This window comes from Gluconacetobacter takamatsuzukensis (assembly GCF_014174275.1).
Lineage (GTDB): Bacteria > Pseudomonadota > Alphaproteobacteria > Acetobacterales > Acetobacteraceae > Gluconacetobacter > Gluconacetobacter takamatsuzukensis.
In genome coordinates this window covers 56,769-172,111 of record NZ_JABEQK010000008.1, presented here as the reverse complement: position 1 = coordinate 172,111, position 115,343 = coordinate 56,769, and the positions used below count along the sequence as shown (strand labels likewise).

Annotated in this window: 98 protein-coding genes and 4 tRNA genes (2 of these 102 cut by a window edge); 34 read left to right on the top strand and 68 right to left on the bottom strand. The window is 67.1% G+C overall.

What is annotated here, in order from left to right; genetic code table 11:
* From atpD to HLH27_RS11800, 5 genes are all read right to left on the bottom strand, one after another.
* Positions 1–1,471, bottom strand: partial view of a F0F1 ATP synthase subunit beta gene (gene atpD, locus HLH27_RS11820; RefSeq protein ID WP_182950224.1) — the 5' portion only. It extends 5 nt beyond the left edge of the window; only the first 1,471 of its 1,476 coding nucleotides appear in the window; its start codon is at positions 1,469–1,471; its stop codon lies beyond the left edge, outside the window.
* Positions 1,472–1,508: 37 nt separating this feature from the next.
* Positions 1,509–2,390, bottom strand: coding sequence for a F0F1 ATP synthase subunit gamma (locus HLH27_RS11815; protein ID WP_182950223.1), 882 nt, complete (start codon positions 2,388–2,390; stop codon positions 1,509–1,511).
* A 16-nt stretch (positions 2,391–2,406) separates the two neighbouring features.
* Positions 2,407–3,945, bottom strand: a complete 1,539-nt coding sequence (gene atpA, locus HLH27_RS11810) for a F0F1 ATP synthase subunit alpha (protein WP_182950222.1) — start codon at positions 3,943–3,945, stop codon at positions 2,407–2,409.
* Complete coding sequence (gene atpH / locus HLH27_RS11805; protein WP_182950221.1) at positions 3,945–4,541, bottom strand: ATP synthase F1 subunit delta; 597 nt, start codon at positions 4,539–4,541, stop codon at positions 3,945–3,947. The genes atpA and atpH overlap by 1 nt, the downstream gene beginning before the upstream one ends.
* Positions 4,542–4,642: 101 nt before the next feature.
* Complete coding sequence (locus HLH27_RS11800; RefSeq protein ID WP_182950220.1) at positions 4,643–5,779, bottom strand: LacI family DNA-binding transcriptional regulator; 1,137 nt, start codon at positions 5,777–5,779, stop codon at positions 4,643–4,645.
* A gap of 196 nt (positions 5,780–5,975) precedes the next feature.
* On the opposite strand from HLH27_RS11800, the gene HLH27_RS11795 reads away from it, so the two are divergent.
* Positions 5,976–6,773: an SDR family oxidoreductase gene (locus HLH27_RS11795; RefSeq protein WP_182950219.1), complete on the top strand. Its 798-nt coding sequence runs from the start codon at positions 5,976–5,978 to the stop codon at positions 6,771–6,773.
* On the opposite strand, the gene HLH27_RS11790 is transcribed toward HLH27_RS11795, so the two are convergent.
* Both HLH27_RS11790 and HLH27_RS11785 read right to left on the bottom strand, forming a co-directional pair.
* Positions 6,770–8,245 carry an MFS transporter gene (locus HLH27_RS11790; protein WP_182950218.1) on the bottom strand — a complete coding sequence of 492 codons (1,476 nt, stop codon included), beginning with the start codon at positions 8,243–8,245 and terminating at the stop codon, positions 6,770–6,772. The two genes, HLH27_RS11795 and HLH27_RS11790, sit on opposite strands and share 4 nt — an antisense overlap.
* Before the next feature lie 20 nt (positions 8,246–8,265).
* Positions 8,266–8,339 (bottom strand) — tRNA-Gly (locus tag HLH27_RS11785).
* 216 nt (positions 8,340–8,555) lie between these two features.
* Between HLH27_RS11785 and HLH27_RS11780 the strand changes: the two genes are divergently transcribed.
* From HLH27_RS11780 to nusG, 3 genes are all read left to right on the top strand, one after another.
* Positions 8,556–8,632, top strand: a tRNA-Trp gene (locus HLH27_RS11780).
* 126 nt (positions 8,633–8,758) lie between these two features.
* Complete coding sequence (secE, locus tag HLH27_RS11775) at positions 8,759–8,953, top strand: preprotein translocase subunit SecE (protein WP_182950217.1); 195 nt, start codon at positions 8,759–8,761, stop codon at positions 8,951–8,953.
* A gap of 10 nt (positions 8,954–8,963) precedes the next feature.
* Positions 8,964–9,494, top strand: a complete 531-nt coding sequence (nusG, locus tag HLH27_RS11770; RefSeq protein ID WP_182950216.1) for a transcription termination/antitermination protein NusG — start codon at positions 8,964–8,966, stop codon at positions 9,492–9,494.
* 193 nt (positions 9,495–9,687) lie between these two features.
* Here the strand turns inward: nusG and HLH27_RS11765 are convergent, their stop codons facing one another.
* From HLH27_RS11765 to HLH27_RS11730, 8 genes are all read right to left on the bottom strand, one after another.
* Positions 9,688–10,326, bottom strand: coding sequence for a PqiC family protein (locus HLH27_RS11765; RefSeq protein WP_182950215.1), 639 nt, complete (start codon positions 10,324–10,326; stop codon positions 9,688–9,690).
* 3 nt (positions 10,327–10,329) lie between these two features.
* Positions 10,330–12,015, bottom strand: a complete 1,686-nt coding sequence (locus HLH27_RS11760) for an MlaD family protein (protein WP_182950214.1) — start codon at positions 12,013–12,015, stop codon at positions 10,330–10,332.
* Positions 12,012–13,478: a paraquat-inducible protein A gene (locus HLH27_RS11755; RefSeq protein ID WP_182950213.1), complete on the bottom strand. Its 1,467-nt coding sequence runs from the start codon at positions 13,476–13,478 to the stop codon at positions 12,012–12,014. The genes HLH27_RS11760 and HLH27_RS11755 overlap by 4 nt, the downstream gene beginning before the upstream one ends.
* A 164-nt stretch (positions 13,479–13,642) precedes the next feature.
* On the bottom strand, positions 13,643–15,004 hold the full coding sequence (locus tag HLH27_RS11750; protein WP_338029894.1) for a cytochrome-c peroxidase: 1,362 nt from the start codon (positions 15,002–15,004) through the stop codon (positions 13,643–13,645).
* Between the two features lie 172 nt (positions 15,005–15,176).
* Positions 15,177–15,252 (bottom strand) — tRNA-Thr (locus HLH27_RS11745).
* Positions 15,253–15,495: 243 nt separating this feature from the next.
* Complete coding sequence (locus HLH27_RS11740; protein ID WP_182950212.1) at positions 15,496–16,887, bottom strand: NAD-dependent succinate-semialdehyde dehydrogenase; 1,392 nt, start codon at positions 16,885–16,887, stop codon at positions 15,496–15,498.
* A gap of 330 nt (positions 16,888–17,217) precedes the next feature.
* A complete protein-coding gene (locus HLH27_RS11735; RefSeq protein WP_408870841.1) occupies positions 17,218–18,924 on the bottom strand; it encodes an alginate export family protein in 1,707 nt (568 codons plus the stop codon).
* 817 nt (positions 18,925–19,741) lie between these two features.
* On the bottom strand, positions 19,742–20,140 hold the full coding sequence (locus HLH27_RS11730; protein ID WP_182950210.1) for a winged helix-turn-helix transcriptional regulator: 399 nt from the start codon (positions 20,138–20,140) through the stop codon (positions 19,742–19,744).
* Positions 20,141–20,271: 131 nt separating this feature from the next.
* Between HLH27_RS11730 and HLH27_RS11725 the strand changes: the two genes are divergently transcribed.
* From HLH27_RS11725 to hflX, 4 genes are all read left to right on the top strand, one after another.
* Positions 20,272–21,336 (top strand): SDR family oxidoreductase, encoded by a 1,065-nt coding sequence (locus tag HLH27_RS11725; protein WP_182950269.1) that lies wholly within the window; start codon positions 20,272–20,274, stop codon positions 21,334–21,336.
* A gap of 83 nt (positions 21,337–21,419) precedes the next feature.
* Complete coding sequence (locus tag HLH27_RS11720) at positions 21,420–22,580, top strand: SMP-30/gluconolactonase/LRE family protein (protein WP_246375825.1); 1,161 nt, start codon at positions 21,420–21,422, stop codon at positions 22,578–22,580.
* Positions 22,581–22,585: 5 nt separating this feature from the next.
* Positions 22,586–23,608, top strand: a complete 1,023-nt coding sequence (locus HLH27_RS11715) for an alpha/beta fold hydrolase (RefSeq protein WP_182950209.1) — start codon at positions 22,586–22,588, stop codon at positions 23,606–23,608.
* Positions 23,609–23,744: 136 nt separating this feature from the next.
* Entirely contained in the window at positions 23,745–25,097 is a 1,353-nt protein-coding gene (hflX, locus tag HLH27_RS11710) for a GTPase HflX (protein WP_182950208.1), read from the top strand.
* 33 nt (positions 25,098–25,130) lie between these two features.
* Here hflX and HLH27_RS11705 read toward each other — a convergent pair whose 3' ends face one another.
* A complete protein-coding gene (locus HLH27_RS11705) occupies positions 25,131–26,597 on the bottom strand; it encodes an FAD-dependent oxidoreductase (protein WP_182950207.1) in 1,467 nt (488 codons plus the stop codon).
* Positions 26,598–26,654: 57 nt separating this feature from the next.
* On the opposite strand from HLH27_RS11705, the gene HLH27_RS11700 reads away from it, so the two are divergent.
* The gene (locus tag HLH27_RS11700) at positions 26,655–27,140 is read left to right on the top strand and encodes a MarR family winged helix-turn-helix transcriptional regulator (RefSeq protein ID WP_182950206.1); all 486 of its coding nucleotides are present in this window, start codon (positions 26,655–26,657) and stop codon (positions 27,138–27,140) included.
* 59 nt (positions 27,141–27,199) lie between these two features.
* Here the strand turns inward: HLH27_RS11700 and HLH27_RS11695 are convergent, their stop codons facing one another.
* Together HLH27_RS11695 and HLH27_RS11690 are read right to left on the bottom strand one after the other, a co-directional pair.
* A complete protein-coding gene (locus tag HLH27_RS11695) occupies positions 27,200–28,840 on the bottom strand; it encodes a dihydroxyacetone kinase subunit DhaK (protein ID WP_182950205.1) in 1,641 nt (546 codons plus the stop codon).
* A 332-nt stretch (positions 28,841–29,172) separates the two neighbouring features.
* A complete protein-coding gene (locus tag HLH27_RS11690; RefSeq protein ID WP_338029893.1) occupies positions 29,173–30,147 on the bottom strand; it encodes a DMT family transporter in 975 nt (324 codons plus the stop codon).
* A 32-nt stretch (positions 30,148–30,179) separates the two neighbouring features.
* Here HLH27_RS11690 and HLH27_RS11685 point away from each other — a divergent pair, with 32 nt between their 5' ends.
* The 4 genes from HLH27_RS11685 (at position 30,180) to HLH27_RS11670 (ending at position 35,740) form a co-directional block, all read left to right on the top strand.
* Entirely contained in the window at positions 30,180–30,641 is a 462-nt protein-coding gene (locus tag HLH27_RS11685) for a hypothetical protein (RefSeq protein ID WP_182950204.1), read from the top strand.
* A complete protein-coding gene (locus tag HLH27_RS11680; protein WP_182950203.1) occupies positions 30,620–31,663 on the top strand; it encodes an SDR family oxidoreductase in 1,044 nt (347 codons plus the stop codon). The genes HLH27_RS11685 and HLH27_RS11680 overlap by 22 nt, the downstream gene beginning before the upstream one ends.
* Before the next feature lie 476 nt (positions 31,664–32,139).
* Positions 32,140–33,375: a DUF3142 domain-containing protein gene (locus tag HLH27_RS11675; protein WP_182950202.1), complete on the top strand. Its 1,236-nt coding sequence runs from the start codon at positions 32,140–32,142 to the stop codon at positions 33,373–33,375.
* Between the two features lie 7 nt (positions 33,376–33,382).
* Entirely contained in the window at positions 33,383–35,740 is a 2,358-nt protein-coding gene (locus tag HLH27_RS11670; RefSeq protein WP_182950201.1) for a hypothetical protein, read from the top strand.
* Positions 35,741–35,785: 45 nt separating this feature from the next.
* Here HLH27_RS11670 and HLH27_RS11665 read toward each other — a convergent pair whose 3' ends face one another.
* Together HLH27_RS11665 and HLH27_RS11660 are read right to left on the bottom strand one after the other, a co-directional pair.
* Positions 35,786–36,310: a DUF2501 domain-containing protein gene (locus HLH27_RS11665; RefSeq protein ID WP_246375823.1), complete on the bottom strand. Its 525-nt coding sequence runs from the start codon at positions 36,308–36,310 to the stop codon at positions 35,786–35,788.
* Positions 36,311–36,740: 430 nt separating this feature from the next.
* Positions 36,741–36,980 carry a hypothetical protein gene (locus HLH27_RS11660; protein WP_182950199.1) on the bottom strand — a complete coding sequence of 80 codons (240 nt, stop codon included), beginning with the start codon at positions 36,978–36,980 and terminating at the stop codon, positions 36,741–36,743.
* A 464-nt stretch (positions 36,981–37,444) separates the two neighbouring features.
* On the opposite strand from HLH27_RS11660, the gene HLH27_RS11655 reads away from it, so the two are divergent.
* Positions 37,445–37,633 (top strand): YqaE/Pmp3 family membrane protein, encoded by a 189-nt coding sequence (locus HLH27_RS11655; RefSeq protein WP_182950198.1) that lies wholly within the window; start codon positions 37,445–37,447, stop codon positions 37,631–37,633.
* An 87-nt stretch (positions 37,634–37,720) separates the two neighbouring features.
* Here HLH27_RS11655 and HLH27_RS17355 read toward each other — a convergent pair whose 3' ends face one another.
* The 8 genes from HLH27_RS17355 to HLH27_RS11615 all read right to left on the bottom strand — a co-directional run bounded on the left by HLH27_RS17355 (position 37,721) and on the right by HLH27_RS11615 (position 47,067).
* A complete protein-coding gene (locus tag HLH27_RS17355; RefSeq protein WP_408870840.1) occupies positions 37,721–38,113 on the bottom strand; it encodes a GFA family protein in 393 nt (130 codons plus the stop codon).
* 689 nt (positions 38,114–38,802) lie between these two features.
* Positions 38,803–39,192 (bottom strand): hypothetical protein, encoded by a 390-nt coding sequence (locus HLH27_RS11645; protein ID WP_182950196.1) that lies wholly within the window; start codon positions 39,190–39,192, stop codon positions 38,803–38,805.
* A gap of 864 nt (positions 39,193–40,056) precedes the next feature.
* Positions 40,057–40,132, bottom strand: a tRNA-Glu gene (locus HLH27_RS11640).
* A gap of 94 nt (positions 40,133–40,226) precedes the next feature.
* Entirely contained in the window at positions 40,227–42,062 is a 1,836-nt protein-coding gene (gene recJ / locus HLH27_RS11635) for a single-stranded-DNA-specific exonuclease RecJ (protein ID WP_182950195.1), read from the bottom strand.
* Positions 42,063–42,083: 21 nt separating this feature from the next.
* Positions 42,084–43,079, bottom strand: coding sequence for a class II fructose-bisphosphatase (gene glpX, locus HLH27_RS11630; protein WP_182950194.1), 996 nt, complete (start codon positions 43,077–43,079; stop codon positions 42,084–42,086).
* A gap of 75 nt (positions 43,080–43,154) precedes the next feature.
* Positions 43,155–44,510, bottom strand: a complete 1,356-nt coding sequence (locus HLH27_RS11625) for a homoserine dehydrogenase (protein WP_246375821.1) — start codon at positions 44,508–44,510, stop codon at positions 43,155–43,157.
* 126 nt (positions 44,511–44,636) lie between these two features.
* Complete coding sequence (locus HLH27_RS11620) at positions 44,637–45,899, bottom strand: LL-diaminopimelate aminotransferase (RefSeq protein WP_246375819.1); 1,263 nt, start codon at positions 45,897–45,899, stop codon at positions 44,637–44,639.
* A 166-nt stretch (positions 45,900–46,065) separates the two neighbouring features.
* Positions 46,066–47,067 (bottom strand): OmpA family protein, encoded by a 1,002-nt coding sequence (locus tag HLH27_RS11615; RefSeq protein WP_246375817.1) that lies wholly within the window; start codon positions 47,065–47,067, stop codon positions 46,066–46,068.
* Positions 47,068–47,280: 213 nt separating this feature from the next.
* Between HLH27_RS11615 and HLH27_RS11610 the strand changes: the two genes are divergently transcribed.
* The 7 genes from HLH27_RS11610 (at position 47,281) to HLH27_RS11580 (ending at position 53,633) form a co-directional block, all read left to right on the top strand.
* On the top strand, positions 47,281–47,955 hold the full coding sequence (locus tag HLH27_RS11610) for an ATP-dependent Clp protease proteolytic subunit (protein ID WP_182950264.1): 675 nt from the start codon (positions 47,281–47,283) through the stop codon (positions 47,953–47,955).
* Between the two features lie 113 nt (positions 47,956–48,068).
* On the top strand, positions 48,069–49,061 hold the full coding sequence (locus HLH27_RS11605) for a ferritin family protein (protein WP_182950193.1): 993 nt from the start codon (positions 48,069–48,071) through the stop codon (positions 49,059–49,061).
* Positions 49,058–49,921, top strand: a complete 864-nt coding sequence (locus tag HLH27_RS11600; RefSeq protein WP_182950192.1) for a hypothetical protein — start codon at positions 49,058–49,060, stop codon at positions 49,919–49,921. The genes HLH27_RS11605 and HLH27_RS11600 overlap by 4 nt, the downstream gene beginning before the upstream one ends.
* Positions 49,922–50,103: 182 nt before the next feature.
* Positions 50,104–50,373, top strand: coding sequence for a hypothetical protein (locus tag HLH27_RS11595; protein WP_182950191.1), 270 nt, complete (start codon positions 50,104–50,106; stop codon positions 50,371–50,373).
* Between the two features lie 442 nt (positions 50,374–50,815).
* Complete coding sequence (locus HLH27_RS11590) at positions 50,816–51,865, top strand: ABC transporter substrate-binding protein (RefSeq protein WP_182950190.1); 1,050 nt, start codon at positions 50,816–50,818, stop codon at positions 51,863–51,865.
* Positions 51,862–52,863 carry an ABC transporter permease gene (locus tag HLH27_RS11585; RefSeq protein WP_182950189.1) on the top strand — a complete coding sequence of 334 codons (1,002 nt, stop codon included), beginning with the start codon at positions 51,862–51,864 and terminating at the stop codon, positions 52,861–52,863. Before HLH27_RS11590 ends, HLH27_RS11585 begins: the two co-directional genes overlap by 4 nt.
* Complete coding sequence (locus HLH27_RS11580; RefSeq protein WP_182950188.1) at positions 52,857–53,633, top strand: ABC transporter ATP-binding protein; 777 nt, start codon at positions 52,857–52,859, stop codon at positions 53,631–53,633. Before HLH27_RS11585 ends, HLH27_RS11580 begins: the two co-directional genes overlap by 7 nt.
* 284 nt (positions 53,634–53,917) lie before the next feature.
* Here the strand turns inward: HLH27_RS11580 and HLH27_RS11575 are convergent, their stop codons facing one another.
* Complete coding sequence (locus tag HLH27_RS11575; protein ID WP_182950187.1) at positions 53,918–54,511, bottom strand: hypothetical protein; 594 nt, start codon at positions 54,509–54,511, stop codon at positions 53,918–53,920.
* Between the two features lie 168 nt (positions 54,512–54,679).
* Between HLH27_RS11575 and HLH27_RS16925 the strand changes: the two genes are divergently transcribed.
* Entirely contained in the window at positions 54,680–54,853 is a 174-nt protein-coding gene (locus HLH27_RS16925) for an aquaporin (protein WP_338029892.1), read from the top strand.
* Positions 54,854–54,952: 99 nt separating this feature from the next.
* On the opposite strand, the gene HLH27_RS11565 is transcribed toward HLH27_RS16925, so the two are convergent.
* The 3 genes from HLH27_RS11565 to HLH27_RS11555 all read right to left on the bottom strand — a co-directional run bounded on the left by HLH27_RS11565 (position 54,953) and on the right by HLH27_RS11555 (position 59,308).
* The gene (locus HLH27_RS11565) at positions 54,953–56,458 is read right to left on the bottom strand and encodes an efflux transporter outer membrane subunit (RefSeq protein ID WP_408870834.1); all 1,506 of its coding nucleotides are present in this window, start codon (positions 56,456–56,458) and stop codon (positions 54,953–54,955) included.
* Between the two features lie 115 nt (positions 56,459–56,573).
* Entirely contained in the window at positions 56,574–58,784 is a 2,211-nt protein-coding gene (locus tag HLH27_RS11560) for an FUSC family protein (RefSeq protein ID WP_182950186.1), read from the bottom strand.
* Positions 58,781–59,308 carry a MarR family winged helix-turn-helix transcriptional regulator gene (locus HLH27_RS11555; protein ID WP_182950185.1) on the bottom strand — a complete coding sequence of 176 codons (528 nt, stop codon included), beginning with the start codon at positions 59,306–59,308 and terminating at the stop codon, positions 58,781–58,783. Before HLH27_RS11555 ends, HLH27_RS11560 begins: the two co-directional genes overlap by 4 nt.
* Before the next feature lie 215 nt (positions 59,309–59,523).
* On the opposite strand from HLH27_RS11555, the gene HLH27_RS11550 reads away from it, so the two are divergent.
* Positions 59,524–61,950, top strand: a complete 2,427-nt coding sequence (locus tag HLH27_RS11550) for a TonB-dependent receptor (RefSeq protein ID WP_246375815.1) — start codon at positions 59,524–59,526, stop codon at positions 61,948–61,950.
* A gap of 9 nt (positions 61,951–61,959) precedes the next feature.
* Positions 61,960–63,066: a glycerophosphodiester phosphodiesterase gene (locus HLH27_RS11545; protein ID WP_182950184.1), complete on the top strand. Its 1,107-nt coding sequence runs from the start codon at positions 61,960–61,962 to the stop codon at positions 63,064–63,066.
* 621 nt (positions 63,067–63,687) lie between these two features.
* Here HLH27_RS11545 and HLH27_RS11540 read toward each other — a convergent pair.
* Positions 63,688–64,797, bottom strand: a complete 1,110-nt coding sequence (locus tag HLH27_RS11540) for a substrate-binding domain-containing protein (protein ID WP_182950183.1) — start codon at positions 64,795–64,797, stop codon at positions 63,688–63,690.
* Positions 64,798–65,011: 214 nt separating this feature from the next.
* Here HLH27_RS11540 and HLH27_RS11535 point away from each other — a divergent pair, with 214 nt between their 5' ends.
* The 4 genes from HLH27_RS11535 to HLH27_RS11520 all read left to right on the top strand — a co-directional run bounded on the left by HLH27_RS11535 (position 65,012) and on the right by HLH27_RS11520 (position 72,014).
* Positions 65,012–67,375 carry a TonB-dependent receptor plug domain-containing protein gene (locus tag HLH27_RS11535; RefSeq protein ID WP_182950182.1) on the top strand — a complete coding sequence of 788 codons (2,364 nt, stop codon included), beginning with the start codon at positions 65,012–65,014 and terminating at the stop codon, positions 67,373–67,375.
* Between the two features lie 54 nt (positions 67,376–67,429).
* Positions 67,430–69,286, top strand: coding sequence for an NAD(P)/FAD-dependent oxidoreductase (locus tag HLH27_RS11530; RefSeq protein ID WP_182950181.1), 1,857 nt, complete (start codon positions 67,430–67,432; stop codon positions 69,284–69,286).
* Positions 69,286–70,656 carry a multicopper oxidase family protein gene (locus HLH27_RS11525; protein ID WP_182950180.1) on the top strand — a complete coding sequence of 457 codons (1,371 nt, stop codon included), beginning with the start codon at positions 69,286–69,288 and terminating at the stop codon, positions 70,654–70,656. The genes HLH27_RS11530 and HLH27_RS11525 overlap by 1 nt, the downstream gene beginning before the upstream one ends.
* 188 nt (positions 70,657–70,844) lie before the next feature.
* On the top strand, positions 70,845–72,014 hold the full coding sequence (locus tag HLH27_RS11520; protein ID WP_182950179.1) for an AI-2E family transporter: 1,170 nt from the start codon (positions 70,845–70,847) through the stop codon (positions 72,012–72,014).
* 145 nt (positions 72,015–72,159) lie between these two features.
* Here the strand turns inward: HLH27_RS11520 and HLH27_RS11515 are convergent, their stop codons facing one another.
* From HLH27_RS11515 to HLH27_RS11500, 4 genes are all read right to left on the bottom strand, one after another.
* The gene (locus HLH27_RS11515) at positions 72,160–72,486 is read right to left on the bottom strand and encodes a YnfA family protein (protein WP_182950178.1); all 327 of its coding nucleotides are present in this window, start codon (positions 72,484–72,486) and stop codon (positions 72,160–72,162) included.
* Between the two features lie 189 nt (positions 72,487–72,675).
* Positions 72,676–73,092, bottom strand: a complete 417-nt coding sequence (locus HLH27_RS11510; RefSeq protein ID WP_182950177.1) for a c-type cytochrome — start codon at positions 73,090–73,092, stop codon at positions 72,676–72,678.
* Complete coding sequence (locus HLH27_RS11505; protein ID WP_182950176.1) at positions 73,092–74,690, bottom strand: flavin monoamine oxidase family protein; 1,599 nt, start codon at positions 74,688–74,690, stop codon at positions 73,092–73,094. Before HLH27_RS11505 ends, HLH27_RS11510 begins: the two co-directional genes overlap by 1 nt.
* Positions 74,691–75,141: 451 nt before the next feature.
* Complete coding sequence (locus tag HLH27_RS11500; protein WP_182950175.1) at positions 75,142–77,817, bottom strand: TonB-dependent receptor plug domain-containing protein; 2,676 nt, start codon at positions 77,815–77,817, stop codon at positions 75,142–75,144.
* A gap of 463 nt (positions 77,818–78,280) precedes the next feature.
* Here HLH27_RS11500 and HLH27_RS11495 point away from each other — a divergent pair, with 463 nt between their 5' ends.
* Positions 78,281–79,234 carry a DMT family transporter gene (locus tag HLH27_RS11495; RefSeq protein WP_246375813.1) on the top strand — a complete coding sequence of 318 codons (954 nt, stop codon included), beginning with the start codon at positions 78,281–78,283 and terminating at the stop codon, positions 79,232–79,234.
* 137 nt (positions 79,235–79,371) lie between these two features.
* Positions 79,372–80,379, top strand: a complete 1,008-nt coding sequence (locus HLH27_RS11490; protein ID WP_182950174.1) for an NAD(P)-dependent oxidoreductase — start codon at positions 79,372–79,374, stop codon at positions 80,377–80,379.
* 34 nt (positions 80,380–80,413) lie between these two features.
* On the opposite strand, the gene HLH27_RS11485 is transcribed toward HLH27_RS11490, so the two are convergent.
* Positions 80,414–81,613, bottom strand: coding sequence for an SMP-30/gluconolactonase/LRE family protein (locus HLH27_RS11485; protein ID WP_182950173.1), 1,200 nt, complete (start codon positions 81,611–81,613; stop codon positions 80,414–80,416).
* Positions 81,614–81,883: 270 nt separating this feature from the next.
* On the opposite strand from HLH27_RS11485, the gene HLH27_RS11480 reads away from it, so the two are divergent.
* Positions 81,884–82,522: a LysE family transporter gene (locus HLH27_RS11480; protein ID WP_182950172.1), complete on the top strand. Its 639-nt coding sequence runs from the start codon at positions 81,884–81,886 to the stop codon at positions 82,520–82,522.
* Between the two features lie 131 nt (positions 82,523–82,653).
* Here the strand turns inward: HLH27_RS11480 and HLH27_RS11475 are convergent, their stop codons facing one another.
* Positions 82,654–83,436 (bottom strand): SDR family NAD(P)-dependent oxidoreductase, encoded by a 783-nt coding sequence (locus tag HLH27_RS11475; protein WP_182950171.1) that lies wholly within the window; start codon positions 83,434–83,436, stop codon positions 82,654–82,656.
* A gap of 108 nt (positions 83,437–83,544) precedes the next feature.
* On the opposite strand from HLH27_RS11475, the gene HLH27_RS11470 reads away from it, so the two are divergent.
* Positions 83,545–84,453 carry a LysR family transcriptional regulator gene (locus HLH27_RS11470; RefSeq protein ID WP_182950170.1) on the top strand — a complete coding sequence of 303 codons (909 nt, stop codon included), beginning with the start codon at positions 83,545–83,547 and terminating at the stop codon, positions 84,451–84,453.
* Here HLH27_RS11470 and HLH27_RS11465 read toward each other — a convergent pair.
* The 11 genes from HLH27_RS11465 to HLH27_RS11415 all read right to left on the bottom strand — a co-directional run bounded on the left by HLH27_RS11465 (position 84,446) and on the right by HLH27_RS11415 (position 91,648).
* A complete protein-coding gene (locus HLH27_RS11465) occupies positions 84,446–85,477 on the bottom strand; it encodes a fatty acid desaturase family protein (protein ID WP_182950169.1) in 1,032 nt (343 codons plus the stop codon). The two genes, HLH27_RS11470 and HLH27_RS11465, sit on opposite strands and share 8 nt — an antisense overlap.
* A gap of 306 nt (positions 85,478–85,783) precedes the next feature.
* Positions 85,784–86,572 carry a hypothetical protein gene (locus HLH27_RS11460; RefSeq protein ID WP_182950168.1) on the bottom strand — a complete coding sequence of 263 codons (789 nt, stop codon included), beginning with the start codon at positions 86,570–86,572 and terminating at the stop codon, positions 85,784–85,786.
* Entirely contained in the window at positions 86,572–87,306 is a 735-nt protein-coding gene (locus HLH27_RS11455) for a hypothetical protein (RefSeq protein ID WP_182950274.1), read from the bottom strand. The genes HLH27_RS11460 and HLH27_RS11455 overlap by 1 nt, the downstream gene beginning before the upstream one ends.
* A 114-nt stretch (positions 87,307–87,420) precedes the next feature.
* Entirely contained in the window at positions 87,421–87,900 is a 480-nt protein-coding gene (locus HLH27_RS11450; protein WP_182950259.1) for a hypothetical protein, read from the bottom strand.
* A complete protein-coding gene (locus HLH27_RS11445; protein ID WP_182950167.1) occupies positions 87,900–88,319 on the bottom strand; it encodes a hypothetical protein in 420 nt (139 codons plus the stop codon). The genes HLH27_RS11450 and HLH27_RS11445 overlap by 1 nt, the downstream gene beginning before the upstream one ends.
* A gap of 60 nt (positions 88,320–88,379) precedes the next feature.
* On the bottom strand, positions 88,380–89,279 hold the full coding sequence (locus HLH27_RS11440) for a phage tail protein (protein ID WP_182950166.1): 900 nt from the start codon (positions 89,277–89,279) through the stop codon (positions 88,380–88,382).
* Between the two features lie 157 nt (positions 89,280–89,436).
* Positions 89,437–90,120 (bottom strand): hypothetical protein, encoded by a 684-nt coding sequence (locus HLH27_RS11435; RefSeq protein WP_182950165.1) that lies wholly within the window; start codon positions 90,118–90,120, stop codon positions 89,437–89,439.
* Positions 90,114–90,593 carry a GNAT family N-acetyltransferase gene (locus HLH27_RS11430; RefSeq protein WP_182950164.1) on the bottom strand — a complete coding sequence of 160 codons (480 nt, stop codon included), beginning with the start codon at positions 90,591–90,593 and terminating at the stop codon, positions 90,114–90,116. The genes HLH27_RS11435 and HLH27_RS11430 overlap by 7 nt, the downstream gene beginning before the upstream one ends.
* Positions 90,590–90,934 carry a hypothetical protein gene (locus HLH27_RS11425; protein WP_182950163.1) on the bottom strand — a complete coding sequence of 115 codons (345 nt, stop codon included), beginning with the start codon at positions 90,932–90,934 and terminating at the stop codon, positions 90,590–90,592. Before HLH27_RS11425 ends, HLH27_RS11430 begins: the two co-directional genes overlap by 4 nt.
* A gap of 128 nt (positions 90,935–91,062) precedes the next feature.
* Complete coding sequence (locus HLH27_RS11420; RefSeq protein WP_182950162.1) at positions 91,063–91,254, bottom strand: DUF1272 domain-containing protein; 192 nt, start codon at positions 91,252–91,254, stop codon at positions 91,063–91,065.
* Positions 91,247–91,648, bottom strand: coding sequence for a rhodanese-like domain-containing protein (locus tag HLH27_RS11415; protein ID WP_182950161.1), 402 nt, complete (start codon positions 91,646–91,648; stop codon positions 91,247–91,249). The genes HLH27_RS11420 and HLH27_RS11415 overlap by 8 nt, the downstream gene beginning before the upstream one ends.
* Before the next feature lie 78 nt (positions 91,649–91,726).
* On the opposite strand from HLH27_RS11415, the gene ftrA reads away from it, so the two are divergent.
* Complete coding sequence (gene ftrA / locus HLH27_RS11410) at positions 91,727–92,713, top strand: transcriptional regulator FtrA (RefSeq protein WP_246375811.1); 987 nt, start codon at positions 91,727–91,729, stop codon at positions 92,711–92,713.
* Positions 92,714–92,844: 131 nt separating this feature from the next.
* Positions 92,845–94,494: a glycoside hydrolase family 32 protein gene (locus HLH27_RS11405; RefSeq protein WP_182950160.1), complete on the top strand. Its 1,650-nt coding sequence runs from the start codon at positions 92,845–92,847 to the stop codon at positions 94,492–94,494.
* A gap of 6 nt (positions 94,495–94,500) precedes the next feature.
* Here HLH27_RS11405 and HLH27_RS11400 read toward each other — a convergent pair whose 3' ends face one another.
* The 18 genes from HLH27_RS11400 to HLH27_RS11315 all read right to left on the bottom strand — a co-directional run.
* On the bottom strand, positions 94,501–97,185 hold the full coding sequence (locus tag HLH27_RS11400; protein WP_182950159.1) for a GMC oxidoreductase: 2,685 nt from the start codon (positions 97,183–97,185) through the stop codon (positions 94,501–94,503).
* 436 nt (positions 97,186–97,621) lie between these two features.
* Positions 97,622–98,878, bottom strand: coding sequence for a class I SAM-dependent methyltransferase (locus HLH27_RS11395; RefSeq protein ID WP_182950158.1), 1,257 nt, complete (start codon positions 98,876–98,878; stop codon positions 97,622–97,624).
* Positions 98,879–98,954: 76 nt separating this feature from the next.
* Entirely contained in the window at positions 98,955–99,605 is a 651-nt protein-coding gene (nfsB, locus tag HLH27_RS11390) for an oxygen-insensitive NAD(P)H nitroreductase (protein WP_182950157.1), read from the bottom strand.
* 261 nt (positions 99,606–99,866) lie between these two features.
* Positions 99,867–100,472 (bottom strand): hypothetical protein, encoded by a 606-nt coding sequence (locus HLH27_RS17065; RefSeq protein WP_246375809.1) that lies wholly within the window; start codon positions 100,470–100,472, stop codon positions 99,867–99,869.
* Entirely contained in the window at positions 100,469–100,927 is a 459-nt protein-coding gene (locus HLH27_RS11380) for a hypothetical protein (protein ID WP_182950156.1), read from the bottom strand. The genes HLH27_RS17065 and HLH27_RS11380 overlap by 4 nt, the downstream gene beginning before the upstream one ends.
* Positions 100,927–101,547, bottom strand: coding sequence for a hypothetical protein (locus HLH27_RS11375; protein ID WP_182950155.1), 621 nt, complete (start codon positions 101,545–101,547; stop codon positions 100,927–100,929). The genes HLH27_RS11380 and HLH27_RS11375 overlap by 1 nt, the downstream gene beginning before the upstream one ends.
* Positions 101,547–105,176 carry a hypothetical protein gene (locus HLH27_RS11370; protein ID WP_182950154.1) on the bottom strand — a complete coding sequence of 1,210 codons (3,630 nt, stop codon included), beginning with the start codon at positions 105,174–105,176 and terminating at the stop codon, positions 101,547–101,549. The genes HLH27_RS11375 and HLH27_RS11370 overlap by 1 nt, the downstream gene beginning before the upstream one ends.
* 5 nt (positions 105,177–105,181) lie before the next feature.
* Entirely contained in the window at positions 105,182–107,980 is a 2,799-nt protein-coding gene (locus tag HLH27_RS11365) for a phage adaptor protein (protein WP_246375807.1), read from the bottom strand.
* Positions 107,977–108,483 carry a hypothetical protein gene (locus tag HLH27_RS11360; RefSeq protein WP_182950153.1) on the bottom strand — a complete coding sequence of 169 codons (507 nt, stop codon included), beginning with the start codon at positions 108,481–108,483 and terminating at the stop codon, positions 107,977–107,979. The genes HLH27_RS11365 and HLH27_RS11360 overlap by 4 nt, the downstream gene beginning before the upstream one ends.
* Positions 108,484–108,496: 13 nt before the next feature.
* Positions 108,497–108,904 carry a hypothetical protein gene (locus HLH27_RS11355; RefSeq protein ID WP_182950152.1) on the bottom strand — a complete coding sequence of 136 codons (408 nt, stop codon included), beginning with the start codon at positions 108,902–108,904 and terminating at the stop codon, positions 108,497–108,499.
* A 53-nt stretch (positions 108,905–108,957) separates the two neighbouring features.
* The gene (locus tag HLH27_RS11350; RefSeq protein WP_182950151.1) at positions 108,958–109,104 is read right to left on the bottom strand and encodes a hypothetical protein; all 147 of its coding nucleotides are present in this window, start codon (positions 109,102–109,104) and stop codon (positions 108,958–108,960) included.
* 156 nt (positions 109,105–109,260) lie between these two features.
* On the bottom strand, positions 109,261–110,169 hold the full coding sequence (locus HLH27_RS11345; protein ID WP_182950150.1) for a phage major capsid protein: 909 nt from the start codon (positions 110,167–110,169) through the stop codon (positions 109,261–109,263).
* A 12-nt stretch (positions 110,170–110,181) separates the two neighbouring features.
* Positions 110,182–110,775: a hypothetical protein gene (locus tag HLH27_RS11340; protein WP_182950149.1), complete on the bottom strand. Its 594-nt coding sequence runs from the start codon at positions 110,773–110,775 to the stop codon at positions 110,182–110,184.
* 285 nt (positions 110,776–111,060) lie between these two features.
* The gene (locus HLH27_RS11335) at positions 111,061–111,567 is read right to left on the bottom strand and encodes a hypothetical protein (protein WP_182950148.1); all 507 of its coding nucleotides are present in this window, start codon (positions 111,565–111,567) and stop codon (positions 111,061–111,063) included.
* On the bottom strand, positions 111,564–112,508 hold the full coding sequence (locus HLH27_RS11330) for a hypothetical protein (protein WP_182950147.1): 945 nt from the start codon (positions 112,506–112,508) through the stop codon (positions 111,564–111,566). Before HLH27_RS11330 ends, HLH27_RS11335 begins: the two co-directional genes overlap by 4 nt.
* Complete coding sequence (locus tag HLH27_RS11325; protein ID WP_182950146.1) at positions 112,505–112,930, bottom strand: co-chaperone GroES; 426 nt, start codon at positions 112,928–112,930, stop codon at positions 112,505–112,507. Before HLH27_RS11325 ends, HLH27_RS11330 begins: the two co-directional genes overlap by 4 nt.
* Positions 112,923–113,207, bottom strand: a complete 285-nt coding sequence (locus tag HLH27_RS11320; RefSeq protein WP_182950273.1) for a hypothetical protein — start codon at positions 113,205–113,207, stop codon at positions 112,923–112,925. The genes HLH27_RS11325 and HLH27_RS11320 overlap by 8 nt, the downstream gene beginning before the upstream one ends.
* Before the next feature lie 234 nt (positions 113,208–113,441).
* Positions 113,442–115,343 carry the 3' portion of a co-chaperone GroES gene (locus tag HLH27_RS11315; protein WP_246375806.1) on the bottom strand. The gene runs 36 nt beyond the window's last position, so the window shows 1,902 of its 1,938 coding nt (coding positions 37–1,938); the start codon falls outside the window, past its right edge — the gene reads right to left on this strand; its stop codon occupies positions 113,442–113,444.

Below are 115,343 nucleotides of genomic sequence, written 5' to 3'. Positions count from 1 at the left end.
CCGATTCCTTCATCTTCTCGGCCTTCGCGACCGCTTCTTCGATCGAACCGACCATGTAGAACGCGCCCTCGGGCAGGTGATCGTACTCACCGGCCACGATCGCCTTGAACGAACGCACCGTGTCTTCCAGCGACACCAGCTTGCCCGGCGCGCCGGTGAAGACTTCGGCGACGTGGAAGGGCTGCGACAGGAAGCGCTGGATGCGGCGCGCACGCGCCACCAGCTGCTTGTCGTCTTCCGACAGCTCGTCCATGCCCAGGATGGCGATGATGTCCTGCAGCGACTTGTAGGTCTGCAGGATGCGCTGCACGTCGCGCGCCACCTGGTAATGCTCCTCGCCGACGATCTTCGGGTCCAGCGAGCGCGAGGTCGAATCCAGCGGATCGACGGCCGGATAGATGCCCATTTCCGCGATCGAGCGGTTCAGCACCGTGGTCGCATCCAGATGGGCGAAGGTCGCGGCAGGCGCCGGATCGGTCAGATCGTCGGCCGGCACGTAGACGGCCTGCACCGAGGTGATCGACCCCTTCTTGGTCGAGGTGATGCGCTCCTGCAGGGCGCCCATCTCGGTGGCCAGCGTCGGCTGGTAGCCCACGGCCGACGGAATACGGCCCAGCAGCGCCGAAACCTCGGCACCCGCCTGCGTGAAGCGGAAGATGTTGTCGACGAAGAACAGGACGTCCTGGCCTTCCTCGTCACGGAAATACTCGGCCAGCGACAGGCCCGACAGCGCGATGCGCGCGCGCGCACCCGGCGGCTCGTTCATCTGGCCATAGACCAGCGCCACCTTGGAGCCCTCGGTCGTGTTCTCGCCCAGCTTGATCACGCCGGCATCCTGCATTTCGTAATACAGGTCGTTGCCTTCGCGCGTGCGCTCGCCGACGCCGGCAAACACCGACACGCCGCCATGCGCCTTGGCGATGTTGTTGATCAGTTCCTGGATGATGACGGTCTTGCCCACGCCGGCGCCGCCGAACAGGCCAATCTTGCCGCCCTTCAGGTACGGGCACAGCAGGTCGACGACCTTGATGCCCGTGACCAGGATCTCGGTCGCGGCCGCCTGCTCTTCGAACGACGGCGCCTTGCGATGGATCGGATAGCGCTTGGTCGCCGGCACCGGGCCGCGCTCGTCGATCGGCTCGCCGATCACGTTCAGGATGCGGCCCAGCGTGCCGGGGCCGACCGGCACCGTGATCTGGCCGCCGGTCGCCACGACCTCGGCGCCACGGGTCAGCCCGTCGGTCGAGTCCATGGCGATGCAGCGCACTTCGTGCTCGCCGATCTCCTGCGCCACTTCCAGCACGACCGTCTGGCCGTTGAAGGTGACATGCAGCGCATCGAGAATATACGGCAGCGTGCCTTCGAACTGCACGTCCACGACCGCGCCGCGCACCTGCGTCACGCGGCCGACGATGTTGCTGGACTGGCCCTGCGTGGCGGCAGGAGCCTCATTCACTTTGGTTTCCGACATGGGGTCAGCTCCTGCGGCGAGGGAAGCGGATCGTTGCTCAGAGCGCCTGGGCGCCCGAGATGATCTCGATCAGTTCGTTGGTGATGTTGGTCTGGCGGGTACGGTTGTAGGTCAGCGTCAGGCGGTCGATGGCCTTGCCCGCATTGCGCGTGGCATTGTCCATCGCCGTCATGCGCGCGCCCTGCTCGCCGGCCGCGCTCTCCAGCAGCGTCGCGTACAGCTGCACCTGGAGGTTGCGCGGCAGCAGGCTGGACAGCAGCTCTTCCTCGCCCGGCTCGAACTCGTAGACCGGCGCGTCGGCCGAAGCCGCCGCATCGTTCGCCGGCAGCGCGAGCGGGATCAGCTGCATCTCGGTGGGCGTCTGCGACATGACGTTCTGGAAGCGGTTATACACCACCGTGCAGACGTCGAATTCGCCCTTCTCCGCCATCGCGGCAATCCGCTCGCCGAGTTCGGCGGCCGCCGAGAACGGGATTTCCTTGCCGCCCGAGCCATGGACATGATCCACGACCAGGTCGGAGAATTCCCGCATCAGGTAATCGTGGCCCTTGCGCCCCACCGGCAGCAGGCGGACGGTCTTGCCCTCGGCCTGCAACTGGCGGATCAGGTCACGCGTCTTGCGGTTGATGTTGGCGTTGAAGCCGCCGGCCAGCCCACGATCGCTGGTCAGCGGGATCAGCAGGTGAATCCGGTCGTTGCCCGTGCCGGCCAGCAGGGTCGGCAGGCCGGACTGGCCCCGCGTGCCGGCACCCAGTTCAGCCAGCATCCGGCGCATCGCCGCCGCATAGGGGCGGGCGGCCTCGGCGCGGGTCTGGGCCCGGCGCAGCTTGGCCGCCGCCACCATCTTCATGGCGCTGGTGATCTTCTTCGTCGATTTGACGCTGCCGATCCGCGCGCGAAGGTCCTTGAGGGATGCCATGGGTGCCTGTCCGCCCTCAGCCCGCGAACTGACGGCCGAAGCCGGTCAGGAAGTCGGTCAGGCGGGCTTCGTTGTCCTTGGTGATCTGCCGCTCGTTGCGGATCGACTCCAGGATGTCCTTGCCGACCGCATGCAGCTCGGTCCGCAGCTGGCGCTCATACGCCGTCACCTTCTCGACCGGCACCGAGTCGATGAAGCCGCGCGTCCCGGCGAACAGGATGCACACCTGCTCCTCGACCGGCAGCGGCGAGGTCTCGGGCTGCTTGAGCAGCTCGACCAGGCGCGCGCCACGGGCAAGCTGCTTCTGCGTCGCGGGATCGAGGTCCGAGGCGAACTGCGAGAACGCGGCCATCTCGCGATACTGCGCCAGCTCCAGCTTGATCTTGCCGGCAACCTGCTTCATCGCCTTGATCTGCGCGGCCGAACCGACGCGCGAGACCGAGCCGCCGACATTCACCGCCGGGCGGATGCCGCGATAGAACAGGTCGGTCTCCAGGAACACCTGGCCGTCGGTGATCGAAATCACGTTGGTCGGGATATAGGCCGCCACGTCGCCGGCCTGCGTCTCGATGACCGGCAGCGCCGTCAGCGAACCCGCGCCATACTCGTCCGACATCTTGGCGGCGCGTTCCAGCAGGCGCGAATGCAGGTAGAACACGTCGCCCGGATACGCCTCGCGGCCCGGCGGACGGCGCAGCAGCAGCGACATCTGGCGATACGCCACGGCCTGCTTCGACAGGTCGTCATAGACGATCAGCGCATGCATGCCGTTGTCGCGGAAATACTCGCCCATCGCGCAGGCGGCGTAGGGGGCCAGATACTGCATCGGCGCGGGGTCCGAGGCGGTCGCGGCAACGATGATGGAATATTCCAGCGCGCCGGCTTCTTCCAGCGTGCGGACCAGCTGCGCCACGGTCGAACGCTTCTGCCCGATCGCGACATAGATGCAGTAGAGCGACTTCTTGTCGTCGCCCAGGGCGTTGACCGGCTTCTGCGCGACGATGGTGTCGATCAGGATGGCGGTCTTGCCTGTCTGGCGGTCGCCGATGATCAGCTCGCGCTGGCCGCGCCCGATCGGCACCAGGGCGTCGATGGCCTTGATGCCGGTCTGCATCGGCTCGCCGACCGACTGGCGCGGCATGATGCCGGGCGCCTTGACGTCGGCGCGCTTCATGATCACGTCGCCGACCAGCGGGCCCTTGCCGTCGATCGGGTTGCCCAGGCCGTCGACCACGCGGCCCAGCAGCGCCTTGCCGGTCGGAACCTCGACCACCTTGCCGGTGCGGGCGACGGTATCGCCCTCGCGCATCTCGGAGTCGTCGCCGAAGATCACGACGCCGACATTGTCGTTCTCGAGGTTCAGCGCCATGCCGCGCTGGCCCGAGGCCGGGAATTCGACCATCTCGCCGGCCTGCACGTTTTGCAGGCCATAGACGCGGGCGATGCCGTCGCCGACCGACAGGATCGTGCCGGTCTCGGCGACTTCGGCGCTCGTGTCGAACGAGGCGATCTGCTGCTTGAGGATATCCGAAATCTCAGCGGGACGGATTTCCATCACGCGGCTCCCTTCATGGCGTGGTGCAGGCGGGTCAGGCGGGAATTGAGGCTGGTGTCGTACAGCCGGGCGCCGACGCGCACGACCAGACCACCCAGCAGGGCCGCGTCAACGCGTTCCTGGATATTGACCTTGGAATAGCCGGCCTCGGCGAGGCGGCCCTGAATCTGAATGCGTTGCAGGTCCGTCAGGGGCTGGGCCGACACGATCTCGGCCACGGCCTCGCCCCTGCGGGCCGCCGCGATGGCCGCCACGGCGTCCAGGATCTCGCCCAGACGGGGCAGCCGGCGGTTGCGGGCGACGACGCCCACGAAATTGCGGATGACCCACCCGAAGCCTTGGGCCGCCAGCACGGCGTCCACGGCCCGCGTCGACACGGCGATATCCAGCGTGCGATTCGTCAGGACGGCGCGCAGCTCGGCGCTCTCCGCGATCAGGCGCCGCAGCGCCGCCGCATGGTCCAGCACCTCGTCGAGCAGCCAGCGCTCGGATGCGAAATCATAGAGGGCCGTCGCGTAACGACCCGGCAGGCCATTGGCAACGGAGGCGATCGGTATTGTTGTCGTTCCACCCGAAACCACGGTCGGTCTTTCCATCCCAGTGTCTTAGGTCATTGCAGCGCGCCAACGGCACCGGAACGAAGCCGGAGCCGATGGCGCGCCTCTAGCATGCTGACCCGCCCCGCGCAACACGCGCGTCAGGCCGGCACCGACAGCCGGGCGGGCCGGCGGGCCGTCGTCTCGCGCTCCGCCAGCGTCACGCCCAGGTCCACGACCCGCGGCACGTCGCGCGCCCCGGCCAGCAGATCCAGCACCATGCCCCCCGTCCGCTCCCCGATCGCGCGGTAATCCACCGCCACGGTCGTCAGCGCCGGCACCACCTGGCTGCCGATCTCGAACCCGCCGAATCCCATCAGCGACAGGTCTTCGGGCACCCGCACGCCCCGCCGCCGGCATTCCATCAGCGCCCCCACCCCCACCAGGTCCGACACCGCGAACACCGCATGCAGGTCGGGCACCCGCTCTAGCAGCGCGCCCATGGCCCGCGCCCCGTGGGTGAACGACACCGGCGGCTTGCCCATCCGCTGCACCAGGTCGTCCGCCAGCCCCGCCTCGCGCAGCGCCTCCAGGAATCCCTCCAGCCGCCTGCCGCCGCGATGGTCGTACGACAGCCCGTCCCCCTCGGCCGCCAGCACGCCGATTCGGGTATGGCCCAGCCCGATCAGATGCCGCGCCGCCAGCCGCCCGGCCTCGTGGTTCGAATAGCCGACCATGTGGTGCACCGGACTGGGCACCAGCCCCGCCATCTGCACGATGGGAATCGTCTCGCCCGCCAGCAGGGCGCTCAGCGCCGCCCCGCGCGGCCCCGCCGGCAGCACCAGCGCCTCGGCCCGCCGGCCCAGCATGTCGCGCACATGGCGCAGCATTGCGTTTTCGTCATAGTCGGTATACCCGATCAGCAGCTCGTAACCCTCCCGGCGGATCATGTCCGTCAGGCCACGCGCCGCATCGGCGAAATTCGTGTTGGTCAGCGTCGGCACCACCAGCCCGACGAATCCGCTGCGCCGGGTCGACAGCGCCTCGGCCGCGCGGTCGGGCACATAGCCCAGCTCGTCGATGGCCCGCGCGATCGCCTCGCGCGTGTCGGGGCGTACCAGATGTGGCGCCCGCAGCGCGCGCGACACGGTCATGCGCGACACCCCGGCGCGCGCCGAGACGTCGATGATGGTCGGCCGCCCGCCGGCACGGGCCACGACCGATGCGGCATCGGGCTCCGTCGCCCGCCGCGTCGCGCCCGCCGCCGCTTCCTCGCCTGTCGTCCGCCTGCCTGCCATCTCCGCCCATGCCCCCGCGCGACGCGACCACTCCACGGGTTGGCGCGTTGCCACCCGGATGGCGCATGCGGTCACGATTCCGTCCGCGCGCCGTGTTTATAGTCGCCTCGCCCGGCGGCCGACGCCAGATATATCGTCAAACCCGCCATGTGCCCGCCCAAGCGTCGGGACCATGCGCGCAAGAAAGGACCCGCCCATGCCCGCCTTGCCACCCGCCTCGCCTCTTTTCGACCTGACCGGCCGCCTGGCCCTCGTCACCGGCTCCAGCGGCGGAATCGGCCTCGCCATCGCCGCCGGCCTGGCCGATGCCGGCGCCCATGTCATCCTCAACGGGCGCGACGCCTCAAGGCTGGACGACGCCGCCGCCCGCCTGCGCGACACGACGCCGCAGGGCGGCACCCGCACCATCCTGACCCGCACCTTCGACGTCACCGACCGCCTGGCGGTCGAGGACGCCGTGGGCGCGATCGAGGCGCAGGACGGCCCCATCCGCATCCTTGTCAACAATGCCGGCATCCAGCGCCGCGCCCCGCTGGACGTCTTCCCGCCCGAGGACTGGGCCGAGATCATCCGCACCAACCTCGACAGCGTGTTCTTCGTCGGCACGGCGGTCGCCCGCCACATGATCCCGCGCGGCATGGGCAAGATCATCAATATCGGCAGCGTCCAGTGCGAGCTGGCCCGCCCCGGCATCGCGCCCTACACCGCCACCAAGGGCGCGGTGAAGAACCTGACGCGCGGCATGTGCGCCGACTGGGCCCGGCACGGGCTCCAGATCAACGCCATCGGCCCCGGCTATTTCGAAACGCCCCTGAACCGCGCTTTGGTCGAGGACCCGGAATTCAACGCCTGGCTGACGAAACGCACCCCGGCCGGCCGCTGGGGCAAGGTCGAGGAACTCCAGGGCGCCGCCGTGTTCCTGGCATCGGACGCCTCCTCCTTCGTCAACGGCCAGACCCTCTATGTCGATGGCGGGGTGCTCTCGGTCCTCTAGCCCGCCCCCGGCACCTTCACCGGGGCATTCACGGGCGCATCATTCACAGGCGCATCGTCGAACAGCGCGCGGGCCACCCGCGCGCTGGCCCGCGCCCGCGCCCCGGTCGAAAGAAACCCCAGCATCCCCACGGCGCAGGACAGGCCCACCAGCAGCCACCAGATCCGGTGCGTGGCCTGCGCCAGCGCCGCCCCGCCGCCTGCCTCACGGGTCAGCACCGCCCCCATCATCGTCCCCGACACCGCCACCCCCAGCAGCGCGCCGACCTGCCGGCTGGTCGAGGCCAGGGCCGCCGCCAGCCCCGCCTGGTCGCGCGGCATGCCCGAGACCGCGCTGTTGGTGATCGGCGCATTGCACAGTCCGAATCCACACCCGCACAGGCTGTAGGACAGCAGCAGCACCCAGGGCGCCGTCCCTGGCGCCAGCCCCGTCAGCATCAGCGCCCCGCCCCCCAGCCCCCCGGCCGACAGCAGCAGCGGCAGCCGCGCCCCACGCGCCCCCACAAGCCGGCCGGACAGCGGGGCACACACCACCACCCCCAGCGCGAAGGGCAGCGTGTACAGCCCGGCCTGCATGGCCGACAGCCCGCGCGCCTCCTGAAGGTAGAGCGTGTTGAGGAACAGGAACGAACTGAAGATCGCAAAGGCGCACACCGCGATCACGATCGCCCCGGAAAAGGGCAGGGCACGAAAGAACCGCAGGTCCAGCAACGGATGCGCGCTGCGCCGCTCCACCCGGTACAGCACCGCCAGCCCGACCGCCGCGACCGCCAGCCCGGCCCGGATCGCCGGAGCCTGCCAGCCATAATCCCGGGCCTCGATCAGCGTGGCGGTGGCGGCGGCCAGCACCAGCGCCACCAGCGCCTGCCCCGCCCGGTCGATGGGGCGCACATGCACGGCCCGCGATTCGGGGATGAAGCGCAGGCTCAGCACCAGCGCCAGCGCACCGACGGGCAGATTGACCCAGAACACGGCGCGCCAGCCCACCAGCGTGGTCAGGATCCCGCCGACCAGCGGCCCCAGCGCCAGCGCCAGCCCCGACATCGCGCCCCACACGCCGATCGCCCGCGCCCGCGCCCCGGGCTCGACAAAGACATTGGCAATGATCGACAGCGCCACCGGGTTCAGCATCGCGCCGCCCAGCCCCTGGAACCCCCGCGCCAGCACCAGCGCCCCGGCACCGGGCGCCAGCCCGCACAGCACGGAGCCGAGGCAGAAGACGACGATGCCCGAGACGAAGACCAGCCGCCGCCCGATCCGGTCGGCGGTCGACCCCGCCAGCACCAGCAGCGTCGCCACCACCAGCGTATAGGCGTCCACCACCCATTGCAGTGTCGACAGCCCGCCGCCCAGCGCGGCGCGAATCGCCGGCAGCGCCACGTTGACGATGGTCACGTCCATCATCACCAGGAAAAGGCTGAGGCAGCAGGCGGCCAGCACCAGGTGCGGCCGAACGGCAGGGGACTGGATCATGTGCCGGGAATCGGGAGGAATGGAGCGGGCGAAGGGAATCGAACCCTCCTCAGAAGCTTGGAAGGCTACTGCATTACCACTATGCTACGCCCGCCCATATGGGCCTTCCATACCGCCGAACCCGCCTCTCCGGCAAGCCCTCCCGGGCATGCGGGCGGCCATCGTGACCCGGCCGGAAGACCGAATCGCATCCCCCCTCTTGACTTTGGCGGCCGGGCATACTTTTTTCCGCTGCCTGCGCCGGGTTCGCACGGGTGGCCAGGGGAACAGCTTTTCGCTATTCCGTTGGTCGGCGCCGCAGGCGGCTTGCAGGGGTGTAGCTCAATTGGCTAGAGCGCCGGTCTCCAAAACCGGAGGTTGGGGGTTCGAGACCCTCCACCCCTGCCACTCGCCCCGGTCGGGAGTTCTCCCGCCCGGACCGTGACGGTGCCCCCGACATGCAGTATTGGTTGATTCCGGCCTTGTCCGCGCTCCGGTCCGGAGAGCGCCGAGGCGGTTCGAGAAGGGTGTTTCGTGTCGGTCAGTCCCGCGAAATTTGTGCAAGATGTCCGCGCCGAGGCGACCAAGGTCACATGGCCCACGCGTCGCGCCACGCTGGTGACGACCGGGGCCGTGCTGGCAATGGCCACCATGACATCGGTTTTCTTCTTTGTCGTCGACCAGATCATCGGCCTGGGCGTACGTGAACTTTTTGGGCTTGGAGGCTGAGGAACGGACCATGGCGAAACGTTGGTACGTCGTTCACGTCTATTCAGGCTTCGAGAAGAAGATCGCCCAGCACATCAAGGAGCAGGCGTCCCAGAAGGGCCTGTCCGACCATTTCGGCGACATCCTGGTCCCCTCGGAAGAGGTGGTCGAGGTCCGTCGCGGCCAGAAGGTCAATGCCGAGCGGAAGTTCTTCCCCGGCTACGTGCTGGTCAACATGGAGCTGACGGACGAGGCCTGGCATCTGGTCAAGGACACGCCCAAGGTCACGGGCTTCCTGGGCACCAAGACCCGCCCCTCGCCGATCACCGCGGCCGAGGCCGAGCGGATCATGAAGCAGGCGCAGGAAGGCGTGGAGCGTCCCCGCCCCTCCGTCACCTTCGAGATCGGCGAGCAGGTGCGCGTGTCCGACGGCCCGTTCACCTCGTTCAACGGCACGATCGAGGAAGTGGACGAGGAAAAGGCCCGCCTCAAGGTCAGCGTCTCGATCTTCGGCCGCTCGACCCCGGTCGACCTCGAATACAGCCAGGTCGAAAAGCTCTAACCGGCCCGACGATTCGCATACAGAAAGGGGCGCCCACCGGGCGCCCCTTTTTCGTTTTCAGCCCCTCGCCCAGAAAATCGAAACCCCATTCACAATCAAATGATTGGGGTGCAGGGCCTCAGGCCCTGCCGGGTCCAGGGCAGCGCCCTGGCCAGACACCCGCCTCAGGACGACCGGTCAGGCGGTCAGGCGGTCAGGCGGGGGGGACCACGGTGCCCAGCGCCCGCAGATGCCCCGCCGCCCGGTCGGCCACCTGCCCCAGCAGGGCACTGAGCGCCGCGACCAGCCCGGCCGTCCCCGAGCCGCTGACCGGCAGGGTCAGCGCCAGCACGTCCGATGCCCCGCCATCATGCCCCAGCCAGTGGACGGCCAGGCTGCCCGCCAGCACCGCCTGCCCGCCGGCATCGCGCGAGAAGCGCGTCACCGTCAGTTCGACCGCCGCCAGCGCCGTCGTCGCCACCGCGTCGTTCTGGGCGAAGACGGTGCTGCCCGGCAGGCGCTGCTGAAGGTCCGCCGTCAGCACATGGCCCATCATGCCCGGCAGAGACTCGCCCCAGGCATCGCCGCCGGCGGTGCGCAGGCGGTAATCGCCCTCGCTGCGCACGATGCGCTCGCGATCCAGCGCGGTTGCGACCGAAGGCGTCCGGACCTCGATCACCGCCGGCCCGCCCGCCTGGGCGGTGCCGGGCCACGGCACGAGCGTATAGAAATCCGGGTCCGACGAGCACGCGGCCAGCGGGCCGGCGGCGACGGCGGCCAGCAGGCCGCCCGCCCCCCGCAGAACCGCCCGGCGCGAGGCAAACGGGCGGGATGAATGCCCTGACAATCTCATAGGCTAGCGTCCCGTGATCAGCGCCGAGGGATGGCGATTGAGGAAATCGGTCAGGAAGCGCAGCGACCGCGCCGCCTCGTTGAGCTGCACCAGCATCTGCTGCAGGTCGCGGTGGAAGTCGGTATCGCCGCCATAGCTGGCCAGCAGCTTGTTGGCGTTCTTCAGCGTGCCGTCCAGTTGCGCGCTCATCTGCGGCAGGCGCTGGAACAGCGGGTGCATGCCGCTGCGGGCATCGCTCGCCAGCCCCTGGATGCTGCGCAGCGAATCGCGCAGCGCCACGATGGCCTGCTTCACTTCCGGCGAATTGATCCGCGCATCGGAATGGGCCAGCAGGTTATTCAGATTGTCGCCCACCTGGGTCAGCGGCATGGCGGCGATCTTGTCGGTAACGGTCGAGAGCGAATCCATGATCCCGCTCATGCCGCCGGCCTTGCTGGGAATGACCAGCGCCATCCCTTCGGTCCCCACCGTGGCGGGGGGGGCCTTCTTCATGAAGCTCAGGCTGATCATCGACTCGCCGGTCAGCAGGCTGGCACTGTCGACCGAGGCCCGCAGCCCGTTATCGACCAGCGCCTGGATGGTCGCGGCCATGGTGTCGCGATGGATCTCGCCCAGCGGCAGGATGCGCTCGGGCTGGATTTCCATCCCCACCCGCACCCGCGCGGTCCCGGCCTTCTGGTCCAGCATCAGCTTCACGCTGGTCACGGTACCCACCTGGATGCCGAACATCGTGACCTGCGCGCCCACCGTCAGGCCCGACACCGAACTGGTCAGGTACGTGACCAGCGACACGCGCTCGCGATAGCCGGCATTATCCGCCGCCTCGTTGCTGTCGTACAGGCGGAAGACCGAATTCCTGGGCGCGGTCGGCGCGGCGGTGCCCTCGCGCTTGTCCGGCAGGCCGAACGCGACCCCGCCCGAGAACAGGGCCTGGATCGATTGCAGCTTCACCTTCAGGCCACCGGCACCAAGCCCCACCTGCACGCCCGACACGTTCCAGAACCGCGTATCGGTGCGCAGGTAACTGTCATAGGGCTGGCGGATGAAGACCTGGATCAGGATCGGCCCCTCGCCGCCCGGCGGCATGGTATAGCCCAGCACCTCGCCCACATCGATGTCGCGGAAGAAGACCGGCGCCCCCTGCCCGATCGACCCCAGCGAGGGACTGATCAGCGTATAGGTGTTGCCCGGCTGGTCCGAGCGCATGCCCGGCGGCGCCTCCAGCCCCTTGAACTTGCTGGTGCTGGTGCCCCCCGCCACGCCCGGGTCCATGGCGATATAGGCCCCGGTCATCAGGGTCTCCAGCCCGGTGACGCTGGCACCGTTCAGGCGCGGCCGCACCACCCAGAAGCGCGCGCGGTCGGTCAGCATGGGCGACGCCTTGGCGCTCATGCGCACCCGCACCTCGACATGGCGCATGTCGGGCGTCAGCGTCACGTCCTGCACCGTGCCCAGCGGCACGGCCTTGTTCTTCACCTGGGTCTGGCCGCTGGTCAGCCCGTCGGCGGTATCGAAGACGATGGTGATGACGGGGCCGCGCCCCATGATGCCGCGCCAGCCCAGATAGCCGGCAATGCCCAGCGCCACGATCGGAACCAGCCAGACGATCGAGAAACGATATCGGCGCGCCGTGGCCTCGGGTGCCGAGGCGGCGCGATCGCCGGAATGATCTTGGGGGTCGTCGGTCACGCCTGCCTCGGCTCCATCCTGTCAGTTCCTGCCGCGCGCCGGCCGGCCCGCCGCGCGCGCACGGCGGCGGACGCCACACCATCGGGCGAGGGCCCGTTCAGGCCCGCCGCATCCCACATCACCCTGGGGTCGAAGCTCCACGCCGCGAACAGGGTCAGCACCACCACCGAGGCAAAGGCCACCATGCCGGCATTGGCCGTGACATTCGCCAGCGAATTGAACCGGACCACCGCCACCAGGATCGAAACCATGAAGACGTCGATCATCGACCAGCGGCCGATCACGTCGACGACGCGGAACAGCCGCGTGCGCGGCACCAGCGCGAAGGACGAGCCCATCCAGGTGCCGATCACCATCCAGCTCAGGCTGAGGATCTTGAGCATCGGCACCAGGATGCTGGCGAAGAACACCAGCAGCGAGAGCGGGATCATCCCGTCCTCCCACAGCTCGATCGCCCCTTCGATGATCGTATGCCCACCCCCGCCGCCGAGCTTGAAGAAGGTCATGACGGGGTAGAGATTGGCCGGGAAATAGAAGATGACCGCCGCCATCAGGAAGGCGCTGGTCCGCGCCAGCGTGTCCGGGGCCCGGCGCCACACCCGGTGCCCGCAGCGCGGGCACACGCCGACGCAGCGCAGGTTGCTGACCGGCGCACCCAGCTCGCCCACCAGCCCGCAGGACTGGCAAGCCACCAGGTGATCGACCGGCGGCAGCGGAATATCGTCGATATGGACATTGCTGACCGCCACCCGCTGCCCGTCCTCCTGCCGCGTGACGGCCTCCACGCGCCGGTGCCGCCAGATCCGCTCGGTATCCAGGGTCGAATCCGTGGCCGCCATGGTCAGCATCAGGGCCGAGATCAGGTAGACGGCGGGCCCGACATCGACACGCGCCAGGTCCGTCAGCTTGGTGTAGGCAACGAAGATGCCCAGAACATAGACCTCGATCATCGACCAGGGCCGCATCTTCTCGTACCAGATCAGCAGGTGCGGCGCCCAGTCGGGCATATGCCGCCGGCTGGCGGCATACAGGATGGCGAACATCATGCTGATCACGACCGCGGGCGCGGCAACCGTCACCAGCCCGACCAGGATCCCGGCCTCGCCCCACCCTTCATGCAGCAGTTCCATCGGCCCGGTAATCAGGTCCACCGTGCGTTCGCGCCCGTACACATCCAGCGTCATCAACGACGACGCCAGGGCGGCCAGGTACAGGGCACAGGAACTGATGCAGAAGGCCAGCGGCGTCTGCAACGGCGATGTCCGGCGCCGCCATTCCAGCGTCTGCCCGCAGCGCGCGCACGCGGCCAGCTCGCCGGCCTGCAACGGGGGCCGGCGCTGAAACAGGCCGCACCCGGGGCATTCCACCAGATCGCCGATCGTCCGGACATGGCGCAGGTCGGCTGTCCGCCGCGGCCAGGCGGCCCGACGGAGCATGCGTGAAGTCCGCGCTGACATCGTCATTTCACTCATAACTGAGCGATACTATAGATCAAATTCGCGACCGTGATAGTCATTCAGCATATTGCTGCCATGACGGCGCAGAAAATGCCCGTACACCGGGCCTGTCCGGTACCGTCCTCCGGGCCGCGGAAACCGGCCCCCGCCCGCCCGCGATGTCCCGCCTTTCAAGGGGCGGAACGGCCTCGCCCGTCGCGCCTTTCCTTCCAGCCATCCGTCAGCGTGCCCAGGAAGGCGACGATCGCATGCCGCTCGTCCTCGCTCAGCGCGGGCGCGTCCCCGGGGTGCCGATCCAGCGGCGCGTCCGCCGTGTCGAGATTGGCGCAATACCGTTCGGGCAGGTCGTCCTGCACCCCGATCCTGCCGTCCGCGCCCCGCGGATAGAATTTCGCAGGATCGATGTCGCGCAGCACATAGAAATCGAGCACCCGGTCCAGGTCGTGAAAGACGCCGTTGTGAAAGAACACATGGCGCGTGGCGACATTGCGCAGCGTGGGCGTGGCGAACATGCCGCAATAGGGCCCAAGCACCTTCTCCCCGTCCGGCTGGCGTTTACACACCCCCAGATCATGGAAGGACGGGTCGCGATTCTGCACCAGATCCGCATTGCGCGGCGCGCCGAGCGCCTCGTACTGATGGTCGGTAAAGACGGGCGGCAGCCGGTCGGCGCTCACATTATCCACATGGCAGGCCGCGCAGTTCCCCTTCTTCGGGTCGTTGAACAGCAGATATCCCCGGCGTTCCTGCGGCGTGAGCCGCGCCCTGCCTTCAAGCCAGGCATCGAACTTGCTCGAATAAGGGTGAAAGCTGCGGTCTTCCGTCTGGTAGCGCGCCAGCGCGAACAGCGCCTCCGCAAGCAGGAACTGCGGCGAGCGCTGGCCCGGCACACCCGCCATGTCCGCCAGCGCGGGCGCATAGGGCGCATGCCTGATCCGGTCCAGAACCTTTTCCGGCGTCGACGCCATCTCGACCGGGTCGTAGAGCGGCCCGGCGGCCTGCTGCTGCAACGTGTCCGCCCGTCCGTCCCAGAACAGGCCGCCCTGCGGCACCATGCGCGCGGCCCCCGCGGCACCCGCGCTCTTGGCCGCCGGCGGCGGGCCGGACACGGCCACGACCGGCGGCGGCGCATCCTCGGCCGCCGGGTCGTCGGGGCCGATGCTGAACGGCGGCTGCCGTTCCAGATATGTCAGCGTCGGAATGGCGCGGTGCCCCTGACGGGTCAGGTCCTCCCCCCCCAGAAAGACCGCAGCCCCTCCCCTGGGGCCATAATGCGCCGCCGGATCGTGGCACGAGGCGCAGGACACTTTCCCCGAGGCGGAAAGCCCCGGATCGTGGAACATCGCCTGCCCGATACGCGCCATTTCCGAAAGCGGCCCCGAAACCGGGCGTTGCAGCACCTGCGGGCACGGATTGCGCCCGTCCGCCGCGGGGTCGCACGACGCGGCCGCGCGCGCACCCGCCGGAATCATGGCCCCCAGAAGCGCGCCGAGCACGCCGAGCCGGAGGAAATGAACGGAATGAATAGTCACGCGGGAAATATGCACGCCGAAACACATGTTGCATATGACGGAGGCTGCCCGCATCGCTGCGGCCCGCCCCAGGCAGGCACCGCATATCGGATCGGGATGGATCGGGATGAATCCGGCAGACGCTCTGCCAGGCCACGCGACCTCTATTTCACAGGGAAATGAAAAGGTTGCGTGGTGCCGGTGAAGAGATTCGAACTCCCGACCCCATCATTACGAATGACGTGCTCTACCAACTGAGCTACACCGGCAACAAGGCGAGCGTATAACGAGCCCTTCCGGGCAATGCAAGCCCCCTTCGGAACGGATTTGTCCCTGCCCTCGCGGCACCCGGCCCGCAGCGCGAAACAGTCGGCACCCATCGGGTACGACCGACCGGTGTCCCCGCCTCCACCATCGGATCATGGCATGAAACGGGGGCCTGAAACAGGTCCGGCCGGCCCCAGGGGACCGGCCGGCGAATCGGTCACGCCGTCACGAACGGCGCGCCCGGATCAGAACGGCGCGTCGATATCGACGACGTCGATCAGCTTGTGGTTGACGAACTCCTTGATCCCCAGCCCGATCAGCTCGCGGCCATAGCCCGAGCGCCCGACGCCGCCGAAGGGCAGGTCGGCCTTGACCATTGTCGGATGGTTCACGAACACCATGCCGGTATGGATCTTCTTCGCCACTTCCACGCCGCGCGCGGTGTCCCGGGTAAAGACCGAGCCACCCAGCCCGTACGGCGTGTCGTTGGCGATGCGGATGGCGTCGGCCTCGTCACGGGCCCGGAAGATCATCGACACGGGGCCGAAGAATTCCCACAGGCGGGCCGGATTGTCGCCGGACATGCCGGTCAGGATCGTCGGCTGGACGAAGGCGCCGGTCTCGGGCACGCGCGGGCCGACTTCGGTCGCCGTCGCACCATGGGCCACCGCCTTGGCGATGTTCTCGCGGATCTCCTTCGCCGCACCCTGCGACGAGAGCGGGGCCAGCGTGGTGTCGGCCGCCATCGGGTCGCCGGCCTTCAGCGCCGCCACACCGGCGGTATAAAGCTCCATGAACCGGTCATAGACCGCATCGACCACGATCACCCGCTTGGACGACACGCACACCTGCCCGGCATTCCAGTGCCGGCCGAACACCGCCCATTTCGCGGTCTTCTCCAGGTCCGCATCCTCCAGCACCACGAAGGCATCGGCGCCGCCCAGTTCCATGGTCGTCTTCTTCAGCGCCTTGCCGGCCTGCGACGCGATCACCGCGCCCGCACCTTCCGAACCGGTCAGCGCCGCACCGCACACGCGCGGATCGTTCAGGATCATCTCGACCTGCCCACGGGTGGGGTACAGGTTGCGGAACGCGCCATCCGGCAGACCCGCGCGCTTCATCAGCACCTGGAAGATCCCGGCGCTCTGCGGCACGTTCGACGCATGCTTCAGCAGCACCGTGTTGCCGGCCGAAAGCTGCGGCGCGATGATGCGCGCGATCTGGTAATACGGGAAATTCCACGGCTCGATCGCCAGCAGCACGCCCAGCGGCTGATGCACCAGCACGGCATCGCCCGAGCGCGGGTCGGACACCGGCAGCTTCTCCGGCGCCAGCAGGCTTTCGGCATGTTCGGCATAATAATCGAAGATCGCAGCCGACAGCTCGACCTCGGCCTTGGCCTCGGCAAACAGCTTGCCCATCTCCAGCGTCAGCAGCCGCGCGAACTCGTCGGCCTCGGCACGCAGGATCTGCGCCGCCTTCGTCATCACGGCGGCACGGGTCGCAAACGGCGTCTCGCGCCAGTCCAGGAATGCCGCATGCGCGTCGGCGATCGCCTGACGCACCTCGTCGTCCGTGGCATCCGGAAACGTGGCCAGCACTTCGCCGGTGTAGGGGTTGGTGGTTGCGTATGCCATAGTCGTGTTCCTTCCAGCGGGCCATTTCCGGCCCGATGCTTGTGATAACGGCTATCCGAAGCGCCTCCGTCAAGAGGAACCTCACGGTTGCGTTATCATAAGAGTACGGTCGATCCGCCCTGCGGAATCGGGCCCGCCAGGCACGCAGCCCCACGGACACGCCGCCGGATCAACCCGGCGGCCACCGCGATCCTGCACCATTTGGCGCCCGGATGGAAAGGCGGATGAACCATCCGGCCGCATTTGGCGGCCGCCCGCCATGGCCGCGCCCATCGCGCGGCACGAACACTGCGCCCCGGCTCCCGCCGGCGCGCAGTGCCCAACCGGCCTTCAGAAGGTCAGTTCCACGTTGGTCTGGAAATAGGCGCCCGGCTGCGCGCCGGCATCGCGCAACCCGCGCGACAGGGCCGTATACTGCCCGTCGATGCTGACGGTCACATGCCGCGTCGCGCGCCAGGTAAAGCTCCCCTGCGGCAGCACGCCGGTATAGCCCCCCTTCGGACGGTATGCGTAGTTCACCCCGCCCGGGAAATAGATCGTGTCGTGCACCGAATTGCGCCACAGCACCGGCACCTTCAGCAGCAGCGACGTATTGGGCGTGGGCGACAGCGTCACCAGCGGCCCGACATCGATCACGTTCTGCAGGTTGAAGTTTTGCGCCAGGTCCAGATAGTACGCGCTGGGCACGAAGGGCGACAGAAAGCCACCCCAGCTGCTGGTCGCGCTCTTGCGGGTATCGCCGCCCGAAATATCGTCGGCCTGGATACCGATCGAGGGCCGCCCCCACCATTTCGCAAACCGCCAGGCGACGGAGGCGTTGAACGAATAGGCCGAAACCGCGCGCGCCGGGCCGTCCTTCGCGGCCTGGAACGTACCGCCCTGCCACATGCCGTTGGCGGTAAACTCGATCGGCCCGGCATTGCCCCACACGCGCATGCCCGGCGTGTCGCGATGGGTCGACCCGGCGATCACCCCCCTGGTCGCGGTGATCGGGCTGCTGGCCAGCAGATAGCCGAGATAATACGTATCGACGAAAATCTGGCTCTTCTTGCCGAAAGTCCTGAATTCCGGCACGGCGTACGAGGTATAGGCACCGAACAGCCGCGTCTTCCAGCCGACCTGGTCGTGGAAGGCCCGATATTCGAAATTGGTCAGCGACAGGTCGAACAGATCGACGCGGAACCGCTTCCAGACGCTGTAGCCGCGCAGCCCGTTCCAGGAATACGGGATGGACGGATAGACGCTGCCCGCCGACACGTTGGGCGGCACGTCCAGGAAGGTCATGCGGCCGACCATGGCGCCCATGGTCGCACCCAGCATGCGGCCGCGCACCTCCACGAACGCCTGCTGCGCATCGACCCGGTTACGCCAGCGGGCATTGTAGCCGAACTTGTTGCCGCCGGTGGCCTGGCCGCTCATCAGCTCGCCGTAGAAGCGGACATGCTCGCCCAGATGCAGGTCGGCACCCAGATTGGTGCGCAGGTTGGACAGATAGGTGTGGCTCTTGTCCACCGCGCCCAGGGCGGGATGCTGCTCCCAGAACCCATGATGCCGGAAATTGCCGCTCAACGTCAGGTAGATCGACCCGCTGTCATTGAGCGCGATATATTTCAGCGGATCGAGAAAATCCTGGCTGTTGCGCTTGTCGCGCAGGCTCGACCAGTCCTCGGCCCAGCGCGCGACCGCGTAATACCCGACGGTGCCGAAGCCCGAAGCCGCACCGGTATTGGCGTTGAACACGCCCCACGGCCCCTGGTGCAGCAGGGTGGGCGACAGCGGATGCAGCATCAGCGATTGCGGCTGGCCGTACAGTTCCGGACGGCTGGTCAGCGGCGGCAGCGGATGGAGCAGGCTGTTCCCGAACAGATCGCGGGCAGGCGCCGGCGCCGCCGCCTGCCCGGTCGGGGGCGGGGTGGTGGCCGTGGCCGCCGTGGGGGACGGAACACCGACCGAGGTCCCCTGCGCCAGCTGCACATGGGTGGTCACGATCTCGGCGTCCCCCGGCACCGCCGCATGCGCCGGCAGCACGAACGCCATCCCGGCGATCACGGGAAGGAAACCCCGCCGGCCCTTGTTCAGGCGGGAGACAGGATAAAACCCAAAGGAGATATGCATAGCCAGATCTTTTTCTTTATTATTATCAGAAATCACAGAACAACCGCATCTTCGATTCCGTCATGTACTACCCAGCCCCGAACATGATCCGGAAACCACGCATGGATTTCATCCCTCCACGCATCAGGCCCTCATCTATATTGGAACATCCCTTACCTGCCGAAGCCGACCGCCAGCGGCCGATCCGGCGCGGCGGCAACCGCATGCCGGCCGCCTCCGCCCGGGGCAGGAAACCCGCCCGCTATTGCGCCGCCCGCCGCCTCATGCCGCCACGGACCGCAACCGGCACGCATGGCGCGACGGGCAACGGGCCTGCCTCGCCGCCATCCGGACGCATCGCCGGCGTTCCGGAACCGGCAAAGCCCAGGCGAGCAAAGCAGGCGAAAGAAATCATGGTCCAGGTCTCCGTCGGTCACAGAGAGAATCCATCCGCCCTCCGCGAATAGTGTGACCTCCCGCTTTGTGTCGGATTTCCATCTAAAGAAGAAATAACAATTATATGTTGTTCGCATAAATCATGGTCACATTCCGGTGTAGAAAATCGCCCAATTCCCCAACCGGTTACCAAGCATCATCGGGCGGAAGTACCACGGGCCGCCCTCTCGCCTCCCGGAACAGGCACCGAGGATGTTTTCGTGAACGCCATCGATGTTTGCAAAGTTTCGTTTTCGAATGGAAAAGCAGCACGCATGGGTGCCGGAACAACAAAAAACCGGCTCCGCGCGCAAGAATCCGCCGCCTATTCCGCCTTGCGGGCCCGCGCCAGGTTGGCATCCACCCGGTCCAGCATGGCGGCATGCTCGGCGCCCCAGCGATAGAGCATCTCCACCGGCTCGACCATTTTCCGGCCCAGTACCGTCAGCCGGTATTCCACCACCGGCGGCATCGCCTGCCGCACATCGCGCGCCACCAGCCCCATCTCCTCCAGGTCCCGCAGCGTCTGGGTCATCATCTTCTTCGACAGGCCCGGAATGCTGCGCAGCAACGCCCCCGGCCGCGACGCCCCGCCCAGCAGGTGCAGCGTGTGCAGGATCATCGTCACCCATTTGCCGCCGAACAGCCGCAGCAGGCGTCGCGGCGCGCACCCTTCGTCGAACGGCGCCTGGCGATACGCATCGGGCAGCGGGGCAAGAGACATGGTGCATCCTTCCAGTGGGCACCTCCGGGTACCCAGGGCACGAAACGGTGCCGGATTGCCCTTTGTACCCGCGCACCCCAGTTTGCGGAAACCGTTTTCCCGCTACGGAGAGTTCCATGCCCCGCACAGCCCTGCCCCACACGGCCCTGATCGTCGGCGCCACCGGAATCGTCGGCCAGAACCTCGCCAACCGCCTGGTGGCCGAAGGCTGGACCGTCCACGGCCTGGCGCGCCGCACCCAGGCCCTGCCCGCCACCATCCTGCCCGTCACCGCCGACGTGCTGGACATCGCCACCCTGCGCCCGGCGCTGGCCGACCTGCGCCCCAGCCATGTCTTCTTCACCACCTGGTCCCGCCGCGCCACCGAGGCCGAGAACTGCGCCGTCAACAGCACCATGCTGCGCAACGTCTTCGCGGCATTGCCCGCACCCGAAGCCCTGGTCCATGGCAGCCTCGTCACCGGCCTCAAACATTATCTCGGCCCGTTCGAAGCCTATGCGAAGGGGCCCCTGCCCCAGACTCCCTTCCGCGAGAGCATGCCCCGGCTGGATGTCGAGAATTTCTACTACGACCAGGAAGACGCCCTGTTCGAAGCCGCCGCCCGATACGGTTTTTCCTGGAGCGTCCACCGCCCCCACACCGTCATCGGCCACGCCATCGGCAATGCGATGAACATGGGCTCCACCCTGGCCGTCTACGCCAGCATCTGCCGCGAAACCGGGCGCCCCTTCGTCTTCCCCGGCTCGCCCACCCAGTGGAACGGCCTGACCGACGTCACCGATGCCCGCCAGCTCGCCCGCCAGATCCACTGGGCGGCCACCAGCCCCGCCGGCCGTGACCAGGCCTTCAATATCGTCAACGGCGACATCTTCCGCTGGAACTGGCTGTGGCCGCAGCTTGCCGCCTGGTTCGGCATCCCGGCCGCCCCCTACCCCGGCCACGCCACGTCGCTGGAAATGGCCCTGGCCGGCGACGCCCCCCTCTGGGCCGACATCGCCGCCCGCCACGGACTGCGCGAGCACGCGCTCGACCGCCTGGCCTCCCCCTGGCACACCGACGCCGATCTCGGCCGCCCCATCGAATGCGTCACCGACATGGGCAAGAGCCGCATGCTCGGCTTCACCGCCTATCAATCCACCCCGGACTCGTTCTTCGACCTGTTCGAAATATTGCGCGCCCAGCGCTATATTCCCTGACCGCCACCCCTTGACCCGACCGCCCCGGGCGTGAACCGTTCCCCCGCCAGATCACGCCCGGATCAAGCAAGGGGAGCAACGCCATGAAACCCGCAACGCAAGGCCCGACCCGCAGAACGCTGCTCGCAGCGGCAGCCGCCATCCCCCTGTCGCGGCACGCGCTGGCCGCAACAGTGGCGACGAACGCAGCACCCACCCTGTCCGTCGCCGCCCGCGCGCCCTTCCTGTGCAGCGGCGTGGCGGTCACGCCCGGCGGCACGCTCTTTCTCGGCCTGCCCCGCTTTCCGGGCAACGAGGCCACGTTCTCGGTCGGCCGGGTCGCACCCGACGGCACGGTCCACCCCTTTCCGGGCGGAAGCTGGAACGGCTGGCAACCCGGCCAGGACGGCAGCTCGGCCTTCGTGATGGTCAACGCCATCCATATCTTCGCCGACGGCACGCTGTGGGCGGTCGACCAGGGCGCCCCGCCCGGCAGCAGGCCCGAGCCCGGGGCCCAGAAACTGGTGCAGCTCGACACCGCCACCGGCGCCATCCTGCGCGTCCTGCGCTTCCCCGAGGCGATCATGCCCCCCGGCGCGCAGTTCAACGATCTGCGCATCCATGGCGACCTGCTGTTCGCCACCGACAGCGGCCTCGGCGGCATCGTCATCCACAATCTGAAAACCGGAAGCACGCTGCGCCGCCTCTCCGCCCACCCGGTCACGCGCAACGACGCCACCCACATCCACAAGGGCAGCGGCGGCCGCATCCTCCAGGACGCCCAGGGCAACCGCCCACAGGTGCAGAGCGACGATATCGAGGTCGATGCCGGCGGCACCTGGTTCTATTTCGCCGTCCCCGCCGGCCCGCTGAAGAAGATCCGCGTCGCCGACCTGCTGGACGACCGCAAATCGGATCGCGACCTCGCCGCCCTGGTCCAGGTCGCCGCCGAAATCCCCAGCATCGGTGGCACCTGCATCGACACGCTGGGCAACATCTACCTCTCCGACGGCGAGAACAACCGCATCACCATCCTCGCCCCCGACGGCCGGCGCGCGACCCTGGTGCAGGACCCGCGCCTGGTCTCGCCCGACGCCCTGTTCATCGACCGCGGGCGCACGCTGTACATCCCCTGCTCGCAGATCGAAAAGGTCCCGATGCTCAACGGCGGGACCAACGGCACCCACGCCCCCTTCCTCGTCCTGTCCCTCCCCCTGCCCGACCGGCTCGGCTCGCTGCGCCTGGGCGCGGCCGTCGAAGGATAAACGCCATGCCCGTCCGCCTCCGGCACCTCGCGGCCGCCGCCCTGTGCGGCGCCTTCCTCTCCACCGCCCACGCGGCGGACCAGCCCGGCAATGGTGGCCCGGCCTACGGGGCGGAACTGCAAGGCTTCGCCTATCCCTGGCCGGTCGGGCAGTTCACCTTCCCCTCCCAGCGCCAGACACTCACCATGGCCTATCTGGACGTCCCGGCCCCCCACCCCAACGGGCAGGTCGCCGTGCTGCTGCACGGCAAGAATTTCTGCGCCGCGACATGGGAGGACACGATCCGCTTCCTGACCGCCCACGGCTACCGCGTCATCGCGCCCGACCAGATCGGCTTCTGCAAATCCAGCAAGCCCCCCGCCTACCAGTTCAGTTTCCAGCAACTGGCCCGCAACACGCACGACCTGCTGGCCCATCTCGGCGCTGGCAAAGTCATCATGATCGGCCATTCCACCGGCGGCATGCTCGCCATCCGCTACGCGCTGATGTACCCGCAGGACCTCACGCACCTGGTGCTGGTCGACCCGATCGGCCTGGAGGACTGGCAGCAGAAAGGCGTCCCCTATCGCACCGTCGACGCGTGGTACCGGTCCGAACGCGGCAAGACGGCCGCCCAGATCCGCGCTTACGAAAAACACGTCTATTACGCCGACGAATGGCGCCCCGATTACGAAAAATGGGCCCAGATGCTGGCCGGCATGTATCGCGGCCCCGGCAGCGACGCAGTCGCCTGGAATTCGGCCCTGCTCTACGACATGATCTTCACCCAGCCGGTAGTCCACAACCTGCCCGACCTGACCGTGCCCACCCTGCTGATGATCGGCGACCGGGACATCACCGCCATCGGCAGCGACACCGCCCCACCCGCCATCCGCGCCACGCTGGGCCACTACCCCCAACTGGGCAAGGCAGCCGCCGCCGCCATCCCCGGCGCCAGGCTGGTGGAATTCCCCAATCTGGGCCACTCCCCCCAGATGCAGGACCCTGCCGCCTTCCACGCGGCACTCCTGCAAGGCCTCGCACCATAACCCGGCTCAGTTCTCTTCTTTTGTCTTCCGAAAAAGAAGCAAGAAGACGTCTGATCCGTTCGGGAACCGCGGAACGCGCAAGCCCAGGGCCCGGAGGCAGGAGGCGGTCCGGACCTATCCGTGCTATGACGACGCCATGGAGACCAAACCCCCCGTTCCGCGCGCCGTCCTCGTCGGCATCCAGACCCCCGATGTCGACGACGTCGCCCACGAAGCCAGCCTTGAAGAGCTGGGCCGCCTGGTCAAGACGCTGGGCTACGAGGTCGTCGGCTCGGTCTCGCAGAAGCGCGAAGGCACGGGTGCCGCGTCGCTTCTGGGCGCCGGCAAGCTGGAGGAACTGGCGGCGCTGACCGGCGGCACCGGCGTCGTCACCTCTATGGCCACGCCCCCGATGACCAAGGCCCGCAAACGCTTCGAAGGCGCGGCCGAATCCACCAGGCCGGCCGAGCCCGAACCCGACGCCCCGGCCAGGCCCGAATTCGTGATCGTCGACCACGAGCTTTCGCCCAGCCAGATCCGCAACCTCGAGCGCGCCACCGGCGCCCAGGTGCTGGACCGCACCGGCGTGATCGTCGAAATCTTCCACCGCCATGCCAACACCCGCGAGGCAAAATTGCAGGTGGAAATGGCGCGCCTGAAATATGTCGCCCCCCGCCTGCGCGAATCCACCACCGGCGGCGGCCGCCAGCAGGGCCCCGGCGCCGGCGAAAGCAACCTCGCCCTCGACCGCCGCAAGATCCGCGACCGGCTGGCGGAACTGAAGACCCAGCTCGAAGCCGTGCAGCGCGACAGCGACCAGCGCCGCTCCGCCCGCCGCGACCAGCTGCGCGTCGCCCTCGTCGGCTACACCAATGCCGGCAAATCCTCGCTGATGCGCGCCCTGACCGGCAGCCAGGTTCTGGTGCAGGACAAACTCTTCGCCACCCTCGACACCACGGTGCGCACCCTCCAACCCGAAACCCGCCCCCGCGTCCTCGTCTCCGACACGGTCGGCTTCATCAAGCAATTGCCCCACGACCTGGTGGCCTCGTTCCGCTCCACCCTTTCCGAGGCACTGGAAGCCTCGCTGCTGCTCTTCGTGGTCGATGCGTCCGACCCGACCTACGAAGCGCAGCTGGAAGTCAGCCGCAGCGTGCTGCGCGAAATCGGCGCGGACAGCGTGCCCTCCCGCCTGGTCCTGAACAAGATGGACCGCGTGGATCCCGCCCGCCGCGCCGCCCTACTGGAAAAGCACCCCGACGCCATCATGCTCTCAGCCCACGCGCCGGACGATGTCAGCGCCCTGCGCGAAACCATCATCGCCTTTTTCGAGGCCGAGATGGTCGACGACGTGCTGGTACTGCCCTACGCAAAACAGAAGCTGATCGGCGAAATCTACGAAAGCGCGCGCGTGCTGTCCGAAGAGCATGACGAAACCGGCCGCGTCCTGAAAGTGCGCGCCCTGCCCGGCGCCATGGCGCGGCTGCGGCGGAGCCTCGCCGCGGGGTAGGGGTTCTTTTTCTTCAGAAAAAGAAGACCTGCCTTATCCCCCCATGACACCCGCCAGATACCCCTCCAGCCGCCCTCTCTCCTCCAGGGACAGAACAGCCCCCACATACCCGTCCGGCCGCACCAGCAGGCACTCCCCCGCTTCCAGGTCCAGCCCACGCAGCGCACCGGCCGGCCCGATCCGCCATTGCCTCACCCCCGCACGCGGCGCCACCGCAGGCCCCCCGTCCCCGACCAGCAGCGTCCAGTGCGGCCCGGCCAGCAGGTCGAACAGCCGCCGCTCCTGCCCGCCCGCACCGCGCAGCAGCGCATCCGGCATCCGGTCGCCCGCCACGAAACGATGACGACGACCGGGCACGTCCAGCGACAGCGACGAACCGCGATACCCCAGGTCGAGCTGGTGCACCTCCCGCCCCCGCCGCATGTCGCCCTGCCGGGCCTTTTCCAGCAGCCCGGTCGCAAGGCCCAACATGCCGGCGGCAATCGGCCGCCGCTCTTCCTCATAGGTATCCAGCAGCGCCGCCGGCGCGCCGGCCAGCACCGAAGCCAGCTTCCAGCCGAGATTACAGGCATCCTGAACGCTGGTATTGAGCCCCTGCCCCCCGGTCGGCGGATGGATATGCGCGGCATCCCCCACCAGAAACACCCGGCCAACCCGATACCGATCGGCCAGCCGCGCATTCATCGCATAGGCCGACGCCCACCGAACCTCCCGAACCCGGATCGCACCCCCCGGCAGACGCGCATCGACAAAGGCCTGAATCCCGCCGGCCGACAGATCGACATCCCCCTCGAAGGGAAGCGGCGCCTGAAGCTGGAACAGGTCGCTGTGCGGCAACGGGCAGAACCCCATCTGCCGCTGCATGTCCCCCTCGTTGAACCGATGCCACGCGCCCCGATCCAGCCCGTCGAGCACGATATCCGCAACCATCGCCCGCATGCGGAGCGTCTTCCCCGGAAAGCCCACCTGCATGGCATGACGGACGAAAGACCGCCCCCCATCGGCACCGACCAGATAGCGGCAGCGGATCACCCCCTCGCCCCCCTCGCCCACGACATGGGCCGTCACCCGTTCGCCGTCATCGGCGAATGCAGCCAGCCGGGTCCCGTATTCCGGGCAATGCCCCCATTCCGCCAGACGTTCGCGCAGGATCGCCTCGGTCCGGTATTGCGGCACGAGCAGGGGCGAACGATAGGGTTCCTCAACCGTTGGCGCTGCGATCGTGATGTCCTGCACGTCCTCGTGCGTGCCGTCATCACGATGCACGCGCTGCGGCGGATAGAACCCGCCGGCAGCGGCAAGGCGGTCGACGATGCCCAGATCCTCGAACATCTCCAGCGTACGCGGCTGGATACCCTTGCCGCGCGACCCGGCGAACGGCTCCTCCAGCCGGTCGATCAGGCGAAACGACACCCCGCGCCGGGCAAGATCGACCGCCAGCGTCAGCCCGGCCGCGCCGGCGCCGCAAATCAGAATGTCCGTGTCACGTGAAACATCCATTTCGCTTCCCTCCCGACCATTCATGTGCATTATGCACATATTGAGGAGCGCATCAGAATGTCAACCAAAACCGTGCATGATGCACATATCCGCACGAAGCTCCCCGCCCTGCATCGCGCATTGATCGAGATCGTGGGTGTGATGAACCGGCCGGAGCGTGACGAGGCCATGCTCAAGGCCGCCGGACTCACGCTCGAACGCGCCCTGTTTCCGCTACTGGTGCTGGTCGAGCGGCTGGGCCCGATCGGCGTGGTCGATCTCGCCAGCCGCGTCGGCCGCGATCACACCACGGTCAGCCGCCAGATCGCGCGGCTGGCGGAGCTGGGCCTGGTCGCCCGCCACGGCAGCGCCGCCGACCGCCGCGTGCGCGAGGCCACGATCACCCCGCCGGGCAAGGAAGCAACCGACGCGGTCGACCGCGCGCGCGAGGCCATGGCCGTCTCCCTCTTCCGGAACTGGAGCGAGACCGATTTCGACCAGCTCGTCCGCCTCATCGGAATGCTGGCCGAAAGCATGACCACACTCCCCCCAACCCCTCCCTGAATCGGGGTCAAGGGGTCCAGACCCCTTGCGGGTCGAGGGCAGCGCCCTCGCCTTTTACCTCACGTCCGGGGAACCAGCGCCTCAAACAGCCGCGCAATCGCCTCCGCCCCCGGATCGGGCACATCCGCCAACTGCCCGTCGGGCACATAGGATGCCCGCCCGGCTTCCGCCTTGCCCATCCGCGCCGTCGCATCGGCCCCGCCGCGCGCCGCGCGCACCACATCGGCCCACACCGCGCCCTCGTCCAGCGCCCGCACCGCCGGGATCAGCGCATCGAGCATCGTGCGGTCCCCTTCCCGCGCCCCGCCATAACCCTGCATCGCCGCAATCCCCTCCAGCAGGGCGGCCTGCCAGCGCGCCTGGTCGCTGCGCCCCGCCGTGGCGAACAGGATGGACAGCAGCGCGCCGCTCGACCCGCCCGCATGGCGGGCCAGCAGGCGGCCCAGCGTCTGCATCAGCGCCTGCGGGTCGGCCAGCGGCAGCCGGTCCAGCGCGCCGTCGATCACGCGCGCGGTCTCGGCGAAGGTCGAGCCCGCATCGCCATCGCCGATGCGCGCATCCAGCGCGTTCAGCGCCTCCTCGTTTTCCAGCAGCACCTTCGCGCCGCGCTGCACGGCATCCCGCAGGGCCGGATTGTTCGAGGGCGCGGCGGCGAAGATATCCGGCAGGTTCGGCACCGCGATCACCACGGGCTCCTGCCACGGCGCCATGCCCGTCCACGCCGTGGGCCCGACATCGGCCTGCAACGCCGCCGCGATGTCGTCGGTCAGTTCCACCAGAGTCAGCGAAAACCCGTTCATGTCCAGCGCGGTCATGAATGGCGCCGGCCCGGCCACCAGCGCCACCTTGCCTGCGAGCGCGGTGCCGGCAAAGGCCTCCAGCAGCAGGGACATCTCGATCACCGGCGTGGTGCCCAGATTGTTCAGCATCAGCCCATAGCGCGCATCGCCCTCCGGCAGCGTCTCCAGCAGGGCATCGGCCGCCAGCGTCATCAGCGCGCCGGCATCGGCCAGCGCGATGCGCTTCGCCCCCGGCTCGCCATGGATGCCCAGGCCCAGCTCGCCCTCATCCGCGGCCAGACGGCTGGCATGTTCCTCGTCATAGGTGTCGCAATCGCTCAGCGACAGGCCGATCGAGCGCGTGCGCGCCGCCACGTCGGCGGCGAATGCCGCGACCCGGTCCAGCGACGCCCCGCTTTCGGCCATGTGGCCGGCGGCCTTGTGCACCAGCACGGTGCCGGCAATGCCGCGCGCCTGCCGATGGCCGGGCAGCGAGATATCGTCGCCGACGATCACCATCTCCACCTTCAGCCCCAGCGCGCGCGCCTGCTCGGCCGCCAGCCCGAAATTCAGCCGGTCGCCGGTATAGTTCTTCACCACCAGCAGGCACCCGGCCTCGCCGGTCACGGCCAGGATGCCGGCCAGGATCGCATCCACGCCGGGCGAGGCGAACAGCGACCCGCAGACCGCCGCCGTCAGCATGCCGCGCCCCACGAATCCGGCATGGGCGGGCTCGTGCCCCGCCCCGCCGCCGGAAATCACGGCCACCTTGCCCGCGCCCCGCTCCCAGTCCCGGCGCAGGACGACCTTGATATCCGGATAGCCGTCCAGGCGGCACAGATCCTTCCCGGCGGGCGAACGCAGCAACCCTTCCAGCGCCTCGGGCACCAGACGTTCGCGCGTGTTGAAGAATCTTTTCATGCCTGAAAAGCCTTTCGTTCCAGATTCCACAAGCCCCCGCCGACCGGGCGGCGAGGGGTCAGGGACAATAGGAAGGTCATCGGTTCAGGACAACGCCACCCACGCGATACCCGCCCCCCGGCCGGAACGGCGGACAGCCAGGCGCGCCAATGCCGGCGCAACACGCCCGCACCGCCCCAGGACAAACGCCCCGCACCACCACCCCGTTCCCCATGCCGCGCAGCGGCACGGCCGTCGTGTGTTTCCGGGCACCAAAGCGGAGCGACCTATATGGAAGCGAGCATCGGAGCACAGGAAACGCGCGCCGGATCGCCACCAGCGCGCATGTCCGGTCAGGCGGGTTCATCCTGTTCTTCGACGACCAGCATCGACGCCGCATGTCCCCGGCTGACCGCGATCGGCGGCGGCCCGGGCACGTGCTTTTCCTGCTCCCGCACCAGCGTGATCAGGCCGGAACAGATGATCAGCCCGATCCCGGTCAGCGTCACGATGTCCGCCGAATCGCCGAAGACCAGATGGCCGATCACCAGCGCCCAGATCATCTGGCTGTACTGGGTCGGCGCGATGGCCCCCGCCGAGGCATGGAACGCGGAGTGCATCAGCAGCACGTTCGCCAGCGCCGCCAGCAGCCCGTAGCTGGCCAGCAGCGCCAGCTGATGCGGGCTGGGCAGCGCGAAGGACGGCAGGCTGACCAGCCCGCAGATGGTGATGCCGCCGAGAATCCCGGCCCCGAACAGCGAAATCTGCTTTTCATGCGCGCCCGACGCCCGGAAGGTCACGACCGAAACCGCCCCCGCCATCCCGGCCACCACCGCGCCCAGATGGCCGATCGACAGCGGCCGTAGCCCGGGCCGCAGGACGATCAGCACGCCGATGAACCCCAGCACGATCGCCACCCAGCGCGGCAGCCCGATCCGCTCCTTGAGAAAGACGATCGACATCAGCGTGACGAACGAGGGCTGGAGAAAGATCAGCGTAAACGCCTCGGCCATCGACAGATGGCTGAACGCCGTCACACTGCCGATAATCCCCAGCGGATAGGCGATGAACCGCACCATCCACAACCGGCGATCCTGCGTCGCGAACACATCGACCAGCCGGTCCTTCCCCCCGAGCAGGAAGGGAAACACCACCAGCGCGCACAGCGAACCGAAGAACGCGCATTCGTACGGCGGCAGCCCGTCCCGGATCAGCTTGACGCTGGCATCGCTGCACGAAAACGCGGCGAAGGCGCCAAAGGCCAGCATGATGCCACGCAGCGTTTCGGCACCGCCATGGGACGGAGAGGAGGGAGCGGGATGGGTCACTCTGTTTCTCGGGAAAAAGGGACGGATGCAGGATGGATCCGACAAGAGCGATGCCCCCTGCCCGTTTCGGCGCGATTCCGCAAGATCGTCGACAAGCACCCGGATTATTCCCGAAACGCGGCAGAATCCCCCCGCGAAAATACCACGCCCCCCACATGCCGAACCAACCCAGTCATCACGGTTGCGTGCGCGACCGCGCGCAGAATTCCGGCGAGGCGGCGAAAGATGCGTTTTTTATTTCAGGCCGGTCTATAATCCTCCAGTGCCGAGAAATATTGGAACGACAGAAAACGTTCTCTTCTTTTTCTGAAGAAAAAGAAGCAAAAAAGACTTTTATTCGTTCGGGGACATCCTATGCCCCAGGCGCATGGCTCCTGACCGAATCGAAGTTTCCTGGTTCTTTTTTCAAAAAAGAACAGGCTTCCCCTCGCCGGGGACCCGGCTATCCTCCCCATGAAGCAGGAGGCACGGCATGGTCGACAAACATATCCTGATCGCGGGCGCCACCGGCGTCGTCGGTCTGGCGGCGCTGGAGGCATTCCAGCATGCGGGCTGGACCGTCTCGACCCTCGGCCGCTCGGCCCACGGGCCGGGACATGGCCCCCATATCAGCGCCGACCTGCTGGACCCGCTGAGCCTGGCCGGCCGGCAGCAGGCGCTCAAGCCGGTCACGCACCTGTTCTATGCCGCGCTGAAGCCCGACGCCGATCCGGGCGTCGAGGCCGACCAGAACGCCGCGATGCTGGAAAACCTGGTCGCGGCCGTCCGCCGCGCCGGCGCACCGCTGGAACGGCTGATCATCATCCAGGGCGGCAAGGTCTACGGCGCGCATCTGGGCGTCTACAAGACCCCGGCCCGCGAGGATGACAGCCGCCATTTCCCGCCCAACCTCTATTTCCGGCACGAGGATTTCGCCCGTTCGCTGGAACGCGACGGCATCCGATGGACCGCGCTGCGCCCCGATATCGTGATCGGCCACTCGCTGGGCTCGGCGATGAATCTCGGCAACCTGATCGGCGTCTACGGCACGCTGTGCCGCGAGACACGCACCGCCATGCAGTTCCCCGGCCCCGCCGCCGCCTATCGCGACGCGCTGGTCAACGTGACGGGCGCCGAGGTCCTGGGCGAAGCCGCCCTGTGGGCCGCCGAAACCGGGGCCGACGGCGCGTTCAACATCACCAATGGCGACGTCTTCCGCTGGTCGCATGTCTGGCCCCGCCTGGCCGAATGGTTCGGGCTGGAGGTCGGCGAGCCCCAGCCGATCTCGCTCGACCAGCGCCTGCGCGCGCTGGCCCCCGTCTGGTCCGCCCTGGCCGCGCGCGAGGGGCTGGCGGAAGCCGATGCCCGGCGGATCGGCCCCGGCAGCTTCGGCGATTTCATCTTCCATGTGCGGACCGATGCGATCTTCGACGTCACCAAGGCCCGCCAGGCCGGCTTCCCCGGCATGACCCGCCGCTCCGACGACGTCCTGCTCGCGCATCTGGAGCAGATGCGCCACCACCACCTCATCCCCTGAGCCTGTCCGGAGAGGTGGGCTGGTGGCGATCCGACGCGCGTTTCCTGTGCTCCGATGCTCACGGCCCGTCAGGCCGCTCCGCTTCGGTGCTCGGACACACACGACGGGCGCAGCCCTTCGGGCTGCTCTCGCTCACCAGCCCACCTCTCCGGACAGGCTCCGCCCCCAGCCGAGCCGGGCAGCAGTAAGACGGTTGACCGCGCGCGCATCGCGGGCAAGATCATCCATGCACCACGCCGAAGAGGAACACGCATGAGGACGCAGGCCGCCTTACCGGCCCTGCCACTGGCGGGAACAGCCCCCGCCACGGCGCAGGCGCCCGCATCCGGCCTGTCGGACAGCACGGGCTTCCAACCCGTCGCGGACGGACCATCGAGCCGAAGCCATTGACGGAAACCCGCGACGCCACCACCGGCAAAACACGCTCCGGACGCGCAAGCGCCCCCCATCCTTCCCGGAGCGCATGACCAGGCGACATGACTGATTTTTTCAAGAAACCATCGATCCTGGTCGTCTTCCTGATCTTCCTCCTGGGCATCCACACCGCCTTCACCACCCGGACAGGCAGAACGCTGCCCAGCGACGCCTATATCTGGCAGCGCCAATGGACCCCGGCCGTCAGCGCCGCCGTCACCGCCAGCCAGGATGTCATCCACACATGGCGCATCCTCGCGGCGGAACTGGACGGACACGGCACCTGGGTCGCCACCACCCCCGACAGCGCCCTACTGGCCGCCCGGCACATGCCGGTCATCGCCGTGATCCGCATCGAGGGCCAACTGGCGGAGTGGGATGAGGAGCAACTGGCCACCCGCATCCTCGCCCTGAAAACCGCATGGCAGCAACACGGCATTGCGGTATCGGGCATCGAAATCGACCATGATTGCGCAACCGTCCGCCTGCCGGCCTATGCGCGGTTCCTGGCGCAGCTGCGCGGCCGGCTGGGACAGGCCACGCCGCTCTCCGTCACCATCCTGCCCGCATGGCTGGCCTCTCCCGCGCTGGACGACGTGCTGGCGCGGGTCGAGGACGCGGTATTGCAGATCCATGCCGTCCAGAACCCGCAATTCGGCCTTTTCAACCCCGGGAAGGCCCATGACTGGCTCCGCGCCTTCGCGCAGCGCCGCCAGGGCCCGTGGCACGTCGCCCTGCCCGCCTACGGCACCCGCGTCACCTGGGGCACGGACGGGCGGATCGCGGGCGTCGAGAGCGAGCAGGACCGGTTCATGGGCGCCGACAGCGGGCACGAACTCGTGGCCCCACCCGCCGAAATCGCCGCCTTCATGAAGCGCATCGAACACGCGCCCCCGCACGGGCTGGCCGGCTGGGTCTGGTTCCGCCTGCCGACGGCCGACGACAGGCGGGCGTGGAGCCTGCCGGCATGGCGCGCGGTCGTCACCCACCAGCCCCTGCACGCCGCGCTGTCGGTCAGCCTGCGCCGGCCCTCGGCATCCGCCCCGTACGATATCGTCCTGGCCAATGACGGCAACGTGGATGCCGAAGGCCCGGCAGCCGTACGGATCGAAAGCGCCTGCCCGTCCGGGGCCGATGGTATGAACGGCTACAGTCTGGATTATGATGCCAAGGGGCCATTGCTGCGGCGCGCGCAGCCCGGCCTGCTGCGCGCGGGGCAACAATCCGTCGTCGGATGGGTGCGATGCGATCGGGGAACAATCAGAGCCTATGCCGGAACCGATGAAAAACAGAGCTGACGCACCGATGCAAAAGCCGCCCGGCCGACACACGATGCGCCGCTACGGTCTGGCCTTCGCCCTGTCGAGCCTGACCTGCATCCCGATGGTTCTCGCCTGCGGCATGGATTTTCCAACCCAGCTGCTCGACGACCGCGAAGGCACGCTCAAGAGCACGCCGACGACCTCCTTCGTCTACGATGTCAGCCACCTCGTCACCCCCGACGATACGCTCCGCGCCGCCGGGCCCGCACCCACCCAGCCCCCCGACCCGGACAACACCCCGCCGGAACCGGGAATGGAGGGGCTGACGCCCTTGCAGGAAAACCGCGTGTCCATGATGCGCAACGCAATCGATGGCGATTCCGCCTACGATCATGCGGATGGCGTGCCCGAGGCACTCCGGCTCTATACCGCCGGTGCCGTCGATTACGCCCTGGGCCGCGCGGGCATCGGCCCGGACTCCGCCGACCATGCCCGCAAGCGCTTCCAGGCGGTGCTGGACCTGCCGGGCGACGAAGGCCGGTCCCGCGCGGTCTGGGCGGCCTACATGCTCGGCCGCGTGCAACTGGACCGTTTCTTCGCCACCGGCGCCCCCGACGCGCGCGAGGCCGCGATCCGCGCCTTCGCCCAGACCCGCGCCCTGGCCCGGCAGAAACTGCCCGACCCACTGTCCCTCGCCGTCGCCAGCTATGGCGAACAGGCCCGGGCCTATCTGATGGACGGCCGGACGGCCTGCGGCTGGAAAGCCTTCCTGACCAGCGCCCCCTGCGCCGACCGCATCGAACCGGCGAATTTGAAACACGCCATCGCGCTCTATGCCGAACAGGCTGCGCGCGGCTCGGCCGGCGGCACCACCTCGCTGCTGCTCATCGCGTCATGGGCGATGGCGGATCCCCACCGCGCCCAGCGCCTGATCGACGATCCGCTCAGCCAGGCCCTGCTGGTGGCCTATGCGCTGGCCCGCACCGGCGACATCGTCAACGACGATCCCCGCACGGCATCCGAATACGCCGCCCCCGAAATGGGCGGCCCGGGCTATCACGACGCCGCACGCGGCACCGGCGGCACCGGCTGCCCCTATTGCGCCGAAATCCGGACCATTCGCCCCAACCCGGCCGTCGTCACCCTGGTCGATGCCATCCGCGCGCGCGGGATCGACCATATCGCCCACGCCGACCGGCTGGCCGCACTGGCCTATCGCAGCGGCCGGTACGATCTGGCCAGGACGCTCGCAACCATGCAGCCCGGCCCCCTGTCGCGCTGGGTGCTGGCCAAGCTGGCCATCCAGCGGGGCGACCTTGCCGCGGCAGCCCGATATTATGCCGAAGCGGCCAAGGGATTTCCCACCATCGCCACCGATCTGGCCCCCGAGGAAATCAGCCGCCTCCGTGCCGAACAGGGTGTCCTGACCCTGTCGCGCGGGCAATATATCGCGGCCTTCGACTGCCTCTACACCGCCGCAGCCATCGCCGGCAGCCGCAGCGGCATCGCCTCCGATGCCGCCTACCTGGCCGAACGGGTGCTGACGACCGACGAACTCCGGCATTATGTCGATGCCCATATCCCCCCGACCCACGGGCCGGCCATGCCCGGGGCGGCCGAACCCGAACCGGATGCGATCAGGATGATCCTGGCCCGGCGCCTGGTCCGCACCGGCCATATTGCGGAATCCCTGCGCTATTTCCCTGAAGATGGCGATCCGCGCTTCGTGCGCGGCGGCAAGCCCGCAACGTTCCGCAGCTGGGCCCGCATCTACGGCGACGCCCTGCACGACGCCCGGCACCGCTGGACCAGGATCGGCCAGGCGCAGGCCTGGTTCACCGCCGCCAGCATGGCCCGCACCCACGGCATGGACATCATGGCGACCGAGCAGGACCCGGACTACGCCGTCTTCCAGGGCGGCTTCACCATGGGCGCGGGCCGCAATGTCGCGGTCCTCTCCCCGCCCGACAACCAGCCGATCATTCCCATGACCCGGAAGGCCCGCACCGCCGCCGCCCTGCCCGGCCCCCTCGTCACCGACGGCGAGCGCAACCGCTTCGCCGTCAGCGAAGCCGCCCCCTACCAGCGCTTCCATTATCGCGACATCGCGGTGAACGAGGCCGAAAACGCGGCCGACCTGCTCCCCCCTCGCTCCCAGGCCTTCGCCGCCGTCCTGTGCCAGGCCGCCGGCTGGCGCGCCGATGCCGAGGCAGAGCTCTACCACCGCTACGTCCGCCAGGGCGCATCCGTACCGTTCGCCAAGAATTTCGGGCAGCACTGCGCCGTACCCGATTTCCAGGCCGCCGCCACCGATCCCTATACAAGGCCCCTCCGGCCGCTGCACCGATGGCTGCACCGCTATGTGACCATGCCGCTCACAGGGATGATGGCGCGGCTGTAGCCACCGGCCGCGGCGTCAAGGCCCGGCCGGCGGCCCGCAAGCGGATCAGTCCGAGAGCGACTGCCCCTTCTTGACCAGGTCGCTGCACAGTTCCACGCGCTTCGACCTGTCAAGCGTGGCGATGTCGAACGGCGTGCTGCTCCCGGTCTGCAACAGCCCCTGCCCGCCGACCGAATAGAACTGGTCGTTCTTCACATCGTCGCGCTTGGCCAGCGCACGGGCGGTACTGCGCGCCGTCGTGCCATAGACCAGCTTCTTGTGGATGCAATACGTCACCAGCCCGGCCACATTCCCCGGCCCGGCCGACGCCAGCGTCGGCAGCCCGTTGGTACCCAGCACGCCGGGCGTCGCGGCGGTGGTCGATCCCGTCACGCCATTGACGACCTGCGCCCCCTGCGTGGCCGGATTGGACGCCGGGTCGGCGGGCGACGTCACCGGTACGCTACCGACCGGCTGGGTCGAAAGCGTGGTCCCTGCCGGCACCTGCGCCGGCGCACCCTGCGCATGCGCGGCACCGACGGCGGAGAACGCCACACCACAGGACAGGGCAAAGGCAGAAAAACGATTCATCAGCATTACAGAACCTTTCAGCAGGTCATTCCAACAACAGCCTGGGACGCAACACGGGGCAGGCGCCCCGCCGCATCGCTGCAAGCCGTATAGTCGGAAGACCAAACGTGCCGAACCGCCGACAGTTCTATGCCATACTGAAACAATACCCGGCCCGCTCCCCTCCAGAAGGAAGCAGAACCCGAAACATCACCCAAATCGAAAACAGACGGCCATGCCGACCGCCGCCATTTCTTTCAAATCGGTCAACAGGAAATACGCCTGGCGATCGGAACCGCCGGCACCGCCCCCGCCTCATCACGCCCGGCATGTCTGTCCGGATATGCCCGAACACCGGACCGGAACAATCCCGACGACAGCACGCAGCAAAGCGCCAGAGCCCGAACCACGCGCGCCGGGTCGCCCCCGGCGCGCATGTCCCGTCAGGGTGCTAGTGACCCATGGTATTGCCGCCGATGGCATTGCCCCGGATGCTGCCCACATGATCGACCTGGCTACCGCTACCGCTGTCGCCGTCGCCGTCATCGGCCATGAGGCTGCCCGTGGTGGCCGCTCCGAAATGGTGATGCTGGGCCGGGCCCTTGTCCTGCGCCACCTGGTGCGGCGCGGTCTGTTCGTCCGCACAGGCAGCCAGCGCGAGACATGTCGAGGCAATCAGGAGAAAACGCATCGCAGGTCATTATCCTTCCCTATAGGCCCCGCCGGCCCGCCGGCGTCATCGGAGCCACGCCCCCGCTCCATGCGGCAGCACATCGCTCCTCCAGAAACCACGGGGCACACCGCATTCCAGCGCCTCCACGCCCGAAGTCAAGAAAACTTCCTTTCAATTTCGGATCGATTGACGACCCGCGGCCCATCCCGCCGCCCCGGGGCCGGACGACCCGTCACCTGCCCCGTCACCTGTTCCGTCATGGGACCCGTTGTACCCGTTATCCACATGATTGTACACAGGGGCCACCCGGGCCAGGCGACCGGACCGCACCCCGTCCGCGAACCGCGCCGCCGCCAGCGCACCACCCGGGAATTTTCCCTTTGGCTTGCGGCCGGAACCCACGCAAAATACAGGACACAACGGTTCCCCCTTCCCCTCGGGTGGACACCCATCGGCCAATCTTTTTGCCAAGAGACCCTCGCATGCGCCTTCTCCTCGCCCTCATCCTCCCCTGGCTTCAGTTTTTCACCATCGGCCGCCCCATCGCCGGCATCATCTGCCTGTTTCTCCAGATCACCATCATCGGCTGGATCCCCGCCGCCATCTGGTCGGTCTACGCCCTCAGCCAATTCAAGACCGACCAGAAAATCAGGAAGGCAATGCGCGGCTGACCCAACCCGGCCGCTGAAGGCTGTTTGAAAAATCCCCTGTTGTTGTCAGCTATTGGTGACGACAACAGGGGGTTTTCAAACCGCCTCTTATCCGTCGCGCGATCGCGGATAGCGCGGAAGGTCCCCCGTTATCGGGTCCCAATCCAGAGCCTCGCTCGCCCAGACATGAAATGTCGGCGGCACCGCATTCGGGTTATCCAGACTCACCGTCATGACATCGCGTTCCCCCGGCGCATCCTCCCGGCGATAGGTCAGGGGAGACCCGCACCGACCGCAGAAGCTACGGATGACGCCGGGCGAAGACACATAATCGACCGGCACCCCGCGTATGTAGCGAAAACACGAATCCTTCACCCCAACAAATGGAAGCCGCGGCGCAGACGCAACCCGCCGGCAGGTCTCGCAATGGCAGATCCCGCTACTGACCACCTCCCCCTCGACCACATAGCGCACGTCCCCGCAAAGACATCCCCCTTCCATCTTTCCCTCCAGCATCAACCCGTTCGCTCACCCGCCCGGTCATCGGACCCATCCGGCACCCCGCCTTGCCCCTTCCCGGCAATGACACATGGCCGGGATCGCATGCGAAAACCAGAGAACCATGCAGAAGAACGGTCGATTACCGCCGCCTGCTACCCTCACACCGCTCCTGCAACCGCCTCACAGCATCCGGCGGCATGGGCGCAGTCATCATCGACCGATATTCCACGCACGCAGGCATCTCCCCGCGCTCGCGCCGAGGCCGATGAACACAGCCCCCCAGCCCCACAACGGCCACACACAGCAAAATCCAGCGCGTCATCCTCATCTCCCCATCCCGACCAATCGAGAATAACGTGCGCTGACGATGGTATGGTGTCTGCGCCCCATATCTCGGCACCTGTACCGACTGCGCGTTTCTATGATGGGACAGGAGGCGATATTAAAGAAGAATGGACAGCGGAGCATTGGTTCGCGTGGCATCTTTCGCGACCAGTGAAAGCCCGGCAACCGATTCTCATCATTGAAACTGTCGCCGCTGAGTATTGCCTTAATCAGAGAAGGCTCTCCGAACTGAAGACCGGAAAGCGGAAGACTTTCAGGGACAAGCGACCCAAGTCTCCATCGAAGAACTAAACGAGTCGGGGCTTCGGCCTCGACTTACCCCCGCCGTCTCCACAACCGGCTCGCTAGGTTGGAGACTCTTCCTTCTTTTCTGCTTTCTGGGTGCCCTTATTGGCCTGTCTTGCTTTCCCCGCCACTTCCCGAAGGAAGCTACCCACAACGGCTATCGCCGTTGAGCTTCCCACAGCAATCGCCGCGCTCTCGTGCCCAGAGATCGCAAGTTCATATGTGGTGAACATCGCTCCAGCGAACGCGCACAGAGCAATGAACCTCTGCGTAAGGGCGTCGATAAGCTGGAAGGTCTGAGCACGCAGGCGAAGCGTACGCTCTGTCTCGGAATTCTTCTCGGCCATCGTCATGATGCGGTCGGGAAGATCTTCTTTAACCTTTTTGTACCCGAACATTTCTTCAGATGCCGGAATGGGGCCGGCAACGGTCTTTTGCGTAGCCATCATGATGGCTCCCGCTCCCACAGGAAACGGGCCGTAAATCGGCGTCTGCGGTATATGAGCCGGATTAGTGATTGATGAAGGCGCGGGGGGAGTATCCGAGTTCGGCATCAATCTGATTCATTGAATGGCGCATTGCTTCCCCCGTTGCCTTCCAGGCCGATGACGAGATGTCTTCGGCAGTCGAGACAGGGTAATCCCTTACGGGGGCACCGATATCAAGCAACTCATTAAAAGCACTCAGGATCGAGCGCGCTGAAACTGATTTTAGCATTGCTTCCTCCGTCGCTAATGGTTGCTACCGGTATCAAATTGGATACGGCGCAGTTTTCCGTCAAGTTAACTCTGCCATTTCCCGCGCCGATGTCCTGCCTCTCCCTGCGCCCTCTCATCGGGAACCGCCCTGTCTGACTGTAGCTCGCCCCACTACTGCTGCCCCATCGCCAGCCAGACTCTGATACGGGACGCGTTCACTGGAAGCCGAACAAGCCAATCTTGGAAAGTGGCGACCCATCGTAACCATGACAAAGACGCGGCGCCAGGAAAGAGAAGTGCCCAGGCAAACGTCGATGCTCCCCATATCGTGCATTGGAAAAGAAAGGCCTTACCGACCAGGCTGCGGGTCCTGCGCCAAGGCGCGCGAGCGCGTTGGCCTGTCACGGATAGCCAACAACGCTTCACCTGAAGCACAGCGTGGCGTCATGGCACCCGATGAAAGGGGGCACGGATCGATCCGGCAGCCGATCCGAGGACGCTACGTCGCGTCTATCGGAAATTCGATCCGACCTCTCCCAGGAGCATCGTAGATGATTTTGAATTGTAGTGGTCCATAGGGACCATCTCAGCCTGTGGGTAACTCTGCTAAGTTACTGGCGTCCCATAGGGGATTCGAACCCCTGTTGCCGCCGTGAGAGGGCGGTGTCCTAGGCCTCTAGACGAATGGGACATCTGGCTTGGGCGGGTTCGTATCCCGATGCGGCGGGGCGGTCAAGCCCCGTCCGGCCGATAACGACATTTTCTTTGCGACGCGACGCGCGCCCTTAGCTCGCCACCGCCGCGTCGCGGATGAAGAAACTCGCATCGGTGCGGCCGTTCCAGTTTTCCGCGCGCAGCCAGCCTGCCAGATGCAGCGGCGGCGCATTGCGGTCTTCCAGCATCGCTGCGGCGGGGTGGTCGTCGGCGCGGAACAGCAGCGCCTTCAGCCGCGGGCCGCCGCCCTCGCCCTCCACCAGCACCCGCAGCGTGCCGCCCTCGCGGCCGATCCGGTCGGCGCGCACCACCCGCACGCGCGGAATGGCCAGCACCGGCTCGTCATTGCCCGCGCCGAAGGGCGCCATGCGGCCGATATCGGTCGCCAATGCCACCGTCGCACCAGCCACATGCACCACGCCCTCGATCAGCACATCCACCGCATCCGGCAGTGCCGCCGCATCGCGCAGCCGCTCGTTCAGGAAATCGTGCAGCGCCGGCACCCCGCCCGCGGGCAGCGAGAACCCGGCCGCCATGGCATGGCCACCCCCCGTCGTCAGCAGCCTCATCTGCCGCGCCGCGATGATCGCCGCCCCCAGATCGATCTCGGCAACCGACCGGCCCGATCCTTTGATCGTCCCGTCCTCCAGCTCCGCCCCAACCAGCACCGGGCGGTTGAACCGCTCCTTGATCCGGCCGGCGACGATGCCCACCACGCCGGCATGCCAGTCCCGTCCCGACAGCACCAGCACCGCATGCCCGGCCGCGCGCTGCGCCGCCGCCTCTTCCATCGCGCGATCCAGAATCGCGGTCTCCACCGTCTGGCGGCGCCGGTTCACGGCATCCAGCCGTTCGGCCAGCCGCCGGGCCTCGGCCGCGTCGTCGCACAGCAGCAGGTCCAGCCCCAGCCCGGATTCGGCAATCCGGCCGCCCGCATTGATGCGCGGCCCCAGCGCAAAGCCGCAGGTAAAGGCCGAGAGCGGATCGCGCGCCCCCGCCACCTCCAGCAGCGCTTCCAGCCCGATCCGCCGCCGCCGCGCCAGCATCTTCAGCCCCTGCGTCACCAGCGCACGGTTCAGCCCCGTCAGCGGCATGACATCGCATACGGTCGCCAGCGCCACGATATCGAGAAACGCCATCAGGTCCGGCTCCGGCCGGCCGGCAAACCAGCCCGCCCGCCGCAACGCCCGCACCGTCGCCACCGCCGTCAGAAACGCCACCCCCGCCGCGCACAGGCCGCGCTGGCCGGACAGGCAGTCCGGACGGTTAGGGTTGACCGTGGCCAGCACCGAAGGCGGCGGCCCCTCGGCCTTGTGATGATCCAGCACCACGATGTCGGCCCGCCCGGCCAGCGTCGCCAGCACATCGCCCGCTGCCGTGCCGCAATCGACACAGACCACGAGCGTCGCCCCCCGCCCCACCAGCGCGTCCAAGGCCGGGGCGTTGGGGCCATAGCCCTCGGTCATGCGGTCGGGCACATGGGTCATCACCGGGCAGCCCAACTGGCGCAACAGCCCGGTCACCAGCGCGGCGGCACAGGCCCCGTCCACGTCGTAATCGCCGAACACGGCCACCGTCTCACCCCGGCGCACGGCCTCGGCCAGTCGCTCGGCCGCCACGTCCATGTCCTGCAACGCGGAAGGGTCGGGCATCAGCGCCCGCAGCGTCGGGTCCAGGAAGGTCGCGGCCGTGCCGCCATCCAGCCCGCGCGCCGCCAGCATCTGCCCGACCAGTTCGGACACACCCGCCTGCTGCGCGATCATCAGCCCGATCCGGCCCCCGGCATCGGCCAGGCGGGAATCCCGCCACAGCCAGCGCCGGCCACCCAGGCTGGACCGCACCCCCAGCACCAGCCCCCCCTCGGCCGGATCGGCGGGCGCCGCCGCCATCAGGTCCCCGTCAGCCATGGCGGAAAGCGACATCGTCCGTTAGTAGGCCGGCCAGGTCTTGGTGCTGAAATCGTGATGCCCCTCGACAAAGCGCACGGTGCCGGATTTCGAGCGCATGACGATCGAATGGGTCACGGCGCGCCGCCCGTCGCGACGAATGCCGCGCAGCAGCGGGCCGGTCGTCACCCCGGTGGCGGAGAACAGGACATCGCCCTTCGCCATGTCGAACAGCCCCAGCTTGCGCGACGGGTCCTTGCCCGGATCCATCTCCCGCGCGCGGCGGATCTGCTCGTCATCCTCGAACAGCAGGCGCGCCTGCATCTGGCCGCGCACGCAGCGCACGGCGGCGGCGGCCAGCACGCCCTCGGGCGCCCCGCCCGAACCGGCATAGATATCCACCTCGCCATCGGGCAGGCAGGCGGCAATGGCGGCGGCCACGTCGCCGTCGCTCAGCAGCATCACCCGCGCCCCGGCCTCGCGCGTCTTGGCGATCAGCTCCTCATGCCGCTCGCGCTCCAGCGCGCACAGCGTCAGCTCGCTGATATCCTTGCGCTTGGCCCGCGCCAGCTCGCGCAGATTGGCGCCGATGCTGGCATCCAGGTCCACCACGCCTTCCGGCAGGTCGGGCCCGACCACGATCTTGTCCATGTAGACATCGGGCGCGTGCAGGAAATTGCCCGCCTCGGCCAGCGCCACCACCGTCAGGGCATTGGGCATGTTCTTGGCGCACAGGTTGGTGCCTTCCAGCGGGTCCACGGCGATATCCATCGCCGGCCCGCCGGCCCCGACCTTCTCGCCGATGAACAGCATCGGCGCCTCGTCCATCTCCCCCTCGCCGATCACCACCGTGCCGTCGATCGCCACGGTGTCGAAGGCCAGACGCATCGCCTCGACAGCGGCGCCGTCCGCGTCGTTCTTCTGGCCGCGACCGGTCCAGTGCGACGCGGCCATCGCCGCCGCCTCGGTCACGCGGACCAGTTCCAGGGCAAGGTTGCGGTCGGTCACCTGATAGGCAGCAGTAGGTCTGGACGTCATCACTCTGGTTCCTTGACTGTCGGGGCCGGTTCTGAGCGCCGGCCTGTTGGGCGGTACCGTGGGCGTAGGCGTGGTTCAGCCGGCCTCGATCCGGATCATCGCCGGCTCGCCGATCACGGCCGGCAGCGCCGCGATCCGGGCGAGCGCCGCCATCATGGCGGATTCCTGCGTGCGATGCGTGACCAGCACCAGCGGCACGGACGGCTCGTCCGCTCCACCACTATCGTCGGCGGCGCGCCCATGTTGCAACATGCTGCGCAAAGACACACCATGATCGCGCAGAACGGCCGTGACATCGGCAATCACGCCCGGCCGGTCCTGCACCTGCAGGCGCAGGTAATATTCCTCGTGGAACGCGGTGCGCGGCAGGGCCTCCACCTGCGTCAGCCCGTCGGTGCTGCGGCCCCAGACCGGCACCGCATTGCCGCGCGCGATGTCGATCAGGTCGGCGGCAACGGCGGTGGCGGTCGGCCCCTCGCCCGCGCCGCGCCCCTCCAGCATCAGCCGGCCCACGAACGCGCCTTCCACCAGCACGGCGTTGAACACGCCATCCACCTGCGCGATCGGCATCTTCTCCGGCACCAGGCAGGGATGCACCCGGGCCTCGATCCCGTCCTCGCGCCGGCGGGCCAGGCCCAGCAGCTTGATGCGGTAGCCCAGCGCCTGGGCGAATGCCAGGTCCAGCGCCGCGATACCCCGGATCCCCTCGACATGCACCGACGAGAACGCGACCGGCCGGCCGAACGCCAGCCCGGCCAGGATCGCCAGCTTGTGCGCCGCGTCGATCCCGTCCACGTCGGTCGAGGGATCGGCCTCGGCATAGCCCAGCGCCTGCGCCTCGGCCAGCACGTCGGCAAAGGCACGGCCGCTCTCGCGCATCGCGGTCATGATATAGTTGCAGGTGCCGTTCAGGATGCCGCCCACCCGGTTCAGCCGATCGGCGGCCAGCCCCTCGCGCACCGTCTTGATGGCCGGAATGCCGCCCGCCACCGCGGCCTCGAACATCAGCGGCACGCCGGCCTGCTCGGCCAGCGCCGCCAGCTCGGCACCATGCACCGCGATCAGCGCCTTGTTGGCGGTCACGACCGGCCGCCCGGCCCGCAGCGCCTCTGTCACCAACCGGCGCGCGATGCCCTCGGCGCCACCGATCAGCTCGACCACCACGTCCACATCCGGATCGTGCGCCAGCGCCAACGCATCGTCATGCCAGGTCACGCCGTCCAGATCGATGCCCCGGTCCCGGGTGCGGTCGCGCGCGGCGACGGACGTCACCACCACCGGCCGCCCGGCCCGGGCGCCGACAATGCCCGCATTGCCGCGCAGCAGCTTGACCAGGCCGGCCCCCACCGTACCCAGCCCCGCGATGCCGATCCGCAATGGCGCCGGTCCCGTTCCGCCTGCCTGTCCGCCCGTGCCACCCGTACCCATCATCCGTCCGGTCACCTGATATCCTGTCGTCGTTCCTGAATTCAGCACGCAGCCGGACGCGGCACCCACCGCGCCGCGCCCGGATCGAAAACCGGCCGGGCACACCCAACGGGCACCCCGGCCGTAAAGTCAGATCGCCGGCGCCGCATCGGCGGCCTGGTCCGCCTCTTTCCCCGCCCGGCGGCCGGGCGCGGCCGGATCGGGCAGGTTGACGCCATGCCGGCCCATGAACTGCCGGATCGCCCGCGTCGCCTGGCGCAGGCGCTGGGTGTTCTCGACCAGCCCGATCCGCACGAAGCCCTCGCCATACTCGCCGAAGCCCAGCCCCGGCGCCACCGCCACCCCGGCTTCCTTCAGCAGCAGCTTCGAGAAATCGATGCTGCCCATCTCGCGGAACGCCGCCGGCAGCGGCGCCCAGGCAAACATCGACCCCTCGGGCGACGGCACATCCCACCCCGCCGCATGCAGGCCGCGGATCAGCACGTCGCGCCGGTCGCGATAGAGCGTGCGCATTTCGGCCACGCAATCCTGCGGGCCGCTCAGCGCCGCCACCGCCGCCACCTGGATCGGGGTAAAGGCCCCGTAATCCAGATAGGATTTGATCCGCGTCAGCGCATTGATCAGGCGCGGATTGCCGGCGGCAAACCCCATGCGCCACCCCGCCATGGAATAGGTCTTGGACAGCGAGGTGAACTCGACCGCGATATCCTTCGCCCCCGGCACCTGCAGGATCGAGGGCGGCACCTTGTCGCCGAAATAGATCTCGGCATAGGCCAGGTCGGACATGATCCAGATCTCGTGCCGCCGGGCAAAGGCCACCAGCTCGCGATAGAAATCCAGGTCCGCGACATAGGCCGTGGGGTTGGAGGGAAAATTGACGATCAGCGCCGTCGGCTTGGGCACCGAATGGCGCACCGCGCGATCCAGCGCCCGCAGCATCTCCTCGTCCGGCGTCGCGGGGATCGAGCGCACCGAGGCCCCGGCGATGATGAAACCGAACTGATGGATCGGATAGGACGGGTTGGGCACCAGGATGGTGTCGCCCGGGCTGGTGATGGCGGCGGCCAGGTTGGCCAGCCCTTCCTTCGAGCCCAGGGTCGCGATCACCTCGGTCTCCGGGTCCAGCGTCACCCCGAAACGGCGGTCGTAATAGCCCGCCAGCGCCCGGCGCAGCCCGGGAATGCCCTTGCTGACCGAATAGCCGTGCGCGCGCGGATCGGCCACGGTCTCCACCAGCTTCTGCACGATGTGCGGCGGGGTGGGGCTGTCGGGATTGCCCATGCCCAGATCGATGATGTCCTCGCCCCGGGCTCGGGCCGCGGCCTTGGCCTTGTTCACCTCGGCGAACACATAGGGCGGCAGGCGGCGGATGCGATGGAATTCTTCTGTCATGGGTTGGCTCGTTGAGACTGTTTGCCCGGGACCCAGCGCCCCGGACAAGGTTCAGGATGGCCGTTTCGCACCGCTCTTCCGGCGGCATGTCGCGACTGGCGGGATGTTTCCCCACCAGTCGCGGATATTAGCGACGCCCGCGCCCGGCAGGCAACCGCGCCGCGCCCTACTCGGCCATGCCGACGCGCACGCCGTCGCCGAACGGATGGGCGCGCAGATGAATCGCCTTCGCCGGCACCCCATCGGCCACCAGCCGGTCGGCCACGGCCCGGGCACGCAGCAGCGCCAGCGCCATCGCCCGCGCCTGCTCCGCCGAATCGGTCGACGCGGCCTCGCCATACCCGTGGACGAACAGCGGGCCGGCGGGGCTGTGGCGCGCCACGCTGTCGATCGCCTTCTCCTGCCCCGGCACCGGCCGATCGTTGCCGACCGGGAATAGAATGCGCGTCCCCCCCAGGTCGGCCAGCGCATAATCCGGGCGGATCGTCGGCACCGTATCGTCGGTCGCCACCGCGAAACCGGGGAATTGCGGTGCCACAGGCGGCCCGGCGGGAATCTCCGGCGGCACCGGCACGGCCTGCGGCTTGCCGCCCACGCCGCCCACATCCGCCTCGACCTCGGGCATCGCCACCAGCGGCCCAGCCCCCGCGTCCTGCGCCGAAGCACCCTTCGCGCCGGCCTTCGACGGCGGCGGCGGAGGCGCCTCCGCCGCGTCCAGCGTCGCCGAAGACGCGGCATCGCCCCCGCCCGGCGCGGCCGCCGGGGCAGGCCGCGCCAGCACGGGCGTCGCGGGCGGGGCCGTATTCGTCAGCGGCCCGACCTCCGCCCCCATCCGGTGCGCCAGGTTGCGCTGTTCGATCAGCGATTCCGTCACATCCTGCCGCCGCTCGGCCGAGGGCAGCACCGGCGGCGTGGTCGGCGTCAGCCCCACGGCGGGATAGGGGTCGTGCGCACCCGGCGGCGGCGGCCGCTGCTGGGCGATGACGCCGCCCTGATATTGATGAAACCAGTCCAGCGTGCTGTCGACGGCATCGCGATGGGCACAGCCGGCCAGCGGCAGCAGGCCAGCCAGCAGCCCCGCCAGCGCCGCGCCCACGCCCGCCCCCCGGCGGCCCGCCGGGCAGGCCGAAGCCGCGCGGTCTCTTGGCAGCGGCGCTTTCATACCCATCTTCACTCCATGACCAGCGTCTGGCGGCCGCATTCCGTCCGGGGCACGGCCGCCTGCCCTCCCTTACTAGCCCGGCCCCGGGCCTTTGAGCTAGAGAGCGGCACCGCCGGTTCGCGGGCGGCGCGGAAAAGGTCAGGCCTTGGCACCGGCCCGAAGGCGGCGCAGGATAGAGTGATGACGCAGACCAGTCCTGGATACAGGGAGATCATGATGCTGAACGGCATGCAGCCGAACCACCGTATCCGGATGGATGACGAAGACCCGAACGGTCCCGACATCCCCGAGCCCCAGGGCCCCGAACCGACGGAACCCGGCGATAACAAGACGCTTTCCTCCCCGATCAACGAGCTCGAGAGCCGCCTGTTCGATCAGCGCAAGGTGCTGGTCTTCGGGGCGATCAACGACAAGCTGGCGCGCGACGTCACCGGCCGCCTGCTGGCGCTGGCCGGCGCGTCCGACAAGCCGATCGACCTCTACGTCAACTCGCCCGGCGGCCATGTCGAAAGCGGCGACACGATTCACGACATGATCCGCTTCGTCGATTCGGTCGCCCCGGTGAACGTGATCGGCACCGGCTGGGTCGCCTCGGCGGGCGCGCTGATCTTCGCCGCCGGCAACCCGCAGCGCCGCTACTGCCTGCCCAACACCCGCTTCCTGCTGCACCAGCCGATGGGCGGCGTGCGCGGCCCCGCCACCGATATCGATATCGAGGCGCGGGAAATCGTGAAGATGCGCGAACGGCTCAACCGCCTGTTCGCCCGCGAAACCGGCCAGTCGTACGAGAAGATCTGCCGCGACACGGACCGGAATTACTGGATGTCGGCCGAAGAGGCGATCGCCTACGGGCTGGTGACACGGGTCATCTCCACCCTCTCCGACATCCACTGATCGCTGGCCCCCCTCATCCCCCCCATCGCAGGGGGGGCCGCAAGGTGACGTTCGGACCGGCCTGACCCCAGGCCGGGCCGACGTCTGTACTCATTGTGCGAGCTTGCGAAACCATGACGTCCCTTTCCGATATCTATTCCTCCCTCCCCGAGGCGATCGACCCCAACGGCGCCGACAGCAAGACAGTGGCCGAGGCCGATTTCAACGCCCGCCACTGGTCCAGCCCGGTGCCCGGCCCCCTCAAGCCCGGCTCGGCCGAGCACAAGCGCGCGGTCGCCGAGATGTTCCGCGACACGTTCAACCCGTACAAGCCCTCGGTCATCGCCTGGCCGAAGCTGGACCCCGAGACGCTCAAGCGCGTGACCTCCCTGCCGATCTGGGACATCGCGGTCCAGACCGAAGGCAAGGCCCGCCTGCGCATGGCCGCCTACGCCCGCATGATCGACGACCCGGACATGAAGGACGCCCTGTCGCGCAACGCGTGGGAGGAAAACCGCCATAAGGAAGTCCTGTCCAAGCTGGTCGAGGCCTACGACATCAAGATGGCGCCCGAACCGCCGTATATCGAGCCACGCGACACCGAATGGGCCTACCTGGTCACGGGCTTCTCGGAATGCGTCGACAGTTTCTTCGCCTTCGGCCTGTTCGCCCTGGCCCAGCGCTCCGGCTTCTTCCCCGCCGAACTGATCGAGACGTTCGAGCCGGTGATGCAGGAGGAATGCCGCCACATCCTGCTGTTCGCCAACTGGCTGGCCTGGCACCGCGCCACCATGCCCCTGTGGCAGCGCCCGTGGTTCGAACTGCGCGTCCTCGCCGTCTGGGTGTTCCTGGTCTACGAGCGGATCGGCCTGGCCACCAGCATCGACGCCGACGGCAACGTGCAGGAACAGGACAATAATTTCACCGTCAGCGGGGCGAAGGACGTGGCTGATATGGATATCAGCCTGCGCGACATGATCGACCTGTGCCTGGCCGAGAACGAACGCCGCTTCTCCGGCTACGACCCGCGCCTGCTGCGGCCGAAACTGGCGCCGAATCTCGCGCGCTTCCTGCGCCTGTTCCTCCGCCGCCCGTCCGGCGCCCGGGCGCTGGAGAAGACTGCTTGAGCCGAATCGAAGCCGGATCGGAAGCCCACAAGGACCTGTTCTGCCGCCAGTTCATCGCCACGCACCAGGTCTTCGACCCCGAGACCCTGCCCTGGCCCGAGCTGAACGCGGCAGAATTGGCCCGCCTGCGCACCATCCCGTTCTGGCAGGAGGTGTACCACACCGAACGCCGGGCGGGCGCGATCGTCGACGCCTTCACCCCGCAGATCGCCGACCCGGTGGTGCGCGAGGCCGTGGCCCTGCAAGGGCTGGAGGAAGCCCGCCACGCGAAGCTGATCCGCACGATGATCGACCGCTATGGCATCGACGCGACCGAGCAGGAGATGGAGCGGTTTCCAGCCGACCTGGAAACCGCCTTCATCGATTTCGGCTTCGGCGAATGCCTCGACGCCTTCCTCGGCTTCGGGGCGTTCAAGAACGCGCGCCAGTCGCAGTTCCTGCCCGAAAAACTGTTCGAGATCTTCGACGTGCTGATGTTCGAGGAAACGCGGCACATCGTCTTCTTCATCAACTACATGGCCTGGCGCGAGCGGCGGCGCGGGCTGGGCCCGATGCGCCGCGCCCTGAAATCCACCCGCTTCTACGGCCGCGCCCTGGGCCGCCTGCTGGCCATGGTCCGGCGCGGCCGCCAGCCCAATGACGGGCGCGATTTCGCGGTCACGCAGGCCAATGTCTTCCTCGACAGTTTCTCGTTCCGCCAGTTCGTCGAGGATTGCTACCGCGAGAACGCACGGCGGATGCAGGAATTCGACCCCGACCTGATGCAGCCCCGCCTGCTCCCCGCCATGGCCGACCTCGCCCTGCGCGGCATGCGCCTGTGGGACCGCAGACGTCCCCACCTGCGCGCCGGCACCCGCTAGCCCCCGGCGCGCATCGCAACAATCCGTTGCAAACCGAGAGGAAACCTGTCTTTCCGAGAGGTTACTCCGCACCTACTGTCGACAGCGATGCGGTCGCGGACACTGGCCGGGTCAATGGGTCCACAGCGCGAACCGGTCCAGACCACCCGGCCGCTTCGCCACCAGGTACGGGAAATCGTCACATGTCCTCCTCCATCTCCAGCCTCGGCGGCAGCGCCCTCGACAGCCTGTACGGCAGCACCAGCAGCAGCAGCAGCAGCTCCTCGTCGTCGTCGTCGTCGTCGTCGTCCTCCTCCTCCTCGTCCAGCACGACCACGAGCGAAGTCACCAACGCCGACGGCTCGATCACCACCATCACCAAGAACGCGCAGGGCGTGGTCATCTCCGAATCCACCACCGGCGGCGCGAGCGGCTCGGGCAGCGCCGCCGACGGCCTCGACCTGTACGCCTGATCAAGGCACCTCCGGGGGCGGCATCTTCTGCCCCCGTGAAGAGACTCCCTTCTTTTTCTGAAGAAAAAGAAGCAAAAAGACTTTGGTCTGTTCAGGGACATCGTAAGCCGCACGCACACGAATCCTGAACAGATCAGAAGTTTTTTGGTTCTTTTTTTCAAAAAAGAACAAATACCCCCAATACCCATGCCCCAACGCAGCAACATCCCACCTGCGCCCTAATTCCACGCATAATTTCGTGATTAATCAGCTTTTCTCTTGCACTCCCCACAATCGTGAGACAAGGATATCCATCAACGATTCTACATCGTTGATATAATCGGCCGCGGCCGCCGGAGCGCAGACCACCACCATGTCCCACCCCCTCGCGGCCCACCCGCGATCCAGACCGATACGGGACATCCCCACCGACCCGGCACGCCACCCCACCAAGGTCAGACCCATGCCCGACATGCACAGCCTCTCCCGCCGCACGCTGCTGGCCGGCGCCACGGCGCTTCCCTTCGCGGCGCGCGGCGCGCGGGCCGACGATTCCATGCCGGGCGGCGCCCATTGCAGCGCGGCGGGCACGGCCTCCGTCGCCCCCGTGCCCGGCCCTGCCCGCAAGCTGACCATCGCGTGGAACCAGAATTCCACCTGCACCGCCGCAATCCCGGTCGCGAAGGAAAAAGGCTTCTTCGCGCGCTACAATCTCGACGTCGATTACGTCAATTTCGCAGGCTCCACCGACCAGTTGCTGGAGGCCCTGGCCACCGGCAAGGCCGACGGCGCCCCCGGCATGGCCCTGCGCTGGCTCAAGCCGCTCCAGCAGGGGTTCGACGTCAAGCTGGTCGCGGGCCTGCACGCCGGCTGCATGCACCTTCTGGCCCCCAAGAGCGGCCCGGCGAAGCTGGAAGATCTGCGCGGCAAGACCGTCGGCGTGACCGATATCGGCGGCCCAGACAAGAATTTCTTCTCCATCCGCCTGAAGGAAGCCGGCATCGACCCCGAATCCGACGTCCAGTGGCGGCAATACCCCGCCGACCTGCTGCCGGTGGCGCTCCAACGCGGCGAGGTGCAGGCCATCAGCGGCAGCGACCCGTTCTCCTACCTCCACAAGCGCCAGTTCGACCTGGTCGAGATCGACAGCAACATGAACGGCAGTTGGGCGCAGATCGCCTGCTGCGTCATCGGCCTGCGCGGCAGCCTGATCCGCAACGACCCCGCCGTGGCGGCGGCGGTCACGCGCGCGATCCTCGAGGCCGGCGCCTGGGTCGCCTGCAACCCGGAAGAAGCCGGCCGCATCTTCAAGCCCTTCGCCGCCCGCGCCAGCGCCGAGGACCTTGCGGCCATGCTGCGCCTCCAGGGCCATCACCACCAGACGCTCGGCCCGTCGCTGCACGATGAAATCGTGCGCTATGCCGACGCGCTGAAACAGATCGGCGTCTTCCGCCCCTCGCTCGATTCCGCACGCTACGCCGGCAAGGTCACGCAGGACCTGTTCGCGACATGACTGCGTCCAACACGCTCGCGCCCGGCCTGAACACCGGCACCCCCGCCGGCCAGGCGGCCGCACAGGCCGGCGCGCGCCCGCGCCGCCCCCTGCTGCCCTGGGCCGCCGGCCCGGCATGGTTCCTGGCGGCGCTGGTGACATGGCGCTGGCCCGACGCCGACGATTTCCCCGACACCAATCTGCTCGCCGCCCTGTTCGCCGCAATCGGGCTCGGGCTGCTGGCCACGGCCGCCCTGCGCCGCCTGTCCGCGCGCGCGCCATGGGCCATCGCGCTGGGCCTGGGCTTCACGGTATGGGAAGTCGCACAGGCCAAGCTGCTGTGGCTGCCGCGCCCGTTCTTCGGCACACCGCAGGACCTGCTGGACGTCTTCCTGACCGACTGGAAGCGGCTGGGCGACAGCCTGCTGCACTCGCTCGGCCTGCTGGCGGTGGGGTACGGCATCGGCGCGGTGCTGGGGGTGGCCATCGGGGTCGGGCTGGGGCGCTCGCCGCGTTTCCGCTACTGGGTCCGGCCGCTGATCCGCCTGGTCGGCCCGCTGCCGCCGGTGGCCCTGCTGCCGCTGGCCTTCGTGCTGATCCCCTCCGGCCGGCTGGCCAGCGAGGCCCTGCTGGCGCTGGCGGCGGGCTTCCCCACCACCATCCTCACCTGGTCGGGCGTGGCGGCGGTCGATCCCGCCTATTACGACGTCGCCCGCACCATGGGCGCGCGCAACCGCTTCCTGGTCCTGCGCGTCGCCCTGCCGGCCGCAATGCCGCAGATCTTCGTCGGCCTGTTCATGGGCCTGGGCGTGTCGTTCGCCACCCTGGTGGTGGCCGAGATGCTGGGCGTGAAATCCGGCCTGGGCTTCTACATGCAATGGGCCCAGGGCTGGGCCGCCTATCCCAACATGTATGCGGCCCTGCTGGTGATGTCGCTGATGTGCACGGGGCTGGTATCGCTGCTGTTCAAGGTACGCGACCGCGTCCTGTCCTGGCAGAAGGACGGGCTGAAATGGTAACCACCCCCACCCACCCGGCACACCCGCTCGGGCTCGCCCTCCACCATATCGACCATGGCTATGCGATCGGCGGCACCGACACGCCGGTTCTCGACGATATCAGCCTGACCATCGCGCCGGGCGAATTCGTGGCGCTGCTCGGCCCCTCGGGCTGCGGCAAATCCACCCTGCTGCGCCTGATCGCGGGGCTGGAACCGCCGCGCGCGGGCACGATCCTGGCCGAGGGCACCCCCATCACCGGCCCGGGCCCCGACCGGATCGTGATGTTCCAGGACCCGACGCTCTACCCGTGGCGCACGGTGCGCGGCAACGTGGCGCTGGGCCACGACATCGCCGGCCGCAAGGACCCGGCATCGGTCGACGCCGCGATCGAACTGGTGGGGCTGAAGGGTTTCGAACGCGCGTGGCCGCACCAGCTCTCCGGCGGCATGGCCCAGCGCGCGGCCCTGGCCCGCGCCCTGGTCAACGACCCCCGCCTGCTGATCCTGGACGAACCGCTGGGCAAGCTGGACAGCCTGACCCGCCTGACGATGCAGACCGAACTGCAACGGCTGTGGCGCGACCGCGGCTTCACCGCCATCATGGTCACGCACGATGTCGAGGAAGCCCTGCTGCTGGCCACCCGCATCATCGTCTTCAGCCCCCGCCCCGCCCGCATCATCGGCGACCTGCCCATCGACCTCCCCCCCCACCGCCACCGCGACGACCCCCGCCTGCTCGACCTGCGCAAGAACATCCTCACCCAGCTCGGCCACAGCGCCGACTGGTAAAAGACTTTTCAGGAACAGGCCCCCGATCCCGAGAGGATCGGGGGCAATCCGCGAAGCCTTCCCCCGTTCCCGCCGTCATTCCGATTTCGCCCCGAATCTGCCGTTCAATCGGGGCTCCCGGCTTGAAAACTGTCCGAAAAGCCGACATTTCGACACCGCCGCGATGCCCGAGTCCGACGATCACCGCCCCGGTTTACAGGCCATATACAAGGGCGTTACGAAATTTCGCACGACGCGGCCGCCAAATTCGTCCGTGACCAGACTGGCCCGCATCCGCACCCCCTTCAGGTCAGTGTCTCAAAATGCCGGAGTATCCATGAAATTTCGTAGAGCAGCCCGAGGCTGACAAAGGCCACGTGAAACCGACGGCTGGCGGAAACGATCGCGACCCCGCAAAGAACAAGATAAACCGGCACCCGGAACCAGTATTCGACCGAAAACATGGCATAATGCGCCGGCCCCTTGATCAGCGTATCGACCAGGTCGAAGACAACGCTCAGCGCAAGGAACGAGAAGAACCACCTTCTTCTCGAAATGAAGAAATCCTCATATCCGGTATAATCGTTGATCGAATCCGGAAAAAGAAACGCGCTCAGGAAGAACAGGACGATCGCATAGACTATCAGGAACAGATAGGTCTCGAACGTCCAGGACGGCAGCGTGACCAGCCAGAATTCCCACCACCAGAAATGCACGAGCATCAGCAGCAATGTCAGCACCCAGCCGATATGAACCGGATAGATCCGCGTCTGCCCGGGATGCTGAATGATGCGCACCAGGCCATTGAGCAGGCGCGTGACGCTCAGGCCCACCACCATCCCCATGATGATGCGCACATGCTGAAAGATTTCCGGAGAAGGCAAAGGCGGGTTGATCATCTACGCGCTCCTCCCGAACAGGCGCCGACACGCCCTGCCCCATGACCGAGGGCCCGCTCGACGATATCGGGCCGGTCGCGATACCGAAACCGGTTTGTTCCGTTTTCCCGGATCAACTTCCTGTCGGTCGTCGCACCCGAACCGACCCTGTCGAAGCCCACGGTCCTCGTGGCAATTCCCGTCACCAACATGTCGGTCAATCCGGCCCGTTCCACGGCAGTCGCGTTCTTCGCGCAGACGGCGGCACTGCAACAGCTCTGGCTCTTCTGGGCAGCCCCGCTCGCCGGCGCCCTGCTCGGCGCCGTCATATGGAAATACCTGATCGCAACACCGGAATCGTGAAGGAAACAGACACGGAAATACGCGCAGGACCGGATCGCACACCCGCTTCACGCTCGCCCGAAAACGGTTCCGCCCCCGGCGCCGACACGCTCCCCGCACCTACTCCCTGAAAGCGCGGGCGAGGATGTTCTGCTTTTCCAGCGAGACGGGCAACGCGGTCGCGGTGACGGCGACGCCCTGCCAGCCCCCGCCCATGGCGGTGTAGAGGTTGACCGCGTCCTGCAACCGCTCCAGCCGCGCCTCGGCCTCGGCATTTTCGGCCGCCAGCGCGGTGCGCTCGGTCGTCAGAACCTCCAGGAAGCCCACCAGGCCGGCGCTGTAGAGCTTGCGCGCCCGGTCGCTGGCCAGCCGGCTGTCCTCGGCCGCGCGGTGCAGCAATTCGGTGTGCTCGACATCGTCATGCCAGGCCGCCATCGCGTCCTCGACCTCGCGGAAGGCGGTCAGCACCGTCTGGCGGTAGCTCAGCCGGCTGGCTTCCGCCGCCGCCTGCATTCCGCGCACCTGCGCCGTCAGCTTGCCGCCATGGGCCAGCGGCAGCGAGGCCAGCATGAAGAACTGCCAGCTCAGCGCCCCCGCCTGGAAGAGCTGGTACATCGCCGATGCATTGGGGTTGAAGTTCAGCGGAATGCTGAAATTCGGATACATCTGCGCCACCGCGACACCAATCCGCGCCGTGGATTCGGCATAGGCCCGTTCCGCCCGGCGGATGTCCGGACGGTTGGCCAGCACGATCGAGGGCATCGTCGCCGGGAAATCCGGCACCTTCGGCAGCGGGCGGGCGATCTTCAGCTCCGCTTCCGTCGTGCCGGGCATCTGGCCCATCAGCACGTCGAGCGCATGGGTGATCTGGGCGATATGGGTGCGCAGCGGCTCGCGCGCCGCAAGCTGGCTGTCCAGCTCCGCCTTCGCCTGCGCGATCTGCAGCGTGTTGCCCACGCCTTCCAGATACAGGCGCTGCGTCAGGTCGTAGGCTTCCTGCGCCACGCTGATGTTGCGGTTGGAGATTTCCAGCCGCAACTGGGTGTCGCGCAGCACCATATAGTCGCTGACCACGGCCGAGAGCATCGTCATCAGCACCGCGCGGCGGTCTTCGATCGTTTCCTCGACCGCGCGTTCCTGCGCCTCCACGCTGCGGCGGATGCGGCCGAACACATCGATCTGCCAGCTGGCGCTGACCCCATAGGACAGGTACGACGCCCCGGGCCGATTCAGCGGATTGCCCGGCCGGATCGGCCAGTTATCCACGTTGATCGAATAGCGCGCATCGCCGTTGGTGGTATTGGCATCGACCTGCGGATACCAGGCGGAGGCCTGGCTGTCGCGCAATGCGCGCTCGGCCAGGATGCGCTGGCCGGCGATCTGCAGATCGTAATTGCCGCCGATGGCGCGATCGACCAGCCGGTCCAGTTCGGCATCGCCGAAACGGTGCCACCAATCCTTCAGCTCGGCATTGGTGCGTGCGATCTCGGCGTCGGTTGCCGGATGCTCGTCCTCGGTGAAGTGCTCGGGCACCTTCATCCGGTCGGGCTGGTAGCGCGGGCCGACCGTGCAACCCGCCAGCACAGCCGCCGCCAGAGCCAGCATGCCCACGCGCGTTTTCATCATGGTCATGAGCGCCCGACCCGCATTTCAGAAAAAACCATGGCCCTGCCGCGCAAGACAGCCGGGTACCGACACCCCCGGCAGGCCACGCAAGATCACCACACCCAACATCCCGCCCCTACCCGGCCCCGCGCCGCACACGCCCCAGCAGCGGCGTATAGACCGGCACCGGCGCATCGAGCGGCCGATGCGCCCCCGGCATCTCCGGCGCCAGTTGCAACGGCCCGTGACGATGGAAGAATCCGGGCACCGCCCGCAGGATATACGCCGCCTGTTGCAGGCATGCCGCCCCGCGCCGCGCCTCCAGCCCGTCCTCACCGGCACCGGCCCGCCCCAGGATCGCCTGCGCCGCCTCCACCAGCCCGCGCGCCGTCGCCTCCGGGTCCCGCAGCAGCCCGTCGAAACCGTGCAGCGCCGCGCGCAGCGCCCCGGCATCCGCCGCATCCAGCCCGGGCAGCGCCGCGATCCGCCGGGCCCGCACCACCAGCCGCCCCAGCGACACCGCGCCCAGCGCGGCATCGGTATAGGCCTGCCGCTCGGCCGCAGCCACGCCCACCGAAAGGCGCATCGCCAGCCGCCAGATCTTCTGGATCTGCAAGCCCTCCCACACCACCCAGTTCTCGGGGGCAACCGGCAGCACCAGCGCCAGCCGCCGCAGCGCCCGCGACAGCGAGCCCACAAGCCGCGCCGCATCCAGCCGGTCGTCCGGCGGCAGGATCACCCGAAAGCCCAGCACCAGCAGCGCACTGGCCACCAGAAAGGCCATCCACGTATTGGTCAGCGCGATATCGTCGTAATGGATGGGGTTGGACACATCCAGCATCGCGGCCAGGAACACGCCATACCCGAAGGCCCCGATCCCGTAGCGCGGGCTGAACTGCAACCAGATCCCGGGCGCGAGAAACAGGCACAGCGAGAACCAAAGCAGCGGAAACCCGTCGATCCGCGGCAGCGCCAGCATATGGCACGCAATCCCCGCCGGCACCGACAGCGCGGTCCCCGCCGCCATCAGCACGCTGGAGCGCGAGGCCGAAGGCGTGGTCGCGACCAGGCTGGACGCCGCGACGACATACAGCATCAGCATCGGCCCGGCGCTCCAGTGCAGCACATACCACAGCAGCCCGGCCAGCAGCGCGATCAGCCCGCCGCGCGCACCGTTGCGCAGCGCGGTCGGCCAGTCCAGGAACCAGCGCAGCCGCACCCGGCGCGGCAGGGACGGCGCCACCAGCATCCGGATCACGGCATCCAGCTGCACCAGCACGTCGCGCATATTGTCGATCGCCGACAGCATCGCGATGTCCGGCTCGGCCCGCTCGGCCACCGCCAGTTCCTCCAGCGCGGTGCCCAGCGCCGCCAGCACCGGCCCGGGCGCGTCGATCCACTCCGCCTCCCCGGTCAGCGCCAGGATCTCGGCCATCAGCGACGCCACGCGCTCGTGCAGCCGGTGCATCGGCGCGGCATCGCTCTCCAGGTCATGCCACAGCGGATGATAGGTCGCGACCACCCCCGCCAGCCCGCTCAGCCCCACGCGCAGCGCGTTCACCCGGCGCGAGATCTCGTACGTGTCGGCCGCCGCATATTCCACCGCCGAGATCAGCCCGCTGATCCGCGCCAGCAACGTGCCCCGCCGGTCGTTCAGCGGCAGCGGCAGGGTGCGAAACCCGCCCAGCACCACCGCGTCCCGCGCCGGCGCATCGGGCGAACGCCCGCCCTCGTACTGGAAGCGATGGAATTCCATGGCATACGCGATCACATCGCGCACCATCTGGCCCACCTGCACCATGATCCGGTCGGGGCGCCGCACCGAACTGGCCATGAACACCACCGCCGTCGCGACGATGCCCACCGTCACCGCCGACAGCCGCGCCATGGCACTGAGAAAGATCCCATCCGGATCGGCATAGGACGGCGCGGCAACGATGACGATCGTATAACCCGTCAGCACGGCGGCATAGGCGCGGAACAGCCGCAGGAAGGTCGCGACCAGGCAGGCAAAGGCCACCACCACCGACAGCATCATGGTGTACAGCACCGGCGACTGCGCCACGACCGCCATCAGCGCGATGCTGATCGCGGCCCCCAGCAGCGTGCCGATCACGCGCCACATGCTCTTGGCCATCAGCGCGCCGACCGTGGGGTTGGCCACGATCATCACCGTCGTCACCGAAGACATCGGGGATTCGAGCTGGAAGAAGAACGAGCAGGACAGCGCCAGCCCGATGGCGGCGAACGCCCGCGCGCAGAAGGCCGCCCGCCCCAGCGTCTCGCGCCATCGCGCATCGTCGACCAGAAAGGCCGGCAACATGCGCGCGGGAAGGGACAGGCTCATGCGGCGTCGCCACCCTCGGGCAGCTCGGCCGCCGGGGGGCGCGCCGCATTGGCCAGGATCTGCTCCAGCCGCCCCACCAGCCCCGCGATCTCCCCGGCCGGCAGGCCCTCCGTCAGTTCGGCTTCCACCCGCGCCGCGATCTCGTGGAACACGCGGCATTTGCGCCGCCCCTCGGGGGTGATGAACAGATTGTTGGCGCGCCGGTCGACGGAATCCGGCCGGCGCTCCACCAGGCCCGCCCCTTCCAGCAGGTCCAGCACCCGCACCAGCGCCGAGGTATCGGTATCCAGCGCCGCCGCCAGCTCCCGCTGCGACGTGCCCTCGGGCATCATCATCAGATAGACCATGGGCCGGAAGCCCGCGACGGTCATCCCCGCCGGCTTCAGCTCCCGCTCCAGCCGCGTCCGCCACACCGCCCCCAGCCGCATGACGCGAAAGGTGACGGACATGCCGGGAAAATGGCTCTCGTCGATATTCAGCAGGGCGCGCAGGCCCGATGCCGGCAGCGCCGTCTCCTCACTCATGGCAGGTCCATAGGCTTCATCGCAATAATGGCCATGACCATTAATGGCATACCAATCGCCTGTCCATCCCCCGGCCCGCCCCATCTTCACGGATTCGTTATTTCCCGGAGTGTGACCGCGCTGCATCGTCTTCAAATCTTCACATGAAGATCCGAAAATGACCCGTTTATGAAAGGCAAAATCAAATTCATGACGAAAGAGAAGCGACACCGCCAATGTCTTTCCGTGCCCCCTCCCCCCGCCCCTTCCAGGGCCGCCACCTGCTGCTCGGCACCACCCTGCTGGCCCTGGGCGCCGGCCTTTCCGCCGCCCGCGCCGCTCCGGCCGACACGGCACCCGCCACCGCCGCCCACCCCGCGCGCCAGACGAAACCGGCCGCAAGGCCGGCCGCCACCCCCGCCCCGGCCGCAGAGCAGATCATCTCCACCGCCCGCCGCACCCGGTCGGAACAAAGCGTCGGCCATGTCGAGATGCAGCGCATCCTGCCCGGCATCAACCCGGTCAAGGCGCTGGAAATCCTGCCCGGCGTGGTGTTCGAAAATGCCGATCCCTGGGGCAATAACGAGCAGAATTCCTCGCTCTTCATCCACGGCTTCAACCAGAACCAGCTCGGCTTCACGCTGGACGGCGTGCCGCTGGGCGACCAGGCTTACGGCAATTTCAACGGCCTGACCCCGCAGCGCGCCGCGATCAGCGAAGTCATCGGCGCGGCCTCGGTCGCCACCGGCGCCGGCGCGCTGGGCACCGATTCCACCAGCAACCTGGGCGGCACCCTGCAATTCCAGACGCAGGACCCGGCCCACCGCGCCGGCGGCCAGCTGGCGCAGACCTTCGGAAGCTGGTCGACCTTCCGCACCTTCGCCCGCGTCGATACCGGCGATTTCGGCAACGGCAATTCGGCCTATGTGGCCTGGGCCCGGCAGGATGCCCGGGCATGGGATTTCGCGGGCCACCAGGGCGGCAACCAGGTCAACGCCAAATTCGTCCACCAGGGCGAACATGACAGGATCACCAGCTTCTTCGACTGGTCGGACAAGATCGAACCGAACGAAGACGGCATCGTCCAGCCCCAGGGCGGCAGCCTTTACAAGCGCCCCTTCATCTACCCCAACCTTCAGGAAGCCATAAAATACTACAATAATTCCGCCGCCTACAACGCGGCCGGCCTCAACTACCGCAATTACTATTCAGCCGCCCAGCGCCAGGATTTCCTGGCCTACACCACCTGGTCGCACGATTTCTCGTCGAACCTGCACTGGGACAACCAGATCTACTACCATCACGACCTGGGCGAGGGCGTGGTGGCCGGCCCGATCACGGCGGCGGGCCTGCCCACCCTGTTCGGCGCCTATTTTCCCAACGACACCGCCTCCCAGCTCTCGCAGGTGTTCGGCGGAACCGGCATGGCCACCCGCACCACCGAATATTGGGACAATCGCGGCGGCCTGACCTCGACGCTGCATTATCGTCTGGGCCACCATAATATCGAACTGGGCGGCTGGTACGAACGCAACAACAACACCCAGGCCCGGCGCTGGTACCCGTTCTCGGCCACCGACCCCACCACCCCCTACGACCGGCAGCAGAACCCGCTGATCCACCAGTACACCAACTATTTCTACACCAACAGCTGGGTCACCCACCTGCAGGATTCCTGGCAGGTGTCGAAGCATTTCGCCCTCAATGCCGGCTTCAAGTCCGAACTGGTCTACACCAACGGCACCCTGCCGGTGGCAGGCCTGCCCGGCTCGCTGTCCCCCAAGACGGCCGTCACCGTCCCCGGCGGCACCATCGCCGCCGTCCGGCCCTTCCTGCCCGCCTTCGGCGCATTGTGGAACATCACGCCTAACGAGGAATGGTTCGCGAACATCCAGGAAAACATGCGTTCGTTCCAGGATGCCGGCTACGGCAACGCCACCCCGTGGGGCGTCACCAGCCAGCAGGCGTTCGACAATTTCCGCGAATACGGCAAGCCCGAAACCGCCTGGACGTACGAGACCGGGCTGCGGACCAACCGCGCCCTCTCCTTCGGGCCGCTGACCCATCTCAGCGGGCAGCTCGAATACTACCACGTCCATTTCTCGAACCGCCTGCTGGCTGTCTCGTCCTCGCCCAACCTGGCCTCGATCGTCGGCAGCGCGACCATCCTGACCAATGTCGGCTCGGTCACGACCGACGGCATGGATTTCTCCTTCACCGCCCAGTTCGGCCCGCATTTCTCGTTCTATAATGCGCTGTCCTACAATAAATCCGTCTATAACGACAATTACTCCAACGGCACCGCCATCGTCCCCACCGCCGGCAAGAACGTCGCCGGCGTTCCCGACTGGACCGAGAAATTCGTGGCCTCCACCGACTGGGGCGCCTTCAACGCCCAGTTCATCGGCGACGTGATCGGCAAGCGCTACACCACCTTCACCAACGACCTGCACGCCGGCAGCTACGCGCTGTTCAGCCTCAATGCCGGCTACACCATCCACGGCATCCCGCATGTGCGCGGTCTGAAGCTCCAGGGCAACATCACCAACCTGACCAATACACGCGGCTGGTCCACCTTGAGTATCGGCAACGCTTCAGGCCAATATACGGCGTACCCGATCGCCCCCCGCATGTATTTCCTGACCGTAAGCGCCCAGTTCTGAGGTCCTCATATGCTGACACGTCGAAACATGTTCTCCCTCGCGGCCGGCGCGGCACTGCTGGGCGGCACGTCGCGCCGGGCCCGGGCGGCGGCATCGCTCGCGCCCCAGCCGCTGGTCTTCGCCCATCGCGGCTCCTCGGCCCTGCGGCCGGAACACACGCTGGCCTCCTACGCCCGCGCCATCGCCGACGGCGCGGATTATATCGAGCCCGATCTGGTACCCACCCGCGACGGTATCCTGATCGCGCGCCACGAAAGCAACATCGCCGACACCACCGACGTCTCCGCCCGGCCCGAATTCGCCTCCCGCCGCCGCACGCTGACAATCGACGGCGAGACCGAGACCGGCTGGTTCACCACCGATTTCACCCTGGCGGAACTCAAGACCCTGCGCGCGCGCGAACGCCTGCCGACGGTCCGCCCGCACAACACCCGCTATGACGGACATTTCGACATCCCGACCTTCGAGGAAGTCATCGATTTCGTGGCCGCCGAATCCGCCGCCCGCGGCCGGGTGATCGGCCTGATCCCCGAAATCAAGAATTCGACCCATTTCCACAGCCTGGGCCACACGCCGGAGGAAACCTTCCTCCGCACGATCGCCACGCGCGACTACACGCGCTACGCCCCGCTGGAGGTCCAGTCCTTCGAGACCACCAACCTCAAGAGCCTGCGCGCCCGCGTGCAGGCCATCAACCCGCAGGCCCGCCTCATGTTCCTGATGGGCGAACGCACCGACCGCGTGCCCGACCTGATGGCGGCCGGCGCCCACACCACGTTCGGCGACCTCATGACGCCCGAGGGCCTGCGCCAGATCCGCACCTTCGCCGACGCCATCGGCCCGTCGAACACCGACCTGATCCCGCGCGACGCCTCGGGCGCATGGCTGCAACCGACCACGCTGGTCGACGACGCCCACGCTGCCGGCCTGCTGGTCCATTCCTATACCTGCCGGCCGGAAAACCGCTTCCTGCCCCGCCAGCTCCGCAACGGCGCCGGCGACAATGCCCGCAACCCCGACGGCTCGGTGGCGGAAATGCGGCGCTATCTGGATCTGGGGCTGGACGGACTCTTCACCGACGATCCAGCCTTGGGTCGCATGGCCGTCGACAGCTAGGGCGATGCTTGCAAAGCCACCCTGCCGGCAATCCGGCGCGACGTTTCAAGCAGCATCCTCAAGGGTTCTTTTTTGAAAAAAAGAACCGGAGAACTTCGATTCGTTCAGGCGCCTTGTGCCTGGCACACACGATGCCCCTGAACGACTGAAAGTCTTTTTGCTTCTTTTTCGTCAGGCAAAAGAAGATTCTTTGCCTCTCAGGCCCGCCCCGACTTATCGGGCGAAGGCGCCCCCGGCCGGCCCATGGCCCCCGCCTCATCCGCCCGCCCCGCCCGATTGCGAAGCCGCCGTCCCGCCTGCCGCAGCGCACTGCGATGGGCGGCATGAATCTCAGCCGGCGTCAGCCCAACCCCATCGGACCACGCGGTCTCGGACACGGCTGGAACGGGCACTGCCTTCCCCTCGACGGATGAAACCGACATGACGATCCTCCTGCTCAAGGTGCCCCGACAAAAGGCCGGGAACGGCCTGGCTCCCTTACATGGGCAGAACCGTACGGCATTTTAAGGGCGAGTTCCCTTGAAAGACCGTATGGCTGCCCTGCGCAGCGGGCGAACTCACGCACCGGATCTGGAAGGTCGAGGCCGAAGGAGCGTAGCCCACCGTCTGGGAAGCCCTCTCTCAAGCCAGGACGGGGATCGTCCGTATCGACCCCCGGTCGACGATGCTGCCACTCAACTGAATGTGCTCGTATCCAGGGCGAAGGGGCTCTTTTGCCCCGCGGGCCCTTCCAATCAGGATACGGGCGGCCTCCTCCCCGATCCGGGCGCAAGGCTGCGCTGCCGCCGACAGTGGCGGATCGACGAGTTGCAACCATTCGAGGTCGTCAAAACTGAGGAACGAAATGTCGTCGGGAATACGCATTCCGGCCGCCCGAACCGCGCGGAATGCCCCGGTCGTCATCAGCCCGTCCGATGTCAGGAGCGCCGTCGGCTCATGCTGCAGAACGGCCTGCGTCGCGTCCCTCGCCGCTTCCCAGCTATAATGCCCCGTTCGTCCGATCAGATCCGGACAGACAGGAACCCCGGCATCGCGATGGGCATCGAGATAGCCCCTGAGCCGCTGGCAACTCGGTGCAAATCCCTCCTTGATCCGGGCGGAAGCCGCATGCTCGGCCACGATCCGCCCCAGGTCCGCGGGCTTCACCTCGTCCAGCTCGCCGATATACGCAATCCTCCGATGGCCCGCCGCAAGCAGCTTCATCGTACAGGCCGCGGCCGTCCCCACATTGTCCAGCGTCACACTGTCACTCGCCAGGCCGGGCACGCGCCGGTCGATCTGCACGATCCGGCCGCCACCGGCCACGAAATCCCGTAGATGGCCGACATTGCGCATGCTTGCGGGCGCAATGATGATCCCGTCGACCCGATGCTTCTGAAAAATGGCGACCGCTTCCCGCTCGATGGCCGTCGATTCATGCGTGTCATAGATCAGGACACAATATCCATGCATGCGCGAGTAATTTACAGCCGATTTTATAATATTTGAGTAAAATTCAGAACTAAGATCGGAAACAATCATGCCGAATGTCTGCGCGCTTCCCGAAATCAAAGCCCGAGCCGCAATATTTTTCTTATAATTAAGTTCCCGCGCCGCCGAAAGAACCGCCTTCTTGGTCTCGGGGCGAACATAACCGTAATCGCCCAGCGCCCGGCCCGCCGTTGCCACGCTGACGTTCGCCGCCTGCGCGACATCGACAATCGTCGCATGCCTGCCCTTGTGATCGTCCACGCCTCATCTCCACCTCGACCGATAGAAAACCATACCAAAAAAAACGCGCATCACGAACGCCCCGCCCGCAGCCGGCATTCCCCATCGGAAATAAGGACGTCAATCCGGCATGCCAACGGTTGACAATGTGAGAACGTTATCACATTGATTCCGACGTCGATACAAAAGACAGGAATCGCCTACCTCCAACCCCTCGAACGAGGTCGTTTGTGCCATGCGTAGAATGCTTCTTGCGTCCGTTACCTCCGTGGCGACGGGAACGTTTGCCCTTTCAGCCCCGGCTATCGCGGCCGCGGACACGACCGCTGGCGCCGACGAACAGGTCATCGTCACCGGCACCCGCGATCCTCATCAGACCGCGAAGAAAAGCGTCAGCCCGATCACGGTGGTCAGCGCCCAGCAGTTCAAATCGACGGGCCAGCCCGACCTGCGCGACGCGCTGGTACAGCTCGATCCCTCCATCACGCGTCCCGGCGTCACATCGGGCAACGCCAACATGACCTCGACCATCAGCCTGCGCGGCCTGACATCCGACCAGACGCTGATCCTGGTCAACGGCAAGCGCCGCCATTCGACATCGATCATGACCGACGATACCGGCAGCCCTGAAAACGGGACGACGCCCGTCGATCTCGGCATGTTTCCGATGTCATCGATCGACCATATCGAAATCCTGCAAGACGGCGCTGCCGCACTTTACGGTTCCGACGCGATCGCGGGCGTCGTCAACATCATCCTCAAGAAAAATCCGCAGGGGCTGGACCTGCATTCGGTCAATGGCGGCTATTACGCGGGCGATGGCTTCACTACCGACAATACCGTCAGTTGGGGCACCAGCCTGACCGATCGCGGCTATTTCCACCTGGATGGCGAATTCAAGCATCAGGACCATACCAATCGCGGCGACGCCGATACGCGCATGGGCACCAAGGTCAACCAGTATTTCGGCAACCCGCAGGAAACGCGGGTCTCACTGGGCTACAACATGGGCTACAAGATCACGGACAAGGTGGAATTCTATTCCTTCGCCAGCTACGCGCATCGCGCCTCCTGGTCCTATCAGAACTACCGCACGCCTTCGATCCTTCCCCAGGTTTATCCGGAAGGCTTCAGCCCCGTCAGTTCCCTGGATGAAGACGATTTCAACGTTGCCGTCGGCTTCAAGGGCGAACTGTTCGACGGCTGGAACTGGGACCTCAGCACCAGCTATGGCGAGGACCATTCCCATTTCGATCTGAACGATTCCGTCAATACGATGCTGTACGCCGATACCGGCGCCACGCCCACGCATTTCCACGTCATGACGTTCTCGAACCGTCAGTGGACGACCGATTTCGGCATCCGGAAGGCATTCGACGTTCCCCTTCTGGCCGGCCCGGTCAATTTCTCGATCGGCGCGCAGTACAGAAACGACGCCTATAACGTCAATCCCGGCGATCCTGCCTCCTATTACGGCTCCGGGCCACAGGGGCAGAGCGGCCTGAACCAGCTCAGCACCACCCGCGCCAGCCGCGATGTCACCGCCGGCTATATCGGCCTGTCGACCCGCCTGCTGAAGAACTGGCAGATCGATTTCGCCGGCCGTTTCGAACATTATACCGACGCGGGCGATACCGAAACGGGAAAAGTCTCGACGCGCTACGACATCAACAAATATATCGCGTTGCGCGGCGGCATCAGCAACGGTTTCCGCGCGCCCACCCTTGCCGAACAATATTACACCAGCCTCAGCACCACCCCCACGGGGGCCAACGGCGTCGTCGCCGTCAATTCGGCAACGGCCCGCGCCCTCGGCTCCAAGCCGCTGACGCCGGAACGCTCGATGAATTTCAGCGCCGGCTTCCTGCTCAATCCACTGCCGAACCTGAATATCGCCGTCGATGCCTATCAGATCACAGTGCGCCACCGGATCGTCGAAGGCGGTGTCTATAACGGCCAGCGGGCGATCGACGCATTGGAATCCGGAGGCTATCAGGTCGATTCGACTGTTACCCCCGACAGCGTCTCGGTGCAGTATTTCTCGAACGGGGCCAACACCCGCACGCGCGGCGTCAACATCACCGCCGGCTACAGAACGGATTTCGGCCGCTATGGCAAGGTCACGTGGGACGCCTCGCTTAACCTGAACGAAACCAAGGTGACACGCGACTATCTCGATGCGAACAACAACCCGCTGCTGAGCGCGCAGGGCATCGGGTATCTGACCACCGCCTTCCCCCGCAACAAGCTGATTTTCGGCGCATCGTGGCATAAGGGGAAATGGGATTTCGCCATCCACGAAATGCGCTGGGGCCACACCATCAACCAGTTGCAATATGTAACCGGCCCGAACGCCTGGTCCAATTCGGTCTTCTATCAGATGTACAGCAAGCCGAAATTCCAGACCAACATCCTGCTGGGCTATCAGGCGACGCAAAGGCTTCACGTTGCCCTGGGCGCGAACAACCTGTTCAACGAATATCCATCGCGCATTCCTCTCAATACCAGCTATGTCGGCGTGGTCCCGTATGATTCCAGTGCCCAGCAACTCGGTTTCAATGGTGGTTACTACTACCTGTCGCTGGATTATTCCCTGTAATCACGGAGTCTGTTTGTGAGTACTCTAGATCACCGAGATGGGTGCTCCGCGGCCATGGACCGCGCCCTGGGCCTCGCCTGCGACATTCCCCGCGAGGACCGCACCGACGCCCGCGCCGAACGCGCGTCCAACTATCCCCCTTCCCTGACCGGCATGCGGGGCAGCGGCTACGAACGCGCCTATTGCGCGGGCCACGCCCTGCGCAACGGTAATCTGGCGGAATCCCTGCCGCAGGCCGAACAGGTCGACCAGATCTATGATCTGGTCATCGTCGGCGGCGGAATCAGCGGCCTGTCGGCGGCATGGTTCTATCGCCGCAAACATGGCCGCGACGCGAAGATCCTCGTCCTGGACAATCATGATGATTTCGGTGGCCATGCCAAGCGCAACGAATTCACGCATGATGGCGACACCCGCCTCGCCAATGGGGGAACCTTCAACCTCTATTCGCCGCAGACCGAGGCCCAGAAACTGATCTTTGATGTCTGCGACATCGATGTCGAGAAACTGGCCGAAACCACCGTTACCCGCCGCTTCTATGAATCCCTGGGCATGGGCCAGACCGTCTTTTTCGACCGCAAGACATTCGGCCGGGACATGCTGCTGAAAGACCCGGCACCGTGGACCGACTTCACGTTCCTCTACGACCCGACCACTCCGCCCGACGCGTCCGCCCGATGGAGCGCCTTCCTGCGCGATGCCCCGCTGCCAGAGCGCATCAAGAAGGATCTCTTCCGCCTGTATCATGACAGAAAGGATTACCTGCCCGGCCTGTCACCCGACGAAAAAGTCCGAAAACTCGCCCTGATGAGCTATCGCGACTACCTGATCGAGGTGGTTGGATGCGACCCGATGGTCTGCACCTATCTGCGGGACCGCAGCTTCGGCAGCGGGCGCGGGTTGGACGCCACCACCGCACTGGCCGCTTTCCAGCGGTTCGGCTTTCCCGGCTTCGACGGGCTCGACCTGCCCAGGCCGCCCCATCATGGCAAAGGCGGCGCGGAATATCATTTCCCCGAAGGCAACGCGACGATCCCACGCATGATCGTGCGCGATCTCGTCCCCAATGCGCTGGACTGCAACGGCCTGTCCGACGCCCTGCTCCGCCGCGTGCGCTATGACGTGCTGGACCGGGAGGACAATGCCGTCCGTATCAGGCTGAATGCCACGGCCGTCAATGTCCGCAACGAATCCGGGGGCGTGGCCGTCACCTATATCCGCGACGGGGGCCTGTTCAGGGTCCGGGCGCGTTCCTGCATCCTGGCCTGCTGGTTCCATGTCATCCCCTATCTCTGCCCGGACATGGCCGCCGAACAGCGCGATGCGCTGCATTACAACGTCCACACGCCCAATCTGTGGGTGAATGTATGGCTGCGGAACTGGCAGGCCTTTCACAAGGCCGGCGCCTGCCTGATGAATGCACCTGGTTCCTACTATGCCTCGATCATTCTGGAACCGCCCGTGTCGGTCGGCGGATATCAGCATTCCGCCTCGCCGGACCAACCGGCCCATGTCTCGCTTCTGCGCGGCTATGGCGCCCCCGGCCTGCCGATCAAGGACCAGTTCCGGGCCGGGCGCATTGACATGTACGAAACCAGTTTCGAAACCTACGAACGCGAATTGCGCCTGCAATTCAACGCGGCACTCGGCCCCTATGGTTTCGATGCGGCAAAAGACATCATGGGGATCACCGTCAATCGCTGGGGCCACGGATATTCCTACTGGTATTCGCCCCTCTACGACGACTTCCTGAAAACAGGCGGCGAGCCCCCCCACCTGCGCGCCCGCCGGAAGTTCGGCCGAATCACGATCGCCAACACCGATGCCGGCGGAACGGATTCAACTGCTCTGGCCATCGACATGGCTTGGCGCGCCGTCAACGAACTCGACGAAACAGGCGGAGGGAAATGATGAACTCCCTGGCTTTCACACGCCGCCAGGCACTGACGGCGGCACTGGCGGCCGCCGCTCTGCCCACCCGCCTGCGGGCAGCGAACAGACCCGCCCCGCTCTATCCCGATGCACCGATCCGGCTTGCCATCGAACAGACATCTCTCGAACTGGCCAAGGGCATCGTCATCCCGACCACGACCTATAACGGCACCGTGCCGGGGCCGCTGCTGACCCTCAATCCCACACGGCGCGCCGTCATTCACGTCACGAACAATACCTCCCGGCCGGAACTGGTGCACTGGCATGGATTGCACATTCCCAGCCCGGTGGATGGCGCGATGGAAGAAGGCTCACCCATGATCGCGCCGGGCCAGACCGGCACCTACGACTTCCTGCCCGGCCCGTCGGGCACACGCTGGTATCATACCCATGCCATGGCCGGCCGCGACCTTGGCGCAGGCGGCTATTCCGGCCAGTTCGGCTTTATCGACGTCGATGACGGGCGCTTTCCCGCCCCCTACGACCGCGAGATATTCCTGGCCGTGCATCACTGGAACGGCGAACTGTGCGACATGGGCGCCCCGGTATCGGACCAGATGGTCTGCTACCGGCACGCGACATTCAACGGCCGCCTGTTCGCGGCCGCCGAGCCCCTGCGCGTCAAGGCGGGCGAACGGGTCCGGTTCCGTTTCGTCAATGCCAGTGCGACGCAGAACACGGCCATCGCCCTGCCGGGGCACAGATTCCGCATCATCGCGCTGGACGGCAATCCGGTGCCCACACAGGCCAGCGTGGAGGTGATCCGCCTGGGCGTCGCCGAACGTGTCGATGCGATCGTCGTGATGAACAATCCCGGCGTATGGATGCTGGGCGCCACCAACGATACCGAGCGTGCGTCCGGCCTGGCGCTGGCCGTCGAATATGCCGGGCACAGCGGCCCCCCGCGCTGGCTCCCGCCCCCACGCAACGACTGGGATTATAGCCGGTTCGCCCTTCCCGGCCCCATCGCCCAGCCGGAGGTCGACGACATCATCCCCATGGTGATCTCCAAAAAATTCCTGAAAAAGGAAGGCATGGACGAATGGCGGATCAACAGTCAGGTCTTCGAGGATGCTCCCGTCATGCGCCTCGTCAAAGGCCGGCGCTACCGTTTCCGCTTCTTCAATGCCAGCCGGGAGGACCATCCCGTCCATCTGCACCGGCACAGTTTCGAAATCACCGCCATCGCCGGCCGCCCCGTCGCCGGCGTGATCAAGGATACGGTCGTGCTCCCGCTCTACGGATCGCTCGACGTGGATCTCAGGGCCGACAATCCGGGCCGGTCGCTGTTCCACTGCCATCAGCAGATCCACATGGATTACGGCTTCATGCGCCTGATCAGCTATTAGGACAGGCCCCGTCCGGTTCGCTCACCCGGACGGGTATCCTCTTCCGATGACAGGGACAGGACCAAAGCAGCGGGTCACAACCGGACCATCAGGGGCTTTGAAAACAGCCTCTCATTCTGCAACGCTGACCGCCCGGCAGCCGTTACCATTCGGACAGCCATCCCGCCAAGTCCTTGAATCGAGCCCGCATGCCCCCGTTCCCGCCTTCATTCGTCCTTCCTGCCGCGCCGCCCCCTGCCCCCACGCTCCCCTCCCGTCCGCGCACCACGCTGCAATGCTGGGCGCAGGGCGCGCTGACGCTGGGCGTGGTCGCCCTCACCCTGTTCATCCTCGGGCGCTTCCGGTCCGCCCTGTTCTGGGGCGGCGTGCTCGCGATCGTCTGCTGGCCGCTGCTGACATGGCTGCGGCGGAAATGGCCTTCCCCCCACGCCGCCACCCTGGCACCGGCGGCCATCGTCCTCGGCATCGCGCTAGTCTTCATCGTGCCCACGGCGATCCTGATCTCGGCCGCCGCCGGCGAGGCGCGAGAGGGCGCGCAATGGGTCCGTCAGGCCACCGAACAGGGCATCCCCGCCCCGGCATGGCTCGACCGCCTGCCCTGGGGGCGGGCGCAGGCCCAGCATTGGTGGCAGGCCAATCTGGCGACGGCCGACAGCGTGCACGACCTGATGGACCGCATCCGCCCCGAGCACGCGCTGGGCACGGTGGAGCATCTGGGCCACGGCGCGGCCAACGGGCTGGTCATCATGGGCTTCGCCCTGCTCATCCTATTCTTCTTCCTGCGCGCGGGCGCGCCGCTCGTCACCCGGATCGATCTCCTGGTCTGGCGCCTGCTGGGCGCGCGGGGCGGCATGGTCCAGCGGCAGGTCGTGGGCGCCGTGCGCGGCGCGCTGGCGGGCCTGGTGCTGGTCGGGCTGGGCGAGGGCGTCCTGATCGGCCTCTCCTACGTGCTGGCCGGCGCGCCGCAGCCCCTGCTGCTGGGCATGTTCACGGCGCTGGCGTGCATGATCCCGATGGTGGGCGGCTTCGCGCTGGCCCTGTGCGTCATGGCCATCCTGGTCAAGGGCAGCAGCCTGGCGGCCGCCATCGGCGTTGGCCTGTTCGGCGCAATCGTGTTGTTCCTCGCCGACCATTTCATCCGCCCGGCCCTGATCGGCGGCTCGATCCGCCTGCCGTTCATGTGGGTGCTGCTCGGCATCCTGGGCGGGCTGGAAAGCTGCGGCCTGTCTGGCCTGTTCATCGGCCCGGCGGTGATGGCCGTGGCCCACCTGCTCTGGCGCCTGGGCTCCAGCCGCGCCGCCCGCCCGGCCCCGGACGGGGTGGTGGCGATCCGGATGGTAAACAGCCGCGAGGAATAAGCAGGCGTTTCCGTTCTTTTTTGAAAAAAAGAACCAAAAAACTTTTGATTCGTTCAGGAATTTTTTGCCGGGACACACGACGTCCCTGAACGAATAAAAGTCTTTTTGCTTCTTTTTCTTCAGAAAAAGAAGACCCTTTCCTCCGTCACACCCGATGCGGAGAAAACAGAATCACCCCCGCCCCACACAAACACAGCACAGCCCCGATCAGGTCCCACCGGTCGGGCCGCACCCCCTCGGCCAGCCACAGCCACAGCAGCGCCGAGATGATATAAATCCCGCCATACGCCGCATAAGCCCGTCCCGCCTCCGACGCATCGACCCGCGTCAGCAGCCACGCGAACACCACCAGCGCGCCACAGCCGGGCACCAGCCACACCGGCGACCTGCCCATCCGCAGCCACGCCCAGAACGCGAAACACCCGCCGATCTCCGCCAGCGCCGCGCCGATATACAGAATAATCGATTGCATCCAACGACCTTCAAGGCTGCTTCAAAAGCTTCCCTGGCGGCGGGCGGCCCACACGGCCACTCCGCTCCGGTGCCCGAAAACCACCGCCGGACGCGTGGCCCACGCCACGCCTCCGCGCACCATCGGAACTGAAACAGCCTCTTACCAGCCCGGACCTCCCCACGGTAGAGCCCGCCGGAAACCCGGCCGCTATTCCTCCAGCGTGATCGGCTGGCGCATGGCCCCCACCTGCTCCGGCGTCACCGGGTCCGTCCAGCGATTGCCCAGATGCGAACGGATATACGTCACCACATCCGCGATCTGCCTGTCGGTCAGGATGCCCGCAAACCAGGGCATGCCGCCATGGCCGTTCAGCACCATCATGGTCGGATAGGCCGCAATCGCCAGTTTCGGGTCCCCGGCCAGCGCCGGATATTTCGCCCCGGCACCGCGCGCGCCCTTGCCGTCGGCCATGTGGCAGGCCGCGCAGATATGGTGATAGACCCGGTCGCCAGTATCCAGCGGGCTCATCGTGCTGGGCACGCCGCCCGCCGTATCGGCCCGGGCCGGGGCCCCCGCCAGCATCATGCCCGCCAGCAACAGGAAAGAAAGAGAAACGCCCCGCATCAGCCCGCTCCCTGCGCCCGTTTATGAAGCTGCTCGACCGCCGCAAGCGACGACAGGATCGCTCCCTCCTGCCAGCAACCGACATAAGACGCATGCTCGCCGGCCAGCACCAGCCGGTTTTCCATCGCGACCAGCGTCTTGTAATGCGCCTTGCGCGCCTGCTCCGACCACATGGAACAGCAGCCGAGGGTCCAGGGCATGCGACTCCACGCCACCGCCACGCCATTGCGGAATTCGCGGCGATAATCCGGGTGCAGCGCCAGCCCCTGCCGCAGCCCTTCCTCGATCCGCTGCGCCGGGCTCATGGTCGTGAAATCCATCGCGGCCGGCCCGAACATATAGCCGCCCAGCAGCACCGCCGGCCCGGACGAGAACGTACCGTGGCTGGGATAGGCAATCTGCCCGATCGGCTGGTCGGTAAAGCTGATCCCGCCATAAATCTGGTCGTCTTCCTCCCAGAACCGCCGCTTGAATTCCATGCCCAGCTTGACCGACGACGCATAAGGCACGGCCGCGATGGCCGCCTTCATCCGGCCGCTCACCTGCACGTCCAGCTGCGACAAAACGGGCAGCGGAATCGTGCAGACGCAATAATCGGCCTCTTCCACCCGCGCGGCCCCGCCATGGGCCACATCGTCGTACATGATCTTCACACCATGCTCGTCCTGATGGATGGCCGTGACCATGCAGCCCAGCGTGATCAGGTCCTGCACCTGCCGCGCAAAGCCCTTGCCGATATTGTCCATCCCGCCGACGGGCTGGAACATCGTGGTCTGCATGTCGAGCTGCTCGGGAAAGGCCAGCCACTGCGCAAGGCCCGACGCCATCACATCGGCACGCGGCGCGGGCTCCGAGAATGTCGGCGCGCCATCCACCCCGGCCCCCCGGGCCTTGTCGTACCCCCGGCGCTGCGACGACCGCCCACCGGTCCGCCACACCCCGTCATCGTCCAGGTTGGCCCAGACGCCGATCGAGGACAGCACATGCGCGCGCTCTTCCGGCGTCACGACATCGTCCAGCCGATGCTGGTTGATCGCCTTGGCCAGCAACTCGGCCGTATAGCCCGAGAAATCCGCCGCGAATTCCCGGTAGCGCAACCGCTTGCCGCCAAAAGCCTGCGAGGAATGCAGCCAGGCATTGTGATTGAGCTGAATGAAGGGCTCCAGCGCCACGCCGAATTTCCGGCAGTAATGCAGCAGCCCCTGATGATGGTACGGAATGCGCCACGGTCCCGGATTGATGTAATTGCCGGGGGCAAACGCGACCGTCTGCGTCGCCCCGCCCAGCTCCGTCACGCTGTCGCCCCCGCGCAGCGAGATATTGCGCCCGCCCGCCCGGTTCTGGAATTCCAGCAGCCGCACCTCATACCCCGCCTGCCGCAATTCGTAGGCCGCCAGCAGGCCGGCCAGCCCGGCCCCCAGCACCACGACACGGGTACCCGGCTTCGCCCCCGTCAGCTTCGGCGGCCCCCGGAAGTCGGTCCCCATCGCATGACCCATGCTGGTCATCGCCTGATAAAGCCCGGCACTCCCGGCCAGAACCCCGATTTTCGTCAGAAGCTGGCGGCGCGTCTGCGCCCGAAAGCCGGACTCGGTCATCGATCACCCTTCATTTGTCTGCTAGCCAGGCGTCCAGCGGCAACCTCCGCGACACCCGGAAAAAACTCTGTTGTTGTCAGCTGTCGGTAACAGGGCACTCAGGGCTCCGCCCTGAAACCCGCCAAAGGGCAGTCGCCCTTTGGAAACCCATTCGCAATCGAATGACTGGGGTGCAGGGCATCGGATCCTGCCGGGTCCGGGCGGATTTGGTCAAGGTTCCATCGACCGGAACGGCCAGTGGAACGCCAACGGAGAATGTACCTCGCGCCCACCACGCCTTTTGAAAAACCACACGTCATCACCCGAGGAAAACGGAATTTTCCGAAACGACCTCAAGGCGCGAACAACACGCGCGCAAAACCCGCCACAAACAAAAAATGCCGCTGACGCGGCATTTTTTCCGAAACGGGAATGGATACCGGGAAGGCTCCCGGTATCCACGCCGCCTCCGTCAGAACGTGGCGTTCAGACGGCCATAGTAGTAGCCACCGGTGATCGGCACCTGCAGCGAGAACTGGTCGTAAACCTGGGCACCGTAGGAGTTGACGTCCTGCGAGACCTTGCGGGGGCGAACGTTGAAGACGTTGTTCGCGCCGACGGCGAAGTGCAGGTGCTTGGTGAACTGATACCCGATTTCGATATCCGTCAGCCAGCGCGGCGTGTTCTTGAACTCCTTGAAGCAGGTGTTCGAATACTGGATCGAACCGCCGTCCGAGCACATGATGTTGGCATTCGACCAATCCTGATACTGCATCATGTCGGTCGTCTGGCCATAGCGGGTCTGGCGAACGTTCACGTCCAGCTTGCCGACCTTGTAGTAGGCATTCAGGATGATCTTGCTGCGCGGATAGGCCGTGGTGATGTAGCCGATATTCTGCGCGTTCAGGATCGCCGACCCGTTCGGAGCCGTGCCGTTGTGATGCAGGCGCGTCCGGTTCAGGTCCAGCGCCATGCTCAGGTCCAGATTGCCGTACTGGTGCAGGTGGAAGCTGTAATCCGCCTTGATGTCCAGGCCCTGCGTGCGGGTGCTGGCACCGTTGGTCAGGTAATAGGCGCTGTCCTGCGACGTATCGTCCAGCGCCGGCCCGGCCAGCGTATAGCCCATCGCCTGGATCGCGTTAACCGCCGCGTCGCCGGTGATCGTGCCGCCGCCGACGATCCGGTTGCGCAGGTTGATCTGGTAGACGTCGGTCTCGATATGGAACCCGTCGATCGGCTCGAGGACGATACCGCCCGACGCGCTGACCGACTGCTCGGGCTTCAGCGGCTGCGCGCCGACGGCCTTGGCCGCTGCCGAATCCACCGCCAGCATGCCGGCGGCGCTGGAGGGGCCGACATTCATCGCGCTGTAATGCTGCTCGGCCAGCGTCGGCGCACGGAAGCCGGTGCTGATCGTGCCGCGGATCGCGATGCGACGCGTGAAGTCGTAGCGGGTCGAAACCTTGCCGTTCTGGGTGTTGCCCACGTCGGTGTAGTGCTCGAACCGGCCGGCGAAATCCAGGTCCCAGTGCTTGGTCAGGTGGAAATCGCCATCGATATACGCGGCGAAGATGTTGCGGCTCCAGCTGCCGGCGCTCTGCGGGCCAAGGCCGGCATAACCTTGCGTGCCGCCCAGCTCATACGAGTTCGGGTTGCCCGCCGTGATCTGGTAGGTTTCCAGACGATGCTCGCCACCGACCGCCAGCGTCATCGGGACGACATTGGCGATGTTGAAATGGCGGCGGAAATCCAGGTTGTTGGTCCACTGCGCCATGCGGTACGTTTCCGCCAGCGTCGAGCTGGGCGAATAGCCGCACCCTTCCGACGAATAATAGGCGCTGCTGGGGTTGGTCGAGCAGGTCGAGGCCAGCATGCCGGTATTGGCGGTGTTCTTGTTGCCGATCTTCGTGCCGTCGGCGCCGTAGGTCGAGCTGGCATCCCAGTCCCAGTCGCCGAACAGCTCGTTGCCCTTCAGGCCCATGGTCACGGCATAGTCGTTTTCCTCGTTCGTCTCGCGCGGCGAGAAGCCGGCGGGATACATCGAGGGCGCACGGGTCGGGATACGATAGTTCTCATACGCCTCGCCATGACGATGCGCATAGGTCAGGTTGCCGTAGAACTGCAGGCGGTCGCCGATGATGTCCTTGCCCCAATCCATCCCGAAATTCTCTCGGGTTTCCTCGGGACGGCCCATGATGTGGTTGGAATCGGTGGGCACGTTCAGCGAGCCGGTATAATTGGCGCCCGTATAGGCACCGGCCGGCGCGGCGCTCAGCGGCAGCAGGCGATGGTCCGTCGACGGCGCGACGAAGAAGTCGGTGTGATAGACCTGACCGCTGATGTGGAGGAAGCCGTCATTGCCCCACTTGAAGCCGGCATCGCCATTCACCTGGTACTGCCACGCCTGGCCACTATAGGCATTGGCGCCGGTCGTGGCGCTCAGGTTGTAGCCGTGATCCTGCTTCTTGGTGATGATGTTGACCACGCCGGCGATCGCGTCCGATCCATACATGGCCGCCGCGCCGTCTTCCAGCACTTCGATATGGTCGATCATGTTGGAAGGCAGCGTGTTCAGGTCCGCGCCGGTCGAGCCGAACTGCGGGCCGGCATCGGCCACGATGTTCGCCGTCACGTGGCGGCGCTTGCCGTCGACCAGCACCAGCACTTCGTTCGGGCCCAGGCCGCGCATCTGGATGGACTGCGTCAGCGCCGCGGAGTCCGCGGCCATGGCAACCACGTTGATCGAGGCATAGGTCTTCGTCAGCGCGTCCGACAGGTTCATCTGGCCCGAACGGGTCAGGGTCGCCGCCGTGACCACCGAAATGGGCGAGGTGCTCTGGCGCGCATGACGGTGGGTGTCATGGGTGCCGGTCACGATCACGGCTTCGCCGGAATCCGGCGGCGCATGATAGACGGGCTCGATGGCCGGCGTGGCCCGCACGACCGAAGCCGGGGCCGCAGCCGCCGCTGCCGGAGCCGCCTTGGTGGTGGAACGGGCAGGAGCACTGACCCCCTTCTTGGCCTTCGCCGCATGGCGATGACTGGCCGTCGACGTTCCCGACGTCGTGGCAGTTTGCGCCACCGCAGCGGCGACGTCGAACTGAATGGCTAAAATCGTGGCCGCGATAAGGCTTCGCCTCAGGGTCATAGACTTAACGTGCTCCCGCGAACGTCGTTACTTTACCGACCCATCAGGCCCCGGAACCCGACCTTAATTCAATACCGAATCCTAACTGGCCGTAACGATTTCGGAATGTATGACATTTTTATCACAATCGCCGTCCCGCCCAAGGGAATACCCTGCTATAACAATGACATTAAACGGTTAATTCATGTTTTCTGGAACACACCCCCCGAAAATCCCGACCCGGAACCGCAATAAATTCCCGTAATGTCCGGCACCCGACTCTTTGCCGACCCGAATCGTTCCATACAAAAAATATATAAGACCTTTTCCAGGGGTCGCGAGATTCCCCCTTCGGCTCGGCCGATGGCCCTCCCCCTCGCGCCACGCCCGCCCGGCACGCCGGATGCCAGCTCCGCCCTCCCGGCATTGGCCCCCGTCCCACTTGCTGCCAAGGTAGGGGCCGGCAAGAGGGGGGCATATCGCAATGGGTTTCAAGGCGCTCTTCTCGGGCATGGCCCTGGCGTTCACCGCCTATGCCCTGTTCTCGATCAGCGACGCGTTCTCCAAATTGCTGGCCGGGTCGCTCAACCCGTTCGAGGTCGCGTTCTCCAGCGGCGTCTTCGGCCTGCTGCTCCTGCCCTTCGTCCGCAAGCCGCACGAATCCTATCTGGATGTCTTCCGGCCGCGCCAGCGCGCCACCTGGGTCCTGCGGGCCGCGTGCGTCTTCGTGGCGACCGCCGCCAGCGTGAAGGCCTTCATGCTGCTGTCGATGCCCGAGGCCCTGTCGCTGATGTTCCTGATGCCGCTGTTCGTCACCATCCTGTCGGTGACGCTGCTGAAGGAAAAGGTCGCGGCCTGGGCCTGGCTGGCCGTCATCCTCGGCTTCGTCGGCGTGCTGATCGTGCTGCGCCCCGGCGTGCGCCCGCTCAATCTGGGGCATCTGTGCGCCCTGACCGCCGCCTTCGCCAATGCCGGCAGCGTCATCGCCTACCGCCTGTCCAGCGCGGAGACGGTCCGCCTGTCGCTGCTGGGCTCCAGCCTCGTGGGCCCGCTGGTGGGCGACGGCCTGCTGATGGGGCTCAACGCCACCTGGCCCGCCACCGCACAGGCCTGGATCTACCTGTTCGGCTACGGGTTCCTGGCCGCCCTCGGCCAGCTCCTGATGATGCTGGCCACCGCCCGCGCCCCGGCCAACCGCGTGGCCCTGCCGCAATACAGCCAGATGGTCTGGGCCGTGGCATTCAGCTACCTGCTGTTCCACCAGCCGCTGGATGGCTGGACCTTCGTGGGCATCGTCGTCCTCACGGCCTCCGGCCTGCTGAACTGGGTGCGCCAGCGCCTCCAGCACGAACGCCTGGCCATCGAGGCCCGCCTGCACCGCTGGGAACACCCCACCCCCCACCCGACCGCGGGCCAGGCAAGCCCCCCTCCCCGCTAGCCCCCCCCCTCCCGGCGGCAGCACTCCCCCGGCGGAACGCTCCCACACAAGTCAAAGACAGGGCCGCGCGAAGCGCCTATCCAGAAGACCATCTGCCCCGCCCCGCGCGGCATCGGCCATCCCGGAGAGCCCACGCCATGAAGATCGTCCTGTTTTCGGCCGACGAGGCCGAGACCGCCAAAGCCGTCGCAGCGCTCGACCCCACCTTCACGGTCACGCCGGTGGCGGCGCCGATCGATGCAAGCATCGTGGACACCTATGCCGACGCCCAGATCGTCAGCGGTTTCGCCGGATGCGATTTCAGCGCCGCCATCCTCTCCCGGCTGCCGAACCTCCGCTTCATCGCCATCCGCGCGACCGGGTTCGATTCCGTCGATCTCGATTACTGCCGCGCCCACGGCATCAAGGTCTCCAACGTGCCCGTCTATGGCGACAGCACGGTGGCGGAACACGCGTTCGGCCTGCTGCTGGCCCTGTCGCGCTGGACGGTCCCGTGCGCCGAGGCCACCCGGCGCGGCGATTTCGCCTACACCCCGCCCCGGGGCTTCGAACTGCGCGGCAAGGTCTTCGGCGCCATCGGCACCGGCCATATCGGCCGCCGGGCGATCGAGATGGCGCACGGATTCGGCATGAGCGTCCTCGCCTACGACGCCCGCCCCTCCCCCGCGCTGCGCGACGCCCCGAACGTCCGCTACGCCCCGCTGGACGACCTGCTGGTCCAGGCCGACATCGTCAGCCTGCACGTCCCCGCCACCCCCGAAACCGACGGCATGATCGGCGAACGCCAGTTCGCCCTCATGAAGCGCGGCGCGGTGCTGATCAACACGGCACGCGGCCAGGTCGTGGACAACGAAGCCCTGATCCGCGCGCTGCAAAGCGGCCACCTGGCGGCGGCGGGCCTGGACGTGCTGCCCGACGAATCCCTGCTGCGCCACCCGGCACCCCTGTTCGCCCCCGACGCCTCCGCCACACCCGCAACGGTGCGCGACGTGCTGGCCGCCCGCGTGCTGGCCAGCATGCCGAACGTGATCGTCACCCCCCACAACGCCTACAACACGGCCGAAGCCTTCCGCCGCATCACCGACACCACCGCCGCCAACATCAAGGCGTTCGTGGAGGGGCACCCCATCAACCTGGTCGACTGACCAGCCTGCCCGGACCCGCGCGCCAGGCAGGCGCTCAGGACAGGCCGGCCCCCTGTGTTTCCAGGCGCAGGCGATAGAGTTCCGGCCCGCAACACATATACAGCTCGTTGCGCTTGGGCCCGCCGAACGTCAGGTTGGAACAGCGGTCGGGCAACCGGATCCGGCCGATCAGCCGGCCCGCCGGGCTGTAGCAGAACACGCCGGCCACCCCCAGCGGCCCGGTGGCGCCGCACCACAGATTGCCGAACACATCGGCCCGCAGCCCGTCCGGCATGGCCTTCTGCCCGTCCAGCATCATGTCGGCGAACACGCGCCGGTTCCGCGGCCGCCCCGCCACCATGTCGAAGACATGGATCACATTCGTCCCCCGCGCCCCCACCTGCCCCGGATCCGGCGCGCTGGAAACGACATAGAGCTTCGTCAGGTCGGGCGAAAAACACAGGCCGTTGGGGCTGGCCACATCCTCCTGCGACAGCACGGCCTCCACCGCGCCGGTCCGCGCATCGATACGGAACGTGTGGTCGGGCTGGCGCTCATGGGCGGCAAACTGGGTCGTGATCTCCGATCCCAGTTGCCAGCGGATACGCCCGGTCGGGTTCGTCCCCACTCCCGGCGCATCCGGATGCCCCTCCACCAGCGTATCGCCATAGGCCGGGTCGGTGAACCAGATCCCCCCATCCCCGGGATGGACGACGACATCGTTGGGCGAATTCAGCGGCCGCCCGTCGCACCGGTCGGCCAGCACGGTGCAACTGCCGTCATGCTCCCAGCGGATGACCCGGCGCATGTCGTGCTCACACGTAATGATCCGCCCTTCCCCGTCCAGCGTATTGCCGTTGCTGTGATAGCTCTCCTGCCGAAAGACCGAACGCGCGCCCGGCCCGTCCTCGTCGGGCGGCACCAGCCGATATTGCTGGCTGCGGATCGTGTCGCTCAGCAGCAGGATGCGGGCCTCGCCCAGCCATGCCGGCCCCTCCAGCCAGCCGCAGCCGGACAGCACGCGCTGGATGGCGGTCCCGGAAAACACCAGGTCGCCGAACGACGCATCCAGCGCGATGACATCCGGATCGGGCAGGAACACGCCCGGCCCCCGCCCCGCCCACCCGCGCGGCGGCTGCGTCGTCACCCCCGGCGGCGCCGGAAGCGGGGGCGCGGCCAGCGCACGCGCCCCCACCAACCCGCCGGCACCGGCCGAGAGAAAACGTGCAAGAAAGGCGCGTCGTGTCGCGTGCATGAAGACGATCCGGTTTGCTGGACTGACCCTGTCAGGCGGGCAGTCAGGGAAGGGGCCGGTCAGGCGCGTCCCCCGTTCTGACATCGAATCCCGCCTCCTTCACCCCTGCCCGTCCCTCATTCGCGGCGAAGTGAACAGCCCGCCCCCGGCCCGCGCCCCCTTCTCCGGACTCTTGCACCGCCTGCGCGATTGTCGTGAAATGCCAACGATCTGCTCTCGCCCCGTGCCTTCACGGACCAAAGAGGCCGAGCCGTCAGGAAAGGACCTCTGATGAACCTTGCACAGGATATGTCCGTCATCGGCGCCATCGCGGCCTTCTGGCTGGTCGCCATGATCGTCCCCGGCCTCGATTTCCTGCTGGTGACGCGGCTGGCGATGATGAAGGGCCGCATGGCCGCGCTGCGGGCAACCCTCGGCATCGCGACCGGCGTCGCGGCATGGGGCCTGGCGGGCTTCTTCGGCATCCGCGCGCTCTTCATCGCCTCGCCCTGGCTCTACACGCTGCTCAAGGTCGGCGGCGGCCTTTACCTGTTCATCCAGGGTGCCCGGCTGTTCGCGGGAAGCTGGAAGGCCACCCCCGCCGACGACCCGTCCGCCAACCCGGCCTTCGCGACGACACGCGCCTTCCGCATGGGGCTGCTGACCAACCTCGCCAACCCCAAGGCCCCCATCTTCGTCTCCAGCCTGTTCGCCGCCGCCCTGCCGCAACATGCGTCCATCGGCCTCGGCCTGACCTGCGTGGGCACGATGTTCGCCATCGCCGTGGCCTGGTTCGCACTGGTCGCGACAGTGCTGAGCCTGGGCCACGTCTCCCGCGCCTTCCTGCGGCTGCGCCACTGGATCGACCGCGTCTCGGGCCTCGCCTTCATGGTTCTCGGCATCCGCTTCGCGACCGAACGAACCGTGTAGCCGTTCTCTTCTTTTTCTGAAGAAAAAGAAGCAAAAAGACTTTTGATCCGTTCAGGGCCATCGCGTGCCCCAGCACAAAACTCCTGAACGAATCAAAGTTTTTTGGTTCTTTTTTTCAAAAAAGAACCGCTTCACACAAACATCCCACCCGAAATCTCGATCCGCTGCGCATTGATCCAGCGGTTTTCCTCCATCAGCAGCGACGCCACCGCCGGCCCGATATCCTCCGGCACACCGGGCCGCCCCAGCGCCGTCACGCTGGCGACGAAGGCGTTGGCCTGCGCGTCGTCGCGCACCACGCCCCCGCCGAAATCGGTCTCGATCGCCCCCGGCGCCACGGTATTGACGGCGATACCGCGCGGGCCCAGTTCCTTGGCCAGATAGCGCGTCAGCACCTCGACCCCGCCCTTCATCGCGGCATAGGCCGCATAGCCGGGCAGGCTGAACCGGGCGAGCCCGCTGGAAAGGTTCACGATCCGCCCGCCATCGGCAATCAGCGGCAGCATCTTCTGGGTCAGGAAGAAGACGCCCTTCAGATGAATATTCATCAGCCGGTCGAAATCGGCTTCGGTTGTCTCGGCGAAGGGGGCATGGATGCCGATCCCGGCATTATTGACCAGAAAATCGAAATCATGCCGCCGCCACACGACCAGCAACGCCCGCTTCACCTCCTCCGCAAAGGCTGAAAAGCCGCTCGCCTCCCCGGTATCCAGCCGCAGCATCACGGCCCGCCGCCCCAGTGCCTCGATCGACGCCGCCGTGGCATCGGCTTCTTCCTTGTTGCTGTGATAGGTGCCGATCACGTCCACCCCCTTGCGGGCGAGCGCGATCGCCATGCTCCGCCCCAGCCCGCGGCTGGCACCGGTGATCAGGGCGATTTTCGTGCCGTTGGCTGTCGTGCTGTTGGATGTCATGTCGCGATCCTCTCCAGGTCCGTTCGTATCCGATGAACCCAGGATGGCACTTTCCTTCCCGCCCATAATCGGCCAACATCCGCGAACACTATCCGGCAGAACCGAATAATGGACCGTATCGACACCATGCGGGTCTTCGCGAGGGTGGTGGAGCGCCGCAGCTTCATCCGCGCCGCGGAAGATCTCGGCCTCCCCGCCTCGACCGTGACCGACGCGGTCAAGACGCTGGAAGCGCGGCTCAAGGTCCGGCTGCTGCACCGCACGACGCGGCAGGTCCGCGCAACGCTGGACGGCGAGGCCTATTACCAGCGCTGCCTGACGATCCTCGACGATATCGAAGAGGCCGAGAGCGCCTTCAGCGGCACCCGCCCGCGCGGCGTACTCCGCGTCGATGTCCAGGGCGCGCAGGCCCGGCGCCTCATCGTGCCCGCCCTCCCGCATTTCTTCGCCGCCTACCCCGACATCACGCTCTATCTCAGCGAGACCGACCGTTTCATCGACCTGGTCCGCGAAGGCGTCGATTGCGCGCTGCGCACTGGCGAGCCGAAGGACAGCGACCTGATCGCCCGGCGCGTCGCCCTGCTGCCCGAAGTAACGGTCGCCTCCCCCGCCTATCTGGACCGGTTCGGCACCCCCGAACGATGGAACAGGCTGGACGGCCATCGCATGATCGGCTTCCATTCCTCCGCCACCGGCGGCGTGCTGCCGCTGGAATTCATGGCGGAGGGCACGCTCCGGACGGTGATGCTGCCGTCGGTGCTCACGGTCAACGGGGCCGATACCTACAAGGCGGCCGCATTACAGGGGCTCGGCCTGATCCAGGTGCCGCGCTACGCCGTGGCGCAGAACCTCGCGGACGGTACCCTGGTGGAATGCCTGCCCGACACCCCGCCCTCCGCCTCGCCGGTCTACGTGCTGTATCCGCGCAACCGCCAGCTCAGCCTGCGGGTCCGCATCTTCATCGACTGGATCGCAACCCTGTACGGCCGACAGATCCCCGACACCGCCGTCAGGTGACGGAACGCAGATCCACCATGGTCCGCGTTTCCTCGTCCCACAGCACGTTCAGCCGCGCCTCGCGCACCCCGTCCCGCCAGGTCAGGATCTTCACGTTCTGGAAAACTTGATGCGCATTGTGGCAGTCCACCAGCCGGTAATTGGGAATGCCGGGTGCCGCGTGATGCACGTGATGTGTGCCGATATCGCCGGTAAACCAGCGCCACACCCGGGAAAGACGCATGAACGAACACCCGGTCAGCGCGGCATCGAACGTATTCCATTGCGGGTTCTGCACCCACTGAACACCTTCGAACTTGTGCTGCACCAGAAACATCCAGGCCCCGATCACGGCGGCGGGATAGATCACCATGAAGCTGACCAGCGCCACGAACTTGATCCCGGCGAACCAGACCAGCGCCCCATACCCGCACAACAGGCAGAGATTGGTCAGATAGACCCCCAGCCGCTCCCGCACCCAGTGGCGGGGCGTGTCGAACGCAATCCGGTAGACGATAAAGAAGATGACCGGCGGCATGACGAAGACGTTCAGGATCGGATTCTTGCTGATCCGGTAGAGCGATTGTTTCAGCCGCGTCATCTGCCGGTATTCGGCCACCGTGATGCAGTCCGAATACAGGTCCGACAACCGCCCCCGCGTATCCATGTTGTTCCACGACCCATGATGCAGCCCGTGATGCTTCTTCCAGTGATCGTAGGGCGTCAGCGTCAGCAGCGAACACACCCGCCCCGCCAGGTCGTTGGCCCACCGGCTCCTGAACAGCGAGCCATGGCCGCAATCATGTTGCAGCACGAACGTCCGGATCGACAGGCCGGACGCCAGCGGCGCCAGCACCAGCACCCCCCACCACCCATGCGTCAACCCGGCATAGAGCAGGATGTAGCATGCCAGCAGCAGGCCGATGGTCGAGACGATCTGGAACAGGCTGATCCCGAGATGAGAGCCCTGGTACCGCTTTATCGATCTGATTTCGTTATCGGAATATTCTGAATCCGCCAGTCTGTCCGCCGCAAGATGAGCCATGATATTCCGAAAATTTCCCAAGAACGTAATGTCCTCGACACAGCTTATATTGAACGACCGGCATCAAGGAAGGCACATAATGACGACGACGCATGACATAAAAAATACACCGCCTTTCCAGTCACTCCCCGGCCCACGCCCATGGCGGCGCGGCACGCGCGCCACCTCCGTTGGCTTGCCATCGGCCGTTCCGGCCAACGGAACCTTGGCCAACTCCACCCGATAGGGCCGGGGGCCCCCAGTGCAGCCGGCCGCCCTTTCCGCGATATGTCCAGACCCTGTCGGACCGGAACCCGTTCCCCCGCCTCATCGGGCCGGCGCCGCCCCCTCCAGGAAGGCCGCATTCGCCGCCAGCAGCGCCTCCCAGTCCTGCCCGTCCAGCAGGCCGCCCGCCGGCATCAACTGCCGCCATGCCAGCCCGTGGCACTCCATGATCCGCGACCGCACCCAGCGCCATGTCGCACGCTGGATACCGCCCCAGGTCAGCAGCGACACCACGGACTCCTCCTCCACCCCGTCATAGGCCCAGGCCAGCAGGCAATGCCCACCCCACGACCCGGGCGTCTGGTCGCCGGGCGTGGTCGTGTCCCACACCCCGCCTTCCGCCTGGTCGGCCAGCGCCAGCTGCACGCCCAGATAGGCCGCCCCCATGCCGGCCATGACCAGCCGCACCGCGTTCAGATCGTCCGGCGCCGCCGAACCCCAGACCGGATACAGCACCTGGTCTTCCAGCGCGTAGCCGCCGCGCGCGGCACAGGCCAGCACGTCGACCTCCACCCCACCCCGGTCGGTCGCCGGATCGGCGGGCGTGTAGCCGGTCGCGCGTTCGTAGAACAGGATGGCATCCGCATCGCGCACCGCCACCTGGTACCCGGCCAGCGCCGCCGTGGCACGAACATGGTTGCCGATCCCCGCCGACGTGCAATCGCCCAGCCGGTCATTGCCCAGCATCAGCGGCGCCGGGTCGATCCCCTCGCGGATCAGCCGCGCGGGCGCCCGCCGCGCCATCATCCGCAACCCGCCCAGCAAAGGCTGGCCGGCACGCGTCTCGGCAGGCCGGCAGCCGAGCCGCCGGCCGATGACGGGGTGCGCCATCACACCCCCCGATACAGCGCCGCGCGCACCGCCGGCGCATCCCCGGCCGCCGCCATCGACACGCCCGCAGGTGCCAGCCCCACCGCCGCCTCGATCAGCGGAACGATCTGCTCGGCCGTGGCGATATAACCCGCCACCGCCGGGTCCAGCGCCGAGGCCACGGTGCCGGCAATGGTCAGCACCGTCTGGAACTCCGTCGCCAGCGACGACGCCCAGCCCTTGCCGGTCGCAATGTCGATCGCCCCGCCCGATGCCGCGTCGATCTGCGCCGTCACGGTCCTGATCCCGTCCAGCGCCGCATTCACCTGCGCCACCTGCGCGGCCGACAGATGCGACGACAGGCCCGGAATCGCCTCGATCGCCTGCGCCGCGAAATCGATCGCGCCCGCATCGGCCGCCAGCTCGGCGGTGTCGATGCCGACACTGCCCCCGCCCATCGTGCACGCCCCCAGCCCGGTCGCCATGCCCAGCCCCAGCAGGAGCACGATCGCAGGCCCCCCGCCGCCATCCTTCCCCGGCGTACTGCCCGGCTTCGTCCGGTTCGCGACATTGCGGAAATTCTGCGCCAGCAGGTTCAGCACCCCATAGACCCGCCCATAAGCCGACCCGGCATGCGCCGGCACCGGCAGCCACGGCATCAGCGCCGCACACACACCGCAAAGTGCGGCGACATAGATCACACCCTGAACCGGCACGACCGAGATCAGGGTCTGGAGAATCGTCATCGAATCCATGGATCATTCCATTCCGGATTGTGGAAATTTCCTGCGCCCGTCGTGTGTTTCCCAGCACCGAAGCGCAGGAAACGCGCGCCGGATCGCCGCCAGACCGCATTGACGGTCAGGCGCTCAGGCGGCGATGGCGGCGGCAAAGGCCGCGACATGCACGCTGTCGACAACACCCGCACCCAGCGCGCTGTTGTAGACACGCTTCCAATAGGCACAGAGCCCATCGGCATCGCGCGCATCGGGCACCGGCGCCGGATCGAACACATACTTCACCCGCGCCATCGCGCAGCCATAGCGCAGGTTCCCGATCAGCTGCCGCACGCGCGGAATGTCCGAACAGGTCATGCGCCGCACACGGGTTTGCAGGTCGGCATGCGCCGCATCCTCCATCATGCGCCACAGCGCGTCATGGGTCGCAGGCTCCATCTGCCACATCCCCAGCGCCGGGCCGCCACCGCCCTGCACCAGCCGCGCGGCGCGGGATTCGACCAGCGCCGTGCCCGTCAGCAGGTTCACGGCCGCCGCCCCGCCCAGCCCCAGCCGGTCGAGCACCGGCGCCACCACCCGCCATTTCAGGTCCGAAGGATCGAGTCCGCCCATCATCCCACCCCGCCGCGCATCACACGGCCCAGCCAGTCGACAAAGGGCTGGTAGCCCATCAGCGCCGACATCACGCCCCCCAGCGCAAGCCCGACATTGCGAATCATCCTGACGCCACCAGCAATCTGCGCATTCATCGCAATCAGCGTCCGCTGCGATTCCGCCAGCGGCGCGGTCGTGTCGGCAATCACCGACCGCATCTCCCGCCGCAGATCCCCGATCGCCAGGCGCGTCTGCTCCACGTCGCGGTCGGCCCGCTGGTCCTGGTGCGCGCCCCGCGCCCGCCCCTCGGCCGAAATCTCGACCAGCTTCATCATCATGTCCCTCTGTCCGGCCTCCAGCCGTCCGATCCGCGCATCGTGCTGGCGCAGCGTATCGGACAGGCCCGCCGGATCGGGCAGCGCCTGCGCGTCGTCCATGTCACATCCCCATTTTTCCAAAATGCCGCAATCCGTCGGCACGCTTCCGCTAACGACCGCTCAGCCGCCCACCCCGGCATAGATGATCCGGTTCAGCATCATGGCGGGCGGCATGTTCTGGCTGTCGCCACTGCCCGCCGCGGCGATCGTCACCCCCGTGACGGTGCTGGCCGCCGTCAGCCCCGTCGTCGCGGTGGCGGTCCGCGCCGTCGCCTTTTCCTCGACATCGCCGCCGCCGGCGAACACCGCATCCATCTCGCCGCCCGATCCCTGCGGAACGACGAAGCCACTGCCATGATTGGGCCCATGCCCATGGCCCGGATCGGTCAGCGCATGCGTATGGCCAGGGTCGGTGACGTCATGCGCATGGGCCGGCGCCGCCTGGCTGCCGCCCACCGCCCCCAGTTGCACGCCATTGACGTTCGACCCCGCCATCGTCACCAGGTTGGCGGCCGCCCCACCCATATTGTCGACACCAAACGTCGCCCGCCCCCGCAGATCCGGCAGGCCGAAACTCGTGGCGCCATCGCCCGCGCCATACAGCGTGCCCACCACCCCGAACAGCGCGGCATAGACCGTCCGGCTCACATTCTGCCCGTAACAGAGCAGCCACCCGGCCGGCGCCGCCGCGCCGGCATAATCGACAATGGCCCCCACCGGCACCGCGGCACTCCCGGCCTCGCCCACCGGGTCCATGGTCCAGATCTGGTTGCCGGCGGCATCGCACAGCACGACGGCATAGGCCATCCCGGCGCCGAGGAAGATATTGCCGAACTGCCCGCTCGCATCCGCCACCACCGGGTTGGCATTCGCCACCGTCAGCGCCGCATCGGCATAGGTCGCCAGCAACGTGGTCGTGCCGGTCTGGTAGAAGAACAGGCGCGCCCCGGCACGCGGCACACCCGCCGCATCCACGCTGAAACAGTTGGGCCAGGCAAAACGGGCGGCAGAATATGCCATGCACCACTCCCACGCGCCCCCGGGGCGCATCTCGTTAGGGGGCGGTGCCTGTGCCCTGATGGAAACGGATCATAGCGGGCCGGCGGTGTTCCGGCAATTCCACATTGACAGAAATATCCTTATGCGGAAACGCATTTCCCATGCAGGGCCGTGCCCTTCAGTAGCTGCCGCCGTTGTTGGCGCCGTACAGATTGCCCAGCATGCCGGGCGAATTGTTCGACCCGACCAGTTGCGCCAGCGCGTTGCCGATCCCCGACATCAGCGCGGCATTCGATGCCGTCGTGCCCTGCGCCTGCGCATTGCCCTGCCCGCTCAACGCACTCAGCATCGTGGCCGCCGCCCCGTTGCCCTGGCTCCCCAGCGCGGTCGCCGCCGAACTGCCCATGCCCGCCAGGCTCGACAGCGCATTCATGTAGGTGCCGAACTGCTGGCCGGCATAATTCTCGGCATAATTCTGCAACGCATTCACCTGCCCGCCCGAAAGTGCCAGCCCCCGCGCCGCCGCCGAGCTGTCCAGCGACTGCTCGCCCTGCTGCAACGGAAACTGGTAATAAGGCGTGTCGGTAAACGCCTGATAGGCCGCCGCCGCACCCGATCCCTGCCCCGACGTCCCGCCCGGCAACCCCAGCAGGCTCGCCAGGCTGTACAGCGCATTGGTCCCTGTCCCCATATAGGGCGACAGGTCCTGCGCCGTCTGGCCATAGACAGTCTGCTGAAACTGCTGCGCCTTCGCATAGGCCTGCGCCTGCTCCTGCGCCGCCCGCGACGCGGCGTCGGACCCCATGACCCCGCTCGCGATCGACCCCAGCGCCGACAGCCCGCTGCCAATAGCTGTTACCATGCCCCGATCCACTTCCCATACTGGCGTTCCATTTCCACCCAGCCCAGCCGGCGAAAGATCGGCCCGACATCCAGCGACCGGCCCGAGGGCGCGACATGCAGCTTGGTGCCGGTAATCATCCGCCGCACCCCGCGCGCCGCCAGCGTCCGCTCGGCCTCGCGAAACAGCCGGATGCCCGCCGTCCAGCGCCGATGCGCCGGCCGCACGTAATACAGGTCGAAAAACGCATGGCTGACACTGCGATGATGCAGATGCGGCCACACCAGCGCCACCAGATACCCCGCCAGCACCCTGCCCTCGCGCATCGTCAGCACATGCAGCGCCCCGGCCGCCTCCAGCCGTCCATAGGCTTCCAGGTCCGGGTCGAGCGGCGCACGCTCCTGGTCACTGGCCACCTCGCGAAAATGCGCCTGCCACAGGCCGCGCATCTCCCCCACCACATCGCTCCATGGCTCGACGGCATACTGCGTCACGACACGGTCACCAGCAGCCCGCCCGCCGAAATCGTCAGCGCCCCGGACGCACTCGCCAGCGCCACGATCGCATCGCCCGGCTGCAATACCCGGCCAATTTCATTGGGACTGTTCCAGGTCTGCCCGGGCAGGACCGCCTGGCTGAACGTCGTGGCCGTCGCCGGTCCCGCCGCCGCGCCGGAAGGCACCAGATACAGCGTGACCGACGCCGGCACCGTGCCCACATTGCACACGCCCAGACTGTCGATCCGCGCAATCACCCCCGCCGGCGCCGTATAAAGCGCGGCCACCGCACCGGGCACGGCCTGCGCGGGAATCAGGGCAGCGGGCTGAACGGACATGGCATCGACCTTCGCACAACGCCTGCACAAGGAGGCCGGATGGCGAGCGATGCCTGCGCCCGATGCCCGTTTCTATCCCACGAAGCGTTTTCCACACAAGACGAAGAATCGCGCCACGCTCTCCCCCGTCACGCGGCATCGGCCGCCATGCGACGCGGCCGCCCGACCAGCTCACCCCCACAATTCGGGCACCGATGCTCCAGCACCCGCACCGCACAGGCGACGCAGAACGTGCATTCGAACGAACAGATCACCGCCTCGCCCGACGCAGGCGGCAACGCCCCGCCGCAACGGCCGCATTCGGGACGCATCTCAAGCATCGGAAACCGCCCGAAGGGCAAAGCCTTCATCCAGCCACCCCGCGACACCACCGGCCATGATCTTCACCGGCCGCCCCAGCCGGGCCAGGCGCAACGCCCCCCGTGCCGCGCCATTGCAATGCGGCCCCGCGCAATAGGTCACGAAGACCGTCTCCCCCGGCCACTCCGCCATGCGCGCGGCCGTGATCTTTCCATGCGGGATGTTGATCGCCCCCGCCACATGCCCGCGCGCGAACAGGTCCGGCCCCCGTACATCGAGCAACACGAAATCCGCCTGCCCGCACAAGGCCTCATGCACATCCCAGCAATCGGTCTCGAACCCGAACAGCGCGGAAAAATGCGCGACGGCCTCGGCCGGCGACGCCGGCGGAATGGTGGTGACGGATGTTGCCATCGCAATGCTCCCGGTTTCTCTCCCCGCCAGCATCCCTTCCGCGCGCCGCGCTTGCAATTGGCACAAACGCCAATCATCATGCAGATCATGCCAAACACCACCGGCCCGCTGGTCGCCGCCCTGCTCTATGACGGCCTCTGCACGTTCGAATTCGGCATCGTGTCCGAAATCTTCGGCCTGCCGCGCCCCGAAATGGGCCCGGGCTGGTACCGCTTCGCCAGTTGCGCCGTCGAATCCGGCCCCCTGCGCGCCCATGGCGGCTTCCGCATCCTCCCCGACCATGGGCCGGACTTGCTGGATCGGGCCGACCTGATCGTCATCCCCGGCTGGAAGGGCGCCGAGGCACCGGTCCCACCCGCGCTCGTGACGCAGTTGCGCCAGGCCCACGCGCGCGGGGCCCGGCTGGCATCCATCTGCTCGGGCGCCTTCGTGCTCGCGGCCACCGGCCTGCTCGACGGCGCGCCGGTCACGACCCACTGGCGCCATGCACAGGCCCTGCAACGCCGCTTCCCCGCCCTCCAGGTCGACAGCGCATCGCTCTATCGCGAAACCGGCCGCCTCTTCACCTCCGCCGGCAGCGCCGCCGGCATCGACCTGCTGATCGAAATCGTCCGCCAGGATTTCGGGCCGGCCGCCGCCAATTCCGTGGCCCGCCGCATCGTCATGCCCGCCCACCGCACCGGTGGCCAGGCGCAGTTCCTGGAACGCCCCGTCAGCCTGCGCGCCGACACCGACATCACGCCCATCCTCGACCGCGCCCGGCAGGCGCTCGGGGAATCCTGGCCCATCGCCCGCCTGGCCGCCGAAGCCGGCATGAGCCGCCGCAGCTTCGAACGCCGCGTGGTCGCGGCCACCGGCATGCCGGTCGGCGAATGGCTGGCCGCCGAACGCATCGAGGCCGCCAAGACGATCCTGCGCGAAACCGCCCGACCGATGGAAGAAGTCGCGGAAGCCGCCGGATTCGGCAGTGTCTTCGCGCTCCGCCACCATTTCCGCAACCGCGTCAAACTCAGCCCCGGCGAATACCGCCGCAACTTCACCCGCCACCCGTCCGCGCCGACGTGAAACGACACCCATACGATTTCACGATGCCGCCATATTCGTCACTTTATCGTAACAAGCAACGACCTGTACGTCCTTCCCACCCACTGACAGATCGCGGACGGATCGCACGCGACCGCCAGAAAGTGGAGCCCATGCCCCGTTCCCGCGCCCCCCTTCCCGCCGCCCTCGCCTGCCTGCTCCTCGGCGCCTGCACCACGACACGTCCGGACACCACGGCGCACGGCACGTCCCCGGCCGCCCCGTCACCGACCTATGCCGAAAACCACCGCCCGCAATTCCATTTTTCACCCCCGGCATACTGGATGAACGACCCGAACGGGCTGGTCTGGTTCGACGGCGAATATCACCTCTTCTACCAGCACAACCCCCATTCCGCCGTCTGGGGCCCGATGCACTGGGGCCACGCGGTCTCGCGCGACCTGGTGCACTGGCAAACCCTGCCCGTGGCCTTCGCGCCCGACGAGGACGGCGAGGCCTGGTCCGGCAGCATCGTCGTCGACCAAACCAACAGCAGCGGCCTGGGTCGGGACGGCGTCCCGCCGATGGTGGCGCTCTATACCGCGCACAACCGGGCCTTCAAGGCGGCGGGCCAGGCCCAGCCGGAACACCAGAACCTGGCCTACAGCCAGGACCACGGCCGGACCTGGCGGAAATATGCCGGCAACCCCGTCCTCCCCAATCCGGGAGACCAGAAGAATTTTCGCGACCCCAAGGTCGCCTGGCACGCCCCGTCGCATCGCTGGGTGATGGCCCTGGCGGAAGGCGACCACACCGCCTTCTACAACTCCCCCGACCTGAAAAACTGGCATTATCTCAGCACATTCGGCCAGGGCATGGGTGCGCATGGCGGCGTGTGGGAATGCCCTGACCTGTTCCCGCTGACGGTGCGGGAAAGTGGCGAGACCAGATGGGTCCTGCTGCAAAGCCTGAACGCCGGCGCCCCCAATGGCGGCTCCGGCACGCAATATTTCGTGGGCGATTTCGACGGCACCCGCTTCACCCCCGACCCCCGCTTCGCGGCAGATTCGCAAAGGCAGGGCGGAATATGGCTCGACTGGGGGCGGGACAATTACGCCGTCGTCAGCTGGTCCGGCCTGCCGGCCACCGACGGGCGCCGTCTTACGATCGGCTGGATGGCCAACTGGCAGGACGCGCGCAAGGTGCCGACCGCCCCCTGGCGCGGCGCCATGACGGTGCCGCGCACGCTGGAACTCCACAGGCTGGCGGCAGGATACCGGCTCTCCGCCGCCCCGGTGCGGGAACTCGAAACCCTGCGCGGCACCCCCCGCACCCTGCCCGCCCGCACCATCGACGGCACGCAGGCGCTCGATCTCGCCCCCGCCACCCTCAGCCAGTCGGACATGACGCTCCGCTTCGACCAGCCGGCCGGCGCGGTCCGCTTCGGCCTGCTCTTCTCCAATGCGCGCGGCGAGGCCCTGCGCCTCGGCTATGACGGCACGACCGGCAGCTATTTCACCGACCGCCGCCAAGCCACCGGCCAGAAATTCTCGGACACATTCGCCACCGGCATCCACACCGCCCCCCGCACGGCAACGGGCCCGCACATCACCCTGCGGCTGCTGATGGACGCCGCCTCGCTGGAACTCTTCGCCGATGACGGACAGACGGTGATGACGGAAACCTTCTTTCCCTCCGCCCGCTTCGACCGCGTCGCGCTGTTCAGCGAAGGCGGCAGCACGCGCCTCAACGGCGCAACCCTCTACCCCCTGCACGGCATCTGGCCGGCCCAACCCCCCGCCGAAGGCCGAAACCCCGAGTGATCCGGCCTATGCCTGGTCGCTGTCCCCGCTGAACCCCGTCGCTTCCAGCTTCCGGTTATCGATCCGGAAGAACCCCATCGGATAGCGCGGCGACAGGGTCCTGCCCATCTTGATGCCCTTCAGCACGTCGAACAGCAGCGGCACATTGAACCCCGTCTTCAGCCCGGCCGCCTTCCGCACATCGGCAAAGGTCGGAGAATTCCTGTCGGAGATATTATAGACCTCGATCCCCTTCCCCCCCATCTTCAGCCCCCGCTCCATCAGATGCACCATCGCCCGCGCCGCATGGGTGGACGAGATGAAATGGGAATTCCGATAGAGCGAAAAGATCTTCCGCATCCGGCTCCAGTTCAGCGACTGGACCAGAAAGACCGGGTCCTGCGCCACCGCGATGCGATAGATGTCGATATGCATCCCGTCCTTGTAGCGCGCCAGGATATCCTCCCCCAGGATCTTGCTGCGCGCATATTCCTGCATGAAATATTCGAAGAAATACTGTTTCGCGATCGGCTTGCCCAGGTCGATGCGCGGCGTCTCCTCCGTCACCAGCCGCGTGGTGGGCGACCCATACACGACCATCGAACTCGCCTGCCCGAAATAGGATACGCCCTGCCGCACACAGGCCTGCGCCAGACGTTCCAGGTTCGCGACATTGGCCGTGTCCATTTCCTCCACCTTCGACAGGCTGGCGGCCAGATGGATCACGGCGACGGCCCCATGGACCAGATCGTCGAAGACACTGTCCGCCAGGTCGCTCCGGGCGAAATCGCAATGCACCCACTCCACCCGCACATCGTCGGGGATCGAACTGCGAAACTGCCCCCGGATGCGATATCCGCGCCGGGCAAGCTGCCCGATCACCGCATGCCCCAGATTCCCCGTCGCCCCGGTCACGACGACCAGCGGGCGCGTGTCGTCGTCCATGTGCAGCGCAGACAGGGTCCCGAGCCTGGTTTCCATGATCTCCTCCCGAAGCCTGTCGGCCAGCCGAACGGCCAGCCCCATGATCATCAGGGTCGGGTTGGCATGGCCGCTGGTCGGAAACACCGACGCCCCGACCACATGCAGCCCCCCGACGCCATGAACCTGTAGCGCCGGATCGACCACACTGGTTGCAGGGTCGGTGCCCATCCGCGTCGTGCCGGCCGTATGCGCCATGTCGTAGACGACGAGCGACGCGCTATCGTCCGATGCAAAAGCCGGCGAAAGCCGGAACCCCTTCACCCCGCTCCGTTCCAGATCGTCCATCAGAAGCCGCCCGAACCGCAGCATGCTCCGGCGCAGCGCATCCGATATGTCCCAGCTCACCGCCGCCAGTCGCAGCCCCAGCCGGTCGGTGCGGTCCGACAGCGTAATCCGGTTCCGCTCTTCCGGCGGCTGTTCGGAAATGATGTTCAGCGTCACCTGGTCCAGCCGCCGCCCCCGGCCACCGCCCACATATTCCCGCGCCACCATGTTGGCATTCAGGAACACGGCGGCATCGGCCATCGCCCGCCGGATCTTCTCCGGTATCCTGCGGTAATTCAGCAATTTCCGCCCGACGGAGGACACGACCAGCCCGGCATTGCGCAGCACCGTCAGCCCGTCGCGCACCGGCGCATCGCTCTCCCGCTTCGCCAGCCGCCCCAATGCCACCAGCGGATCGTCATTGGCGATGCTCACCCCGGCAAAGGCCGCCATGTTCGGCATCCGCTCCTCGGCCTGCACCTCCGGCGCCAGCGCCACCCCGCAGGCATACATATAGACCCGGTAATCCTTCTGGAGGGGATAGAACCCCAGAAGCGCCGCCGCCTTCTCGCGATATTCGGGCGCGAAATCCCCCAGCACGATACTGGGATGATCCGTCAGATACCGCCCCACCGGCCCCTGCGCGGCCCCGGGCGACAGCAGCAGAAGCCGCGCATTCTCGATGGTCCCGGCGGCAAGCACGACCTGGTTGCACCGGATCGTCCCGCGATTGCGCCCCGTCAGCGACGAGATCACGTCGACGCCCGTCACCACCCCCTGCTCCACCCGGACCCGCCCCACCGTCGCCTTCAGGAACACCGTCACGCCCCTGTAATCCTCGCCCAGAAAATCGGGGCCGAAGCGCATGACGTCGGTCAGGGCATGGCGCGAGCGGGCAAACTGCCAGAAGAACGACCTGAAATGGCCCAGCCCCGCCAGCTCGGCGGGCTCGCGGCGCCCGATGGCCTTCCAGAAATCCTGCCCCTGCAACAGCGGCCCCAGATCCAGATAGCGCGCGGCCCGCTCCAGAAAGGGCCGCAGCTCCTCCGCCCCGACCGGCCAGCCGGAATCGGGAATCCACGCCCGTTTCGCGTAATCGAGCGCATCGAACGGCGCGACCTTGCCGGCCCATGCGGCCGTCGATCCCCCCAGCACCCGGCAGCGGACACCGAATCTCTGCCGGTCGGCACGCCAGACTTTCAGTTGCGCCTCGTTCTGCCTGCGCCTAGCATCCTGAAGGGCGTCGTCGCGAAGCGACCCCTCGACCTCGACCTCGTTGAGCTCCTCGATCTCGGGCGTCTCCTCCCGATCCCCGCTTTCCAGCACGGCAATCTTCAGATTATGCCCGGCCAGCTCCCGCACCAGCGTCAGCCCGGCGGCCCCCCCACCGACGATCACGATATCGAAAGACCTGGAAAGAGCGGCAGAATCCGACGCAGCTTCAAAATCGACGTAGCCAGTCATACGCGTACCACTCCGGTTATTCTTATTCTATCAATCATCATGCCCGCACGGACGGCAGGCCCTCTTGAGTCTCGTTTTAAAAAGACAAGCTAACGGATTTTCGGAAACGGAAGCAGGAACACACGCGTCCGCCGCCCCGGGCAGATCGTCAAACAATCGTTAAAAACGAAGATTATCGTGAAACAGGCGTCACGAATGCCATTCCCGATACAGGCGGCCATGGCGGCCGCGACAGCAGGGGTGAGCCGGTATCCGGACAGAACTCCGCCTCAATACGCCACGCGGCGGCCCGGGTTTCAAAGCACCGGTATTTTAGGGCAACCCTTTTCGATACCGGCATGATACGCCTGCATCCGTGCGAAGCCGGCAAATCCGGGCACTGCCCGGCCCCGGCAGGGCCCGAGGCCCCGCACCCCGATCATTTACGGTCAGCCTCCTACGCGGGGCGCAGCAGCAGCCGGTTCAGGCTCTCCAGCACGGCAAACCCCGCGCGCCAGACCTTGAAGAACCTGGCCTCGTCCATCCCGTTCCCGGCCATCAGCCCCGCCAGCGCCCCCACGCTGCGCGTGCCGTCCACCAGCGGCAGGATGGTCCGCATCTGCGGCGGCACGGGCACCGGCACGGTCAGCGTGCCGAAGGCAAAGGGCAGTATCCCGTCGGGGCTGATCTGCCGCGCCAGCTCGGCACCGGGGATCTCGCGCATCACCGGCACCACTTCCCTGTCGCAGCAATCGGGCGGCACCACCCGCGCGCCCTTGCGCACCACATACGCCACATGGGTGGCCATGTTGCCCGTCAGCGCCTCAGCCACGCTCGCCCGCTCTCGCCAGCCCAGTTCCGCCACCCGCGCGCGCAGGCGCGGATTGGGCAGGAACAGCGCGGGGTCGTAGCGCGCGGGCTCCATCAGGCAGGCAGGCTCCAGCCCCGCCATGTCGAGCAGGTCGAGAAAGGCCGCAATCGTATAGGCCCGGTCGCGCGGATTCAGCAGCAGGTCGTACAACCCGGCATCGCCGCCGGTCAGATGGTCGCCGAAATTGCCGTTCTGCCGCAGCCAGGCCGTGGCCGGCAGGGCGGCCATCACACGCTTGGCCGTACCCAGCCGCTCCGCCGGCTTCTGGCCATGCGGTGCCAGAATCTCCAGCGCCTCCTGCATCATGTAGACGCCGGTGCGCCCATAGGGGGCATAGACCATCAGCCCCATCCCCCCGCCGGGCGCCAGCAGCCCCTCCAGCCCACGCAGCACCGCCGGCGGGTCGGGCAGATGATGCAGCACGCCGCAGCAATCGATATAGTCGAACAGGCCCGGATCCAGCTCTTCCAGCGCGTTCAGCGACCCGTGGACGAAGCGGATATTCCCCAGCCCCCGCGCCTCGGCCCGCGCGCGGACAATGCCCAGCGCATGGGTGGAGCGATCGACGCACACGACCTCCCCCGCCCGCCCGGCACGCGCCAGATGCGTGGCCAGCATGATCGCGCCGTCCCCGGTGCCGCACCCGGCCACCAGCGCCCGCAGCGGCACCGCCTGGGGCCGGCGGGCGCCGAACACCCAGTAATCGATCTCGCGCAGATGGCTGGGGCTGCCGATCAGCAGCCGCTTCGCCTCGTCGCGCGGATTGCGCTCGGGATAGGGATAGGCCTCGTACTGGGCAGCCAGATCGGCGTCGCGCGCATCGGCGCCGGACAGGGTGGTCATGAACGCTTCCCGGAATAAGATCGTAAGAACGCCCCGCGGGCCGGCCCGGACGACACCCGCCCGGTCCGCGCGGCCATCAGGCGCGCGAGAACACCACGCTGTCCGCCAGCCGCGATTTCGGCAGCTTCGCGTTGAAGTCGGCGTCGGAATGATAGCCCAGCGCCACGATCACGGCGGGCGCCAGCCCCTTGTCCGTCAGGCCGAACGCCCCATCCAGCGCCTCGGCGTCGAACCCTTCCATCGGCGTCGCATCCACCCCCAGCGTGCCGGCGGCCAGCAGCAGGAAGCCCAGCGCGATATAGGCCTGTTTCTGCGTCCACATGCCCAGGTCGCCCGCCTGCTCGTGCAGCGCGACATAGCCGGCCCGCGTCTTGCGCTGCCCCTCGCGGGCCTCCTCGCCGGCAAAGCGGCCATCCGCCTGCTCCTGGTCCAGCACCGCCTGCAGATGCTCCGGCGGCAGGGTCGTACGCGCGCACAGCAGCACCACGTGCGAGGCATTGAGGATCTTCGGCGCATTATAGGCAAACGGCCCGGCCGCCCCCTTGGCCACCCGCGCCTTGCCCGCCTCGTCGCCGGCAACGATGAAATGCCAGGGCTGGGCATTGACCGAAGACGGGCTGAAGCGCAGCGCCGCCATCAGCTGCGCCACGATCTCCTCCGGCAGGCGCCGGTCCGGATTGTAGGCCTTGGCCGTATAGCGATGCTGGAGAACCTCGATCAGATCCATTGTCTCGTCATCCCGCGTCATGAAACGGAGGGCCCACTCCCGGCCCCACGACGGGGGAAGGTGGGCCGGCACAGGCAACGGGGTCAAGACCCACCCCCGCACCCCAGGACCCTGGCCGGAAATGTGGGCTGGTGAGCGAGAGCGGCCCAAAGGGCCGCGCCCGTCGTGTGTTTCCGAGCACCGGAGCGGAGCGGCCTGAATGGCCGTGAGCCTCGGCGCACAGCGGACACGCGTCGGATCGCCACCAGCGCGCATTTCCGGTCAGGGTACGGCTTCGATCTGGAACCAGGTGGTGGGATCGGCCAGCAGGGTAAAGCTCGATGTCGAGGCATAGGCCACCCCGATCGTATCGCCCGGTGCCACGGCAATGATGCCCGAACTGCCGTTCACCCCGTCATTGCTGTAGCCGCTCGGGACCGTGAGCCGGAACGACCCGGCAGCCGTCGCGCCGTTCCGCTGCACCACGAACTGGTTGTTCCCGATGCCCGACTGCCCGATCGACAGCGTGACCCGCACCTTGCCCACCCCGGCCGGAATCGTGAACAGCCCCGGCGCCGCGGCCGACCAGAAGGACGACGTGTCGAGAATCTTGCTATTCCATGCGCTGATCTGCACGAAGCTGCTGTTGGTGTTCGCCATCCCCGCATTCGCCGAAAGCGTGACCATCGCCCCCGTCCAGGGCGCGCCCGTCACGCCGCAGGCGAAGCTCCCGGTCGCGGCGACATAGTTCAGATGGTTGCCGCCGCCGTCGGGGCAGGACGGAATCTCGCCATGCCCCACCGGCCCCGCCACCTGCGCCCGTGCCGGGCCGGCGGCATACGGCGCCAGCGCCAGCGCGCCGGCCAGGATCGTCATGCCCGTCTTCATTCCGAATACCATTGCGTTGCACTGTTCTGCCAGAAGGTGGCGCCCCCGCCGGGCACGATGGTCACGGCCGCCCCCGCCGCCAGCGCGTCGATCACCGCGCCCGGGGGCGGATAGACCAGCAGCGCGGCGGCACCCCGGTTCAGCACCTTGCGCCAGCTGCCCGCCGGTCCCGCCGCCAGCACCGCCCCGGTGCCCGCGGCAACGGTGGTGAACAGATTGACGTCCGACGACACGACGGTCGCCGTCCCCTGCCCGTTGCCCGCCGCCGCCAGCCCGCCGGCGAAGGAAATGGCCGACGGCGCCCATTGCTGCCACGCCCCGTTCCACACCTGGATCTGCCCGGTATCGGTGGCGTAATAGACGCCGAGGCAACCCGCCGGCAGGTTCGGCTCCGCCGGCCGCGCGGCGACGGTGCCATAGCCGAGATAATCGGTAATCAGCGTGCTGTTGCCCATCAGATCGGCACCCCGATTGTCTGTCCCGCCGGGTCGGACAGCATGCCGACCGGCGCCATGTTCCCGTTGACCAGCGGCAGCACGCCGCCCACGCCGGCCGCCTGCCCCAGCGCCGCCCAGCCGGTCGCCGTCCCGGCGCCCGACTGCTTGGCCCACACCGCCCCCGCGGGCCCGCCGTCCCGTTGCAGGAAGATATCGCCCACCCATCCCGCGACCCGGCCCGCCGGGGCGCCGAACCCGTCCATCACCCGCGCCCCATGATGCAGCACCAGCACGTCCACCGGCCGCGCCGGCCCAACCGGCAGCACCGGCATGGCAGGCGCGACAGGGCGCGGCACGCCCGCCGGCATCGCCGCCAGGCGCTCCTCCCGCCCCGCCGGCAGGGGCGGGGGCGGCGGAAAGGACGCGGGCAGGATCACGGACACCGCCCCGTCGGCGGGAATCTCCGCCACCGGCACCCCCAGCGCCTCGGCAATCACCGACAGGTTGCGGATCGACCCGCTGGACCCGGCCTGAAGCCGCGCGAGGAACTGATAGGCCGAAAGCGTCAGCCGGCCGGTCGCGATATCCACGAACGGCCAGTCCCCCACCGGCAGGGTCTGGCGCGGCGCCGTCGGCATCAGTCCATCCCCGCTTCGGTGTCCAGGTAGAAGCCGATCAGGTTGCGCCGCACCGGGTCCGTCACCTGCAACCGCAACACCCGCTGCCGCGCCTGCCCCAGCTTCAGCCAGCGCAGCCGCGTCAGATACTCGCCCTGCCGCCCCATGGACCGGCACAGCCGTAGCGCACTCCAGCTCCGCGCCCCGTCATCCGACCAGTCGAGCATGATCAGCGGGTCGGCACCCGCCGGACTGCCGGGTTCGGCCGGCAGCGATTCCTGCCAGGTGCTGCCGGGCGGGTTCGACCCCGCCGCCACGATCAGCCCCGTCGCCGCAAACCCGCCCCCCGACCCGCCATTATCGGCAAACGAGGCCACGGGCGCCCCCGGACCGACGGTCAGGAACACCGGCGGCGCCACGCCCAGCACGTTCGATCCGTCGGCCGCCAGATAGCGCGCGCCCCCGTTATCGGCCAGGAACAGCGCCACATTCGCCGGCACCGACAGGTCCACGAACTGCGCGGGCGTTCCCACGAACAGGTCGGCCAGCCGCGCCATGGCAAAGGACAGGGTGCCGAACCGCGTCTGGTACTGGGTCCCCTTGGGAAAGGGATAAGCCCCCGCCCCCGCCTGCATGTTGCCGCAGATCGTCACCGCCCCGGCACCGACATAGGCCACGGCGTTGAAATCGGCCCACGCCCCCAGCGAAAATCCCGCCCAGTCGGTCGCGGCATAGGCCAGCCCCGAAGCCGGCGCGCCCAGCTGCATCGCCCGGCCGGCGGAATAATGGAACACCCGCACCCGGTCCCACAGGGCGGCATTGCCGCGATTGGCCGCACTGTCGGAAAGGCCGACCATCAGGAACGTCACCAGCCAGTCCGACGTCCCCGAAACCGGCGTCAGCCCCACCTGCCCGCCATAGACGTCCGTACCCCCCGCCAGCCCGTTGGCGATATAGGTATGTTCGTCGGCAAACGGAATCTGTGCCGCGCCCGCCGCATCCGTCCAGCTTGCGTTGTCGATGCCGTACATCGGCATCGTGCCGGCGAAGCTGTTATTGCCGTTACCGGCAAAATGCGCCGCCGCCAGCGCGTCGTAACTGACCACGCCCATCGCGATCCGCACCATCGCCCCCTGCGGATATGCAGGACCAATTACCGCCTGCAACTCCGCATTGGCGTTGATGCCGGCGCTGGCATTGGCCGCGATGTCGCCGCGATTGAAATACAGGTAATGGTTGGTCCCGCCGTCGCCGTCCGGCAGAAAGAACCCGACATTGCCGTTATAGCCGTTCTGCGGCAGAAGGTTGGTCCCCAGCTGCGCGGGATAGAAATAGCGGATCGTCGGCACCTGGCACGCGCCCCAGGTCGCGGTATTGCCCAGCGCCGGATACATCGCGCCAAAGCCGCCACTCCTCAGCGCGCTGCCAAGGATCTGGGCAATACTGGGGAAGACCAGCACGACGCGCACCGACGCGGGATAGGCCGCCTGATAGGACAGGATCGGATCGTCGATCGTCTGCGACCCGGCCAGGAAGCACGGGTTGCTGCCATAGAACGTCGCCCCGGCCGCGAAGCCCAGGCAATAGACGAACCCCCTGAATGTCGGCGCCGCCCCGTCATTGACCTCGTAGAGCGCGACCCCCGACCAGTAGATGGCATTCTGCACCCCGACCGCCAGATACTGTCCCCCCAGCAGCGGCGACACGGCATTGATGCCGACACTGGTGCCGTTCAGAGGAACGCCCGAGACCAGGGCGAGGACATCCGTGTTCACGGTGCTCTGGGCCAGGGTCCACGCCACCGCGCCGGCCTGCGACACCGCGTCGATGCTCTCGCCGAGGAACGACAGCATGTTGCCGAACCGGTCGGGCATCGGCGCGGTATTCGACCAGCCCTGCTCCGTCGCCGCCGATGCCGGCGTATGGCCACCGAACTGCGACGCCACCACCACGCCCTGCGGCCCCGCGACGCCGGCCCACGGCGCAACCTGCCAGCCCTGCCCGGCAGGATTGCCGATCGGCGCCGCCGACGACCACACGACCGAGGCCGGCACCAGCGCCACCCCATCCGCAAGAAGCTGCACCTGCTGCGCGCCCGGCGACAGCGACAGGATCAGGTTCACCCACCCCGCCCCCCAGCCGGCAAAACCATAGCAGGCCGTCACGATCGCCCGCCCCAGCACGTCCGTGGCACGCACCACGATCTGCGCCCCGGCCTGCGTATCGTCATTGGCGATGCCGACAAAAAAACCCGGCTGGCCGTCCGTCGCCTCCCCATTGCCCAGCATCAGCCCGCGCGGCGCCCCATCGTCCGGCAGGTCCACCCACAGGCTGACCAGCAGGTTCGCCAGCGCCGGCGCCATGCCCTCCGGCGCGGCGGACCGCGTCAGCGCCACGGGCGTCGTAATGCCCACCCCCTGCGGCTGGTAGGTCACGCTGCGCGCCGGGGCCGAGCCGGGCAGCCCGACCCCGGTCTCCACATCCAGCTCGAACCGCCGCATGAAGACCCGCCCGCGCAGCCCCTGCACCGGCGGCGCGGCCAGCAGCCCGCGCATGGTCGCCCCCAGCTCGGTATAGACCAGCGGATTCAGCGCCCCGACCGTGCCGCTCAGGCAATCGCCGACCAGCACCCGCCCATGGGCCATGATCGCGCAATTGGCCCGCCAGCGGCCGATCGAACTGCCGGCATCGCTGCCGGCCCAGGATTCCCGCTCGTGCCACAGGCCGGTCGCCACGTCGTACACCCAGGTCGCGGCAGCCGAGGGAAACAGCAGGGTGACGAATTTATGCCCCTCCAGCGTATAGCTGAAGCACCGCGCATCCGCCCGCGTGGGATAGGCCTGCCACGCCCCCTCGATCGCATGGGTCGAAATCCGCTGCGGCTGATAGCCGGACAACCGATAGAACATCCCGTCATCGCCCAGGAAGAAGACGGTATTATCCTCCAGGCAATGCGCATGCGTCCCGGCGATGCCCCGCTGGATGAACGCCCCGTCGAACCGCTGGAACGGAAAGGACGGCGCGGCACTCCCCGCATCGTACCAGATCTCGGTCCGCGCCGCGCCGAACAGATAGAGCTGCTCGTGCGAATTCACGATCGCCAGCAGCGGGTCGGCCGTGGCCTCCTTGGAGGCGAACATCGTCCCGTCGAACGGCGTCACCCCCTCCTGCGGCGAGAGAAAGAATTCCTGCGTCCCGGACCGGTTGAAGACGAAATAGGTATCGAAATAGACGACCAAATCCGCCGGATAGAAATTCTCGTCGACAATCCGCTGCACGCCCCCGGCCACCGAATAGGACCAGCCGGATTCCCCATCCACCCACACCAGGTCGGTGCCGTTGGTATCCATCGACACCGGCCCCGTCACCCAGGTCGCCCCCAGCACGACGCTCGACCCGTCGGCATCGACCCGGTACAGCGCCTGGCCCGAGACCACATACAGCGCCCCGCCCATCAGGCACATGCCCCAGACCGGCCCCGCCCCGCACTGCGCAAACGCCACCATGCCCGGACAGCCCCAGACCGGCACCGGCGCCTTGGCATCCTTCGGCGCATATTCGGCATAGAAATTGACGCAGCGCTGCGCATCCAGCGCCACCGAATGCGCCTGGTACGATTGCGCGGCAAATGCCACCTGCTGGACCGCCATCGCCGTTACCCCGCGCGCCCGGCCGGCCCCGCACCGGCCCCGAACAGCACCGATTGCGACTCCCGGTCCCAGCCCTGCGCCACCATCAGCCTGCTGACGGCCTCCTGCTTCAGCACCGCATACTGCGCCGTATTTCCTGCCATTTTCCCCGATCCGTTATATTCGGGCCACAGTTCCACCGCCAGGTTCCAGCGCATCGCCGCCAGCCACTCGTCCGGAAAATCCGGCACCGAAGACAGGTCGGCAAACGGCACCAGCGGCCGCTGCGCGGTAAAGGCCACCGCACTGCCATTGTCCGAGGGCGCAGGCCACACATGCAGCACCCCCGCCCCCAACTGCGGGTCATAGAAGAACTGCGTCACCACGCCCGGCACCGTCTTGTTGGGAATATTCGCGTAATCCAGGCGCGACATCGGCACGAGCGGGATCTCGATCGCCTGCCCCCCCGCCCCCGCGAACTGGCGCCGCCGCGCCGCCGGCACCCGCAACGGCCGCACCATCGGCGCCGGATAGGCCACGACCCGCGCCCCGGCCGACGCTGCGGACGGCAATGCGGCGGCCAGCGTCAGCCCTCCTCCCGCAACCGCCGCAATGCTGGTCCAGAACACCCGCCCGCCATCCAGCCAGATGCCGACCCGCCAGCCGGCGGCAACAGCACCCGCCGCCCCCACCGTCACCTGCGCCGCCGCCCCATCCGCCGCCAGCACCGTCTCGACGCATTGGCTGCCGACCGCCACCGCATCCGGCGACCCGGCACCGATCAGATACCGCACCTGCCCCGGTTGCAGGAACAGGGTGCACTCCTCCTCGGCCCACACATGAATCCCCGAAGCCTGCCACCCCTGCACCATCGCATTCAGCGAGATGAACGCATTCTCCACCAGCCCCAGCCGCGGCACATCCTGCGCCCCCACGGCCCCACACAGCCGCAACGCCCCCGCGATCATCTGGTAAACCGGCTGACCGAACGGCGACGTGCTCGTCCCCTGCGCCTCGCTATCCCAGCGCGTCACAACGGCAAATTTCTCGTCGAATGCCTGCTTCAGCCCCGCCAGCTTCTCGGCCGGACAGTCATATTCCGCCGCAATCTCCACCGCCAGGCCAAAGCGCAACGCCGCCAGCCATTCCGGCGGAAAATCCGGTACCGACGCCAGGGTCTCAAACGCCACCAACTGCCGCTGCGCCGTAAACTTCACCACACTCAGCCCGGAAGCCGGCGCCGGATAAACACTCAACGCCCCCAGCTCAAGCTGAGGGTCATAGAAAAACTGCGCCGGATTCCCCCCCGGCACCGCCTTCCCCGACAAATTCGCATAATCCAGCCGCGACATCGGAATCAGCGGCGTCTCCACCCCCGACCCCAGATCCACCACCCGCGCCCCGATCACCCGCAACGGCCGCGCAAAAGCCGTGGCATAAGACACCACCAGCGCCCCAGCCCCCGCCGAAGACGGCAAAGGCTGCGCCAGCGTCACCCCACCCGCAGACACCGCCGCAATAACGCTCCAGAACGCGGTCCCGTCACCCAGCACAACCCCGACCGGATTGCCCACCGCAAACCCGCCGCCAGACACGCCGGACAGCACCACGGCGCCAGCCGCAGCAGCCCCACCAAGCTGCCCCTGCACAAACCCCTGCGAAGCATGATCGGCCGAAGTCGCCCCAATCGCATACTTCCCCTGCCCCGCCTGAAGAAACAGCACCCCCTCGGTCTGCGCCCACACATGCAGCCCGCTGACCTGCCACCCCTGCACCATCGCATTCAGCGCGGCAAAAGCGTTCTCCACCAGCCCCAGCCGAGGCACATCCTGCGCCCCCACGGCCCCGCACAGCCGCAGCGCCCCGGCAATAATCTGATAGACCGGCTGACTGAACGAAGAGGTGCCGGTACCCGCCGGCTCCCGATCCCACTGCGCAACCACGGCGAATTTCTCCGCCGCCATCGCCTTCAGCATCTCGAAACGCTGGGCCGGGCAGTCATATTCCGGCGCCAGTTCCACCGCCAGCGCAAAGCGCAACGCGGAAATCCATTCCTGCGGCACATCGGCGCTATCGGCCGCACCGGCGACATCCTGCAACGGCCGCTGGCACGTAAACGTCACCGCAATCCCCGCATCCACCGGCGCCGGATAGACACTGAAGATCCCGTTTTCCAACTGCGGATCATAGAAATATTGCGCCGGCACCCCACCGGGCGCCCCCTTGCCCGACAGGTTCGCATAATCCAGCCGCGACATCGGGATCAGCGGCGTCTCCACCCCGGTCACCAGAACGACGGCCCGCGCCCCGATCACCTTCAACGGCCGCGCCAGCGGCGCGCCACAGCCGATCACCATCGCCCCCGCCGACACCGGCCCAGGCAGAACCGACGCCAGATAGACCGTACTACCCGCCACCGACAGCACGGACGTCCAGAACAGGCCCCCCGCATCCAGGCCGATCCCGATCCGGCTCCCGGCCTCGATGCCGGCCACCGTCGCCACCGTCACCTGCGCGGCCCCCGCCGCCGCCGGCACACTCGCCGTCGTGCCGGCATAGGATTGCGCGGCATGGTCGGTGCTGCCCACGCCGATGCCATACTGCGCCTGCCCGGGCTGGAGAAACACCGTCCCCTCGGCCTGCGCCCAGACATGCACGCCCGACGCCTGCCACGCCTTGATCAGCCCGTTCAGCGACGACAGCGCATCCTGGTATTCGTTCGCCGGCGGCACCTCCCCGCTGGCAATCGCACCGATCAGCCGCAGCGCACCGTTGATGATATCGGCAATCCCGGGGTTCCAGCCCGCGCTCCCGCCGGTCGTCATACGCCGCCCTCAGACGGCAGAAAGGATGAAGACGAATCCGGCACCAATTTCAGAACCATGTTCTCCATCCCTCCGCCCAGAAACCCCACCGCACCCGGCAATGCGGGCGCGATCTCCAGCGTTCCCCCACCGACCGCCACGATCGTCGCCACGACATTCTCGCCCCGGTCGAGCATGACCTGGATCCGGTCGCCGACCGCAAACCCGCAGTTCGACACGACCGGCACCACGGCACCGCCGGCGGCAACCGGCGCGCTCACACTGGTCCCCACCACGACAAACCGGTTTTCCTGGCGCGGACGCGCCACATCCACACCCTGCTCGTCCGCCACCCCGCGCACGAAATCCTGCGGCTGCTGCGCCTCCCACCGCCGCCCATCCACCAGCGCCTGCCCGGTCTGCCCCCCGGGGATGGTGCGCGCCCGCGACCGCCGGATCTTGAAACCCGACAGGTCGTCCAGCACGTAATGGTCGCCGGGCCGATAGCGCCAGGGCTCGCTCACACCGCCTCTCCCGTCACGATTGCGGCACACCCTTGATCATCTCGAGGTCGATCGTAACCGTGCTGCCCGCCACGGCTCCCATCGTCGTCAGCAGGATCGACCCGCTCGCCCCCGGCGCCCTCGGATTGGGAATGCCCTGGAAACGGCGAAAATCCAGATGCCCGAAGCCCGACAGCGTCGCCAGGTCCACCGGCTCCGCCGCATCCCATTGCAGCCGCGCCACCATGCCGTGCACGTCATAGACAATGCGCCGCACCTTCAGATGCACGCCGGGCGCCTCTCCGCCGACCGAAAACACCATGGATTGCGCATCCACGATCTTCATCGCCGCCAGCCCGGTGCCGTCGCTCACATCCGTCACCCTGACGATCAGGTTGCGCGGACCGTTCGCAATCACCTGAACATTCGTCACATCCGCCATTCAACCCTCCCGGCACCCAGGCGCAGCCGGCACCGCCGGCTGCGCGCACTCCGTCAGCCCCGGCGCGTCGGCGCCGGCTTGCGGCGAACCGGCACCGGCTTGGCCTTCGGCTCGGCCGGCATGGTGCCGTGGTAATGGTGGTGCACCTCCACCACGCCGGCGCGGCGGGGGGTGACGGGGGTCGGTTTGCGTTTGGTCATCTGGTCTTCTCCATTTGGAAGCGTTCTGTTCTTTTTTGAAAAAAAGAACCAAAAAACTTTTTATCGTTAAGGAAAAAGACCTTTACCCGCCCGTTCTACACCAAACAAATAAAAGTCTTTTTGCTTCTTTTTCTTCAGAAAAAGAAGACTCTTCCCTCAAACCCCAGGTGTCCCATACAACCCCCGCCAATCCGCCCAATAGCCGGAATAGCGCTCGTAGCAGGCCGCCTTGGCATTCCGCGTGTCGAAATCGTTGTCCTGATCGAACGAGATCGGATCCCGCTCGTAATAGGTCAGCGAATTCGGCACATTGGTCCGGATGAACCATGCCGTCTGGCTGGTGAAGTAATGGTTCAGCTTGATACCTTCGGGGAACGCATTGGTGGCGCGCAGCACGTTGATGGCATTGTTCGCCGTATCGTTCTGCAGGACCGAGTTGCACACCCGGTTGGCCTCGAACCACAGCGCCGACGGCACGTTGAGCGTGCGCGGCAGCGCCGAGATCCGCATCCCCCGATTGTTCTGGCACTGCATGATCTGCACCGTCAGATCCTCGATCGCCGCCTCCGACAGGTCCGCCGCCGTCCCCAGCAGGTTCGACTGGCTGCCCGCCAGCGTCGGATGACTGTCCGAGATCAGCGGCGCCCCGTCGCCCCCCAGCGCCCCGGCCGAGAACGCCATGTTATAGATCCCGGCCAGCACGTTTTCCTTGGTCTGGCGCATCGAAAACGCCAGCTGCGCCGCCCTGCGCTTCGACACCGCCTCGTACAGATTGTCGCGCAGCTCCTCGTAGGTCACGATATAGCCCAGCGCGTAGGCGACATGGGTAAACCGGCTGACCGCCCCCTGCGATTCCGTGTCGTAATAGATCTGCTGCCCCTGCGGCTTCACCGGCGCCAGGCCGAAGCCGGTGATCTCGACCTCCTCCTCATACGCCTTGTCCGAGGTCTGCTTGTCAAACAGATCCATATATTCGACGCGATGCTCGTCATAGCTGCGCCCCCACCAGGCCTTGATGCCGGGCCACAGGGCCTTGGGATGGGCGCCCGTCGTAATGATGGCCATTGATCGAACTCCTCAGACGCCGAGCGTACTGGTGATGGAATGAAGATTGATGCGGCACAGCCACTTCGCATTGGCGCCGATCGCATTGTCGATCGCCTGATACGCCCGCAGAATGCGCATCTGCCCCGTGGCCGCCGTCCCGGCACTGCTGGACTGGATCTGCCAGCCCGACTGGGCGGACACGGTCGATCCCGCCCCGGCCACCAGGTCGACATTACCCGAGGCCGCACTGGCTGCCAGCGCGCCCCCCACCGAATCCTCCTGCACCGCAAACACCAGATTCGGATCGTCGGCCACATAGACATAGGCCGCCTGCCCCGCCGGCAGATACGGCGCCTGGTTCTGCAACAGCGGCAGCACCAACTCGCCGGCATTGCTGGCAATGCCCTGCATCGCCCCGGTGATCACGCCGGACGCCCCGGCAGCGGCAATCCCCACCGCCGGCACGCCATTGGCATCCGCCCCCGACAGAACCACCAGCGGATCGCCCAGGAACAACGGCGTCGGATTGCTCGCCGGCACATAATAAACCTGCACACCGCCGGCATACGGCGCGCCGGACGCATAAGCCATCGGCCGCAGGCCGAATGGAGTATTGGAATTCATCGGGCAGACCTCTGCACGGGTGAAAGGGCGGCAGACGCGTGATGCGCCCGCCGGGTCGTCCTTGCCTGTTGTGCTGCCTGGGTTCTTCTTTTTCTGAAGAAAAAGAAGCAAAAAGACTTTTGAAAGTTTAGCTCTACCACCCGGGTGGCGAGGCTGTATTCCTAAAAATCCATAGTCTTTATCAGATCAAAAACGCCGGTCCAAGCTCCGCCCTACCTCACGCCGGAACCCGAACCCAAAAAATCAAAAGTTTTTTGGTTCTTTTTTTCAAAAAAGAACCCCTTCCTACCGCCGCTCCTCCCGGATCGAAATCCCGACATCCCGCGGCACATACTGCGCCTGCCGGTCCGCCCCGGTCGGCCCGCCGGGCACGCGCCCTTCCCTGATCTGGTCCATCAATTCCCGATGTCCCGATTCCTGCGCGGCCATGTCTTCCCGATACCACTCGGCCGGGATCTCCATCAAGTACGCAATCTGCGCCCCGCCCCCGCGCGCGACACCCACTGTCATGCTCACGGGTTTTCCCGATTCGTCCATCACCTGGGCATAGCCCGCATCCCCGGCCCGCGCGATCCGCCCCGGCTCGTCGTTGAACCAGTGCCGATGGTACCCCTGGCGATCCGGGTACGCCAGCTTCTGCTCCCGCAGTCCGAACGGCCGGCGCGAGGGCACACGCCGCCCCGCCGCCCCCGGCGCACCACCACCCGCACCACCACCCGATGCAGCCCCCTGCGCCGCCCGGCTCCGCGCCGCCTCGTTCAGCGGCACGCGCCCGCGTGTGTCCTCGCTCATGCTTCGTTCTCCCAGTAATAACCGGCCCACTCGTCCTTCGTCAGCGGCTTGCCCTTGCCCGACAGCGCGCGGGCATAGCGGTCATATTCCCGCCGCGCCTCCGCCGGCAGCGCATCGAACCCGCGCGGATTGCCCCCGCGCCCACCCTCGCCACGCGACGGGCTCACCGGCGGCGGCGCCTCCCGCCGCCTGTTCTCGAACAGGGCCGGATGCAACTGCCGCACCTTGCGCCGCGTAATCTCCAGCCGTTCCGCCAGGCTCAGCCCCGGATGCTGCCGGTCCACCGCCGACTGGATCGCAATCGCATCCTGCCGCGCCTCCGCATTGCGCGAAAACCACGGATTCGCCTGCACGAAATCCATGATCTCGGTGGGCATCGCCTCCACCCGCTCCACCGGAACCGGCGCAGGAGCCGCCACCGCATCCGCCGCCGGCAACGGCGCCGTGTCCCGCAGATCCTGCAAATCCCGCTCGGCCACCGCAAACGCGGTCGTATCCCCGCTGGCCACCGCCGCCTGCCGCCGGCCCTCGATATCGCGCACGGCCCGCTGATACGCCCGCTCGTCGGCCCGCCGCGTCCGCTCGGTCAGGTCCGCCAGCGCCTTCTGGCTGTCGCGCAACTGCGCCTGCATGCTGGCATAGCGCCCATCCAGCGCCCGATATTGCTGCTGCAACACCGGCAGCAGGTTCATCCCCCGGTCCAGGAAATCCCGCGCCGGCCGCCACTTCTCCGCATCGCCACGAAAATCGTCGCGCGGCACCCAGCCCATTCGCCGCGCCTGCGCCTCGACCTCCGGGTCCGCATCCACCTCCACAGCCGCCGCCACCTCCGGCGCATCGTCCCCACGCACCTGCCCGGGGCTCCCGCCCTCCGGCGACACGTCCGCATGCACATCCACATGCACGCCCGCATCCACGCCCTCTTCGCGCCCATCCATCATGCAAGCTCCCCTTCCTGCTCCGCCACCCCGCCATCCGCCGCCGCGATCGCGGCAATGCAGCGCTGCGACATCAGCCGATACAGCCGCCCATCCTCGCCCTTCAGCAACTGCCCGGCATATCGCTCGAAATAAACCCGGTCCCCCGCCGCCGGAATCCGCCCCACCCACTGCCGGGTGCCGTCGTCGTTCCAGCGAAACGCCGCCGGCCCCACCGCAATCACGGTGCCGTGCTCGGCCGCCAGCGTCTGGCGCTCCACATATTCCGCCGGCAACTGCACCGCGCCGCTGGTCATCTCGGCATGCACATCCGCCAGCACCAGGATCTTGTCGTCCAGCGGCACATACCCCGCCCGATTCACCCCGTCCCAGTCCGAAACCACGAATTCCTGCTGGTCGAATTTCAGAATGCGTCCCTCACGCATCGCCACCCTCCTTCTCTCCCGGCCCCTGGCCGTAAAACGCCCGCATCGCCGCCCATTGCAGCTCGGCCATCTCGGCCGCCAGCGCCGCCCGCCCGCGCGCCTCATGCTCCTGCGCCAGCGTGATCGTCCCCGCCCGCCACTGGCCCAGCATCCGCTGCTCGATGCTCTCGCCATAATCCGCCAGAAACAGACGCACCGCCCGCGTCACCGGATGATGCCGCCAGGCCCAAAACGCCTCCTCCGACAGATCCTCCAACATCGCCTGACGCTGTTTCATCGGGGAGTATTCCTTTGTTGGTGGCTCTTCTTTTTCTGAAGAAAAAGAAGCAAAAAGACTTTTAGACGTTTCGCTATAGCATCCGGATCGAGAGGCAGTATTCCAAAAAATCCATAGTCTTTTATAAAAAAATACAGGAATACCGCCCGCCGTCACCCCAAACCCGCCAACCCCACCAAACCCAAACAGATCAAAAGTTTTTTTGGTTCTTTTTTTTCAAAAAAAGAACATCCCTCACCCCCGCTCGACCTTCCGGGCCTGAGCCAGCCGCAAAGCCGCCTCAGCCAGTGTCGAGACCTGTTCCACCGCCTCATTCCCCGCCCGCATCTCCATCTCCCGCGCCTCGCGCCGGGCCCGCAGGTCCAGCTCCGCCGCCCGTGCCACGGCCACCGGATCGGGCGCGGGCGCGGGCCGCAGCACCTTGTCCACCAGCCCGATAGCGGCGGCCTCGAAGGCACGGCGGCGGATTTCATGCCCGTCGCACCACGGGTCGTCCTTGAAGGCGAGCAGGAAATTGGCGCGCGCCAGCTGCTGCATGTCGGTGACGATCTCGGGGTCCGACACCGGTTCCACCCCGCCCCCCTGCTCGTAATCGGCGCGGGTGACGCGAAAGAACGCGCTGCCGTCCCGAAAGCCCGATTCGTCGGGCAGATACAGCCGGTTCAACCGGTAGAGCTTGCGAAACTCCCCGCCCAGACTGCGATGAATCCGCTTGAAGATGGCACTGAAGACCTTCAGCCCCTGCTGGATCACCGCCAGCCCCAGCATGCCGGAGACATTCCCCCCCGGCATGGCGCCCGAGAGAATATCCTTGACCGAGGCAATCTCCCGCCCGGCATCGACCAGAAACCCCAGAAGCTGGAACAGTACCGGATTCGGCCCGGGAAACTGCAAGGGCACCAGGTTCTCGCGCAGCGTGGCACCCGGCGTATTCACCACCTTGTATTCGCCGACCTGAAACCGCACCGACCCCGTGTTCAGCGACATGCCGGAGCCCACGAACCCGCCCCCGGCATTGGCCAGATGGGCGGCATCGAACATCTGGTTCAGGCTGGTATTCACCGCCGCGTTCAGGGGATGCAGCAGCGTGCCGAATCCTATATCGTAGATCGCGGAATCCGGCGACGGAATAAACGAGAATTTGGTGTAGTAGGAAATCGCCTCGATCCGCCGGATACGATGGTCGTGCGCATCGAACATCACCCCATCCATGTCGAACCCGGCGGCAATGCGCGCCAGCTTCCCGGAATCGCGGGCAATCGTCACGATATAGGGCTCGGCATACCCGTCCCCATCCAGGTCCAGCCGCCGATGCTGCTCCAGGAACGTCACCGGCGCATCGCTGTCCTCGCCGGCCTCGTGGTTGCCGCCATAATCCTGCTCCAGGAACAGCCCGGCACGGATCTGCTCCTCGATCTCCCAAGGATAGAGATCGATCTCCTCGGTAATCCGCGGCGCGGTGGCAAAGGATTTGGCGTGATAGTCGATGCACAGCCGCAAGGGGTCGACCGTCTCGCTGACATTGCGCTGCAACGCGGGGTCGAAATAGGTCTTGCGGAACATGGTGCCGACAATCGACAGTTTCAGCAGCAGCTTGTCGGTCTGCTCCTCCCACTCCGCCATCTCGTCCAGCAATTGCCAGCTCATATGCCGGCCGATCGCCGTCGCCCGCGCCCGCTTCGCCCCCGGCGGCACCAGCCACAGCGGCGCCCCGTCCGGCCCCGTCAGCACCTGCCCGGGCCGCAGAGGATCGGGCATCGGCACCCCGGAATCGTCGCCCAGCACGGTCCCGCGCACCACGTCCCGGTCGCGCACGATGCCCGGATAGGCCCGCGCGGCAAACTGCACCGCCGCCACCGTCAGCAGCGGATAGATCACGTTCGATGCCCCGGGCCAGGGATAGGTCTTCGGCTCGGCCACCTGCTGCGCCAGGTCCAGCCAGCGGCGGCAATTTTCCTTCCACTCGGCACGCGTGGCCTCGTCGGCCCGCCAGTCCCGCGCCACCCGGTCGGCCACCTGCCCCAGCCGCGCCTCGTCCAGCTCCACCGCAATGTTCGGGATCTCGATCCAGCGGCGCAACAGCGCCGCCAGTTCCATGTCGGGCCCATCCGCGCCCGGCCCGTCCACAACCGACCC

Bases quoted from the DNA above. Each gene is read 5' to 3' on its own strand.
- HLH27_RS11800 (WP_182950220.1), bottom strand. From the start codon at position 5,779: ATGGCAGGCAGGCGGACGACAGGCGAGGAAGCGGCGGCGGGCGCGACG.
- HLH27_RS11405 (WP_182950160.1), top strand. From the start codon at position 92,845: ATGCCCCGTTCCCGCGCCCCCCTTCCCGCCGCCCTCGCCTGCCTGCTC.
- HLH27_RS11495 (WP_246375813.1), top strand. From the start codon at position 78,281: ATGGGTTTCAAGGCGCTCTTCTCGGGCATGGCCCTGGCGTTCACCGCC.
- HLH27_RS11680 (WP_182950203.1), top strand. From the start codon at position 30,620: ATGGTCGACAAACATATCCTGATCGCGGGCGCCACCGGCGTCGTCGGT.
- HLH27_RS11350 (WP_182950151.1), bottom strand. From the start codon at position 109,104: ATGACCAAACGCAAACCGACCCCCGTCACCCCCCGCCGCGCCGGCGTG.
- nusG (WP_182950216.1), top strand. From the start codon at position 8,964: ATGGCGAAACGTTGGTACGTCGTTCACGTCTATTCAGGCTTCGAGAAG.
- HLH27_RS11660 (WP_182950199.1), bottom strand. From the start codon at position 36,980: ATGCGTTTTCTCCTGATTGCCTCGACATGTCTCGCGCTGGCTGCCTGT.
- HLH27_RS11565 (WP_408870834.1), bottom strand. From the start codon at position 56,458: ATGATGAAAACGCGCGTGGGCATGCTGGCTCTGGCGGCGGCTGTGCTG.
- HLH27_RS11535 (WP_182950182.1), top strand. From the start codon at position 65,012: ATGCGTAGAATGCTTCTTGCGTCCGTTACCTCCGTGGCGACGGGAACG.
- HLH27_RS11520 (WP_182950179.1), top strand. From the start codon at position 70,845: ATGCCCCCGTTCCCGCCTTCATTCGTCCTTCCTGCCGCGCCGCCCCCT.
- HLH27_RS11815 (WP_182950223.1), bottom strand. From the start codon at position 2,390: ATGGCATCCCTCAAGGACCTTCGCGCGCGGATCGGCAGCGTCAAATCG.
- HLH27_RS17065 (WP_246375809.1), bottom strand. From the start codon at position 100,472: ATGAAGACGGGCATGACGATCCTGGCCGGCGCGCTGGCGCTGGCGCCG.
- HLH27_RS11345 (WP_182950150.1), bottom strand. From the start codon at position 110,169: ATGGCCATCATTACGACGGGCGCCCATCCCAAGGCCCTGTGGCCCGGC.
- HLH27_RS11645 (WP_182950196.1), bottom strand. From the start codon at position 39,192: ATGATGGCTACGCAAAAGACCGTTGCCGGCCCCATTCCGGCATCTGAA.
- HLH27_RS11590 (WP_182950190.1), top strand. From the start codon at position 50,816: ATGCCCGACATGCACAGCCTCTCCCGCCGCACGCTGCTGGCCGGCGCC.
- hflX (WP_182950208.1), top strand. From the start codon at position 23,745: ATGGAGACCAAACCCCCCGTTCCGCGCGCCGTCCTCGTCGGCATCCAG.
- HLH27_RS11515 (WP_182950178.1), bottom strand. From the start codon at position 72,486: ATGCAATCGATTATTCTGTATATCGGCGCGGCGCTGGCGGAGATCGGC.
- atpA (WP_182950222.1), bottom strand. From the start codon at position 3,945: ATGGAAATCCGTCCCGCTGAGATTTCGGATATCCTCAAGCAGCAGATC.
- HLH27_RS11685 (WP_182950204.1), top strand. From the start codon at position 30,180: ATGGATCCGACAAGAGCGATGCCCCCTGCCCGTTTCGGCGCGATTCCG.
- HLH27_RS11715 (WP_182950209.1), top strand. From the start codon at position 22,586: ATGCCCGTCCGCCTCCGGCACCTCGCGGCCGCCGCCCTGTGCGGCGCC.
- HLH27_RS11355 (WP_182950152.1), bottom strand. From the start codon at position 108,904: ATGGCGGATGTGACGAATGTTCAGGTGATTGCGAACGGTCCGCGCAAC.
- HLH27_RS11720 (WP_246375825.1), top strand. From the start codon at position 21,420: ATGAAACCCGCAACGCAAGGCCCGACCCGCAGAACGCTGCTCGCAGCG.
- HLH27_RS11550 (WP_246375815.1), top strand. From the start codon at position 59,524: ATGTCTTTCCGTGCCCCCTCCCCCCGCCCCTTCCAGGGCCGCCACCTG.
- HLH27_RS11450 (WP_182950259.1), bottom strand. From the start codon at position 87,900: ATGGGCGGACTCGATCCTTCGGACCTGAAATGGCGGGTGGTGGCGCCG.
- HLH27_RS11475 (WP_182950171.1), bottom strand. From the start codon at position 83,436: ATGACATCCAACAGCACGACAGCCAACGGCACGAAAATCGCCCTGATC.
- HLH27_RS11335 (WP_182950148.1), bottom strand. From the start codon at position 111,567: ATGAGCGAGGACACACGCGGGCGCGTGCCGCTGAACGAGGCGGCGCGG.
- HLH27_RS11585 (WP_182950189.1), top strand. From the start codon at position 51,862: ATGACTGCGTCCAACACGCTCGCGCCCGGCCTGAACACCGGCACCCCC.
- HLH27_RS11560 (WP_182950186.1), bottom strand. From the start codon at position 58,784: ATGAGCCTGTCCCTTCCCGCGCGCATGTTGCCGGCCTTTCTGGTCGAC.
- HLH27_RS11460 (WP_182950168.1), bottom strand. From the start codon at position 86,572: ATGGCGCACCCCGTCATCGGCCGGCGGCTCGGCTGCCGGCCTGCCGAG.
- HLH27_RS11325 (WP_182950146.1), bottom strand. From the start codon at position 112,930: ATGCGTGAGGGACGCATTCTGAAATTCGACCAGCAGGAATTCGTGGTT.
- HLH27_RS11575 (WP_182950187.1), bottom strand. From the start codon at position 54,511: ATGATCAACCCGCCTTTGCCTTCTCCGGAAATCTTTCAGCATGTGCGC.
- HLH27_RS11480 (WP_182950172.1), top strand. From the start codon at position 81,884: ATGAACCTTGCACAGGATATGTCCGTCATCGGCGCCATCGCGGCCTTC.
- HLH27_RS11735 (WP_408870841.1), bottom strand. From the start codon at position 18,924: ATGGCGTTCGTGCTGCCGGCGCATGCGGCGGTGCCGGGGGACGCCGAG.
- HLH27_RS11655 (WP_182950198.1), top strand. From the start codon at position 37,445: ATGCGCCTTCTCCTCGCCCTCATCCTCCCCTGGCTTCAGTTTTTCACC.
- HLH27_RS11625 (WP_246375821.1), bottom strand. From the start codon at position 44,510: ATGATGGGTACGGGTGGCACGGGCGGACAGGCAGGCGGAACGGGACCG.
- HLH27_RS11505 (WP_182950176.1), bottom strand. From the start codon at position 74,690: ATGACCGAGTCCGGCTTTCGGGCGCAGACGCGCCGCCAGCTTCTGACG.
- HLH27_RS11740 (WP_182950212.1), bottom strand. From the start codon at position 16,887: ATGGCATACGCAACCACCAACCCCTACACCGGCGAAGTGCTGGCCACG.
- HLH27_RS11615 (WP_246375817.1), bottom strand. From the start codon at position 47,067: ATGGGTATGAAAGCGCCGCTGCCAAGAGACCGCGCGGCTTCGGCCTGC.
- nfsB (WP_182950157.1), bottom strand. From the start codon at position 99,605: ATGGATCTGATCGAGGTTCTCCAGCATCGCTATACGGCCAAGGCCTAC.
- HLH27_RS11675 (WP_182950202.1), top strand. From the start codon at position 32,140: ATGACTGATTTTTTCAAGAAACCATCGATCCTGGTCGTCTTCCTGATC.
- HLH27_RS11455 (WP_182950274.1), bottom strand. From the start codon at position 87,306: ATGGATTCGATGACGATTCTCCAGACCCTGATCTCGGTCGTGCCGGTT.
- HLH27_RS11665 (WP_246375823.1), bottom strand. From the start codon at position 36,310: ATGAATCGTTTTTCTGCCTTTGCCCTGTCCTGTGGTGTGGCGTTCTCC.
- HLH27_RS11555 (WP_182950185.1), bottom strand. From the start codon at position 59,308: ATGAGTGAGGAGACGGCGCTGCCGGCATCGGGCCTGCGCGCCCTGCTG.
- HLH27_RS11490 (WP_182950174.1), top strand. From the start codon at position 79,372: ATGAAGATCGTCCTGTTTTCGGCCGACGAGGCCGAGACCGCCAAAGCC.
- HLH27_RS11440 (WP_182950166.1), bottom strand. From the start codon at position 89,279: ATGGCATATTCTGCCGCCCGTTTTGCCTGGCCCAACTGTTTCAGCGTG.
- HLH27_RS11425 (WP_182950163.1), bottom strand. From the start codon at position 90,934: ATGTCCGTTCAGCCCGCTGCCCTGATTCCCGCGCAGGCCGTGCCCGGT.
- HLH27_RS11400 (WP_182950159.1), bottom strand. From the start codon at position 97,185: ATGACTGGCTACGTCGATTTTGAAGCTGCGTCGGATTCTGCCGCTCTT.
- HLH27_RS11595 (WP_182950191.1), top strand. From the start codon at position 50,104: ATGTCCTCCTCCATCTCCAGCCTCGGCGGCAGCGCCCTCGACAGCCTG.
- HLH27_RS11605 (WP_182950193.1), top strand. From the start codon at position 48,069: ATGACGTCCCTTTCCGATATCTATTCCTCCCTCCCCGAGGCGATCGAC.
- glpX (WP_182950194.1), bottom strand. From the start codon at position 43,079: ATGACGTCCAGACCTACTGCTGCCTATCAGGTGACCGACCGCAACCTT.
- HLH27_RS11620 (WP_246375819.1), bottom strand. From the start codon at position 45,899: ATGACAGAAGAATTCCATCGCATCCGCCGCCTGCCGCCCTATGTGTTC.
- HLH27_RS11370 (WP_182950154.1), bottom strand. From the start codon at position 105,176: ATGGCGGTCCAGCAGGTGGCATTTGCCGCGCAATCGTACCAGGCGCAT.
- HLH27_RS11500 (WP_182950175.1), bottom strand. From the start codon at position 77,817: ATGACCCTGAGGCGAAGCCTTATCGCGGCCACGATTTTAGCCATTCAG.
- HLH27_RS11330 (WP_182950147.1), bottom strand. From the start codon at position 112,508: ATGATGGATGGGCGCGAAGAGGGCGTGGATGCGGGCGTGCATGTGGAT.
- HLH27_RS11420 (WP_182950162.1), bottom strand. From the start codon at position 91,254: ATGCTTGAGATGCGTCCCGAATGCGGCCGTTGCGGCGGGGCGTTGCCG.
- HLH27_RS11415 (WP_182950161.1), bottom strand. From the start codon at position 91,648: ATGGCAACATCCGTCACCACCATTCCGCCGGCGTCGCCGGCCGAGGCC.
- HLH27_RS11320 (WP_182950273.1), bottom strand. From the start codon at position 113,207: ATGAAACAGCGTCAGGCGATGTTGGAGGATCTGTCGGAGGAGGCGTTT.
- HLH27_RS11545 (WP_182950184.1), top strand. From the start codon at position 61,960: ATGCTGACACGTCGAAACATGTTCTCCCTCGCGGCCGGCGCGGCACTG.
- HLH27_RS11790 (WP_182950218.1), bottom strand. From the start codon at position 8,245: ATGATCCAGTCCCCTGCCGTTCGGCCGCACCTGGTGCTGGCCGCCTGC.
- HLH27_RS11700 (WP_182950206.1), top strand. From the start codon at position 26,655: ATGTCAACCAAAACCGTGCATGATGCACATATCCGCACGAAGCTCCCC.
- HLH27_RS11695 (WP_182950205.1), bottom strand. From the start codon at position 28,840: ATGAAAAGATTCTTCAACACGCGCGAACGTCTGGTGCCCGAGGCGCTG.
- atpH (WP_182950221.1), bottom strand. From the start codon at position 4,541: ATGGAAAGACCGACCGTGGTTTCGGGTGGAACGACAACAATACCGATC.
- HLH27_RS11485 (WP_182950173.1), bottom strand. From the start codon at position 81,613: ATGCACGCGACACGACGCGCCTTTCTTGCACGTTTTCTCTCGGCCGGT.
- ftrA (WP_246375811.1), top strand. From the start codon at position 91,727: ATGCAGATCATGCCAAACACCACCGGCCCGCTGGTCGCCGCCCTGCTC.
- HLH27_RS11395 (WP_182950158.1), bottom strand. From the start codon at position 98,878: ATGACCACCCTGTCCGGCGCCGATGCGCGCGACGCCGATCTGGCTGCC.
- HLH27_RS11340 (WP_182950149.1), bottom strand. From the start codon at position 110,775: ATGAATTCCAATACTCCATTCGGCCTGCGGCCGATGGCTTATGCGTCC.
- HLH27_RS11795 (WP_182950219.1), top strand. From the start codon at position 5,976: ATGCCCGCCTTGCCACCCGCCTCGCCTCTTTTCGACCTGACCGGCCGC.
- HLH27_RS11580 (WP_182950188.1), top strand. From the start codon at position 52,857: ATGGTAACCACCCCCACCCACCCGGCACACCCGCTCGGGCTCGCCCTC.
- HLH27_RS11510 (WP_182950177.1), bottom strand. From the start codon at position 73,092: ATGCGGGGCGTTTCTCTTTCTTTCCTGTTGCTGGCGGGCATGATGCTG.
- HLH27_RS11530 (WP_182950181.1), top strand. From the start codon at position 67,430: ATGGACCGCGCCCTGGGCCTCGCCTGCGACATTCCCCGCGAGGACCGC.
- HLH27_RS11470 (WP_182950170.1), top strand. From the start codon at position 83,545: ATGGACCGTATCGACACCATGCGGGTCTTCGCGAGGGTGGTGGAGCGC.
- HLH27_RS11445 (WP_182950167.1), bottom strand. From the start codon at position 88,319: ATGGACGACGCGCAGGCGCTGCCCGATCCGGCGGGCCTGTCCGATACG.
- HLH27_RS11670 (WP_182950201.1), top strand. From the start codon at position 33,383: ATGCAAAAGCCGCCCGGCCGACACACGATGCGCCGCTACGGTCTGGCC.
- HLH27_RS11705 (WP_182950207.1), bottom strand. From the start codon at position 26,597: ATGGATGTTTCACGTGACACGGACATTCTGATTTGCGGCGCCGGCGCG.
- HLH27_RS11465 (WP_182950169.1), bottom strand. From the start codon at position 85,477: ATGGCTCATCTTGCGGCGGACAGACTGGCGGATTCAGAATATTCCGAT.
- HLH27_RS11365 (WP_246375807.1), bottom strand. From the start codon at position 107,980: ATGACGACCGGCGGGAGCGCGGGCTGGAACCCCGGGATTGCCGATATC.
- HLH27_RS11765 (WP_182950215.1), bottom strand. From the start codon at position 10,326: ATGAGATTGTCAGGGCATTCATCCCGCCCGTTTGCCTCGCGCCGGGCG.
- HLH27_RS11380 (WP_182950156.1), bottom strand. From the start codon at position 100,927: ATGGGCAACAGCACGCTGATTACCGATTATCTCGGCTATGGCACCGTC.
- HLH27_RS11755 (WP_182950213.1), bottom strand. From the start codon at position 13,478: ATGACGATGTCAGCGCGGACTTCACGCATGCTCCGTCGGGCCGCCTGG.
- HLH27_RS11730 (WP_182950210.1), bottom strand. From the start codon at position 20,140: ATGTCTCTTGCCCCGCTGCCCGATGCGTATCGCCAGGCGCCGTTCGAC.
- HLH27_RS11375 (WP_182950155.1), bottom strand. From the start codon at position 101,547: ATGCCGACGGCGCCGCGCCAGACCCTGCCGGTGGGGGACTGGCCGTTC.
- HLH27_RS11525 (WP_182950180.1), top strand. From the start codon at position 69,286: ATGAACTCCCTGGCTTTCACACGCCGCCAGGCACTGACGGCGGCACTG.
- HLH27_RS11435 (WP_182950165.1), bottom strand. From the start codon at position 90,120: ATGGTAACAGCTATTGGCAGCGGGCTGTCGGCGCTGGGGTCGATCGCG.
- HLH27_RS17355 (WP_408870840.1), bottom strand. From the start codon at position 38,113: ATGGAAGGGGGATGTCTTTGCGGGGACGTGCGCTATGTGGTCGAGGGG.
- recJ (WP_182950195.1), bottom strand. From the start codon at position 42,062: ATGGCTGACGGGGACCTGATGGCGGCGGCGCCCGCCGATCCGGCCGAG.